Genomic DNA, 92,283 nt, shown 5'->3' with positions numbered 1-92,283 from the left:
AGGCAGCATCGTGATCTGCGCCGGTGGCGGCGGCATCCCGACGATGTACGACGCCCACGGCAAGCTGCAGGGCGTCGAAGCGGTGATCGACAAGGACCTGTGTTCGGCGCTGCTGGCCCAACAGCTGGAGAGCGACCTGCTGGTGATCGCCACCGACGTCAACGCCGCGTTCATCGACTACGGCAAGCCAACCCAGAAAGCCATCGCCCAGGCCCACCCGGACGAAATGGACAGGCTCGGCTTCGCCGCCGGCTCCATGGGACCCAAGGTCCAGGCAGCCTGCGAATTTGCCCGCAACACCGGCAAGGTCGCGGTGATCGGCGCACTGGCGGACATCGACGCCATCGTCCAGGGCACTGCAGGCACGCGTATCAGCACGGCCACTCCCGGCATTACCTATCGATAATCAGAACTGCAGGGGCAGGGTCAGGCCTGCCCCTCCTCCCGAACCCTGAAAGGAGAGCACCATGGCCCACTTTGAACCCGGTCGTCTGCATATCGAACGACACGCACTGAACAAGGACGATGTCAGCTACGACCTGTGCCTGGATTACGAGGTCACCACCGATCCCAAGGAAGGCAAAGGGATGCAATTCACGATGCACGGCAGCATTCAGGGCAAGGATATGAAGGAAACGTTTTTCCTGAGCAAGGAGCAGGCATACAACTTCGCCAGCAACGTGACCAAGATTGCGGAGAAACATGGAATTCCCAAGGCTTACAGCAGCATCGGTTCGCAACACAAACATTACGATCTGATGTTCGAGGATGTGCGGGTGCAGTTGAACATGAAGTCCGGAGACCCCGTCAACCCTGAACATTTTGAATGACTCACCGAGCGTAAATGGCACGCACCTGCACGCTCACACGATTGTGCCGGTTGGCAGGAGCGCTGTTGTTACGTGACCTTGATTCACATCCCAGGTACTCAAGGAAAGCAGCCATGACACCGATTCGCACCCTGGCTTTAATTGCTGCACTGCTGTCAACGACCAGTCTGGCGGTCCGTGCCGCTGATATACCGCTGGGCAGCAATGCCATGGAAGGCCATATCGTTTCGCGCGTACTCGCCGTTGATCCGGCGCTCTATCAAGTCACCATCGAAGGCCGCAACAAAGAACCGGTGCCCATCCAGCTCACCGACCAAGCCAAGAACCTGCACAATCTGAGAGTCGGTGACAACGTCGAGATTCACGTGATTCGCTCAGTCGCTTATGTATTGGATACGAACGTTGGCGGGGAGCCAGGAGTATCCAATGAAGCCATGGCCATCCGCACCACCAAGGACAATCCCAATCCCGGCGGTGAAGCTTTCCGTCAAGTCAGAGTCACGTCCAAGATCACTCGCATTGATTTGAAAGAACATGAAGTGACTTTGCTACCTCCGGAGGGACAAGTCATCGTATTGAAAGTGGAGGATCCAAAGCTTCAGGAACGGATGAAGAAACTTCAGGAGGGTCAGACGATCGATGCCATTTATACCGAGGTATTGAAAGTCAAAACCTCACGCTAGGCTATGTACGAAAAGTCTCGAGATGAAGATCAGGCAAGGCGAAAACAGCCGAGCAAGCGCGGTGTACCGGAGTACATGAGCATTGCGAGGCAGTTTTCAACGCGGCATGAACGAGTATCAAGTCTTTTCGTACAGAGCCTAGGGAACCCCCGACTTAACCACTGGCTGGCCTGGGCGGACATGGCGTCGCGCTTGCAAGCCGGCCAACAGACCAACAGACCAACAGACCAACAGACACCATCGCAATGCTCGCGAGATTCAGGCATCAGAGATGTGGATGGCGATGAGTGCCTGTCAGCTTTTGCAGGCCACCTGGGCAGGCGCGGCAGACGTCAACTTGGAGGGGATTACAATTGACGTGCCAGGCACAGGGGTGAGCTCGAAAACTCCCAGCAGGCAAATAAGTGCTTGCCGACCATCCTTGTCTGGCCTCATGTCCACTCCTGCAAAAACTTCGTAGTCTTTCCCGGGTTCCAGTTTGTACACGAGTGCCTGGTCAGCGCAGGCCCAATAAGTGCTGCCAGAACCAGCAACGGTCGCGCCCTGGGTTGCAATCTGAAATGGCAAGTCTGTCCTGACGCGATATTCGGTGACAACCTCCTTGTATGCGCCTTGGGCTCTGCGAATCGAGGGGATGTATTGGACAAGAGGGGGCATGACCCTTTTCGGCATGCCAATGCTCACCGACTTCAGGGGGTACTGCGGATAGTTGATGCTCGCCGTACCATCCTCCCCGAAACGTCCGGCTTCAGCCATCTTATGCCGGGTGGCAGGCGCACAACTGCCCATGATGCTATCGCCATATACACTGGAGTTCGTGATGACGCGAACATGCGCCACCCCCTCTGATTGGACAGGCTCTTCGTACGGAACCGAAGGTATCCCAGAGCAACCGGCAAGCGCTGCAGAAAAAATAGTTACGAAAGTGATAACCCGCATGACCATGTCCTTATGTACTCGATAGCTCAAAAAAAAACCGACACTATGATCGGTTTTCTGTGCACGCCCACACACGCAGGAGTGACAGGGCGGCGAATACTGGGACATGACGAAATGATATTCAAGCCCTTCTGAAGGCTTCTTTATGCCGCATCGTTTTCCATTACCCAGCCAACTGCGAGCAGATTACAAAGGGGGACCGGATCTGTTGATAGAGCGGATCATGGCACACAGAACAGCCCGATCGGCATAGGGTGCCGTCGACATGATTGCGGATAAAAATTGCGAGGGATGAAACAAACAAGGGTTTGCATCAGCATTCGCTCGCAAACCCTTGATTTTAGATGGTGCCCGAAGCCGGAATCGAACCGGCACGCCCTTACGAGCGGGGGATTTTAAGTCCCATGCGTCTACCAGTTTCGCCATTCGGGCGGTAGCGCGGTCAAGCTTCCTGAAGCGGTCAAGATCATGGATCTGACAGGTCGAAGCCGGTACAGCAGAGGGGACGAAATATATACATCCCTCCCCTATGAAGCAAGGTAGCCCATGTTCTTTCGAAACAAAAAACTGCATTGCCACATAAAGAAAAAAGCTCTGTAAATCATAGATCTACAGAGCTTTTTAATAGTGGAGGCCGAAGTCGGAATCGAACCGGCGTAGGTGGATTTGCAATCCACTGCATAACCATTTTGCTATTCGGCCTCAGGACGCTTGATGCCAGTGAAACCATCAACCGCTTTTAAACCTGATGAGGAGCGGATCAATCTAATTGAGCGCTATCTCCTTGAAAACATTGAGTTTTTTTAGCCCTCAATGCGTTCGATGGGCGCAATTATGTACTCATTTGCCGAAGCTGACAACCCCTTGATTTCAAAAAAAAATCAGCCGGCACGCGGGTCCCTGCTCCGTTTCATCGGTTCGACAATCTTACTCGGGCCGCCTGTCCCGCCGCCTCATCGGAAACCCCTGACGTCGATGGAACGACCGACCGCCCCGCCGGTTCATTCCTTATGTTGCCCTCGGACTTTGTAAGGAAAACCATCATGACTGAACGTCCACCACTGGTTGCGAGCCGGGCTGCGGTGCCGAGTCCGTCGCACCCCAATCTCGGTACACCGGAGCGTGCATTATCACTCCTGGCCGGCACGCTGCTGATTGCCAACGGGCTGCGTGAAGGCGGGCTCAAAGGTTGGCCACAGGTACTGCTGGGGGCCTGCGCGACCTGGCGTGCCTATTCGGGTACCTGCCGGGTCAAGCAGGCGCTTACCCATACCCCGTTCGAACAGGCCTTCGAGCAGGATCGGGGCTGGGACGGGAGCAAAGTGATCTCCCGCAGCATCACGGTCGGCAAGCCGCGGGAAGAGGTCTTTGAGTTCTGTCGCAACCCCGCCAACCTGGGCGCCTTGGTGCCCTGGATCGATGAGATCGAACAGACCGGCGAACACACCTACCGCTGGGTGGCGCGCGGGCCGATGGACAAGACCCTGCACTGCGACCTCGAGCAGCACGAACCCAAGGAAGGCCGCAAGCTGCACTGGATCGCCGGGCCGGACACGCGCTTCAAGCACGACATCCAGATGCACTTCAGCGATGCGCCGACGGGCCGGGGCACGCAGATCAAGGTGATCGTCGCCTGCAAGACTTCCCTCGGCAGTGCGGGTTATGCATTGGCCAGTGCCATTTCGAAATTCTCCGACAAGGCCCTGCTCCATCTGCTTCGCAGCATCAAGCAGCAACTGGAAACGGGCGAAGTGACCACCAACCGGATGCGGGCCGAGGGCACGAAGGACTTCCTGTTCATTCACCCGGCCACGACCGCGACTTCAACACCGGGCCATGCCCCGTCCAACGGAGGAACAGTCTGATGCGCGCACTCACCTGGCAAGGACCCAACAAGCTACAAGTCGACACCGTCGATGATCCGTCCATCCTCAACCCTCGCGATGCTATCGTGCGGGTGAAACTGTCCTCGGTCTGCGGTTCGGACCTGCACCTATTGGGCGGCTACGTACCCACCATGCAAGCTGGCGACATCATCGGTCACGAATTCATGGGCGAGGTGGTGGAAACCGGTTCGGCCGTCACGCAGTTCAAGAAAGGTGACCGTGTTGTCACCGTGTCGATCCTCGGCTGCGGCCAGTGCGAGCATTGCCAGCGCGCGGACTTTTCCTGCTGCGACAACTCCAATCCCAACCCCACCGCGACGGACATTGCCTACGGCCAACCGGCCTGCGGCATCATCGGCTACAGCCACGCCTTCGGCGGCTTCGCGGGCAGTCACGCCACTTATATCCGCGTGCCATTCGCCGACGTGAACCTGTTCACCATTCCCGAAGGCGTGACAGACGAACAAGCGGTTTTTGTCTCCGATGCAGTGCCCACCGGTTTCTTCGCCGCTGATAACGCCAACATCCAGCGCGGCGACACGGTTGCGGTCTGGGGTTGTGGCGGGGTCGGGTTGATGGCGATTGCCAGCGCGTACCTGTTGGGCGCCGAACGGGTGATCGCCATCGACCGCTTTACCGACCGCTTGCGTCTGGCCGAGGAAAAGGCCGGTGCCATCGCGCTCAATTACGAAACCACCGACGTGCATGCCGCCCTGCTGGAGCTGACCGGGGGCCGCGGCCCGGATCGCTGCATCGACTGCGTGGGCATGGAGGCCCACGGCACCGAGGTCGATTACTACTACGACAAGACCAAACAGATGATGCGCCTGCACAGCGAGCGCGGAACGGTGTTGCGCCAGTCCATCCGCGCTTGTCGCAAGGGGGGCACCGTCTCGGTGGTCGGGGTGTATGGCGGTCTCCTGGACAAGTTCCCCATGGGAGCGATCGTCAACAAGTCCCTGACCCTGCGCTCGGGCCAGCAACCGGGGCAACGTTATGTGCCGAGGCTGTTCGAATATATTCAGAAAGGCGAACTGGACCCTTCCTATCTGCTGACCCACCCCATGGGGCTGGAGCAGTCGGTGCAGGGTTATGAGATGTTCAAGGACAAGCGCGAGCAGTGCCTGCGGGCGGTATTCCGACCGGAATAACCAGCGCGGTCAAGGGGGCCTGCCTGCCAGGCTCCCGACGCCCGTCTGCGTGAGTCCAGCGTATTTTTTTCTTGCCAGGATCGACGCACTGTCGGATAAGACACAGCCTCAGCCGTCTCAGAGTCCGTCCATGCCCCGCGTCGGTGTCCTCCAGGGTTCGAACATCCGCCTGCTGGTTTACCTGCTGTTCGCCATCCAGTTGGTGTCCATGGGTGCCATGGAGATGAGTGGCCCCTTCTGGCCGGTTCATCTGCACCAGTTGACCGACAACGACGCGCTCTTCAGCTTCGCCAGTACCGCGGTGTACGTCGGCCCGATGCTGGGCATCATGCTGACCAGCGCCTTTTGGGGGCGGATCGGTGATCGCCATGGGCACAAGCTTATGATGATCCGCGCCTTGGCCGGTTTGTCCCTGACGCAGCTGGGGCTGGCACTGAGCAGCGATATCTGGGTCATCCTGGTGCTGCGCTTCCTGCAGGGCGCATTCGCCGGCTACATCGCCCCGGCCCAGGCCTGCGGGGTCAGTATCGAAGCCTCCTCAGAGGTGATTACCGAGCAGATGCTGCGCAGCGTCTACCGGGTCGAGGCAAGGATCGAACAGTGTTCCAGGGGGGAGCGGCACGTGATTGTCGACAGCGTGGCCTGAACCGCCAGGCCTGGGCGCTCAGGCAGTCGCGGCCCAAGGCCATTGCAGGTAACATACCGGCCTTTCCCGCCGCCTCTGCGACCTGCCGAATAAGCCCACTCCATGCCTTTTGAACTCAGCGTTGACCTCACCACCCTCGCTATCCTTGCCCTTGTCGCGTTCATCGCAGGCTTCATTGATGCCATCGCCGGTGGCGGTGGCCTGTTGACCACCCCCGCCCTGCTGACCGCCGGCCTGCCCCCTCACCTGGTGCTGGGGACCAACAAACTCAGTTCGACGTTCGGCTCCGCCACGGCCAGCTTCACCTTCTACAAGCGCAAGCTGTTCCACCCCAGGCAATGGACCCATGCCCTGGTCGGTACGTTGGTCGGCGCCCTGACCGGCGCCATCGTCGCCCACTACCTGCCCGCCGAGTGGCTGAACAAGATGCTGCCGGTGATCGTGTTCGCCTGTGGCCTGTATCTGTTGTTCGGGGGCACGCCCAAGGCGCCGCTGGACAGCGACGCGCCGATCAGGAAGACCTGGCAATCGCCCCAGGGTTTCACCCTGGGCTTCTACGACGGCGTGGCGGGCCCTGGCACGGGGGCGTTCTGGACCGTCAGCAGCCTGCTGCTCTACCCCATCGACCTGGTCAAGGCCAGCGGCGTGGCACGCAGCATGAACTTCGTCAGCAACATCGCGGCGCTGGCGGTGTTCATCTTCTCCGGGCAAGTGGACTGGGTCATCGGCCTGAGCATGGGCCTGTCGGTGATGATCGGCGCATTCTTCGGTGCCCGCACCGCCATCAGCGGCGGCGCGAAGTTCATCCGGCCGGTGTTCATCACCGTGGTCCTGGGCCTTACCGTGCGCCTAGCCTGGCAGCACTGGTTCAGCGTGGCCTAGACGGCGCGCCACATAGAGGTCGATCAGGTAGCGGGCGATCGAACGCGAAGCCGGCAACGGCGGCAGGTCGTGGACGCTGAACCACTGGGCGTCCTCGATTTCTTCTTCCTGGCGCACGATGTCGCCGCTGGCATATTCGGCATGGAAACCCAGCATCATCGAATGAGGGAACGGCCAGCACTGGCTGCCCACATACTGGATGTTCTTCACTTCGATACCGACTTCCTCGCGCACTTCGCGGACCAGGCAATCCTCGGCCGATTCGCCCGGCTCGGCAAACCCCGCCAGGGTGCTGTAGATACCGGTGACGAAACGTGGCGAACGGGCCAGCAAGACCTCGTCGCCACGGGTAATCAGCACGATCATGCTGGGTGAAAGCCGCGGATAGTGGCGCAGGTCGCATACATCGCAATACATCGCCCGCTCCAGCGCAATCTGCCCCATGCGCTTGCCGCAACTGCCACAGAAACGATGCTCCCTGGCCCAGGTGCCGATCTGCGCCGCATACCCGAGCACCTTGTACAGCGTGTGATCGTCCTCGAGCATGAAGGCCCGCAGGCCTTTCCAGTTGCAGCCAGGGACGTCCAGGGAACTGTGGAGCTCCAGCAGATAGACCGGCTCGCCGTCCAGGTGGCCGATGCCGTGCTCGGCAAGGATCGACAGGTCCTGGCGCTTGAGCCACTGGCGGGGAAACAGCGGGCCGTTATCGTCGAACAGGAAGCCTTCCGGGCTGCGGGCCACGGCCCAGCCGCCCGCCAGATCGGTATCGAGTACTGCGGTGGTCCAGCGTGGAATCATGATGATCAATCCAGAAATTCGGGTTTCTGTTTGCTCATATGGGCGGCCATGGCCACGCGCAGGTCGGTCGATTGCAACATGGCGGCGTTCCAGGTGGCGACGTACTCCAACCCGTCGTCGATGCGGTGGTCGCGCATGTAGCCAATCATTTCCTTGGTGCCGGTCACGGCAATCGGCGACTTGGCGGCGATGTCCCGGGCAATGCCCATGACGCCGTCGAGCAGGCTGGCGGTATCGGTATAGACACGATTGACCAGGCCGATACTGCGCGCTTCATCGGCACCGAACGTGCGCCCCGTATAAGCGAGTTCACGCAGCATGCCGTCCCCGATGATCCGGGGCAAGCGTTGCAATGTGCCAACATCGGCTGCCATGCCGATATCGATCTCCTTGATGGAGAACTGGGCATCCTCGGCGGCATAGCGCATGTCGCAGGCGGAGATCAGGTCGATGGCCCCACCCAGGCAGTAACCCTGGACAGCAGCGAGCACCGGCTTGCGGCAGTTGTCCACCGCATTGAACGAGGCTTGCAGTTGCAGGATCTTGCGCCGCAGCAGGCGCGCGTTGCGGCCCACGTCCTTGCCCAGTTCATTGGCCACGCCGGCCAGCATCATCAGGTCGATGCCCGAAGAAAAATGCTTGCCGGCCCCGCTCAATACCACCACCCGCACCTCGTCGGTGTCGTCGATCCACTGGAAGATCTCGATGATCTCGCTCCAGAACGCCGCGTTCATCGCATTGATCTTGTCCGGGCGATTGATCTGCACATGGGCGATGTTGTCTGCAAGTTCGACGGTGAACGCTTGGTATTGCGACATGGCAGTGATCCTTTACCGGCTGGGAAGAGGCCTGAACTATAACAAGCCCTCACGACAGGTCGTAGACAGTGCATCGGCCAAAAGCCGGACCTGGCTGGCACCCGGTACAGGCGCTACCCTGTCCCCAGTCGAAACACCCCCTGTGGCGAGGGGATTGATCCCCGCTGGGGCGCGAAGCCTCCCTTTTGCATCCTGCCTGGCGTATCGCAGTGCCGATAGTCAGGGCTGCTACGCAGCCCAACGGGGATAGATCCCCTCGTCACAGGGACCGGCTTCGTTCTGGCTTATTCATCCGGCCCTGGCTGCCCGTCCCAGCCACCGCCCAGCGCCGCGATCAGTTGCACGCTGGCGATCAGCCGGCTCTGTTGCAGGCTCAACACGCTGCGTTCATTGCTCAGGGCGGTGGCCTGGACCGTGACCACGTCGAGATAGGCGATCAACCCGGCCTTGTACTGGTTCTGGGTCAGGCGCAAGGATTCGCGCGCGGCGTCCAGGGCTTCCTGGCGCACACGGGCCTCGTCTTCAAGCACCTTGAGCTGGATCATGTAGTTTTCCACCTCACGAAACCCGTCCAGCACGGTCTGGCGGTAGGTGGCCACGGTCTGGTCATAGGCGGCGACGGTGCGGTCGACTTCCGCCGAGCGCTGGCCGCCATCGAACAGCGTCATCGCCAGTTGCGGCCCCACCGACCAGAAGCGATTCGGTACGCTGATCCAGTTGTCGTAGGTACTGCTGCTATAGCCGCCGCTCAGGCTCAGGGTCAGGTCCGGGTAGTAGGCCGCCTTGGCTACGCCGATGTCGGCGTTGGCGGCCATCACCGAGCGCTCCGCCGAAGCGATGTCCGGCCGTCGCTCGAGCAGTTGCGACGGCAGCGCCACGGGGATCTGCGGCAATGTGGGGATGTCCCGGGTTTCGGCCAGGTTGAACTCGGCGGGCGGCAGGCCGATCAGCACGGCAATGGCATTTTCGAACTGGGCGCGCTGCCAGATCAGGTCGATCAGGTCTGCCTGGGTGGTCTTGAGCTGGTTCTGGGCCTGGGCCACCGCGTCCCTGCCTGACACGCCGGCACGGTACTGGTTCTCGGTCATTTTCAGCGAACGCTGGTAGTTTTCCAGCGTGGCCTGCAACAGGCGTTTCTGCTCATCGATCACCCGCAGTTGCAGGTAGTTCTGCACCAGCTCCGACTGCTGGCTCAGGCGCATGGCGGCCAGGTCGGCATAACTGGCCTGGGCACTGGCTTCGTTGGCCTCCAGGGTGCGTCGCAGCTTGCCCCAGACATCTGCCTCCCAGCTGACGCCGGCCTGGGCGCTGTAGGTATCGCGGATACCGCTGGCCGAACTGCTCAGGCTCGAATTGCTGCTGCCGGTCCCCTGGCTGGAGCGGTTCTTGCCAACGGTCAGGTCCACTGTCGGGAAGAAGGCGCCACGGGCACTGCGCGCCAGGGCCTGGGCCTGGCGGTACTGGGCTTCGGCCTGGGCGACGGTCTGGTTGGAGGTGTTGAGCTTTTCCACCAGGCCATTGAGTTGCGTGTCACCGTACAGCTCCCACCAGGCGCCACGGGCCAACGCATCGCTGGGGTTGGCCTGGCGCCAGCCCTGGGCTTGCTTGTACTGCGCCGGCTGCGCCGTCGATGGGCGCTGGTAGTCCGGGCCGATGGCGCAGGCGCTGAGCATCGCCACGCACAGCGCCAGGCTCAGGACCCGCGAACCCCGGGCGGTCGCCAAGGGCGCGACAAGATTGAAAAACGAGCGATCGGTCATAGCGCAGTTTCCAGAGCAGCATCGGTACGCACGCCGCGCCAGCGATTGAAACGATGGCGCAACTTGTCGAGATAAAGGTAAACCACCGGTGTGGTGTAGAGGGTCAGGACCTGGCTGAAGACCAGCCCGCCGATGATCGTCAGGCCCAGGGGCTGGCGCATTTCCGAGCCTTCCGCGCCGCCCAGCAGCAACGGCAAGGCGCCGAGGATCGCCGCAAGCGTGGTCATCAGGATCGGCCGCAAACGCAGCAGGCAGGCACTGCGGATCGACTCCTCGGGTGTCTGACCGCCCCGTTCGAGCTGCAACGCCAGGTCGATCATCAGGATCGCGTTCTTCTTCACCACGCCGATCAGCAGGAACAGCCCCAGCAGCGATATCAGGCTGAATTCCTGGCCCAGCACGTAGATCGACAGCAATGCGCCGACCCCGGCCGATGGCAGGGTGGACAGGATCGTCAACGGATGGATATAGCTTTCGTACAACACTCCCAGCACCAGGTACACCGCCAGCAGCGCCCCGAGGATCATGAGAGGCTGGCCCTTCTGGGTGGCCGCGAAGGCATCGGCGGTACCGGCCATCTTGGCGATCACATCCTCCGGCATGCCGAGCCTGGCGATGGCCCGTTCGATGGCCGCCGTGCCCTGCTCCACCGTCACGCCTTCGGCCATGTCGAAGGAAATGCCCTCGGACGCGAACTGGCCTTCGTGGCTGACCCGGTCGTCCTCCAGGCTGTTTTCATAATGGGCAATGGTCGACAGGGGGACCCGCGCGCCGTCGTCGGTGATCACCTGGACCTGTTCGAGGGTGTTCGGATCCTGGGCGTACTTGGGATTGACCTCCATCACCACCTGGTACTGGTTCAGGCTGTCGTAGATGGTGGAAATCTGCCGCTGGCTGTAGGCGTTGTTCAATACCGTGGTGACCATGGCCATGTCGATACCCAGGCGCTTGGCCTGGTCACGGTCCACCACCAGCGTCACCTGCTGGGCCCCGCCGCCGTCCCGGGCGTCGATGGCGGTCAGCTCGGGCAAGGCCCGGAATGCCGCCACGACCTTGGGATACCACTCCCGCAGGGAGGCCAGGTCGGCGCTTTGCAGGATATAGGAGTATTGCGACGTGGTCTGCTCGCGGCCGCCTCCGAACTGCAGGTCCTGGTCGGCCATCAGCATCAGCTGGGCACCGGGGACCTTGGGCATTTCCTTGCGCAGGCGCTCGATGACTTTCTGCGCGGAGATCTCGCGCTCCTTGATCGGCTTGAGGCGCACCAGCATGAAGGCGTTATTGGTGCCGTTGTTGCCGCCGATGAAACCGGCCACGCTCTGCACCGCGTCGTCCTTGAGCACGGCGCGGCGGAAAATTTCCATCTTCGGCTGCATCACGCTGAACGACAGCCCGTCGTCGCCGCGCACGAAACCGATCAACTGGCCGGTGTCCTGCTGCGGCATGAAGGTCTTGGGCACCACCACGTACAGGGCGATGTTCACACCAATGGTCACCAACAGGCTCAGCAGCGTCAGGCGGCGGTGGCGCAGCACCCAGTCGAGGCTGGAGGCGTAGCCACGAACCATCCGCTCGTTGAGACGCCGGCTCGCGCGTTGCAGGCGATTTTCCTGCCCTGGTACGTGGGGCTTGAGCCAACGGGAACAGAGCATCGGCGTGAGGGTCAGGGACACCAGCAACGAGACCAGGATGGACGCCGCCAGAGTGATGGAAAACTCCCGGAACAGGCTCTCGACGATGCCGCCCATGAACAGGATCGACAGGAACACCGCCACCAGGGAGGCGTTCATCGACAACAGGGTGAAGCCCACTTCCCGGGCGCCCAGGTAGGCCGCCTTCATCGGCGGCACGCCTTCGTCGATGTGCCGGGAAATGTTCTCCAGCACGACGATGGCGTCGTCCACCACCAGTCCGGTGGCGAGGATCAGCGCCATCAGCGACAGGTTGTTCAGCGAAAAGCCGTAGAGGTACATCACCGCGAACGTCCCCACCAGTGACACCGGCACCGCCAGGGTCGGGATCAGCGAAGCGCGCAGGTTGCCGAGGAACAGGAACACCACCAGCACCACCAGGGCCACGGCGATCAGCAGGGTCATTTCCGCTTCATGCAGGGTAGCCTTGATCACCGGCGAGCGATCCATGGCCAGGTCCAGCTTGACGCTGGCCGGCAGCACGGCCTGCAAGGCCGGCAGCTGCGCCTTGATCTCGTTGACCGTCTCGATGATGTTGGCCCCCGCCTGGCGATTGATCACCAGCAGCACGGCGGCATCGTCATTGAAGAAACCGCTGTTGTAGCGGTCCTCGACACCGTCGGTGACTTTCGCCACATCCTTGAGCCGAAGCACCGAGCCGTCCTGGTAGCGGATGATCAGGGTTTCGTAGTCCTTGGCCTTTTCCAGCTGGTCATTGGCCTGGACCTGCCACATGCGCTGGTCATCCTCAACCGAACCCTTGGGCCGGCGCACGTTGCTGTCGGCGATGGCGCTGCGCACGTCGTCCAACGCAACGCCGTACTGGTTGAGCAACTGCGGCTCCAGTTCGATCCGCACCGCCGGCAGGGAACTGCCGCCGATCTGCACCTCGCCGACCCCCGACACCTGGGACAGGCTCTGGGACAGGATGGTGGAAGCCAGGTCGTAGAGCTGGCCTTTCTCCAGGACATCGGAGGTCAGCGACAGCACCATGATCGGCGCCTGGGACGGGTTGACCTTCTTGTAGGTGGGCATGCTGCGCATGCCGCTGGGCAACAGGTTGCGCGAAGCATTGATCGCCGCTTGCACCTCCCGGGCCGCGCCGTTGATATCGCGGTCCAGGTCGAACTGCAGGATCACGCGGGTGGAGCCCTGGCTCGAGCGGCTGCTCATGGTATTGACCCCGGCGATGGCGCCGAAGGACCGTTCGAGAGGCGTTGCCACCGTCGACGCCATGACCTCCGGGCTGGCCCCCGGCAAGTTGGCCTGGACCACGATCACCGGAAAGTCCATCTGCGGCAAGGGCGAAACCGGCAACAGGCCAAAGCACACGCCACCGAGCAGGGTGATCGCCAGGCTCAGGAGCATGGTCGCGACGGGGCGGCGGATGAAGGGGCCGGAGAGGTTCATCGACCGCCGCTCCGGGCTGCAGATGAAGGAATGCAGGAAATGACCGGGCTTTCATGGCGAGGGGACTCATCCCCGCTTGAGTGCCAAGCGCTCACAAAAGGGGCCGCTACGCAGTCCAGCGGGGATGAATCGCCTTGCCGCAGAAAACGCGCTTGCCCCAGGTTCTCCGGCGCAGGCTCCAACCGCAAGCTCCCGAGCGTCATACCCGCACCTCTTTCCCTTCCGGCCTGGCAAACCGGCGGCCCAGGCGATCGAAATACAGGTAGATCACTGGCGTGGTGAACAACGTCAAGACCTGGCTCACCAGCAGCCCACCGACCATCACCAGGCCCAGGGGCTGGCGCAATTCCGCGCCGGAGCCGGTGGCGAGCATCAGCGGCACTGCGCCGAACAGGGCCGCCAGGGTGGTCATCAGGATCGGCCGGAAGCGCAGCAACGCGGCCTGGTAGATGGCCGTCTGCGGGTCCATGCCCTGGTTGCGCTCCGCGTCGAGGGCGAAGTCGATCATCATGATCGCGTTCTTCTTGACGATACCGATCAGCAGGATGATGCCGATGATCGCGATCATGCCCAGGTCGTTGCCGCTTAGGATCAACGCCAGCAAGGCGCCAATGGCCGCCGAGGGCAAGGTGGAGAGGATCGTGATCGGGTGGATGTAGCTCTCGTACAGCACGCCCAGCACGATGTACATGGTCACCACCGCCGCCAGGATCAGCAGCAAGGTGCTCGACAGCGATGCCTGGAATGCCTGGGCGGCACCCTGGAACTGGGTCTGCACGCCCACCGGCATGCCGATCTCCCGCTGGACCTTTTCGATCACCTCCACCGCATGGCCCAGGGCCACGTCCGGAGCCAGGTTGAACGACATCATCACCGCCGGGAACTGGCCGATATGGGCAATCGCCAGCTGCGCCTGACGCTCTTCGACCCGGGCCAGGCTCGACAACCGCACCTGCCCGCCTTCGGTGGTCTTGACGTAGATCTGGTCCAGGGCCTTGGGCCCGATCCGCTCCCCGGCCTGGGCCTGCAGCACCACGCGATACTGGCTGGCCTGGGTGTAGATGGTGGAAATCTGCCGCTGGCCGAAAGCGTCGTACAGCGCATCAGTGATGTTCGCCACCGACACGCCCAGGCGCGAGGCGGCGTCACGGTCGATCACCAGATAGACCTGCAGGCCCTTGTCCTGCAGGTCGCTGGCGACGTCGGTCAGTTCCGGCTGGCGGGCCAGCGCCTCGGTGAGGCGGGCGCTCCAGAGGGTGAGCAACTCGGCATCCGGCGACGACAGGCTGAACTGGTACTGGGTCCGACTGACCCGGTCCTCGATGGTCAGGTCCTGTACCGGCTGCATGAACAGGCGGATCCCCACCAGGCGGTCCAGTTGCGGCTGCAAGCGGGCAATGACCTGCGTAGCGCTGTCATCACGCTCCTTGTGGGGCTTGAGGTTGATCAGCAGACGCCCGCTGTTGAGCGTGGCGTTGTCACCGTCCACGCCGATATAGGAAGACAGGCTCTGCACCGCCGGGTCGGCCAGGATCACCTTGGCCAGTTGCTGCTGGCGCTCGCTCATGGCGGCGAAGGAAATCGACTGGGGCGCTTCGGAAATGCCCTGGATCACACCCGTGTCCTGCACCGGGAAAAAGCCCTTGGGCACCGCCAGGTACAACACCACCGTGAGCACGAGGCTGCCCACCGCCACCAGCAGGGTCAGCGGCTGGTGCTTGAGCACCCATTGCAGCTTGCGGCCATAGGCGGCGATCAGCCAGTCGATCCAGGCGCCACTGGCGCGGTAGAACCGGCCCTGTTCCTCTTCCTTCGGCTCACGCTTGAGCAAGCGCGCGCACATCATCGGCGTCAGCGTCAGGGACACCACCAGGGAAATCAGGATCGCCACCGCCAGGGTGATGGCGAATTCGCGAAACAACCGTCCGACCACGTCCGCCATGAACAGCAGGGGGATCAGCACGGCGATCAGCGACAGCGTCAGGGACACCAGGGTGAAGCCAATCTGCCTCGCCCCCTTGAGCGCCGCCTGCAATGGGCTGTCGCCCTCCTCGATGTAACGGGCGACGTTCTCCAGCATGACGATGGCGTCGTCCACCACGAAACCGGTGGCGATGGTCAGGGCCATCAGGGTCAGGTTGTTGATGGAAAAGCCGGCCAGGTACATCACCCCGAAGGTCCCGATCAGCGACAGCGGCACGGCCACCGAGGGAATGATAGTGGCGCTGAAACGACGCAGGAACAGGAACGTCACCATGACCACCAGGGCGATGGCGATCAGCAGTTCATGTTGCACATCCTTGACCGAGGCACGGATGGTCTGGGTACGATCGGTCAGCACCGTGACGTCCAGGCCGGCCGGCAGGTTGTCGGTGATACTTGGCAACAGGGCCTTGATCCGGTCCACCACCTCGATCACGTTGGCCCCCGGCTGGCGCTGGATGTTCAGCAGCACGGCCTGGTTCTCGTTGGCCCAGGCGGCAAGGCGTTCGTTCTCGGCGCCGTCGACGATCTGTGCCACGTCCTTGAGCCGCAATGGCGCACCATTGGCATAGGCCAGGATCAGTTCGGCATAGTCCTTGGGCGAGGTCAGCTGGTCGTTGGCGTCAAGCATCGAGACCCGGGTCGGGCCGTCGAAGTTGCCCTTGGGCTGGTTGACGTTGGAGGCCCCGATCAGTGTGCGCACATCCGCCAGGTTCAGGCCGTTGGCCGCCAGGGCCTGGGGGTTGACCTTGATCCGCACGGCCTGGCGCTGGCCGCCGGCGATGGTCACCATACCGACCCCGCTGATCTGGGCGATCTTCTGCGCCATGCGCGTATCCACCAGGTCATTGAGCTTGGGCAGCAGCATGGTCCTGGAGGTGATCGCCAGGGTCAGCACCGGGGTATCGGCGGGGTTGACCTTGTTGTACACCGGGGGCGCCGGCAGATCGTCGGGCAGCAGGTTGGTCGCCGCGTTGATCGCCGCCTGCACCTGCTGTTCGGCGACATCCATGTTGGTCTCGAGATTGAACCGCAGGGTAATCACCGAAGCCCCACCGGAGCTGGTGGAGGCCATCTGGGTCAGGCCCGGCATCTGGCCGAACTGCCGCTCCAGGGGAGCGGTCACCGCACTGGTCATCACATCGGGGCTCGCGCCCGGGTACAAGGTCATCACCCGGATGGTGGGATAGTCGACCTGGGGCAATGCCGACACCGGCAGCAGCCGATAGGCGATCAGGCCGGCCAGGACAATGGCCAGCATGCTCAGGGTGGTCGCCACCGGGCGAAGGATGAACAGCCGCGAGAGATTCATGCGCCGCCCTTTTTCGCCTTGTCGACCACGGCCGGTTCACTCGGACCCGCCGCGGTCTTGCCCTGCAGGTGCTCGGTCGGCGTGGTGGGCACGTCCTGGCTGTCATTGACCACCTCCACTTCGCTGCCCTCCTTCAAGCGGTCGGTGCCTTCGAGCACGACACGCTCGCCGGCCGCCAGGCCTTCGGTGACCACGGTGTTGCTGCCGTCGCTGGGGCCGATCTTCAACGTTTTGATGGTGACCTTCCTGTCGCCATCCAGGGCATAGACGAAGGTGCCATTGGTGCCGAACTGGATCGCGGCGGTGGGTGCCAGGACGACGCCCTTGAGGGTGTCGGCCAGCAGGCGGACGTTGACGAACTGGTTGGGGAACAGCGACTGGTCGCGGTTATCGTAGCGGGCCTTGAATTTCAGGGTTCCGGTGGTGGTGTCGATCTGGTTGTCCAGGCTTTGCAGCACACCGCTGGCCTGGAGTTTCACATCGCCGCGGTCCCAGGCCTCGACAGGCAGTTTCGCGCCGCTGCGGTAACGGGCGAGCACGGTGTCCAGATTGCTTTCCGGCAGGGTGAAGACAACGCTGATGGGTTGGGTCTGGGTAATGACCGCCAGGGCCGTGGTGTCGTTGGCCGCCACCAGGTTGCCGATATCCAGCTGCCGCAGGCCGACCCGTCCGGAAATCGGTGCACGGATCCTGGTGAATTCGAGGTTGAGCTTGGCATCATTGACCGCCGCCTGATTGGTCTTGACGGTGCCCTGGTACTGGCCCACCAGCGCGGCGGCGGTATCCAGGGTCTGCTTGGCGATGCTGTCCTCGGCATACAGCCCGCGATAGCGCTCAAGATCGACCTGGGCGTTCTTCAGTTGTGCCTGGTTCTGCAACAGCGTGCCTTCAGCCTGGAGCAAGGCGTTCTGGTAGGGACGCGGATCGATTTCGGCCAGCAGGTCCCCGGCCTTGACCATCTGCCCTTCTTCGAAGGCGATCTTGACCAGCTCACCGCTCACCCGGCTGCGCACGTTGATGGTATTGAGGGCCGTGACAGTGCCCAGCGCCTTGTAGTACAGCGCAAAGTCCCCGGTGACTGCCGGCGCCACCCGGACCGGCACCGGCCCCGTGGCCCCACCGAAGCCAGGTCGCATGCTGCCCGAACGCCCTGTGTGCCCCTGTGCGGCTTTCTGCCCTGCCCCTTGCTTGGGATCCGTGCCGGCGGGCCAGAATTTCCAGGCCACCACCGCGACGACCAAGACGATGAACAGGCTCAACAGCCAGCGGCGGGAGTTACGAGAAACGGAGGATTGCATGGAGTGATCAACCATTGGGCGCGTGGGCATCTTTTACGAGAGGCTGAACGATAAGCACTGGCGGGAATTTAGCAAAGCGCCTTTACCGGCAATTTACCTTGGGCTTACGTAGCGTGATGACAGGCTAAGCGCTTGAAGTACAAATGAAAACGGCCTGGACTTGGCCAGGCCGTCAACAAATGTAATAAATCCCTTATTTCAGGACAGCCAGCGCAGCGTCGTAGTTTGGCTCTTCAGCGATTTCCTTGACCAGTTCGCTGTGCAGCACGTTGTCCTCTTCGTCCAGCACCACCACGGCGCGAGCGGTCAGGCCTTTCAGCGGACCATCGGCAATGGCCACGCCGTAGTTCTGGATGAACTCGGCGCCGCGCAGGGTGGACAGGTTCTGCACATTCTCCAGGCCTTCGGCACCGCAGAAGCGCGCCTGTGCGAACGGCAGGTCGGCGGAAATACAAAGCACGACGGTGTTATCCAGTGCGTTGGCCTGGGCATTGAACTTGCGCACGGAGGTGGCGCAGGTCGGGGTGTCGACGCTTGGGAAAATGTTCAGTACTTTGCGCTTGCCCGCGAAGTCCTTCAGGGACACGTCGGACAGATTGCCGGCCACCAGGGAAAAGGCTGGCGCCTTGCTACCGGCTTGTGGCAATTGGCCGTTGACCTGGACCGGGTTGCCTTTGAGGGTGACTTGAGCCATGGGCGAATTCCTTCTGACAGGTTTGAAAAATGGTGAGGCAGGAGTTAACCACGAAATGCTCGCCCGACCTATGGCTGGACATGAAAAGTCATGGTGTTCATGACCGCGCAATCCTGTGGGGGCGAGCCTGCCCGCCCCCACGAAAGGACGCTACCGGGCCTTGAGCTTGAGGAACGACTGATGCAGGTCCGAAGCCCAGCCATCCATGACACCTTTGACATCATCGGGTTTCATCACCTGGGACTCGTTGGACAACGGCTTGCCTGTCCCCTTGCGCACCACCTGGGCCACCACGGCATTGCTGGCGCCATCGAGGAAGACCGCTTCGGTGCCCAGGGTGGTTTCCTGGTCGCGGATGCCACTGGCGGTGCTGACAGCCGCCGCCACCAGCGCAATCGGCACCACCTCATACGGTTTCAGCCCTTCGGTCTTGCTGCTGACGGCGGTGATCGCCGCGCGCATCACCAGCACACCCGGCCCCGGCGCCTTGGCCAGCGGCAACGTTTTTCCCGCTTCACGCTGGAGGGCCTGATCGTAATAACCGGTGATGCCGGACAAGGTGGCCTGGGGAATCTTCACCGTCGGTTGCGGCTTGGGGTACAGCTGGGTCGGCTCGATGTAGATGCTGGTGTACTTGTCCAGGTCGACCTTCGGATCGACCCAGCGCATCACCTCGGCACCGGACGGTGACTTGTCTTCCTTGAGCCGGCTGTAGTCGCCCAGGAACCCGGAATACTCGTCCGGCTGAGTGATCTTGCTCGAACACCCAGCCAGGGCGAGCGAGGCGATGCAGATGGTGCCAATCACTGATGCGAGCTTCATGCTGTCACTCCTGTCAGCCACACGAGACGGGGCCGGGAACTACAGGTATAGCCAATGGGCACATTTTTGCCGCAAATATCCAGAAGCCCTGTGGCAAGTCAGGCGCGATCTCGAGGAATCAGGCTCTGTAATTGCTGCGCAAGAAAATCAGCATCGAACACGAAGGTATCCGGGTCTTTCAACCCATTGGTCTTGCGCCACTGCCATTCCCCGGAGGCCAGCGAATGCACCAGCGAAATGCTTCCGTACCGCGCCGCCGTCAGTCCCATGACCGCCAGCGAGATTTGTCCACCGCTACCCATTGCATCCGGGACGAACTCCACCGCCTTGCCCGTGATGGACACCGTGAGCTTTTCGGTCCTGAAGGTGGATGTTTCCACCGGGACGCCCGGCCCGTGGGCCACGTGGGCTTCCCGGCTCAGCGCCAGGAGACCAGGCGCCATCACCGGTGCCAGCCATTGCTCGATTTGCCCATACAACGCTTCGATCTGCTCGGCCCACACCGCCGCCTGAGCCTGGTGCTGCTGTTTCTTGTGCGCCTCACTGTCTGCGTAGCGACGAAGCGTATCGCCCAGTTGCTGTACACCGTCCATGCGCTGTTCCTCGATCAAGGGCTTGCTGCGAACCGGGATGATGACAGGTTCGGGAGGCTGGCGTATGCAAAACCCACCGGCATGGCAGGAGAGCTACGTCTCGCCTGCTGGAAATGGCCCGAGGCACGGCGCCGGGCCCACGGCCGATCCCGGAACCATGACACCTGGCACAAAGATGAGCGCAACAGTTGATGTTGCGCTGGCATCCGTCCATCAACGAATAGAGACTCCAGGCAGGCCTGCCCTGTCGGTACAGGCCACAGCCTGAGGATTGACGAATGCGCACCATCGGCCTGATTGGCGGCATGAGCTGGGAGTCCAGCGCCGAATACTATCGCCTCATCAACCAGCAGGTACGAGACCGGCTCGGGCCGCTGCGCTCGGCCCAACTGTTGATGCACAGCGTCGACTTCGGCCCGGTGGAACAGGCCCAGCATGCGGGGCGCTGGGAGGATGCCGCCGCGATTCTCGTGGATGCGGCGCGACGTCTCGAGGCCGGGGGCGCCGAATGCGTGGTGCTGTGTACCAACACCATGCACAAGGTGGCGGCGCAGATCCAGTCGGCGGTTTCGATTCCGTTCCTGCACATTGCCGACCCCACCGGCCAGGCCGCCCTCGAAGCGGGGGCCGTCACGGTCGGCCTGCTGGGCACGGCATTCACCATGGAACAGGAGTTCCTCAAGGAGCGCCTGAGCGCCCAAGGCTTGAACGTAGTGATACCCGCCCCCGAGGAACGCCAGGCAGTGCATCGCATCATCTATGACGAACTGTGCGTCGGCGTGATCGATCCGGCATCGCGCCAGGTCTACCAGCGGGTCATCGAGTCCCTGGCCGAGCGCGGCGCCCAGGCGATCATCCTGGGCTGCACGGAAATCGGCCTGCTGATCAAACCCGAACACAGCCCCCTGCCGCTGCTCGACACCACCCACCTGCACGCCCGTGCGGCGGTGGCGTTCGCATTGGAGGACTGATCGCCAGCGGATTGCCCGTCATCTCCTGGGCGCGGGCGGGCCCGCGAAGAGGCGGCACCGCTGGCATCGTCAGCAACACCATCACCGCCAGGAGTGGCGATCACGCCTGGAACCAATCCCTGCGCTCGTACAGCGCGTGTTGAATCATCTCCACCAGCATGCGCACTTCCGGGGTCTGCCGGCCCTGGGTGCCGACGGCCATCCACAGGTGGCGCTGCATCGGCACGTCGAACAACCCCGGCAAGGCCACCAGGCCACGGTCGAAGTGGCTCATATACTGCGGCAACAGGCCGATGCAGGCACTGCAGCGAATCATTTCCAGCATCAGCTCATAGGACTGCACCTGCACCACGCCGGCCCGACGCTGTTCCAGGAGAGTGTTCCACGGGGCGAAGCTGTCCGGCTGCCGGTCCGCCTGCCACTGCACCAGCATGTAGTCGTTCAGGTCGCCCAGGCAGCCCGGCCGGGTTGCCGGCCGCGAATATCGCTTGGCGATGTGAGGCAGGTAGTCCAGCCGCGCCAGATGCTCGGGCGGCAGCGTGGGAAAGCTCGGCCCGGGCACTGAACCGAGTGGGTCGCTCAGCCACAACACCAGGTCGGCACTGACGGCTTGCAGCGCCAGTTCACTGTCCAGGGTGATGATTTGCAACCGCGCACTGGCATTGCGGCGCAACAACGCAATCAGGTCACGCCCCAGGATGTCATGCAGGATCGACTCGGCCACCGCCAGGCGCACCAATGGCTGGTCCAGCAAGGGTGGCGAGCTTTCATCGGCCAGTGCCTTCAGCCGGGACTGCAACTGGCGCCCCTCCCGGCTGAGGGTCAGGGCGCTGCCCTGGAAGTTGAACAGGGAGCGCTGCAGGCGTGCCTCGAGCTGCATCAGTTGCTTGCGCAGCCAGGTCGCCTTGACATTGAGGCTGCGAGCCGCCTGCATGAAACAGCCACAACGGGCGCTCACCAGGAAGCACTGGGCCACCTGGGGGTCGATGTCGCCGGCCAGGGCCAGCCAGGGTTCGGGCGCGCGCAGCGGTGCGCGATAAGCGGTGATGGCCTGCGGTCCTGCGGGCTCGATGAAGGTCATGGGTGACTCCCTGTCGGTTCTACGAATACGTTGAGCTGCGCTGGCGTTCCCGATACAGCGCAGCGCCCTGTGGCGAGGGGATCGATCCCTCGCCACAAAAGTGTTCACATCACAAAGATGCTCACACCCATGGTGGGCCGAGGTTAACGCACCTCCTCCAGCACCTTGCTCAATTGCGCGCCGTCGATGCTCAGGGTCGCGGTATCGAGCATGCCATCCAGGTAGGCCTTGGCGATCTGTTCCTGGCGTTGCGCGCGCAGCGCCTGGGTCAGTTGCCCGCGAACTTCGTCCAGGGTGGCTTCCCTGGCCGGCTGCTGTTCGGTCAGTTTGATGACGTGATACCCCGCCGCGCTCTGCACCGGATCCGAAACCGCCCCCACCTTCAACCGCGCCACCGCCTCGCGCACTTGCGGCAGCAGTTGTCGCAAGGGCTGCATACCGCTGTCCCCGCCTCGCTCGGCAGTGGCACGATCCTGGGAAAAACGGTTCGCCAGCGCGGCAAACTCCGCCGGCGACGCCTGGGCCTTTCTGCTCAGTTCGATGGCTTGCCGACGCACCGCTTCGAAGGTCTGCGGCTCGGTCGCCGCCAGGAAGATCTGGCTCACCCGATACAGCGCCGGCATCGTCCAGTTGGCTTTGCCCGCATCGTAGGCCTGTTTCAACTCTTCTTCACTGGGATAGCCGGCCGGCACCTGGCTGACCGATTGCAGGTAATCGCGAAACACGATCTGCTCGGTGGCCGCCCGGGTCTGGCGCTCCACGTCCGGACGCTGTCGCCAACCCTGGGCATCGGCCTGCTCCAGCACGGCCTTTTCCGCCAGCCGCGCCCGAATCCAACTCTCCAGCGCGGCCCGGTTACCGCGCATCTGCTCGCGGACCTGCGGTGTCAGGGCGGCCAGCAGCGCCTTGAGCTCGTCGGGGCTGACCTGCTGATTGCCCAAGCGCGCCAGGCTCGGCCCGTCGGCGGGCATGACGCTGGCGTCCTGCACCGCCGCCACCGGATCGTTGCCCGGTCGCAGGCCTTGCACGACGGCCACCGCAACCAGGGCCACCGCTGCAAAAAGAACCGCGAAGATCGTTTTTCTCACGATGCGCTGGCCTCCTCCACCGATGCCTCGGCCGAAGCCTGCAGGCGCGCCGCGTTCTGGCTGTACTCGCGCAGGTAGACGATGAACTCCTGCAACAGACGGTCCCACAGTTCCAGGTGGCTGCGCAGGTGATCGCCGCTGACGCCGGCGGCGACCACCACGTCCATCTCCATCACCAGGAACTCGCCCTGCACCGACAGCCGGGCAAAGCGCCGCGAGGCATTCCACAGCTCGGCCAGCCCGGCCGGCAGCTCGCCCTGGACCCGCAAGGCGCAGCTGAACGTGAAGTCCAGGTACTGCCCCGCGGTGGGCGTCGGATTGCCGAAGCGTACCGCGAAGCCGATACCCTGGCTGGCGCTGAGCAGCTGCACGATGCCGTTCTGCTCCGTTTCGTTGACCCGGTAACCGGCGCTTTGCAACAGCTCGGTCAGCGATGTCGGGGAAACGTGTTCAATCAATGAAGTCATGCTCGGTCCATCCTTGCTTTCAATGAGTAATCGAGGCCTGGGGGGCGTCGAAACGGTTCTTGTAGAGATCGTCGCCAAACCCTTGGGCCAGCTCTTCGAAACGTACCCGGGCCTTGGCCGCGAACGGCTGGCGAATCTTCATGACATCGGTGACGTCGATGGTTTCATAGGCATGCAGCAACGACTGGGCGACTTCGTACATCTGCTGATTCTTGACCGAACATTGCTGCACTTGTGTGTCACGTTCGGCCAGACGGGCCTCCAGGCGGGCGCGCTCGGCCTCCTTGCCACGGGCCAGGGTCAGCAGCTCGTCGTAGGCTTTCTTGAATTTGCCGATCTGCTCATTGCGGGCGGCCACCTGGGCCTGGGCCTGGCTCTGCAGGCTTTCCTGGCGCCCGGCCAGTTGTTCGTTCAAGGCCTGGGCCTTGTTCAGTTGCGCGGTCAATTGCTTGACCTGCGCCTGGGCCTCCCTGGCCTGGCCTTCGGCCGCCTGTCGGGCCGCACTGGCCTGGGCCTGCTCGCTTTGCAGGGCTTGCAACTGGGCCGTGGTGCTGCGCAGTTGCGCCCGCAGCCGTTCCTCCAGGCCCTCGCCGTGGGCACCGCTGTTCAATAGCAGGCCCAGCACCAGCAACGCGGCTGGGCATGAACCCATGGCTCGCCTTTTCATGAAGCCTCCCTGCGCTTAGAAGCGCGTGTTGATTTCAAGCTGCAGAACGTCGATATCGTAGGGCGCGCCATACACCGCCTCGGCACTCAACCAACGGCCGGTGGCGAAGACGTTGCTGGCCAGGCCGTAGTTGCCACCGAGGAAGTAGCCTTTGGCGTTGGTGCCGCCCAAATGGAACGACGAGTCGTTGAAACCGTCCGGCAAGGCATCCGGCTGGATGTACTTGTAACCGGCGAACAGGTTCCAGTCGCCCTCGCGCTTTAGCTCCAGGGCCCTGCCCAGGGTGAACTGGAGCATCCAGGCGTTGGCGCCGCTTTCCAGTTCGCCACTCTCGTCCAGGTTGTTGGCGAACTGGCCTTCGGAACGCTTGCGCATCTCGCCTTCGTCGTAGCCCAGGTTGTGTACGTAGTTGGCCTGGCTGCGCAGTTTCAAGTCCTCGGGCAGGTCGGCATCCCAGACCAGGTTCAGGTCCAGCAGGTTGAACTCCGACGCCAGGCCGACGTATTGCGGCTGGGGCGTGGTGGACGGGTTGAGCGGGTTGGGCGTGATGTCGCGCAGCAGGAACACCGTATTGCCCTTCTGCATGAAAGCCACGCGAGAACCGTCGCTGTCGCACCCGGGGTCACCGGCCCACGGCTGGCACGGCGAGGAGCGCTTGCCCTCGATGTCGTCGAAGCGGTAATAGGCCAGCGCACCCTTGACCCGGTTGCTGTCGTTGATCGCCCAGTTCGCCCCCAGTTGCGCACCGTAGAGCCACTTGTTGTCGCTCTCCTCCTTGTCCGTGCCATTGCTGGTGCTGGTGTCATTGGTGTATTCCACCGGGAACGCGCCGACGGTGCCGAACAGGCCCCAGTCCCGATTGAGCTTGCGATTGAAGATCGCCGCCACCCCATCGAAATTCAGATCGCCGGAATACAGCATGTCGGTGGAGAAGAACGGATTCGCAATCCGCCCCCCGGTCAGGGTCAGTTCATCCGATGCCTTCCAGGTCAGGTAGCCCTGATCGAGCCAGATGTCTTTCTTGCCGAAGCCACCGCCCAGGGTCTGGGTGGTGGACACCGGGTTATTGTCCGAACCGGTACCGATGCGGATGCCGGCGGTCCATTGCGGCGCAATCACCGCCTTCATCCCCAGGCGCGCCCGCAGGCGGAACAGGTTTTCCCGATCCTCGCGGGTGTTGAGCAAGGGCGGCAGGCTGGAGCTGCTGTTGGGATTGACGTCGTACGGTCCCTTGTCATTGAGCCGGGCGAAGTCGACGATCTCGTTGCTGTTGTTGCCCGAGTAGTAGCGCGACTCGTCACGCAGGCGAATGTCGCCATCGAAGCTGATGCGTGACACCCAGTCCGGGAACGTGTTGGGCTGGGCCCAGTTCTCCTGCTTGGCGGTGGCCATGACTTCAGCCTTCACCTGATCGCGGATCTGCTCGCGAACGATGTTCGGCACGTATTGCACCCGTACGTCCCCGGGCGCCCCCACCGGTGCCGCAGCCACCGCCGTGGCGGCCTGGCGGGCCTGCACGGCTTCGCGCTCGGCCTGGGCGATCAGCCCATCGGCCTGGTCCTGCTTGAGTACCCCCTGCTGCACCAGCAGGCGGATCAGATTGATCGTGGCGTTTTCCGAGGGCGCCGCAGCGGCGACCGCCTGCCCGGCCAGACCCAGGACTACCAGGCCGACCCTCCACGACAATCGATTCACATTGGAAATCATCTGCACACAACTCCTGTTGGCAAACTTTCAAGCATTCGGTTAACCCGGACGCCGCCCTTGCAAGGACAGGCGCACGGGCAATGTCAGGGAAGCCGGTGGCCGCTCGCTCAGATGAGGTGAGGCGCGCAGGGCCGAAATCACTTGTTCATCCACTTGCCGATTGCCGCTGGACTTGACCAGCTCGACCCGTGTGATCTCGCCGACGGCACTCAGCCAGACGTCAGCCTGTAGGGAAAACGCCAGGCTGCGCAGCTGCGGGTTCTCCCGCAGCAGGCGCTGGAAGGTGAAGGCCAGGAACTGGCTGTAGGTACCGTTGCCCAGGCGCCCGCCTCCAGCACCGGCCATGCCACCTCCCTTGCCGGCGCCGATATTGAAAGCGTCGTTGCCGGACTGGGCCTCGCCGTCCATCTGCATCGGGTTCGCCAGGTCGTCCACCGGCGAAGGCGGGGCCTGCTCTTCAGGCTTGACCTCCTCCGGCTCCGGGGTGGGCTCGGGCTCCACCACCTTTTCCTCCACCTGTGGCTCCGGTTCCTTGGGCTTCTCCGGCGGTGGGGGTGGAGGTGGGGGCGGCAGCGCAATGATGGTCGGGACCTTCGGCGCCTCGCGCCGCACGCCGCTCATGTCGTTGGCCCACTGCCACAGCAGCCAGGCCGCCAGGGCGCCCAGCGCCAGGCCCGCCGCCCACTTGAGCAGGCGCCAGGGCGAGGTCTTCACCGGGGGCGGATCGATGGGGAGTCTGGCGGTCATGGTCAGCCCTGGCTCGGTTTGCCGGTCACCAGACCGACCTGGGACAGTTCCAGGCGCCGCAACAGATCCAGCACCTCGATGACCTTCTGGTACTGCACTGTGGCGTCACCACGCACGATGATCGGAAAATCGGGGCTCTGGGCCTTCTCGATGCGCAGGCGTTCCTCCAGTTCCGCCAGGGTCACCGGGTAGGCATCGAGGAACACCTGGCCGCCATCGTTCACCGAGATCGCCTTGGTCTTGGCTTCCGACAGAGACACCGAGGCACTGGCCTTGGGCAGGTTGATCTGGATGCCCGACACCTGGGCCGTGGCCGTGAGGATGAACATCACCAGCACCACCATGAGCACGTCCACCAGGGGCGTGATGTTGATGCTGTCCACCGCGGCGTCATCGTCGTCATCGTGCGAAGCATTTACGCTAGCCATCGCGATTCCCTCAGGCCGGTACGGACGTTTGGTTTGGGTGGTGGTGATCCCGGCGATGGGCCGCTTCGCCGGACTGCCCTTCCCCGTGCATCTCCGCCAGGCGCGTGATGAATTCATCGACGAACACCCGCATGTCGGCACTGACTTCTTTATTGCGGGTGATCAGGCGGTTGTAGCCAAACAGCGCGGGGATCGCGACGAACAGGCCCATGGCGGTGGCAAGCAGTGCCGCGGCCATGCCCGGGGCGATGGCATTGATATTCACATCACCGGCCATGGCCGTGCCGAGGAACACCACCATGATCCCCAGCACGGTGCCGAGCAGGCCGATGTAGGGGCCGCCGGCGATGGCGTTGGACAGGGTCGAGAGTTTCGAACCCAGCGCCTGGTTCTCGCGGGTACGCACGCCGTCCATGGAACAGCGGATCGCTTCGATGGTGGCCGCCGACACCGACGAGGTATCGGCGCCCTGTTCGCGGCGGGTGCGGATTTCCTTCACCGCCACCAGGTACAGGCGCCACAGGGAGGAATGTTGCAGGCGCTGGGCGAGCTCCTGGTCATCGGCGAACATCTCCAGGCGCGTGCCAACCCGGGCGAACTGCTCGCGAAAGGCCGTGTTGGCCGCGCTGAGGCGACTGACCATGCGGTTCTTGCGGATCATGATGATCCACGACTGGAACATCATCAGCACCAGCACCCCGATGATCACCCAGGCGTCCAGGGGCACGGCGTTGAGCAAAAAGCCCAGGCTGCCGAAACCGAAGCCGGATTGCTCCTCATCCACGCCATAGGCCACCAGCTTAGACTCGGCGCCCTGGGCATTGGCATCGGCCAGCAGCAAGGGTGCCGCACGGGCGACCTTGGACAGGCGGACCTCATCCATGGCGCCGCTCAAAGGCGCCAGGGCACCGGCGGCAACATCGGCCCCCAGGGCGATGGGCGAATTGAACACCGGCATCGGCGCCGCCAGGCTCGCGGTCTCACGGCCGTTGACGTACAGCACGATCCGATCCCCGGACGCGGTCACTGCCAGGTGCTGCCACTGCCCTGGGTTCAGTGGCTGGGTGGAGACAGCGCGCAGGCCATCGACCGCCACGAACGGTACCCCTTGGTTCACCCCGATCAGGAGGTTGGCAGCCGCTTCGCGCCGGGCCAGGACCACCTGTTCGCCGCTGGCCTGGTCCTGGCGCAACCAGGTGCTGAAGGTGAACGCCGCGCCAGCGTTGTGTTGCAGTGACGGGCTGGCCGGCAACAGCAGCGGCTGGCCGTTGAATTGCAGCGCCCGGCCGACCACGCCATCGATGCTGGTACCCACCGCGCCCTGGGCATTGTTGCCATAGGCCGTGGTGTCCCGGGGCGGCACGCCGGTGGCGCCGTCGAAGTGATACAGCGCGGTGTAGTCCGGGTCGAAGGTCAACTGGCCGCTGCCGGTGGCCGCTGCCTTCTGGTTGCCGTAGTACATCCACAGGTCCTGGCGCTGGCCGCCCTCCACGCTCGGCACATCGACCCAGATCAGCGCCATGCCCATCAACGGGTCGAAGCTCTCGATCTGGTGGTTGAGCACGGTCTTGTCGTCGGCACTGACGAAGCGCAGGTCCGAACCGTCTTCCTTGACGCCGTCGAAGGTGAAATTGCCGGTGTGCAGCCGCACCAGCAGCGCGGTGCGCCCCAGGGCCTGGGCGATGGCCGCGCCCTGGGGCGTGGTGTCCACCGAAATCTGTTTGCGGTAGTGCCAATCGTCCTGCCACCAGGCGTTGGCCGTCGCCGGAAGCACCAGCCCCAGGCAGATCAGCAGGGATAACAGTATGCGTTGCATGGACATGACTCCTGGGTTCAAAACGTCGCTTGCAGGTTGAAGTGCAGGCGTGATTCCTGTTTCGTGGTGTTCGGTCCGTCGAGCAGCGCAAAGCCCCAGTCGAGGCTGCCGGACAGCCATTTGCTCAAGCTCGCCCGGGTGCCCAGGCCGACGCTGGCCAGGCTGTAGTCGGCCTCCTGGTCGGGCAGTTCGTCGCGCAGGTACAACTGCGCCCCCTCGGCGAAGGCGTAGAAGCGCCATTCCTGGACATAGCTGCCGAGGAACTTCGCCATGGACGGGGTACGCAACTCCTGGGACAGCAGGTAGCCGTCATCCCCGGTGCGCTCGGCTGCCAGGTAACCGCGTACCGACGTGGCGCCTCCGGCGGAGAACTGCTCGTTGGAAACCAGCGGCCCGGAGGCCAGCTGGAAAGCGGCCTTGGAGGCGCTCTGCCAATCGCCGGCGAAGGTGAAGGTGTAGTTGCCGTCGCCCTTGAGCACCGCGAAGCTGGGACTGGCTCGATAGCGCTTGTAATCGAAGTCTTCGTCGGAACTGCCGTAGCCCAGCAGGCTGCGTGTGCCCGCCACCAGGCTCAGGCCAAGACCCAACTGGCTGCTTTCGGTGTAGCGAAGCCCGTTGTAGGCGAAGGTGAATGGCGCGTATTTGAGCGGTGCCTTGTCGCTGGCGCCCCCCAGGCTCAACTCCTCGTCGAAATCCTTGAAATCCACTGCGATGGAAAAGGTATTGGCCCAGGCCGCGCTGGACGGCAGGCTGTAGATCGCCGAGACCCCGTAGGAATGCCCCTTGCCCAGCACGTTGCTGCCGCCGACGGTGGCCACGTTGCTGTCGGATTGGTAGCCGGAGAACTGCACGCTCCAGCGCTCGTCCAACGGCGCGGTGTAGGACCCCGACCAGACCTTGGCGTTGTCGGTGTCCTGGGGCGCGGTGAAGAAAGTCAGCGAAACGCTGTGGCCCAGCTGCCAGAGGTTGTTGTAGCCCAGGCTGGCGACTGTCCGCAGTTTTTCGGTGTCGGCGCTGTAGTCGTTGTTCAGGCCAAGGCTGGCCTGCCAGGGATCCTGGTCCTCCACCTGCAGATCCACATCCATGGTGCCGGGCCGCTGGCCTTCGCGGACCAGGGGCATCACCTGGCGCCCCGGGGTCTTGTTCAACTGCGCCAGCTGTGCCTGGACCCTGGCGAAATCCGGCACTTCACCTTCCTTGAGAGCCGGGACGTCTTCGCGGATTTCCACCGGGGAGTAGTGCCTGGCCCCCACCACCCGCACCCGGCCGACCTTGGTCTCGCTGACTTGCAGGTAGACGATGCCGTCTTCCACTTTCTGCTCCGGCAGTTCGACGAACACCGACTGATAGCCGCGGGCCTGATACACCTTCTGCAGGGCCTCCCGGGCGCCTTCGATATCGCTCAAGGTCTTTTGCGGACCGAGAAACGGGTACACCGCTTCCTCGATGGACCGGGCATCGAGCACTGTGTTGCCGCGCACGAAATACTCGTTCACGTCCACCAGGCGGGCCGGCGTCGCCTCAGCCTGGGATCCTTCCTGCGCAGCGAAGGCCGATGGCCCGCCGACGGCCAGCAACAGCCAGCCCCACAGCGCCGGCCGTGACTTGAAGAAATGCTCCACACCACCCCCTGAATTCAAAGTACCGCTCAATTGCTGGCTGTCGATGTCGTGGCGTGCCGGGCCAGCCAGGTGTGCAGCAACGCGAAGTTCAAGGAGAACTCCGGCATTTGCAGCAAGGCGCCACAGAACACTTCACCGATGATTTTCTGGATGAGCCGCACCGCTCGCGCATCGTCCAGCAGCGTGGCGAGGTCCTTGCTCAAGACGTTGAAGTTCCAGACCTTCTGGTTCAGGTCCAGGCCGACGAACCAGCGGAACAGCAGGTTGTAATTGAGTTGCTCGTAGAGTTGCCGCTCGCTGGGCACCGAATAGAGCAGTTGCAGCAAGAGAATGTGCATGGCGGTCTGGGGTGCGATCCGCATCCCGGCATCGGCGTTGAGGCCTTGCAGTACGTCACGATGCTCGTCCAGCAGATCGTCGATCTGTGGTCGCAGCAGGACCAGCGAATGGCCCTGCGGGATGTAGCTGGACACTTCCTTGAGTGCGCCCTGCCAGTCATCCTGGGAAACGATCCAGACCCACGGCGCGCCATAGCGATACACCGAGACCGGTTGCTTGCGCGCCGCCTCGACGATTTTCGACAGCCGCTGGTCGAGCTCCTGCATGCCCACTTTCGAATAACGTTCCATAGTTCCCATCGCCTCGCTCCCGGCTTCGCGCCCCGGCTCCGAAAGGCCTCGAAGGCCCTCTCGAACACGTCACACAGGCATGACGGGAATGGCGATGTGCTACCGAACTTTTGTCATGAAAGCTTCATGTCGTTTTTTCGATCCCGGAAAATCCCGGGCGGGACGGATCGGGGCAAGCAAGCGGGCCTGTCGGCGATGACGGCAACACACCCGATATGGGTACCGGGAGGATGTCTCCCTCTTCGGAGGTAGGCCTGCCGAGGCATAGGCCGAAGAGGCTACCGGCCCTACCATGGCGGTACGCGGAGGTACGCCATGTTGACCCACCCTTCCATCGTCCTACTGTTGCGCCGTCATCACCTGTTCAGCCAGCTGCCGGAGCGTGTCTTCGAGGAGGTGTGCGGCCTGGCGGTGCTCAAGCGCCTGGCCTGCAACAGCACGCTCATGCACCAGGGCGACCCGGCCAAGCGGTTTTTCCTGCTGGTCAGCGGCCAGGTCAAGCTGTTCCGGGTCACCGGCGAAGGCCAGGAAAACCTGGTGGAGATCATCCAGCCAGGCCAGACCTTCGCCGAAGCCCTGCTGTTCAGCCAGGCCCGCTGCTACCCGGTGAGCGCGTCGGCGCTCAAGGACAGTGTGCTGGTGAGTATCGAGGGCACCCATTACCGCAAGGCCCTGGAAGACCAGCCCAAGGTCTGCCTGGCGATCCTGGCGAGCATGAGCGTGCACCTGCATCAGCGCCTCAGGGACATCGACAACCTGACCCTGGCCAGCGCCAGCCGGCGGGTCATCAATTTCCTCTTGCAGGAACGCGACCCACGCGATGGTCGTCTGGTGCTCCAGGTATCCAAGCGTCTGGTGGCCTCCAAGCTGGGGATCCAGCCGGAGACCTTTTCGCGCATTCTTCATCGCCTGGTGGACGCCGGGCTGATCGCCATGGAGCGACGCAACATTCGAATCCTGGCCGAGGAAGCGCTGGCGGATTACCAGCAATAGCTGCGAATCCTCTACGCAAGGCATCCCATCCCCCTGTGGCGAGAGGATTTATCCCCACTGGGGGCGCAGCGCCCCCCTCAACCGCCTGATACACCGCAGGCTCAGGCTTTGGGGCTGCTTCGCAGCCCAGCGGGGATAAATCCTCTCGCCGCAGGGGGTGTATGGGCCTTTTACTCGCCGCTCGGCCCATCGATATCATCAACACCAATCATCGGTATCAACCGTTCGAACAACGCATCGCCCTCTTCTTGCGAGCACTCGACCCCGAAACGCTTGCGCCAGCCCAACTGACTCAGGATCACGTGCACATCCGCTTCCAGGTCGTGCTGCTGCAAGCACGCCTGGACGCATTGCAACGGGCAGCCATCCAAGGCAATGATCCGCCGCCCCGAGCGAGCCTTGTTGACTAGCGGCACCACATGCCCGCCGACCCCGACGATGCAGGACATCTCGGCCAGACCAGCGCGGTCCAGGCGCAGGGCCACGTTGTTGGCCAGTTGCGCAACGTTGGAGCAACCGGAGCAGGAATACACCAGGGGCAACGCGCTCGAAGGCTTCATTACACGGTCGCCAAGCCCTTGCCCGCCCGCTCCAGATTGCGCCACAACCACGGCGGCAATACCTCCGGATCGAGGCTGTCGATCAGGTTCTTCACTGCCAGCCCCAGTTCGGTGTCACCCTCGATCACCAGTCGCCGGCGGAAGAACAGGGTGTCGGGGTCTTCCTGGCGGCTGGCCAGCAACAGGAACTCGCGCCAGTTGCCGCTGATGGTGACCTGGGCTTGCGCCCGCTCGGCGATGCACAACCCATCGCGACCCAAGGTCAGGTACCAGCACAACTTCAGGTCGGGAATCCGCAGGCACAACCAGCGCCCCCGCAGCACATCGAACCCGCCGTCGCGCAGCGGCTCGGCCAGGCAGCGATTGAGGGCCTGCTGCAATGCCAGGCGCTGCACCACGAAGGGAACCCTGCCCATCAGCGGCAGCAGTCGGTCGGCACCCTTGAGCAACCACTTCTTCGGATTCAGCACAGTCCCGCCTCCTCTACTTTCAACATGCCGGCCTGGCCGTGCCAGTAACCGTTGCAGCCTTCCACGAACAGCGGCGGCGCCTCGCCCTGGCGAACCCTGTCGAAGGCCCGGACCACGTCGGCCATGCCCTGGGCCCGTGGACTCAGGCGCAGCACATCCGCGCCACAGGCCATCAGTGCGTTGTAATCGGCCAACAGGTTGGTGGGCTCCCCAGACATCGTCTGGATGCCATTGAGGGTGAACAGCGACTGCCCCTCCTGGCTGCTCAGGGCCAAGCCGTCGGGATAGTTGATGCAGCAGAACTGGCAGTCGTCCTTGGGCCGGTTTTCCGCTCTCGCGGTGAAGCAGCGGGCCGAATAGGCCAAGGGCAGATGCCCATAGGAAAAGATCTCGACCTCAGGCAGCTCACGGTCCAGTTCCCGCACTTGCTCCAGCACATCGGCGATCAGCGCGGCAGAGCACTCCACCGGGGGTACCCAACGGAGCATGCCGCTGTCGAGCAGTTGCGCCAGGGCGTGACCGTTGTACAGGTTCAGCGCCGGGCCGCCCACGAACGGCAGCTTGCGCTCGGCCAGAAACTGCACCGCCCCCATGTCGTTGGCTTCCACCAGCAGTTGGCCGTTGTCGCACAGCCGACGCAAGGTGGAAAGCTCCGACGCCGCCTCGATCAGTGTCAGGCTCGACAACACGATCTGCGCCTGGCTGCATCCCTGCAGCTCACGGCCCAGGCCCAGCCATTGATCCAGGGAGAAGGCCCGGCGTTTCGAACAGACGGTTTCCCCCAGGTAGATCACATCCAGCGGCAACGCCGACATCTCGGCATAGAAGTTTCCAAGTTGCGTTTTGTCCCAGTAGAACAGGACCGGTCCCAGGCTGAGTTTCATCGGGCCTCCCTCATTGCCATGATCGGTGGTAGGCGCCCAGGGTGGTCTGGCTGCCTTCCGACAAGCCTGCCAGCACCTGGCGCCATTCTTCACGAACCCTGAACCGTTGCGGCGCGCTTTGGTGTGCATCCAGCGCGGCGCGCCAGACCCGGGTCACCTGTTCGACGTAGGCCGGGCTGCGCTGGCGACCTTCGATCTTCACGGCTTCGACGCCGACCGCCGCCAGTTCCGGCAGCAAGTCCAGGGTATCCAGGCTGGTGGGCTCTTCCAGGGCGTGGAAGCGCTTGCCCCCCACCAGGAAACGGCCCTTGCACAGGGTCGGATAGCCGGCCGGTTCCTCAGGGGTGTAGCGGTCGATCAGGACTTCACTCAGGCGGGCGCTCAAGCCTTGGGCATCTTCGCTCCAGCGCACCGCCTTGGCGGGCGAGCAGACGCCGCACAGGTTCGGCGATTCGCCGGTGATGTAGGAGGACAGATGGCAGCGACCCTCGGCCATGATGCACAGGCTGCCGAAACCGAAGACCTCGATGGGCACCGGGCTGCTCGCCGCCACCTGCCGCACCTGGGCCAGGGATAGCACCCGCGGCAGCACGGCACGGCGAATGTCATAGCGCTGGGCGTAGAAAGCCAGGGCCGCGGCGTGAGTCGCCGAACCCTGTACGGACAGGTGCAGCGCCAACTGTGGATGGCGCGCGCTGGCGTAGCCCAGCACGCCGGGGTCGGCCGCGATCAGGGCGTCCACACCGAAATCGGCGGCCCGATCCACCGCCCGCTGCCAGCGCTCCCACCCCTTGGGCTGAGGGTAGGTATTGACCGCCACGTACAGCTTGCGCTGGTGCTGGCGGATATGCGCGACAGCGGCATCGAATTGCTTGTCGTCCATGTTCAGCCCGGCGAAATGCCGGGCGTTGGTGTCATCGCGAAAGCCGACATAGACGGCATCGGCGCCTTGGCGCACCGCCGCTTTGAGGGCAGGCAGGTTACCTGCCGGGCAAACCAGTTGCATGGGGCATCCTCATGGAAGAACTGACAGCGTCGCCCAGTCTAGCCAGCCCCCGGACGAGCACCTTGACGGCAATCAATTGCCGTCAATGCATCAGCGCGGCGAACGGCAGGTACATCACCCGGTCGTGCTGATGCACCAGGGCATCGCGTTCCACCACCGCCAGTCCGTCGGCCCAGCAGGCGGCGGCGAGCATGGCCGAGCCCTGCTGCGGATGCAGCACCACGCTCAGGTGGCCGTTGGCGTCAGGGACCAGCCTGGCGCGCAGGTATTGCCGGCGCCTGTTGCGATGCTGCCAGTCAAAACCGGCTGGCAACTGCAACGGGACGGGCAGCACCTCGGCCAGGCCCTGGGCCCGGAACAGGAATGGACGCACCACGATCAACGCCGTCACCAGTGCCGCCGACGGATTGCCCGGCAACCCGATCCAGGGCTTGCCCATCACGTCGCCGAACGCCAGGGGCTTGCCCGGCTGGATCGCCAGGCGCCAGAGGTCGATGTTGCCCAGGGCTTCGATAGCTTGCTTGAGGTGGTCCTCCTCGCCCACCGACACCCCTCCCGAAGTCAGCAGCAGGTCACATTCGCCAGCGGCCAGGCCCAGGGCCTGCCGGCTGGCCTGCAACCGATCAGGCATCACGCCAAAATCATGCACCTCGACACCCCAGCCTCTCAGCAGCGCCGCGAGGCTGTGGCGGTTGCTGTTGTAGATCTGGCCGGGCGCCAATGCCTCCCCCGGCTCTCGCAACTCGTCGCCGCTGCTGAGCAGGCCCACCCGCAAGGGGCGATAGGCCTGCACATGAGCGATCCCGGCGCCGGCCAGCAGCCCCAGTTCCTGGGCACGCAGGCGCGTGCCGGCGGTGAACAGGCGTTCGCCCTGGCGCAGCTCTTCGCCCTCCTTGCGAACGTGATCGCCGCGCCTGACCGAGGGCAACCAGACGCGCGCCTCCTCGACCCGACAGCTTTCCTGGGGCACCACCGTGTCAGCGCCGGGCGGCAGCGGCGCACCGGTGAAAATCCGCACCGCCTGCCCTTCCCTCAATGGCATTCCCGGCTCATCGCCGGCGGCGATTCGCCCGGCCAGCGCCAGATAGCCACCGCCATCGGGCAAGTCAGCGGCCCTCAGGGCGTAGCCGTCCATGGCGCTGTTGTCCCAGGCCGGCAGGTTCATGGGGCAGATGACGTCGCGGGCCAGCACCCGGCCCAACGCCTGGCCCAGGGCAACCTGTTGCATGGCCGGTGGCGGCGGGGCCTGGTCGAGCAGATGACGGATCGCCTCGTCCACTGGCACCAGCACGCCGCTGTCACAGGCGTGGGCGCATCCCCCGCCGCTCACGAGCGTGTCTCGCAAGCCGTCGGGGCACTCCCTTCCTGGGGCTTGAGGTGAGGCGTGAAATTGCAGGGGCCGGTGCGGCTGTCCAACTGCCCCACCAGGATCTGTTCCCAGCCGGTCCGACAGGCGCCCGGCGAGCCAGGCAGGCAGCACACCAGCACACCGTTGCTCATGCCGGCCAACGCCCGGGACTGCAGGCTGGACATGCCGATCTGCGCCAGCGACACCTGGCGAAACAGCTCACCGAAGCCGTCCACCAACCTGTCCAGCAAGGGCAGTACCGCTTGGGGCGTGTTGTCCCTTGGCGTGAAACCGGTGCCGCCTGTCATCAGCACCACTTGCACATCAGGCGCGGCGATCCATTGCGAGACACGGGCACGGATCTGGTAGATGTCGTCCTTCACCAGCCCTCGGTCGACCAGCACGTGCCCTGCCGCGTGCAGCAGATCGACGAGGGTCTGGCCGGACGTATCGGTGTCGAGGCTGCGGGTATCGCTGATGGTCAGCACCGCGATGTTCAAGGGTTGAAAGTGGCGTTGCGTCAGATGGGCCATTGGGATCAGCCGTCCTTTGAGAAAAGATGGCCCAGCCTGAACTGCAATCCTCGCCGGGCCTATTCCTCGTTGGAGGTACCTCCCCCGGCACTCAGGGTGCGAGGCGGCTGCGTTGCCAGATGCCCGCTCGCAGACGGTAATCGAGACGATCATGCAAACGGTCTGCGCGGCCCTGCCAGAACTCCAGTCGCTCGGGGCACAGGCAGTAGCCACCCCAGTGCTCGGGACGCGGCACCGGTTGGTCCGAAAAACGCTCTCGGACTTGTGCCAGCGAGGCCTCCAGCGCAAAGCGCCCCTCCAATGGAGCGCTTTGCGGCGACGCCCAGGCGCCGATGCGACTGGCCATGGGGCGGGAGTGGAAATATTCGTCCGACAGCACCGGGTCGAGCCTTTGGACCTGCCCTTCGACGCGTACCTGCCGCTCCAGGCCCGGCCAGAAGAAGGTCATGGCGGCCCAGGGGTTGACCGCCAGGTCCCGCCCCTTGGCGCTGTCATAGTTGCCGAAGAACACAAAGCCATCCTTGTCGAAGCCCTTGAGTAACAGCACCCGGGCATGGGGCCGCCCCTGCGGGTCGACCGTTGCCAGGATCATGCTGTTGGCTTCCACCGGCGGGCTTTCGGTGTCGCGGGCCTGTTGTATCCAGCGTTCGAACAGGGCCAGCGGCTCGTCCGGTGCCTGGGCTTCGTCGAGGCCATCGCGGGTGTATTGGCGGCGCATATCGGCCAGGGATAGGGGCATGGCAATGAGTTCCACTCTGGATTTGGCCCAGTGTGGATTTTGTGGCCTGGGGAAGCCTTGATCGTTGTCAATGCCGGCGCGCGGTCTACCTGCTCGCGTTGAATGCAACGATCCCGGTGAACGCTATTTGAGTCCCAACCGCCGCGCCAGTTTGTGCAGGTTGCTGGGATCGACCTCCAGCAACCGCGCCGCGCCGGCCCAGTTCTGCCCGCAGCGCTCCAGGGCCTTGAGAATCGCCTGCCGCTGGCAAGCGTCGACGGTTTCATTCAAGGGCAGCAACGGTGCGTCGTCCGTCTGCGCGGGCGAATCCGGCCGGGCTTGCGCGGGGCCGACGCTGGCGCTGACATCCAGGTCCAGCACCTGGGGTTCCAGGGTCATGATCAGGCTGCGGTTGGCGCCCCGGCTCAGTTCCTTCAATGCCGCGCGGCTGATCACGTGTTCCAGCTCACGCACGTTGCCAGGCCAGGTATACGCCAGCAGCGCCTGCTCGGCGGCCGGTGACAGGCGCAGGCCGCGCAGGCCCAGCCGTGTGCGGTTCAGTTCGAGGAAGTGCCCGGCCAGCATCAACACGTCGTGGCCGCGCTCGCGCAGGGGCGGGATCGGTACCGGGTAGACCGAAAGCCGGTGGTACAGATCGGCGCGAAACAGCCCGTCGCGGATGCTGTCGGGCAGATGCCGGTTGGTGGCGGCGATGATGCGCACATCGACGTGCAGCGGCTTGTCGGCGCCCAGGCGCTGGATCTCGCCGTTCTGCAAGGTGCGCAGCAATTTGGCCTGTACGCTCAACGGCAGCTCACCCACCTCATCGAGGAACAGCGTGCCGCCATTGGCCGCGTCGAAGCGGCCGGCACGATCGGTCGTGGCGCCGGAGAACGCGCCCTTGACGTGGCCGAACAGCTCGCTCTCCGCCAGGGACTCCGGCAGCGCCGCGCAGTTGACCTGCACCAGCGGCTTGCGGCCGCGCCGGGACAGTCGGTGCAGACGTCGGGCGAACAGCTCCTTGCCCACCCCAGTCTCTCCCAGCAACAGCACCGGCAGTTCGGAATCGGCCAGCACGTCCAGCTCGTTGAGCAACTGCTGCAGCCCTTCGCTGCGGCCGATGATTTCGCCCTCTTCGGCCGGCAGGCGCAGGTCCGAGGGGTCGCTGCGCGAAGCCCGCAGGCTGCGGTTCTCCTGTTCGAGCCGGGTGACCCGTACCGCCGCTTCGATTTGCAGGGTGCACCGCTTGAGCTCCTCCCGGGCCCGGCTGTCGAAGGTGCCGGCGTGCAGTGCATCCAGGGTGATCGCACCCCAGAGGCGCCCTTCCACGTACAGGCTCACACCCATGCAATCGTGCACCGGCAACGGCTCGCCCACATGATGATCGAGCAGGCCGTCATAAGGATCCGGCAAGCGACTGTCGGGTTCGAACCAGGTGGGCTCGCGCGACGCCATGATGGCCGCCAACCGAGGATGCTGGGCAATCACGAATCGGCGGCCCAGCGCCTCATGGACCAGGCCCACGGTCGCTACGGGCCGGAGGCTGTCGTCGTCCAGGCGCAACAGCGCCACGGCACCGCTGTTGAAATATTCGCGCAGGGTCTGCACCAGACGCTGCAACCGCACGGCATTGGGCAGCTCGACGATCAGGTCGGCGGCCAGGCTTTCACGCAGCATGGTAATGAGTACCCTCCAGGGTTCGTTTGACCCCTTGCAAACAGGGTGATAATCACCCCCTGTAAAAATTTTCCTTTGCCTTTCAGTAACTTGAATCTGGCACACGGACTGCAACGTCCGGTCATCTGTCCCTCCCGGGATTCAACCCAAGGAAACATGATGAACCTCGACCTGCTGGAACGAAGCCTCGGCCAACTGGCCTGTGACATTCCCGGTGCCACCCGCACCTTTCACCATTACAACCTCGACTTCTGCTGCGGCGGACAGAAGACCTTGCGCGAAGCGGCCCTGGTCAAGGGCCTGAACCCGCTCCTGATCGCCGACGCCCTCAGCACGCTGCAGGCCGCCGGGGAGCCGGGCCATGATTGGCGCGACGAACCCCAGGAGCGCCTGATCGCCCACATCCTGGAACGCTATCATGCCCGCCACCGCGAACAGTTGCCGGAACTGATCCGCCTGGCTCGCCGTGTGGAACAGGTGCATGGCGCCCGCGCCACGTGCCCCAACGGCCTGGCCGACCACCTGCAGGACCTGTATCAGGAACTCGAAGGCCACATGCTCAAGGAGGAACAGGTGCTGTTCCCGATGCTGCAAGGCGGACTCGGTGATCGGGCCTCGGCGCCGATCCAGGTGCTGCGCTACGAACACGACCAGCACGGCGAAGCCCTGGAAATCATGCTGGACCTCACCGACCAGATCACCCCGCCAGCCGATGCCTGCAATACCTGGCGCGCCCTGTACCGCGGGCTCGTGGAGCTGCGGGACGACCTGATGCAGCACATTCACCTGGAGAACAACGTGCTGTTCGTCAATGCGATGCAGCCGACTCGCTGACCCTCAAACAGCGCATTGCCCCCTGTGCAAGCGAGCTCCAGCAGGGGGTTGATGTCGTTCAACCTGTTCGGCCCCTCCTGGATCCAGTGTTGGCCTTCACCTCCCTGCTCAAAACTGCCAATAGAACATCGCCTTGGCCAACACCACGATCAACACCATGTGTGCCAGGATACTGCGCCGCAGCCAGCAGCCTCGCGACGGGCTCAGCCGACCACGGGTCAACCAGTAGGCCAGCAACAGATAGTGTCCGATGATGCTCGAAGCCAACAGGATCTTCAGGCTCAGCAGCAGGCCGAAGCTGTTGCTCAAGGGCTGGCTCAATGCGCCACGATGCTGCCAGGCCAGGCCGATACCGGCGCCATACAGCAACAGCACCACACCATGCAGCACATGGCGCGAGCGTCGGGCGATGGCCTGCTCGGCAGCCTCCCGTGCACCTTCGGCCAGAGGCCGGCGGGCCGCGTGCCAGATGCACACCTCGAAAAACAAGGTGCCGATGAAGGCGATGGCCGCCAACAGATGCGTGACCAGCAAGACCCCATACATCATCGTTCGCCTCCGTCCGCAGGACTCATCCCGGATGCCCGTCCACCCGGGCCTGCAACAGCATCGGACCGTAGCGCCAGGCATAGAGCCCGAACGCCAGCGTCCAGCAGAGTCCCGCCAGCCAAAGGGCGGCCAACGGAAACACCATCACCAGCAACACGCGGCTCAGGCCGGCGAGGTTGAGCAGGATGAACGCCAGGGTCATGCCCGACGGCGGCTCGAGCGGTCGCCCGGTATGGCCCAGGCTGACCCGTGCGATCATCGCCAGGATCAACCCGGCCATGGCGCCGATGCTCAGGCTGTGCACCGCCAGGCTCGGATTCAGCGGCACGCCGAAATGCCAGAGCGCCATGCCCAGGCAAGCCAGCACCAGCCAGGCATAGGCCAGGTGCAGCGACCACAGCAGCGGGACCCGCCACAGGTCCCGATCATGCCAACGCACCAGACGAATTCCGTGCCCGACCGCCAGCCCGGCGAACAGCAGGCCACACACGGGGTTGACGGTCAGCGCCGTGCCGAACGCGTACAGCAGCGCCACCCATGCCGACCCCGCCAGCAGCAGCCAGTCGAGCCACGGCCAGGGGGCAACGCCCTCTACCCGGCCGAGGCCTCGCTGGGTGAAGAACGGAATGACTCGCCCGCCGATCAACCCCATCATCGCCGCCACCAGCCACAGGCCAGTGAGCACGCTCTGGCGCTGCAGAGCGTCGTCATGCCGGGCCAGGCCATAGATGGATAACCCATCGGCCGCGGCCAGCAACAGCAACACCAGCACGACCGGGTAATTGCGCTTCTGCCGCACGCGCCACAGCATGCTGCCCATCAAGGCCGCCACCGCCACGGCGAATCCCAGCTCCAACACCAGCAGCAACGGCCAGGGTGCCGCGCCCAGCCAGGCCAGACGCGCCCCCAGCCAAACCATCGCCAGGGCCGCCAGGCGCCTGCCGCTGAGCCCCGGCGTCCCCGTCCAGGTCTGTACCGCCGTCAGCAGGAACCCGGCGATGATCGCCAGGCCGAAGCCGAACAGCAGCTCATGACGGTGCCAGGCCAACCAGCCGCCCGCCGGCTGCCAGGCCGACAGGTGCCCTGTGAACACCGACAGCCACAACGGTATCGCCACAAGGGCGAGCACGCAGCCGGCCAGGAAAAACGGCCGGAACGCCAGGCGCCACAACGGCAGGATGGCCATGGCCTTGCGACGGTCGAGCACTTGCATACACCACTCCTTTGCCTCATCTGGCTCGCCAGGGAGGTACGACAAATCAGGGTTCGAATGATCGGCTATCGCCGCAGACCGGCCTTGTCTCAGATCAAGCCAGCCCGTCGGCGACGCTGCGCCTTCGACCCTCACTTGCAAGGGGCTTGCCGGACACGACCACGCTCCCCAGGCCCTGCCCAGGCAGACCCGGCGCAACCCTGCGGGAGCGGGGCTGGCCGGGGCTGCGAGGCGTGTCGGACACGGAACCGACAGCCACGCGGCGATGGAAAGCCTGTCCATCGTCCGAAAAAACTGTAGCAGGAAAGGTAGTTATTACCCGTTCAGGGTTGTTTTTACCCTGATCTATCAGGGTAATTTTTACCCTCATCGACGACAAAGCCCCAGGGAACCACGCTCGGCCCCCTGGCCCGCCTCTTGCTCAGGGACGGCATAGTCTTCTGCCCTGGGGTGCCCCATGAAACATGTCGCTTTGCCGCTTGCCTGGTTCGTCGTGCTGTCCTGCATCGTGGCCCTGGCCAGCGGTCTGTCCCTGAGCCTGCTCTGACCCGAACCTTCATTTTCCATCACAAGGATCCACGCCATGGTGCTCCACCGTGTCCATCACCAGATCTTGCGCAGCCATCATCTGTTCGAGCCCCTGAACGAAGAACAGCTCGACGAATTGATGAGTACCAGTCAACTGCTGAACATCGACAAGGGTGATCCGCTGTTCCGCCAGGGCGAACCGGCGCAGGCGTTCTACTTCGTGATTGCCGGGGCGGTGAAGATCTACCGGCTCACCCCCGACGGCCAGGAGAAAGTCTTCGAGGTCATCGGCGAACGCCAGACCTTCGCCGAGGCCATGATGCTGATGGACACCCCCAACTATGTCGCCTCCGCCGATGCGGTCGGCCCGACCCAGCTGTATCGCCTGTCCAATGCCACCTATATGCGCCTGCTGCAAAGCAACAGCCGGCTGACCTTCGCCCTGCTCGGCAAGCTGTGCGTGCGCCTGCATCAACGGGTCAACGAAATCGAGACCCTGTCGCTGAAGAACGCCACCCACCGCGTGGTTCGCTACCTGCTGACGCAGCTGGTACGCCTGCAAACCGTGGACAGCCAGTTCGAGTTGCCGATGGCCAAGCAGTTGATCGCCGGCCACCTGTCCATCCAGCCGGAAACGTTTTCGCGAATCATCCGGCGCTTGATCGATGAAAAGATCATCACCCAGGACGGTCGCCAGATCGCAATCCTCGATCGCCTGCGCCTGGAGCAATTCGAATGAGCCCACGCCCCATCTGCCTGTATTGCCAACAGGCCAACCCTGCCAGTGAAACCCAATGCCGCCAGTGCGGCATGCCCCTGCCGGCCGAGGCGGCACTGGCTGGGGCACGGCGGGTGCGCCGTTTCACCTGGTTCTGCGTAGGGCTGGCGGTATTGTGCGTGGCGATGTTCTTCTGGTTGCCTCGCGACATCGCCTGACACCTCAATCCTGGGTCAATTGCCGGTACAGCTGCGGAAGGCGTAGCGGCAGTTGCTCGGGCTGGCGAATCAAGGTGTAGCCGTTGGCCCCGAACATGTACGGCAGATAATCCCCCGCCTCGCGATCGATGGTGATGCAGAACGGCGTCACCCCCTGGCGGCGGGCTTCCAGCACGGCCTGGCGAGTATCCTCCACACCGTAGCGGCCCTCATACAGGTCCAGGTCATTGGGCTTGCCGTCACTGAGCAGCAGCAACAGCCTGCGACGCCGCTTGCAGCCTGCCAGGCGTTGCGTGGCCTGCCGGATAGCGGCGCCCATGCGCGTGTAATAACCGGGCTTGAGGCCCTGGATACGGCCGCGGGCCTGGTCATCGTAGTGCTGGTGGAATGTCTTGAGCTCATACATCCGCACCTGCTGGCGACGCAGGGATGAAAAGCCGTACAAGGCAAAGTCGTCCCCCAGCACCGACAGCGTTTCGGCGAACAGCAGCAGGCTGTCGCGGATCACATCGATCACCCGGTGCTCATCGTTGAGATGGGCATCGGTGGACATCGACAGGTCGGCCAGCAGCAGGCAGGCCAGGTCGCGGCGGGTCTGGCGTTGCTCCATGAACAGGCCACGCTCGCTGCACGGTCCTTGCCGGCGCTCGACGTGAAAATCCAGCCAGGCCTGCAGATCCAGTTCCGAACCCTGGGTTTGCTGGCGCAACCACTGCCGGTCGTTGCGCAGATGCTCGAACTGGCGGCGCAACCGCTGGGCCGGGGAACGCAGACGTGCTGGCAACGGTTGGGGTTCGCAGTCGCGAGGAGCAAACGTCTGCAAGCTGACGAAATCATCCTGTAGGCGCTGTTTGCGGTAGTCCCATTCCGGCAACAGGATGCCTTCGCCCAGCGGCATGTCATCCGCGTCGGCTGGCGGCAGGTCCAGATGCAGTTTCAAGCCACCGCCCTTGCGCAACCGCGTGCGCGACAGGGTCAGTTGATCGAGGTCTTCGGCCACCCGGGCGGCGTGCGGATCCTCGCTGTCGTCCGACCAGCGATCCAGGTCCACGTGCTCGGTCCAACTGAACAGGTTTTCCAGGCGCACGATGAGCAGGCCGCCGTCACGACTGGTTTCGTCGATGCGTTCGGCGCGCTTGCGTCCACCCTGCTGTTCACCCGGCGGTGTCGCCAGGTACTGATCGGACTCTTCGAGATCGGCGCCTTGGGGATTGGCCAGATGCCGGGGCGGATATAACCAGAGCGGAAGCGGCCAGGCTGCCCGTTCGCTGCGCGGGAAATGCTCGACACTGCCGGGCTCGCGCAGGGCCTGGCACAACGCGCGCTCCAGGGCCGCTTCAGCCGGGTCGAGTGTGGCCGGATCGGGGCGCAGCGCCAAGTGCGTTTCCACCAACCGCCGGTAGCGAGGACGCAGCACCGGGTAGCGCTGCAATACCGCCTGGGTCCAGCGCTGGTTGTCCCGCCCCCAGTGCCTCATCGGCCCCGACTGCGCGGCCAGCAACGCGAGCCATCGATACAGCTCTTCGTTCAGGCCGACATCGGGAAACGCCGCCAGGCTCGCCGGCAGACGCAGGTTATTGCCGTCGCAGCAAGCCAGGGGTACTCGCTTGCAGGTGCCGGCGATCTGCTGCAACAGGTTGCGACGTAGCAGCAGATCACGGTCGCTGACCGCCTCCACACCCAACTGGCGAGAACCGCCCGTGGCGTGAAACAGCACTTGAAGGGCGCGTAGTCGCGCATTCAATTCCACCCGTGCTTCGGGAAAATCCACACTGGCGCGACGGGTGATGAAACGGTGCCAGACACTGCCGACCCATTCTTCCAGCTCCAGGGTGAATGCCATGGTTATTCTCCTCTTAAGCCGAACCCATTGTGGCGAGGGGATTCATCCCGCTGGGGCGTGAATCGGCCCCTGCATCCGGTCTGATACACCGCAGTAGCAGACCTTTTGGAGCTGCTTCGCAGCCCAGCGGGGATGAATCCCCTTGCCACAAATGGGTCCGGACTAACCACTGTGGTGACTCACGAAGGCACCACCGCCGCCGGTGCACGCAGCGCCGCACGCCCCCGTTGACGGAAGCTGAACAGGTAGCAGAGCAACCCGAGCAGGAACCCGACGCCACTGACCAGGCGCGCCCAGAACAGCGGCTTGAGCTGATCCATGGTGGCCATGAACGGCAAGGCACTGCCATCCACCGCCCAGCGTTGCAGCCATACCTGGACGACACCGGCCGCGGTGAGGAACAAGGTGATCATTACCATCGACAGGGTCATCAGCCAGAAGCCCCAGACTTCCAGTCGCTGGGAACGCTCGTCCGCCGCTTCGCCCAGTCCGCGCAGGCGCGGCATGGCATAGCTGATCAGTGTCATGACGATCATCGCGTAGGCGCCGTAGAACGCCAGGTGACCATGGGCCGCGGTCAGTTGCGAGCCGTGGGTGTAGTAGTTCACCGGTGCCAGGGTGTGCAGGAAACCCCAGACGCCCGCCCCGAAGAAGGCAGTGACCGTGGTGCCCTTGGCCCACAGCGTCGCCGCACGGTTCGGGTGTTGCCGCCGACGGTTCTTCACCATGCTGAAGGCGAAGACCACCATTGCCAGGAACGGCAGCGGCTCCATGGCCGAGAAGATCGAGCCGACCCACAGCCAGACCTCGGGCGCGCCGATCCAGAAGAAGTGGTGGCCGGTGCCGATGATCCCGGTGATCAGCGCCATGGCGATGATCACATAGAGCCATTTCTCCACCACCTCCCGGTCCACGCCGGTGACCTTGATCAGCACGAAGGCCAGCATCGAGCCCATGATCAGCTCCCACACGCCTTCCACCCAAAGATGCACCACCCACCACCAGTAATACTTGTCGCGGGCCAGGTTTTCCGGGTTGTAGAAGGAGAACAGGAAGAACACCGCCAGGCCGATCAGGCCTGTCATCATCACCATGCTGACCGTGGTCTTGCGGCCCTTGAGCAGTGTCATGCCGATGTTGTAGAGAAAGCCCAGGCACACCACCACGATACCCATCTTGGTGATGGTCGGCTGCTCCAGGAACTCCCGCCCCATGGTGGGCAGCAGGTCGTTGCCGGTGACTTTCGCCAGTGTCGCGTAGGGTACCGAGAGGTAACCCAGGATGGTCATCACGCCCGCGGCGGCGAACACCCAGAACAACAGCAGCGCCAGTTTCGGGCTGTGCAACTCGCGATCGGCCTCCTCCGGCACCAGGTAGTAAGCCGCGCCCATGAAGCCGAACAGCAGCCACACGATCAGCAGGTTGGTGTGGACCATGCGGGCCACGTTGAAGGGGATCAGCGGGAACAGGAAGTCGCCGACCACGTATTGCAGGCCCATGATCAAACCGAACAGCACCTGTCCCAGGAACAGCATCAGGGCAAACACGAAGTAGGGTTTGGCGACGGCTTGCGAGGCGAATTTCAGATGCGGATTAGCCATGCTCATCTCTCAGCCCTCCTTGTTTGGCGGCCAGCCATTGGTGTTGATTTTCGAGCTCCACTTGAGGAATTCGCCGAGGTCGTCGACTTCCTGCTCGCTCAGGTTGAACTGCGGCATGGCCCGGCGCCCAGGGGCTCCCAAGGGCTGCATTTTCATCCAGGCCTGGAGGAACGGCTTGAAGGCTTCCTCGCCACCGCGCCGGTTGATCACATTGCCCAGCTCCGGCGCGAAATAAGCGCCCTCGCCCAGCAGCGTGTGGCAACCGATGCAGTTGTTGCGCTCCCAGACGCCCTTGCCGCGAATCACCGACTCGCTCAGTTGGGCCTGGTTGCTACGGTCTGGAAAGGTCTGTTCGGTGTGGTAGGTCAGGGCCAGGAATATCAGGAAGAAGAAGATGCTCCCCCCGAAATAAATATTCCTGGCCATGCCTTTGGTGAAGGTATCTGACATGGTCACTTCCTCATTGCTTGGCGTGTTCATTCTAGGAAGCGAGGGCTCTGAAACCGCTTGATGGCAATCAAGAATCTCCGATGGTTTTGGTGGGTTGTTCCGCCACCGCCCAAAAGGCAGGTGAGCTTTTATGGCAGGGGTTGTTTTGTGGCGAGGGATTCTGTGTTCACAGGTTCAGGCGGGTGTGATGACGATCCCTATTACACTCGCCAACAGCACCGCCCAGCTCAGCACCAACCAACGCCACAACCGCGGCGCATGGCGCAGTTCCATGAAGCCGTCGGCGATCAACCAGGCCTTGCCCACCGCGACCGCCAGGATGGCGATGGATACCAGCCCGGTGGCGGCGACCTGGCCCAGGGCGACAGTACCGATGCTCAGCACGACCAGCATCGACCAGCAGGCGATCAGGACACGGGAAGCCGGCACGAGCACCTCCGCTCAATCGAGCACGTAGACAACCGGAAACAGCACCACCCAAACCAGGTCCACCATGTGCCAATACAGCACACCGGACTCCAACCCGCTGCAACGCTGCGAATCATGGCGACGCCGCCGGCAGCGCTCGGCCAGCCAGCCGAGGATCACCATGCCCAGCAGCACATGCAGGAAATGGAACGCCGTGAGGATCCAGTACAACGTGAAAAACGTGTTGCGCTCCAGGCCCAGGCCGCTAGCCGAAAGATGGGCATATTCGGTGAGTTTGATCCCCACGTAGCCCGACGCGAACAGCAACGCCAGCCACAGCGACACCGCGCCCCGCCGTGGCCGATCCTGCCGGACCTGTTCCTGGGCCAGTGCGGCGAACAGTCCGGCGGTGAGCAGGCTGAGGGTCATGGCCAGGCCGGTGGAGCGATCCAGCAGTTGCCGGCCTTCGCTGAACATTTGCGGATGCAACGCCTGGGCGACGGTGAAGGCCAGGATCAGCAGTGCGAACACCGACAATTCGGCGAGGATGAAAAACCACATCGCCAGGTCACCCGGCAAACGCCGGGCCACCGCCACGGGCTCAACCGAAGTGGACATCGACCACTTCCATCAACGCCGCGACGGTCTGCGGATCGTCGCTCAACGGCTCGGCCAGGCACGCCAGGCAGGCCTGGCGCGGCTCCATCCCGGCGCCGATCATCCGCGCCGCGAATATCAACAGGCGGGTCGATGCCACTTCTTCCAGGTCATGCTGGTCGAGCCGGCGCAACGCCTGTCCCAACCGCACCACCTGGGCCGCCAGGGCCGGGTCCACCGCGGCCTCGCGAGCCACGATGCGCTCCTCGTCCGGCACCGCAGGATAACCGAAGCGCATCGCCACGAAACGCTGGCGCGTGCTGGGTTTCATGCCCTTGAGCAGGTTCTGGTAACCCGGGTTGTAAGACACCACCAGCATGAACGACGGCGGCGCCTGGAGCACCTCGCCGGTGCGCTCCAGATACAGCTGGCGGCGATCGTCGGCCAGCGGATGCAAAACGACCGCCGTGTCCTGGCGCGCCTCCACCACTTCGTCCAGGTAGCAGATGCCGCCCTCGCGCACCGCGCGGGTCAATGGTCCGTCCTGCCACCAGGTGCCCTGGGCGCCGATCAGGTGGCGGCCCACCAGGTCGGCGGCACTCAGGTCGTCGTGGCACGCCACCGTGTACAGCGGCAGTTTGAGGCGGTGGGCCATGTGCTGGACAAAACGGGTCTTGCCGCAACCCGTGGGCCCCTTGATCAGCACCGGCATGCCATGGCGCCAGGCCTGCTCGAACAGCGCAGGTTCGTTGTCCTGGGGTTGATAGAAAGGCTCGTCCGGTTGGTGGAGCGTGTGGCTCGGGTTCATGGCAAGGCCTGCTGGAACAATACGATTACCGGCCACGCTACGGGCCCCTGCGACAACCTGGCAAGGAGCTCGGCGGGCAAACTTGATCGACGTCAAGCGAGTAATCACAGGCCAGGGAATAGCCTTGCATCGCACCCGGAACCTGCGCGCCGAACATCCATTACAGCGCAGCGCGGGTCATGCCTGAGGAGAAATGGAATGCTGATCAGCCACAAAAAATCGTGGGTCCTGAGGGTCACGGCGCTGTGTACCGCGCTGGTGGCGTCCCACGCCTTCGCCGACCAATCCGCCGCCCCCGACCAGCCTCGCCTGGTCAAGACCGAAGGCGCACCGGACCTGAGCCAGGCCGACTTCGACGCGGCCAAGGAAATCTATTTCCAGCGCTGCGCCGGCTGCCACGGTGTCCTGCGCAAAGGCGCCACCGGCAAGCCGCTGACACCGGACATCACCCAGTCGCGCGGCCAGGCCTATCTGGAAGCGCTGATCACCTACGGCTCGGCCGCCGGCATGCCGAACTGGGGCACCTCCAACGCCCTGACCAAGGACCAGATCACGGTCATGGCCAAGTTTATCCAGCACACCCCGCCGACACCCCCTGAATGGGGCATGGCCGAGACGCTCAAGACCTGGAAAGTGCTGGTCAAGCCTGAGGATCGGCCCACCCGGCAACTCAACTCCCTGAACCTGCAGAACCTGTTCTCGGTGACCCTGCGCGACGATGGCAAGATCGCCCTGATCGACGGGGACAGCAAGCAGATCGTCAAGCTGATCGACACCGGCTATGCGGTGCACATTTCTCGCATCTCCGCTTCGGGACGCTACCTGCTGGTGATCGGCCGGGACGCCAAGATCGACATGATCGACCTGTGGCCGAAGGAGCCGACCAAGGTCGCCGAAATCAAGGTGGGCATCGAGGCCCGCTCGGTGGAAACCTCCAAGTTCAAGGGCTATGAAGACAAGTACGCCATAGCCGGTTCGTACTGGCCGCCGCAGTTCACCATCATGGACGGCGAGACCCTGGAGCCCAGGCAGATCGTCTCGACCCGGGGCATGACGGTCGATACCCAGCAATACCATCCCGAGCCCCGGGTCGCGGCCATCATCGCGTCTCACGAATGGCCGGAGTTCATCGTCAATGTCAAGGAAACCGGCAAGGTGATGCTGGTCAACTACCAGGACATCAAGAACCTCACCATCACCAGCATCGACGCCGCGCCATTCCTCCATGACGGCGGTTGGGACAGCAGCCACCGCTACTTCATGACGGCCGCCAACAACTCCAACAAGGTCGCGGTGATCGATTCCAAGGAGCGCAAGCTCACCGCCCTGGTGGACGTGGGCAAGACCCCGCACCCGGGTCGTGGCGCCAACTTCGACCACCCGCTCTACGGCCCCGTCTGGGCCACCAGCCACCTGGGCGACGCCGGGGTCTCGCTGATCGGCACCGACCCGCTCAAGCATCCGCAATATGCCTGGAAGCAGGTCGGCTCGCTCCAGGGCCAGGGCGGCGGTTCGTTGTTCATCAAGACCCATCCCCAGTCCCGTCACCTGTACGTCGACACCACCCTGAGCCCCGACGCCAAGCTCAGCCAGTCGGTGGCGGTGTTCGACATCGACAAGCTCGACGCCGGCTACAAGGTGCTGCCGATCGCCGAATACGCCGGAATCAGGAAAGGCGCGCTGCGAGTGGTGCAACCGGAATACAACAAGGCCGGCGATGAGGTCTGGTTCTCGGTCTGGAGTGGTCAGGAAGACGAGTCGGCGCTGGTGGTGATCGACGACAAGACCCTCAAGGTCAAGAACGTGATCAAGGACAAGCGCCTGATCACCCCGACCGGAAAATTCAACGTCTACAACACCCAACACGACATCTATTGAGCCCCATCAATAAGAGGAAAAACCATGAAGCCTATTCTGATTGCGTTGGCCTTGACTGCCGCCTACGGCCTGCCGGCGTCGGCGCAAGACGGCCCGACGCTGTTCAAGAGCAAGCCCTGCGCCGCCTGCCACTCCATCGACACCAAGGTGGTGGGCCCGGCGCTCAAGGAGGTGGCGGCGAAGAATGCCGGCGTCGCCGGGGCACAGGAGGTACTGGCCAAGCACATCAAGGAAGGGACCCAGGGAAACTGGGGCCCGATGCCAATGCCGGCCAACCCCGTGACCGAAGAGGAAGCCAAGATCCTCGCGGCGTGGGTCTTGACTCTTAAATAACGCTCAAGGAGTCCATCCCTGTGGCGAGGGATTTATCCCCTCGTCACAGGAGCGCGCACGATTTCAATTCAGGAGGCGTCATGGAACGACACAGCACTGCAATCTCGATGACCACCCTCCTCTTCGCTTTCTCTTCCTGCGTGCTGGCCGCTCCCGACCACCAGCGCCAGGCTCAATTGCAACACCTGCTGGACCAGGACTGTGGCGCCTGCCACGGCCTGTACCTGACCGGCGGCCTCGGCCCTCCCCTGACCCATGAAGCCCTGGCCGGTAAATCCCGCGACAGCCTCATCGCCACCGTCACCTTCGGCCGCCCCGGCAGCGCCATGCCCGGTTGGGCGGCACTGCTCGCTCCCGACGATATCCGCTGGCTGGTGGACCGGCTCCTTCAAGGAAAACCCGCCTCATGATCCGTTCTCTCCTGTCCTTCACGGCCATCGCCATGCTGCTGTCGGCTTGCGCCCAGACGCCGCTGCGCGGCACAGGTGACCTGGGGGTGGTGGTGGAGCGCGCCACCGGCAGCCTGCAGATCATCGAGAGCGACACCCATACCGCCCTCGCTCGTGTCGAAGGGCTGGGCGATCTGTCACATGCCTCGGTGGTGTTTTCCCGGGACCAGCGTTATGCCTACGTGTTCGGCCGCGATGGCGGCTTGAGCAAGGTCGACCTGCTCAGCGCACGTATCGATCGCCGCATCATCCAGGGCGGTAACAGCATCGGCGGGGCGATCAGCCAGGACGGCAAGCTGATCGCCGTCTCCAACTACGAGCCCGGGGGCGTCAAGGTGTTCGATGCCCGGACCCTGGAGCAGGTCGCCGACATTCCCGCCACACCGCTGCCTGACAGGCAGAAGCGCTCCCGGGTGGTGGGCCTGGTGGATGCACCGGGGCAACGCTTCGTCTTCAGCCTGTTCGACACCGGGGAAATCTGGAGCGCCGATTTCAGCCAGGGCCCAACGCCACGAATCGAACGTTTCACAGGCATCGGCCAGCAACCCTATGACGCGCTGATCACCCCGGACGGTCGCTATTACATGGCCGGACTGTTCGGCGAGGACGGCATGGCCCAACTCGACCTGTGGCACCCCGAACGCGGCGTGAAACGTGTACTCGGACACTACGGGCGCGGCCAGGCCAGGCTCCCGGTGTACAAGATGCCTCATCTGGAAGGTTGGGCCATGGCCGACCGACACGCCTTCGTGCCCGCCGTCGGTCATCACCAGGTGCTGGTGATGGACGCTCGGCGCTGGCAGCCGGTCGATGCCATCGCCGTGGCCGGCCAGCCGGTGTTTGTCACGGCACGCCCGGATGGCCGGCAGCTGTGGGTCAACTTCGCCTACCCGGATAACGACCGCGTCCAGGTCATCGACACCCAGACCCACGCCATCGTCGCCGACCTGAAGCCGGGACCTGCGGTGCTGCACATGGAATTCACCGCGAGGGGCGACCAGATGTGGTTGTCTGTCCGGGACGGCGGCGAGGTGCAGGTGTGGGATCCGTACCGGCTCGAGCGACTGGCCACCCTGCCCGCCCAGAGCCCCAGCGGGATTTTCTTCAGCAGCCGCGCCCACAAGCCGGGGTACTGAGCATGAACACCGCCTCGCTCTCCCGTCGCCTGATCGACCGTTTTCAGCATGGCATGCCGTTGTGCCCGCAGCCTTACCAGGCCATGGCCGAGGCCTTGGGTTGTACGCAAGCCCAGGTGCTCGACTGCCTGCAACACCTGCAACTGGCCGGCACCCTGTCGAGGATCGGCCCGGTGTTCGAGCACACCCGGGCCGGCGCCAGCACCCTGGCAGCCCTGGCGGTGCCCGTGGACCGCCTGCATCAGGTGGCGGCCCGCGTCAGCCATTACCCGGAGGTCAATCACAACTACGCCAGGGAACACCGCTACAACCTGTGGTTCGTGCTCACCGGCCCCGACCGCGCCCACCTGGACAACATTCTCCTGGAGCTGGAAAGAGACACCGGCCTCACGCCGTTGGACCTGCCCATGCTGACCGCCTACCGCATCGACCTGGGCTTCGCCCTGGAGGCTGCTGATGAATAACGCGTTGAGCGAACGACAATCCCTGGCCCTGCGCCGTCTCCTGGAAACGGGACTGCCCCTGACCCCGCGCCCTTTCCAGGCGCTGGCCGGGCAGATCGAAGCCCGCGAAGAACAGGTCCTCGAACAGATGCGGCAATGGCATCAAGAGGGGTTGTTCCGGCGGGTCGGCCTGGTGGTCAACCATCGTGCCCTGGGCTTCGCCGCCAACGCCATGCTGGTACTGGACGTACCGGATGCCCTGGTGGACGAAGTGGGTCGCCGCCTTGGCCAGGCCCCGGGAATCAGCCTCTGCTACCAGCGTCCGCGACGCCTGCCCCAGTGGCAATACAACCTGTTCTGCATGATCCATGGACGCCAGCGTGACCGCGTACAGGCACAGGTCAAGGCCCTGCTCGAACAGCACCTGCTGGACGACCTGCCCCATGAATTGCTGTTCAGCTCCCATCTGTTCAAGCAGTGCGGCGGGCGATACGCCCCTCCTGCCGGAGCGCGTCTCGATGGATGACCTGGATCGACGCCTGATCAACCGCCTGCAACTGGGCCTGCCGCTGGTACGTCAGCCCTGGCAGGCATTGGCCCATGAACTGGGTAGCAGCAGTACCGAACTGCTCGACCGATTGCATGAGCTGCTCAATGACGGCGTGCTCACCCGTTTCGGCCCGATGTTCGACATCGATCGACTGGGCGGGGCGTTCACCCTGGCCGCCCTGGCGGTGCCCGAGCCGCGCTTCGACACCATCGCCGAGCTGCTCAACGGCATGCCCGAGGTGGCCCACAACTACCGTCGCGAGCACGCCTGGAACATGTGGTTCGTACTCGCCTGCTCCAGCGAACAGGCGATCACCGACACCCTGCTGCGCATCGAGCGCCTGACAGGCCTGGTACCGCTGAACCTGCCCAAGGAGGAGACATACCATGTCGGCCTGTATTTCCCCGTGTGATTCGTTGCTGTCCACGCCGCCTGCGGCGCCAGCGACTTCGGTACGGCGGTTGGTGGAACTGACCCAGGCCGGCCTGCCGCTGGTGGACGACCCCTGGGGGTGGCTGGCCGAACAGCTGGGGCTGAGCGTGGAAGCGACCCTCGACCTGCTCAAGTGCCTGCAGGCCGAAGGCGCCATCCGTCGCATCGCCGCCGTTCCCAATCACTACCGCCTGGGCTACCGCCACAACGGCATGACGGTCTGGGACGTGGCCGATGCCGACGTCCCGCGCCTCGGTGCCCTGTTGGGCGCGCAGCCCTTCGTCAGCCACTGCTACCGCCGTCCGCGCCAGCCCGGCTGGCGCTACAACCTGTTCGCCATGGTGCATGGCCGCAGCCGCGAAGAGATCGACCGCTACCGCGAACATTTGCGGTATCTGCTGGGCGAGGCCTGCGCCGCCGACGACATGCTGGTGAGCAGCCGCATCCTGAAGAAAACCGGCCTGCGCCTGCCCTCCCCCTAGGCGTTGTATGAAAGAGTGCCTGCGCGACGAAGGAGCGCTTTATGTTGAGGATCAGCCATTATCTGCGGGCCCTGGCCGGGCAATGCCCTGCCCCGCGCACCTCGCCACCGGGCAGCGTCCGGCCACCGGTGGTGATCTGGAACCTGCTGCGGCGTTGCAACCTGACCTGCAAGCATTGCTACGCCACCTCCGCCGACAGCGTGTTTCGCGACGAGCTGGATACCGCCGCGGCCCTCAAGGTCATCGATGACCTGCATGACGCCGGGGTCCGCGTGCTGATTCTTTCCGGTGGCGAACCCCTGCTGCGCGAAGACCTGTTCCAGCTCAGCCGGCATGCCCGGGATCGGGGATTGTTTCTCGCGCTGTCCACCAACGGCACCCTGATCACTGCGGACAACATCGAGCGAATTGGCGCGGCGCAGTTCGATTACGTCGGCATCAGCATCGATGGCCTGGAAGCGACCCACGATGAATTCCGCCAGCTCAAGGGCAGCTTCGCCCGCTCCATGGCGGCCATCCGGCTCTGCCGCGAGCAAGGTATCCGAGTGGGACTGCGGACCACCCTCACCCGGCAGAACCACCCACAGCTTCCCCAACTGCTGGGCTTGATGAGGGAATACGACGTACAGAAGTTCTACCTGTCACACCTCAACTACAGCGGCCGGGGCAAGCGCAGCCGCACGCTCGATGCCCACCAACAGATGAGCCGCGAGGCCATGGGATTGATCTTCGAACAGGCCTGGGACGACATCGAACAGGGCCGCGACAGCGATTTCGTCAGCGGCAACAACGACGCCGATGCGATCCTGCTGCTGCAATGGGTCGCCCGACGCCTGCCCCGGCATGCCGACGCACTGGAGCAGATGCTGCGAGCCTGGGGCGGCAATGCCTCGGGCTGCGGCATCGCCAATATCGACAATACCGGCGAGGTTCATCCCGATACCTACTGGTGGCAGCACTCGGTGGGCAACGTGCGCCGTACGCCGTTTCGCACCCTCTGGTACGAGCGCCCCGACCCCCTTCTGCTGAAACTGCGCGAGCACCCACGGACCGTGGGCGGCCGCTGCGGCCACTGCCGCTGGCTGGCCATCTGCAACGGCAATACGCGCACCCGGGCCTGGGCCGAGGGTGACCTGTGGGGCCAGGACCCCGGGTGTCATCTGCTGGACGAAGAAATCGGCCTGCAGGCGATTGCCAATGTCTCCCTGTCCCCCGCGCGCTGAGCCAATGGCGAATCTGCTACCGAACCAAGGAAATCCCATGCCTGCCCCCATCGTTTTGCCCGCTGCCCTGCAATCGCCCTTCAGACCGGGGGAAGTCGCCCTGGTCGGCGCCGGCCCCGGTGACCCCGGCCTGCTGACGCTGCGTGCCTGGAGCCTGTTGCAGCAGGCCGACGCAGTGGTCTACGACCGCTTGATCAGCCCGCAGCTGCTGGGCCTGGTTCCGCTGACATGCGCCCGGCACTACGTTGGCAAAGCCGCCGGTTGCCACAGCCTGCCCCAGGCACAGATCAACACGCTGCTGGCCGACCTGGCCGGACAGGGACAGCGGGTGGTCCGGCTCAAGGGCGGCGATCCATTCATCTTCGGGCGCGGCGCCGAAGAACTGGAATACCTGCTGGCCCGCGGCATCGATTGCCAGGTGGTACCGGGGATCACCGCCGCTGCCGGTTGCAGCGCCTACGCCGGCATTCCCCTGACCCACCGCGACCTGGTGAATTCCTGCCGCTTCATCACTGGCCACCTGCAACGCGAAGGTGATCTTGAGCTGCCCTGGCAGAGCCTGGCGGACGACAGCCAGACCCTGGTGTTCTACATGGGCTTGTCGAACCTGGGCACCATCGCCACGCGGCTGATGGCGGCAGGCCTGGCGGCCGACACCCCGGCGGCCTTGATCAGCAACGGCACACGCCCCGACCAGCGAGTGCATCGCGGCACCCTCGCGCATTTGCCGGACATGGCCGCGCAGTGTTGCGAGGGCCTGCCGACCCTGACGGTGATCGGTCGGGTGGTCGGCTTGTTCGCCCACCAGCCGCTGCAGCATCCGGCGTGCCTGCATCCTGTGCAATCCCTGTTCCCGGTCTCGAAGGTGGCGCCATGATCCGCTGGTGGCTGGCCCCCCTGCTGTGGGTGGGCACGGCCCATGGCAGCGATGCCAACGTCCCGGACCTGGAACTGGCCGAGCGCACCTACCAGCAGTACTGCCAGCAGTGCCATGGGGTCAATCGCATCGGCGGTGCCGGGCCTGCGCTGTTACCCCAGAGCCTGGGCCGGATCAAACCCGCCGAGATTCGCCAGGTCATCGAAAAGGGCCGGCCGGCCAGCCAGATGGCAGGGTTCGGTACAGTACTGGACGCCGCCCGGATCGATGGCCTGACCCATTACCTGCAGCGGCCGCCCGCCGTCGAGCCAAGCTGGAGCGAGGACGACATCCGCCACAGCCACCGCCTGCTGGCGGATGTCGCCAGCCTGCCCGACAAGCCCCAGCACCAGGCCGACCCGCTGAACCTGTTCGTGGTGGTGGAAGCCGGTGACCACCATGTCGATATCGTCGATGGGGACCGCTTCGAAGTGCTGGCCCGCTTCGCCTCGCATTTCGCGGTGCATGGCGGGCCGAAGTTCTCGCCCGATGGGCGCTTCGTCTACCTGGCGTCCCGGGACGGCTGGGTCAGCCTGTACGACCTGCACAATCTCAAGCTGATCGCCGAGGTGCGGGTCGGTCTCAATACCCGCAACCTGGCGGTCAGCAAGGACGGGCGCTGGGTGCTGGTGGGCAACTACCTGCCCGGCAGCCTTGCCGTGCTGGATGCCCGGGACCTGTCATTGGTCAAGACCATCGAGACCGTCGACAGCCGTGGCCAGGCTTCCCGGGTCAGCGCGGTCTATACCGCTCCGCCGCGAGACAGCTTCATCGTTGCCCTGAAGGATGCGAAGGAAGTCTGGGAATTGCCCACCGGCCCGAATCCGGACTTCGTGCCGCGGCGCATCGAGGTCCAGGACCACCTCGACGACTTCTCTTTCTCCCCCGACTATCGCCAGTTGCTCGCCACTTCACGCAAGGCCCAGGGGGGACAGGTGGTCGACCTCGACAATGGCCGGGTCGTGACCGACATTGCCTTGCCGGGCATGCCGCACCTGGGTTCGGGAACCTATTGGCAACGCGATGGGCACTGGGTGTTTGCCACGCCCAACATCAGCAAGGGGCTGGTCTCGGTCATCGATTTGAGCACCTGGAAAGTCATCAAGCAGATCCCCACCCTGGGGCCGGGATTCTTCCTGCGCAGCCACGCCAATTCCCGCTACGCCTGGACCGACGTGTTCTTCGCCCCGGGCAACGATGCCATCCACCTGATCGACAAGCAGACCCTGGAAATCGCCCATACCCTGCGCCCCATGCCCGGCAAGACCGCCGCCCATGTCGAATTCACCCGCGACGGCCGCTACCTGCTGCTGAGCATCTGGGACACCGATGGCGCGCTGATCGTCTATGACAGCCAGACACTGCAGGAAATCAAGCGCCTGCCCATGAACAAGCCTTCGGGCAAGTACAACGTCGGCAACAAGATCGAATTCGCCGAGGGCACGTCCCACTGAAACACACCACCCCGCAGCGCGAGCCTTCCCCGGGGTGGTCATTTGCATCATTGCCGATACGGATCCCTCGTGCGCTTACCTGCCCACGATGGCGACAGCTCAGCCGACACGAAGGGCTCGGTCAATGGCTCATGGAAGACATGGCCGAGGCCTGCCCGAGCAGCTCCTGGTCGATGTCTTCCAGGCGCAGGACACGGCCGCCAGTCTCACTGGCGAGTTTCCGGGCTGCCTGGGCATCTGAGAAGGAGGCCAGCACCACGCCCATGGCGCCCTTGAGGCCGGTGCCGACGACGAACCAGGCGGTACGCGCATCGATCAGGTGGGCATCGTCCGGGGCATCCCAATGGCCGCGGCCCATGTCGTGGACGTACAGCTTGACGTCGGCCCGATGGTTCTCCGGCTGCAGCCACCAGCCGAGCATCTCCGCCGGCGAGCAAAATTTCTTCACGCCGCCCGCCCCCACCGCGGCCCCCTTGGGCCCGGGGAAGTCCGTGATGACCATGCCGCACACATGGCACTCGTCACCGGGGTGAAACGCCAGGGTCGCCTCGCTGGACGATGGCGCCGCAGCCTTTTCACACCCCGCCAGCGCCAGGCACACCACTATCCCGGCCAGGAGGCGGCTCGCCTTGTAGGACACCTTGTTCATCGTTGCATGCTCCATTCATCAATCACAATTCAAGGGCACCGGCGCTCGAACAGCCGATAGGCCAACCCTAACGGCACCGCCATCCACACCCCGAGGCAAAGCCAGAGCACCGGCCCCGACACCGGCAAGTCGCTGCCCAGGGTCATGACCGACGCACCGCTGGAGACGGCGTCGAACCCCGACAGGTTGATCAGCCGGTACACATCGGTAGGGTTGAACAGCAACAGCCAGGGCAGCAGGTCCGGACTGAAGCGGCCCTCACTCAGTACCAGCAGCGCCAGCAGTACCAGGTCGAACACCAGCACGAAGAAAAACCACACCCCCAGCGCGAGGCCGGCGGCGGTGGACTTTTGTGTCGAAAGACTGCTCAGCACATAGGCCAATCCCAAGAAGACCCAGCCCAGCAGCGAACTCGACAACATGAAACGGCCAAAGGCCCAGAGCAGCAGGCCCAGCTCGACGTCGTCGACCAGCAAGGCGATGGCGAGCGTTGCGCAACCGAAGCCGATCAGCGTCGCCAGGCTCAGGATCAGGCCATGGCCGACAAACTTGCCCAGCAGCAACTGTCCACGGCTCAGCGGGTAGGTCAGCAACAGCAGCAAGGTCCCGCTCTCGTCCTCGCCGACGATGGCGTCATAGGCCAGCAGCAAGGCGATCAAGGGCATCAGGAAGGTCGCCAGGCTGGCCAGGCTGGCCACGGTGGCCGGTACCGAGGTGAAGCCCAACTGGCCGGACGCCGCGGCGCCCAACCAGGCGATGCCGATCGCCAGCACGGCGAACAACAGACTGATCGCCAGCAGCCAGCGGTTACGCAGGCCATCGCTGAACTCCTTGCGGGCCATGTTCCAGATCGGGTTCATGGACGCACCTCCCCGGCTGCCGCGCCGTTCATGTAATGGCGGTACAAGTCCTCGAGGGACGGCGGCTTGATCTCGACATCCGTCGGGTTGTGTTGCGCCAGCAACTGACGCAGCAACGCCAGCTTGCTGCCGTCGGGCGCGGCCACCTGCAAGCCTTCGGCTCCCCAGCCCTGGGTGACATGCCCCTCGCTGCGCCAATGCTGTTGCAACTGGCTGGCACGGGCCAGGCCCGAAGCCCGGATCAGGGTCGGCAGCCGCGCCTCCTCCCGCAGCCGCGCCAGGCTGCCCAGGGCCAGCAGGCGCCCTCGGGTCAGGATCGCCGCGCGATTGATATGCGCCTCGACGCCGGGCAGGACGTGGGAACAGAGGATGATGCTGGTGCCCTGCCAGCGCAGGCGATCGAGCAACTGGTAGAGGTCCTGGGTCGCGATGGGGTCCAGGCCCACGGTCGGCTCGTCCAGCAGCAACAGCCGCGGTCGGCCGAGCAAGGCCTGGGCCAGGCCGAGGCGTTGCCGCATGCCTTTGGAGTAGGTCCGCACCTTGCGCCGCGAGGCCTGGCTCAGCCCCACCTCCTCCAGCAGGCGCTCGACCTGCCCTGGCGCGGCGCCCTTGAGCCGGGCGAAATGGCGCAAGGTTTCCAGGCCGCTCAACTGCGGGTAGAACATCACGTTCTCCGGCAGATAACCGAGCATCTGTCGCACGCTGGGATCGCTCGGTGCCCGGCCGAATACCCGCACCTGTCCTTCACTGGCCCGCAGCAGGCCCAGGACCAGTTTCATGGTGGTGGTCTTGCCCGCGCCGTTATGGCCGAACAGACCAAGCACCTCGCCCTGGGCCAGGTCCAGGTCCAATCCATGCAATACGGTGGCGTCGCCATAACGCTGGCTGACGCCCTCGATCTCGACGACGTTCAAGGCGCGTCCTCCGAAGCAGTGTTGCGTTGCGGGGCGAAGACCGGTGCCGCCATCAACGGATGGCTGTCCGTCACCCCAGGGGATTTCATTACCGGGAAGGCTCGCTGCACCCAGCGCAACAGCTCGACGCCCGGACTGTTCATCAACAGCCGTACCTGGGGGTAGCGCCACAACAGGCGATCGACGTTGTCGTTGGGCTCATAGGCCACGTCGCCCAGGCCGTCGCCATTGCGATCCCAGCCAAGGTAGTCGCTCCAGTAATTGCCGCGTCCGTCCGCCGACCACTCCTGCAAGCGCGTGGCGACGTACTTGACCTGACGGCGATTGCCGGCAAAGACATTGCCGGCGATGCGGTTGTCTTCCGAGCCGGCGGTAAGGTGTATGCCCAGGGCGCTGCGCTCGAAGTGATTGCCTTCGATACGGTTGAACAATGAGTTGTAGATGAACAGCCCCTTGCCCTCGGCGCCGGTGATCATGGTGTCGCCGGTGGAGCCGTCGCGTACGTCGGTGACGAAGTTGTCCCGCAGGGTCGAATAGGTGATGTAGTTCATCAGGATCCCGTAGTTCTGGTCCTGCTCGGAACGGTTGCCGATGACCGTCAGCTTGCGACTTTGCATCAGGGCATACCCGGTGCGGGTACGCCGGGTGGTATTGCCCAGCAGGCGGTTATCGTTGGCGAACATGTAATGCACACCGTAGCGCAGGTCCTCCAGGGTATTGCCCTGGAGCAGGTTGTCGCTGGAGGTATCGATGTAGATGCCGTCGCGGGCCTGCCGCACCTGGTTGCCAATGACCCGGGCGCCCTGCACGGCATACAGATGGATGCCATTGCCTCGGTCCTGGGAACGCAGGCTCGGATCGCCCTGGATGACGTTGTCGATCAGGCTGACGTCCCGCGCGCCATCGACCCAGATGCCGAAACCCTGGCCCTGCATGCGGCTCAAGCGCACCACGGCCCCCCTGGCGACCGGCTGGACGAACACGGCGGCGTTCATGGCGGTCAGGTCATGGCCCCAATCCAGGAACGTACAGCCCTGGACCTGGACGTCCGGGGCCCGGATGATCAGCCCGTTGCCCTCCCCCTGCCCCTGGAATACCGCCCCCGGCGCACAAGTGAGGGTCATCGGCTGATCAATGCTGAACGAGCCGGTGTATTGCCCGGCAGGCAGGCGCCATTGGCGCTCGCCCTCGGCCTGCAAGGGCAGATTCGTGATGGGTTGCGGCGCGGCGAGCGCGCCGCCAGACAGCAGGCAGAGCACCAGCGCAATGACCGGTTGGCGAGCATGGCCCGCGGGTGGCCGCGTGTTCCAGGTCATTGCACCTGTCTCCTTTCGATGGGCCGACTCAGGCCTTTTCCACCAGCATGCGTCCGACCATCTCCATGTGCAGGGCGTGGCAGAACCAGCTGCAGTAGTACCAGTGCAGGCCAGGCTTGTCGGCGATGAAGGTGATGGACGAAGTCTGTTGCGGGCTGATCTCCATGCTCGCGCCGTGGTTGGTCATGACAAAGCCGTGGGAGACGTCCTCGATCTGGTCGATGTTGGTGATCGTCACGGTCACCTCGTTGCCTTGCTTGACGGTGAACTCCGTCACGCCATAGGCCGGTGCCATGGAGGTCATGTAGACCCGCACCTTGTTGCCGTCACGGATGACCTTGTTATCGGTCTCCAGGTTGATCCCGTCTTTCTTGGCCAGCGCCACGGTGTCGGCGAAGAACGGGTCATTGCGGTTCCAGATCTTCTGGGTCTTGATCTGGTCGCGCCGGGCGAGGATGCAGTCATGGGGCTCGGCGAAGGTGGGGCCATCGTGCACCAGCTTCATTTCCTCCCCGGAAATGTCGATCAACTGGTCATTCTCGGGGTGCAGCGGACCGGTGGGCAGGAAACGGTCCTTGGAGAACTTGCACAGCACCACCAGCCATTTGCCGTCGGCATCGCTGGATTCGGTCAAGGACGCATGGTTATGGCCAGGCTGGTACTGCACATCCAGCTTCTGCTTGATGTAGTTGACCTGCTCGCCCTTGTAGGCGCGGATGGCCTCATCCATGTTCCATTTCACCACCTGGCTGTCGATGAACAAGGTGGTATAGGCGTTGCCGCGTCCGTCGAAGGTGGTGTGCAGTGGCCCCAGGCCCAGTTCCGGCTCGGCGACGATCACGTCGCGAGGATCCTTGAGGCGGTCGGCGAACAGATCGTCCAGGCGGTCGATGGCAATCATCGAGACCGTGGGCGATAGCTTGCCGTTGGCGATGAAGTATTTGCCGTCGGGGGAAGTATTGCAGCCGTGGGGATTCTTCGGCACCGGGATGTAGCGGGTGAATTCGCAATCCTTGCCATTGACCCGGCGCCCATCGACCACCGGCACCTTGGAACCGTCCAGGGTCATGAACCTGCCGGCCTTGATCGCCGCCTCGATACGCGGGATGTTGTACACCACCACCCAGTCGCGCTCGTTGCGCATCATGCCGCCCAGGTCATAGGCCTTCTCGGAGTTGTAGCAGGTGCTCGCGGCATATTTGCCGGTGTAGTCGGCATCGGTGTTGTCCAGGTTGCCGTCGACGATCACCTGGAACGCCATTTCCATCTTCTCGGCGTCGATGGCGTTGAACATCGTGAAACTGTTCTTGTCCTGCAAGTCGAAGGTATGGCCGTCATTGGGGTGCGGAATCACGAACTCGCCGTTGGCGAACACGTACTTGGTGTACGGCACCTTCTGCAGGCGCAGGCCATGGATGGCTTGCACGTTGGGCACCGTAAGCATCTTGTCGCACTTCATGATGTCCAGGCGGATACGCGCCACCCGGGAGTTGGCCTTGTCGTTGATGAACAGGTATTTGCCGTCGTATTTGCCGTTCGTCATGGAGATGTGCGGGTGGTGGCAATCGCCGTTCTGGAACCTGGCGCTGTCCCCCAGCACGCGCTTGCTTTCGTTGGTCAGCCCCCACCCGGTGGCCGAGTCGACGTTGAAGACCGGGATACGCATCAGTTCGCGCATCGACGGCACCCCCAGCACCCTCACCTCGCCCTGGTGGCCGCCGCTCCAGAACCCGTAGTACTCGTCCAGCTCGCCGGGGGCCACATGGATCCTGGACTTGGCCTCCTTGGCCGCAGCGGCCCAGGATTCACGGGTGAATGTCCCCGCGCCCAGCGCCGTTGCGCCGGCCAGTACCGCTCCGGTGACGGCGCCGGTACCCAGGAAACTGCGGCGGCTGACGCCCCGGGGCTCTTGCGCCACGTCAGGATTGTCGGTTTTCTTATCGCTCATGCTGTGTGCTCCGTGAAGAATGAAACGGTCAGGGAAACAGGCCATCGGGGTGCCTCAGGGCGCCTGCACCACGGGAATCAGCTGCGGATCGGCCGCGCTCGCCTTGCCACGCTTCTTGCGCTTGTTGATCAGCGGCGGGCATTTGTTTTCGTTGTGCCAGGTCATCTGGCAGTCGAGGCAGTAATGGCATTCGTTGGCGTTGATCCGACCGTCGGGATGAATCGCCTGGATCTCGCATTCCTTGGCGCACAGTTGGCAGGGATTGCCGCACTCCTTGCGGCGCTTGAGCCAGTCGAACAGACGCAGGCGGGTCGGCATGGCCAGGGCGGCCCCCAGCGGACAGATGTAGCGGCAATAGACCTTGCGGGTAAAAAGGTTGATCAACAGCCAGCCTGCGGCATAGGCCACGAACCACCATTGGCGGTCGAACCTGAGGGTGACGGCGGTCTTGAAGGGTTCGACCTCCGCCAGGCGTTCGGCGGTCGCCATGGACTCCAGCGAAACGCCGAACAGCACCAGCAGGATGATGTACTTGATGGCCCACAACCGTTCATGCACGGCGAAAGGCAGCTCGTACTGGGGCACCCTGAACCGGCGCGCCAGCTCGTTGATCAGTTCCTGCAGCGCGCCGAACGGACATAGCCAGCCACAGAACACCCCGCGCCCCCACAGCAGGAGGCTGGCTGCGGTGAACACCCACAGGATGAAGATCAGCGGATCGGTAAGGAACAGCTCCCAGCGGAAACCTTCGAACAATGCATGAACGAAGGTCAGCACATTGACCACTGACAATTGCGCCAAGGCATAGCCGCCGAGAAATACCACGGTCAAGACCAGGTAACCCCGACGAACCCAATGCAAAAGCCTGGGCCGGCGGGCCAGCGGGTCCTGGAAGAACAGGATGATCGTGAGCACCAGCAAGGCCACCGCCAGCACGACGATTTCCACGCTCTTGCGGTACCAGAGGGTCAGCCACAGGGGGCGGCTGGCTTCTTCGGCCGCTGCCAGTTGCGCGGCCGTGGGCAAGGGCCTTTCCAGGTACGCCTCGGGCAATCGATAGGCCAGCTCGAAACTGCTGAAGAGTCCACTGACCGGCCCGGTCTGGCGGCGCACCAGCAGCTCCAGGCTCCAGGGCGAACCGGGATCGAAACGGTGGGAGGCACGGATGATAAAGATCGCCATTTCATCGAACTCGGGCATGCCCTCGGCAGCCACATCATCCAGGCGCTGGAAGTCCATGTCGCGAAAACTGATGGTGTCGCCGAACTGGCGCAACAGCACCCGATCGAAGATCCCACCGCGCACATAACCCGAGCCCTTGAAGGAATACCGTCCGCTGCCCATTACGGCAATGGCCTGCTCGCCAGGCTTGAGCTCGCTCATCAGCGCGCGGTACTGCGCCTCGCCCAGCAGGTTGCGGCCGATGGTGGGCGGGTTCAGGTGAGTGACGTACAGATCGATGAAGGTGTCGCCCGCCTGCTCGGCACTGGCGGCTTCGACCTTTTCGGCGGCGGTCCCCTTGAAGGAAGCGTCGACCTGTTCGCGGGTCAGGTGCAGCCGACGCACCGCTCCATTGCCGGCCAGGGTCTTCCAGTCGGCGGGCTCGTAGACGTCCTCGCGCACTCGCGCCGGCGCCACGGCCAGGCCTGCATCGCCCTTGACCAGGCCCAGGGACACCGCGACGTCATGGGCGGCACGCATGATGACTTCGTTGACCACCATCGCCGTCACGGTGGCTCCGGCGATGGCGTCCACCGTCACCGCATCCGGGTCGCTGGAATGCCCTACCACGACCCGCTGATTGACCTTGACACCGCTGTAGCGGGCACTGAATCCGTGGAGTTTCTCCTCGGCGATACCGATCAGCAGGATCGGCTCATGGTGCTCCAGCACATAGGCATCCAGGATCACACCGGCGGGGTCGAGAATCACCTGCACGTTGATCGGCTTGCCCGAGTAGGCGGGAATGTCCACCACATCCAGGCTCTGGAACACATAGCCCGATACCTTGCCGGCCGTCGAGAGCGTGCGCACCTTGAAGGGCCCCTGGGGCTCGGAGACCGAATCGGTCCGGCCCAGGACATGGTGGATACGCTGTCGCTGGATTTCGCCGTAATCCCTGGCCTGGGCGAGGCCCGCGCACAGGGCCAGCAGAATGAAGAATGCGTTGAGCCAGAAGCGGATGAGGTGCGAGAACGCAAAGGAACGGGTCATGAGCGCCAGGGCTTGAGACAGGATCGTGGCGATCATGGTAGGAGCCGCTCTATCCGGCGCCCTTGATTGAAATCAACTTGAAAAAATTTGCCTGGCGGGCATCACGGGGCGAGAGGCTGGTACCTCTCGCCCCGACGCAGACGTTCAGTCCTGCGCAAGACTGTAGGAGTAGATGCCTTGATCGTTATTGTCGTACCAGTTGCCCTTGGCCCAGATCACACGATCCTGCGTCGGTTGGAAACCCAGGATGCCCAGGTAGCCGCCGATGGCGAGACGCTGCCAGGAACGGCCCCAGTCCCGGGAATAGAACACCCCATCGGCGCAAATGCTCGCATCCGACCACCAATAGAGCCAGCGCGGTGGCCGGTGCTCGCTGGTGACATTGACCAGCAGGCTGTTCTGCCCCAGATAGAAATGCCCCTCGCGCAGCCGGCTCTGCGACGCCAGGGGGGCGAACACGCTGGGCAGCTCGCCCAGGGGACGCCAGGCCAGCGTCGCGGTATCCAGCTCGGCGATCACGTGTCGTCCGGATTCCTCCTGGTCCACCAGGCCGGCCACCCGCCCGTCGGCGTTCTGAGCCAAGGCCGCGATGAACAGCTTGTCGTCGCGCTGGGTATCCACGACCTGCCATTGACCGGTGCTGCGCTGCAATCGAGCCCGTGTCGTGACGTTGAAGGCGATGTGGGCGCCCTCGCCCTCGGGATTGCTGCCCCAGAAGCGTTGGGAAACCCAGATGAACGCGCGTTGCGGGTCCAGCTGGATCACATGGGTGCGGATGTCGCCATAGGTGCCGGCATCGGTATGCCACTGCAAGACATCCGGACGCTTGACCCGAACATATTCGCTGGTGACCAGCAGCGATTCGGCCGCCATGACCGGCGTACTGTGGTCGCCGCGATCGGCGGAATAGTAGACACCGGTTGAAATGGCGCCTGGCACATCTTCGCCACTCTCGTTGTCGACGCCGCTGGGGGTGCCCCAGGCCCAGACTTCATCCGTGCCATGGAAGTACGGTTTCAGATTCCAGGCCACTTGATCGGCCTTGGGAAACCAGCCTTGCTCCAGCCAGGTCCAGCGCTTGCCCTGATCGTCGCTGCGAAAGACCACGGTCTGGCCGACGCTGTCGCCGGATCCGGCCTCCGGCCGGTCGAGGCCGGTGAGCAGCAAGACGCTGGCGCCATCGGGACTGGCAACCAGGCAGGCGGCGGCGCTTACGTGGGCGACCAACTGGAATTGTCCCTGGGCGTCCAGGCGCGAAATGAAAGAGGTCTCTTTTTCCCTGCCGGAAAGCAGGTAGGCGAAGGCACCGGAGCCCACCGGCTCAGGCTCGTCATTGGACTTGCCGCGCACCAGCGCATCGAGGTCCACCACATCGGCGGAGGCCTCGACCTGCCCGGCATCCCCGTTCAGGCGGGCGACCAGCCAGGTGCCCTGGGGGGTCGCCACCACGCCTGTGCAGTACTGGGAGGCGGCCCGGTGCCGGGTATCCGCTACGGCGCCCAGCTGTTGCTGGCCGGGGCTGGTGCCGCCCCACTCCAGCTTGGCGCTGGTGATCATCCACATGTACCACAGGCCAGCGCCGACAATCAGCGCGACAAAGAGCGTAGTGAAGAATTTCGATCGAGGCATGAAGGATCCATATCCATGGGGAAACTGAGAAGCTTTTCTCATCTCTTTCATCCGGAGTAAATTCTTATTGCACTAAAACGGCTGGAGCCGGTCGCATCGTTCATCTGTGAGCCGGGTTGCATTCATTCGGCGCAGCAGTTTCGTCGAGCAGCGCCGACGCGTTAAGGTGCGCACATCACGACAAGGACCCCTCATGCCCCCACGCTCCGGCCCAGCGCACGCCTTTTCATCGCCATCCACCGGTTTCGTCCGGGTGCGTGGCGCCCGCGAACACAACCTCCAGAATGTCGACGTCGATATCCCCCGCGATGCCCTGGTGGTCTTTACCGGCGTGTCGGGGTCAGGCAAGTCGTCGTTGGCCTTTTCCACGCTCTACGCCGAAGCCCAGCGTCGCTATTTCGAGTCCGTCGCGCCCTACGCGCGGCGCCTGATCGACCAGGTGGGCGTGCCCGACGTGGACAGCATCGACGGCCTGCCGCCGGCGGTGGCCTTGCAGCAACAACGGGGCAGCCCCAGCGCGCGCTCTTCGGTGGGCAGTGTCACCACCCTGTCGAGCCTGATCCGCATGCTCTACTCCCGGGCCGGCAGCTATCCGGCCGATCAGCCCATGCTCTACGCCGAGGATTTTTCCCCCAACACGCCCCAGGGTGCCTGTGCGCAATGCCATGGCTTGGGGCGGGTCTATGAAGTGACCGAAGACTCCATGGTGCCGGACCCCTCGCTGACCATCCGCGAGCGGGCCGTGGCCGCCTGGCCCATGGCCTGGCAAGGCCAGAACCTGCGGGACATCCTGGTTACCCTGGGCTACGACGTCGACGTTCCCTGGCGTGACCTGCCCCAGGAACAGCGCGACTGGATACTCTTCACGGAAGAAACCCCCACCGTCCCGGTGTACGCCGGATTGACGCCTGCCCAGACCCGTGCCGCCCTCAAGCGCAAGCTCGAACCCAGCTACCAGGGTACGTTCAGCGGCGCCCGACGTTACCTGCTGCATACCTTCATGCACTCCCAGAGCGCTCAGATGCGCAAGCGCGTGGCGCAATACATGCGCGCCAGCCATTGTCCCGTGTGCGAAGGCAAGCGTCTCAAGCGCCAGGCGCTGGGCGTGACATTCGCCGGCCTGGACATCGCCGAGCTGTCGCACCTGCCGTTGCTGGAGCTGGCCGAGGTGTTCAGGCGCGTCACCGCACCCGATTATCTGGAGCAGGCCGAAGAACCGGGCGAAGTCCTCACCCACCGGCAAACCCGGGAGGCGCGCGAGCAACGCGCCGCCCGAGGTGACAATCCGCACTCAGGAGGGCCGGATGCGCGCCACACGCCCAACCTGTCCCTGGAAAAGCGCCTGGCCGCCCAACGCATCGCTGCCGAACTGCTGGAGCGCATCGGCACCCTGATCGACCTTGGCCTGGGTTACCTGGCCCTGGAGCGCAGCACCCCGACGCTCTCTTCCGGCGAGCTGCAGCGCTTGCGCCTGGCGACCCAACTCAACTCTCAGCTGTTCGGGGTCATCTACGTGCTGGACGAACCGTCAGCCGGCCTGCATCCGGCCGACAGCGAAGCCCTGTTCGACGCGCTGCAGCGGCTCAAGGCCGCCGGCAACTCGGTATTCGTGGTCGAACACGACCTGGGGACCATGCGTCGCGCCGACTGGCTCGTCGATGTCGGGCCGGATGCCGGCGAACAAGGCGGCCGGATCCTCTACAGCGGCCCGCCCGCCGGCCTTCGCCAGGAGCCGCAATCACGCACCCGCACTTACCTCTTCGCCGAGCGGTCCCAGGCTGCGCACGCCCCGCGGACACCCAGCGACTGGCTGCGCCTGGAAGGCATCACCCGCAATAACCTCGACAACCTGAGCGCGGCCTTCCCCCTCGGCTGTTTCACCGCCGTGACCGGCATCTCCGGTTCGGGCAAATCCAGCCTCGTCAGCCAGGCGTTGCTGGACCTGGTCGGCGCTCACCTGGGCCAACCCGGCCAGGACGCCGAGCCCGACGAACGAAGCCTGGAAGACGAACCCGAGCAAACCAGTGGCGGGCATGTCAGTGCGGGCCTCGATGCGATCAAGCGCCTGGTCCGGGTGGACCAGAAGCCCATCGGCCGCACGCCGCGCTCCAACCTCGCCACCTACACCGGCCTGTTCGATCACGTGCGCAAATTGTTCGCCGGGACCGAACAGGCCCGTGAACTGGGGTTCGACGCCGGACGGTTCTCCTTCAATGTGGCCAAGGGACGCTGCGAAACCTGCGAAGGGGAAGGCTTCGTCAGTGTCGAACTGCTGTTCATGCCCAGCGTGTACGCCCCCTGCCCGACCTGCCACGGTGCCCGCTACAACCGGCAGACGCTGGCGGTACGCTGGCAAGGCCTGGACATCGCGCAGGTCCTGCAACTGACCGTCAATCAGGCGCTCGAAGTCTTTTCCGGACAGGCGTCGGCACGGCGCTCGCTGCAAGTGCTGCAGGATATCGGACTGGGTTATCTGCGCCTGGGCCAACCCGCCACCGAACTGTCCGGCGGCGAGGCGCAACGCATCAAGCTGGCGACAGAGCTGCAGCGAAAGGCCCGAGGGGCCACCCTGTATGTGCTGGATGAACCCACCAACGGGCTGCACCCACAGGACGTGGACAGGTTGCTGGTGCAGTTGAATCGCCTGGTGGATGACGGCCATAGCGTGGTCGTGGTGGAACATGACATGCGGGTCGTGGCCCAGAGCGACTGGGTCATCGACATCGGTCCGGGCGCCGGAACCCAGGGCGGGCAAGTCGTGGTGTGCGGAGCGCCGGCCGAGGTGGCCCAATGTCCGGAAAGTCGTACGGCGCCATTCCTCAAGAGCGCGTTAGCGGCTGAATATTAAAGCTTTTTTAATCTGGCTGGCCGTCCCGGGAAACCTGTCTATACTGTCTTTCAGTTAATCGTTTCAGTACGAGTAGTTTAACGACGGCCTCACTTGCTGATGGATGTGAGGCTGTACAGGCCAGGAGGCAAATGATGTCGGCCCCATGTTCAAGAAAAACATTCCATAGGGTTACAGAACAGCAGCATCTTCCCCAGCAGCGCCCCGTGAATCACGGCGAAGCCTCGCCCAGTCCACCTCCCTCCACATTACCGTTGCCGATAGCAGGCAGATCCTGTTGTTGATGTCGGCCCCGCGGCATCCTTGCAACTTCCATTTGGCGACTCTAAAGGTATAGCGCCTGGCTGCGTCAAGTCTTACATCAGTTTTCGAGCTCGTTCATTATGCTCAAGCCTATTTCAAGCCATCTTTTCAATCTGATCCAAGAGGTGGAAAACAACATCTCGGGCGCCAGCGAAGAAGAGTACACCGCAGTACTGGGCTGGATTTTTTCCAAACTGGGGATCGATAAATTCGCTTATGTCCATGTGGAACCGACACCGTTCAACAGCTCCAAGATCTCGATCCATAGCAACTACCCAGCCGAATGGGTTGAAACCTATCGCAAGAACGCCCTTTATAAGACCGATCCGGTCATGATCAATACCGCCGTCACGGCGACGCCCTTCTTCTGGAATGAAATTCCCGAGGAGATCGACAACCCGGAAATCTTCGACCAGTCTGCGTCCTACGGCATCAAGCAGGGATTCACCGTACCGATCCATGAGCCCGGACGGGCATTCGGCTCACTTCACTTGTCTTCCGAAGAGAACGATCCGGACTTCCCCATCATCGTCCGATCCAATCTATTCATCATCAAGGCGCTCAGTATAATCGCCAACCAATATCGCCCCATGGAAGCCCCCATGGAAAGCAACTTGAAGCTGTCCCCTCGGGAGATCGAGTTCTTGCGCTGGCTTTCATTAGGCAAGAACTACAAGGAAATAGGTCTGATCATGAGCATCACCGAGCGAACGGTGAAGTTTCATGCCAAGCAGATGACCGAGAAGATGGATTGTGTCAACGTCAAGCAAGCCATGATCAAGGCAGTTCAACTCAACCTCGTTTGAATCCCGCCCCTATCCTGCCCTAACCTGGCGGCGGCCTTTTGCCAAGTCCGACGCCAGCGCCTGGTCATAATCCATTCAGGCGAATCCCACCTGCGATGCGATATTGAAGAGCATGCCACAGGCGAACAAACCGATAACCAATGAGATAGCCCGACTCAAGAACTTGCCGGAAACGATGGCATGCAGTTTCCTTCCACAGAACGCTCCAATGGCTATCCAGGTCAGCCCGACCGGAAAGATAATGGCCGTGAACAATGACATGAAAGACAAGTAGTGGCTCACGGACAGGAATGTTCCCGCCGGCGCAACGAAAGACACAAAGAACAAGCCCTTGGGGTTGGTCAACGTTGCCACGAAGAGATCCGGCACACTGATGCCCGCCGAAGTACCAGGTAAATGATCCTTTACCGAAAACCACAACTTCAGGGAGATATAGAACAGGAAACAGACAGCGAAGATCTTGGTGGCAATGACCACCCAGGAATGATCCGTGATCAGAAGATCGATAAACACTCCCCACATCGTCATCTGAACAATATAAGCCAGCCATTCCGCTACAACGAACCTCATGGAGCGGGCGTTCAAGCCCCTGTTGATGCCAGTTTGCAACAACAGAGAGTTCGTCGGTCCAGGAACCAACAGGACTGTCATCAACGAAAGCGCGATATAAGACATAAGGTCATCCATGCCAGGGAGCCAGAATGGCTCATTTTCTTCGGGTTCGGACAGGCCCGATCATACAAATCAATATTTTGGTTGTATGACATCAGACCAATTTTCCAGCATAGAGCAATTACACTAGATTTGCCCACTGCCGCCCTGAAACTTTCAAACGTATGACTTATCAGCGTGGGCTTTTACCCATTTGTTGTCTCCCAAACTACGCTCCCATAGCCTTATTACCTTTTTATTGCAGGCCAACCCAGGCACTGTTGGAGCGTCAATTTTCCGGCCCACATACTATCAGCGACTTAGCCAATCCGTCGCGTAATCGTCAAGAAATCCTCCTCGCCAATGGCGTTCATGTTGAGTTGGCGGACTAAAGTCAAGACCCTTCGCATGCTACTCCCTCCCTGTACTTTCTTGGACTAACGACGATACTAATTCGCGCAGCGACTCAGTTTGTCCCGGAATACTGCCACATCACCAATCTGGCAACTAATTAGACTATCCACTCTATAAATCCACGCACTGTACTTTAGGACAGTTGAAATGCCCTAGTGCAAAGTTAACAGTAGCTCCACCCACAACCACGAAACCTCATTCATGAACTACGCCCCGGCCACCTTTCGTTTTTTCGGTATATCTACTCGTATCGCAAGCTACTCGAGTATTCCGAGCAAAACCCTGGGACAAATACTGGCCATTCGCAAGTCTGCCTTTATCGACAGAAAGAAGTGGGATATAGAAAGCTATCGAGGCAGCAATTACGAATGGGATGAATACGATGACGCTGATGCAGTTTACATATATTCAATCCAGCACCAGCAGGTCACCGGTTGTGTTCGACTTCGCCCTTCCAGCAAACCGACACTCATGACCGGCCCCTTGAGTTTCATTCTTCCAATCCAAAAGTCCGGACGTCGCTCAACATATTTATGGGAAGCCACCCGCTTTGCACTTTTCGCTGACAGATCCATTACCTGCGAATTGACCCAGGCCAGTGTGGACATTCGCACCGCGGCACTCTTCCTGACCATGCTGAAGTTTGCCCAACATCAAGATATCGAAGCCTATGAAGTTGTCGTCGACACTTCGATGGCGAAAATTCTCAAGCGTTCCGGATGGAATATCGAACGACACAACACGGCACTGGGCTCGAAGGGCGAGACGATCATCTACGGCACGTTGCCATGTTCCATCGAAACTTATGAGGGAGTTCTCAGAAAAAACACCATTGCCGAAGCGAGCGTTTACGACCCTTTCCTTATGACGAACCGTTCGTCAGACACACTCCATAAATCCATTGATATCGGCCAAATGCGCCGTGGCCGAAACATTCCAGCAAAAATACACATGCACACTGAGCTGCATCTATAAAATCAAACTTCTGGTATGAAATTGGAGAAAGGATGAACCTGCAAAGACTATTTCCGCATGTTGGCAAAGTCATTGCCAGTACCGGCAGCCGCCACTTCCCTCGTATGTTGCACGACCTGATACTCACGGAAATCCCGGTCGACGCAACACATATTACCGAGCAAAGGATAGGCACAAGTAATATCGCTGAACACAGCACTTCAAGCATTGGTTTCGTCGGCATGGACAATACCTGTGTCGACACTGTAGTGGACACCCATACAAGCAAGCCTTTTTTCCTCGCCGACGATATCCTCTTCGAAGACGCGCCCGCACAGAAGGTCCCCAATTTTTCCCGATGTCTGCTCAAGCGTGAACTCTCGGGCAAGGCACCCGGCCACAACACAACGACCCAACTGCATCTGACCACACGGAAAAATGGCCACCGTTATGTCCTGTCCGTGTATCGGTCACCTTTTTCCAAGGGCTTTACCGCCCAGGAACATGCCCTTCTGAAAGACTTTTCCTGCCTGTTGATGCCCATGGTAGAAGAGCATGTTGCCGCCCTGGTGCCATCGGAACCTCATCGGCAGGACACCAACCTGTCGCTGGACGGCCCGGAGAACGGTGGGATGGAAGCGTTGCGCCAGCGATTCGCCGATCGACTGCAACTGTCCGGCTTGAGCCTGTCGTCGCGTGAAACCGAAGTGTGCGTGGGTCTGCTGGCGGGACGCACGGCGCCCGAACTTGCCGAGCAACTCAACCTCAAGGTCAATACCGTCGAAAGCTATCTGAAGCGTGCAGCCATCAAGATGGGCATTGGTGGTCGTCGCTCCCTCATTCGCTGGATGCACTCGATGGACGCTACGCCATCGGGCACTGAATGGAACGGCGCTCCGCCCATTCGCCAGGCCGTCTGAACCTCTCCCCCCAATGTCTGCCCGGTCATCATCGGGTACGTTGGGGGATGATTCAGCTTTTCGCTTCCTCTTCGACCCTGCCTGCCGACGCCAGTCCAGGCGTATGCCGCCTGAACCATTGCAGCAGATCGTCGACGTACGTGAAGATCACCGGCACCACCAGCAGACTCAGCAACGTTGAAGTCAACAGCCCCCCCATGACCACCACGGCCATCGGCTGCCTGAAACTCGGGTCTTCGCCCATGCCCATCGCGGTGGGCAACATCCCGGCGCCCATGGCAATGGTGGTCATCAGGATGGGCCGTGCGCGCTTGTGGCAGGCGTCTACCAGGGCGTCATAGCGATCCAGGCCGTGATCACGCCGAGCCATGATGGCGTATTCCACCAGCAGAATGGAGTTCTTGGTCACGATCCCCATCAACATCAATAACCCGATGACCGAGGGCAGGGAAAAGCTGAAATTGCATATCAGCAAGGCCAGCAGCGCGCCGCCCAGGGAGAGCGGCAAAGCCGAGAGGATGGTGGCCGGCTGCAGGAAATCATGGAACAGCAGCACCAGGACCGCGTAGATACAGAACACACCGATGGCCATGGCCAGGCTGAAGCTTGCGAATAGCTCCGTCATCAGTTGCAGTTCACCCTGCTCCACCGGCTTGATCTCTGGAGGCAGATTGCGCATGGCCGGCAACTGGCTTGCCTCGGCCATGACCTCGCCCAGGTTGCGGCCGTTGAGTTCGATCGACAAGGTGATGTTGCGCAGCCGATCCAGCCGGGTGATCTGGGCCGGTCCACTGCCCAGGCTGAGTTCCCCGAGCGAGGACAGCGCCACCTGGCCGTCCCGTCCAGTCACCCGCAACTGATCGATGCTTCGCAAGTCATCGCGCAACAGCGAATCCATGCGCACGCGCACGTCCACCTGACGCTGGGACAGGTTGATCTTGCCCAACTGCGAGGAGTATTCACCGTAGGTCGCCATGCGCAAGGTATCGGCGATGTCCTGGCTGGTGACGCCCAGCTCCGCGGCCCGGGCAAAATTGGGACGCATCTGGATTTCCGGTCGCTGCAGGGCACTGCTGGAGGTGACGTTGCCGATCCCGTGCAGGCCGCGCAGCTGCGGCTCCAGGGCATTGGCAGTGCGTTCCAGCAGATCGCCGTCGTCGCTGGCCAAGACGATGTTGAGTTTCTCGCCGCTGCCATCCCCGCCGACGTTGATACGCACGCCGGCCAGCGTACGCAGGGCCTGGCGCATCTGCGCCTCGACTTCAACCTGCTTGAGCTCGCGCTGGTCCCGTGCCACCAGATCCACCGTCAGGACCGCATCGCCGGCACCAGTGATGCCGGCAGGCCCGGCGCCCGAGTTGCTGGCGGTGCCCACCGAGACGAATACATGTTTGACGTCCGGCATGTCCTGCAGCCTTTCGCTGGCCTGCAAAGCCATCTCGGTGGTCTGCTCCAGCGTTGTTCCCGGTGGCATTTCCAACGTGATACTGCTGCGACCCGCGTCCTGGGACGGCAGGAAACTGGTCGGCAGCAACGGAACCAGGGCCAGGGCGCCGATGAAGAAAAGACTGGCCAGCAACATCGTGGTCTTGCGACGGTCCAGGCTGGCATGGATCCAGCCCAGATAGCGGGTCATCAAGGGGCCATCGTGCTCGGCGTCGGCTTTCGCCTTGAGAAAGTACGCCGCCATCATTGGTGTCAGCACCCGGGCCACCAGCAAGGAAAACAGCAGCGCCACCGAAGCCGTCACCCCGAACTGGCGGAACAGCTTGCCTGCCACGCCGCCCATGAAGGCCGTGGGCAGGAAGACCGCAACCAGAGTGGCCGTCGTGGCGAGCACCGCCAGGCCGATTTCGTCCGCCGCCTCGGTGGCCGCCTGAAGCGGCGTCTTGCCCATGCGCAGGTGTCGCGCAATGTTCTCGATTTCAACGATGGCATCGTCCACCAGCACGCCGATGACCAGCGCCAGCGCCAGCAAGGAGACCGAGTTGAGCGTGAACCCGGCCAGGTACATCACGCCGAAGGTAGGAATGATCGACAACGGCAGCGCCGTAGCGACGATCAGGGTGGCGCGCCAGTCCCGCAGAAACCACCAGACCACCAGCACCGCCAGCAACATGCCCTCGTACAGCAGGTTCATCGAGTCATGGTAATTGGCAAGCACCGCCTTGACCGTGTCACTGGCTTCAACGATCCGCACATTGGTGTGTTTCTCCACGAAACCGGCCATGGACTTGCGTACGTCATTGGCCACGCCGACATCGGAGAAGCCCAGTGACCGGGTCACCTGGAAACCGATGACCGGCTTGCCGTCGCGAAAGGCCCGGCTGCTGCGCTCGGCATGGGTGTCGCGAATATCCGCCAGCTGATTCAACGCCAGCAGGCGGCCATCCCCGCTGGGAATATCGATGGCTCCCAGGGCGGCCGGGTCGTCGATGGCCCCCAGGGTCCGTACGGCTTGCTGGCCACTGCCCAGGTTGCCCTGGCCACCGGAGTTGTCCTTCTGCATCGCCCTCAGTTGCGCAGCGACATCCGCGACGCGAATGCCCAGGCCTGCCATCAACGCCGGGTCGAGATTGACCTGCACTTCCCGGTCCACCCCGCCGATCCGAGACACCAGCGCGACGCCGGGTACCGACAACAGCTGTTTGCTCAGCTCGTTATCGACAAACCATGACAGCGCCTCTTCATCCAGCGCATCGGACTCGATGACGTAGGTGAGCAGCGGCGAGGCGCTGGTGGTCAGCCGGGAAACCGAGGGCGTATCCAGACTGGCCGGCAACTGCGGCATGGCGCTGTCCACCGCGTTGCGCACTTCGTTGAGCGCCTCGTTGCCATCCTTGTCGATGTCGAAACTGATGCTGATGCTGACCGCGCCGTCGGTGATCACTGTCGTCACATGCTTGAGCAGGCGCAGGGACGTGAGCTTGTCCTCGATCTTGCGTGCCACCTCCGTTTCCAGTTGCTCGGGGGCTGCGCCCTCCAGCGATGCGTTGACCATCACCACCGGCAGGTCCATGTCGGGGAAATCCTGGATGGCGAGCTTGCCGAACCCCAGCAGGCCCAGGACCGTCAGCAGGATGAACAGCATGACGGCCGGGACCGGATAGCGGATCGACAGGGCAGAAACGTTCATGGCTGGGCAACCTGGGATTGTACGAGGCTCACGCTCGCGCCATCGTTGAGGAAAGCACCGCCGGCGCGCACGATACGGGCCGGCTCATCCAGGCCGCCGAGGATCTCCACGGCCTGCTGCAGGCGCCTGCCCACCGTTACCGGTCGCTGGACGACACGCATGTCATCGTTGAGGGTGAACACATAGGAGCGGCCGTCACGCAGGATCACCGCGGTATCCGGTACCGTGAGGGCCTCGCGGGCCGCCAGTTCGATCTGGCCGCTGGCGTACATGCCGGCCTGGGCGGGGCTGTCGGTGGGCAGGGATACGTAGACCAGCGCCCGGCTGGTCTTGGTGTTGAGGGTGGGCGACACCAGCCGCACCCGTCCTTCCAGGCTCTGCCCGCCCGGCAAGGTCAGGCGGGCCACCTGCCCGGGCTGTACCTGGGCCAACTGACGGGCGTCCAGCTCGGCCTGCCACTCGATACGGCCGTCGCGCACCAGGCGAAACAGCTCGTCGCCGGCCGCCACCACCTTGCCGAGCAATGCCGTGCGGGCGGAAACGATGCCGTCGTCCACCGCCACGATCCGCGTCTGCCGCAAGCGGATCCGGGTACTTTGCAATTCAGCCCTGGCGCCGGCCAGGTCGGCTTCGGCAAGGGCCACCTTGATCCGATACTCTTCGCGCTGCTGCTCCGACAGGGCCCCGCCCTGGCCGACGACCCTGGCCCGGCGATCGTTGGACCGGGCCTGCTCCAGATTCGCCACGGCCTGGGCGACCAGCGCTGTCTGCTTGCGCTCTTCGGCCAGTACCGCATCGCAGGCCAGCGTTGCCAGCAACTGGCCTTTCTTCACCCGGCTGCCCACGTCGGCTTCGAGGCTGGCGATGCGCAGGTTGCCGGTCTCGGCATTGATGACCGCTTCCTGCCAGGGAGCCAGGGCTCCATTGGCGAACAGCAGCTGCGGCCAGACTTGCCGCCGCGCCTGGACGACTTCCACGCTCAGGCTGCTGACGGTGGGGGCGGCCACGGCCGGCTCGGCACCACGGCGCAGGGTCATGAATATCGCCACGACCGTAAGCACGGCAACGGCCAGCAGAATCTTGCCCGATATCGTCCTCACGCTCCCCCTCCGTTCGTTGCCGGGTGTCGCGCAAGCGGTTGACCGACTTGCCATCCGCCTCCCAGGGCCTTGTACAGGGCGATCCAGTAGCGGACCTGGTCCTGCTGCAAGGTGATCAATTCGATTTCCGCCGTCAGTGCCTGGCGGCGCGCGGTTTCACGGTCCAGCAGGCTCACGCTGCCTGCCTGCCAATTACGGTCGATGGCTTGGAACGACTCGCGGAAACCGGCAGTGGAACGCTCGACATCCGACTCCCGCCGCCGCGCCGCATCCAGGCGCACCAGGGCCTGTTCGACTTCCATGACGCTGGTGCGCAATGTCTGGCGATAGACCGCCAGGGCTGCGTCATAAGAGGCCCGCGCCCCTTCCACCGCCGCGCGGCGCTTGCCGCCGTCGAACAGGGGTACAGACAGCACCGGCCCCAGCGACCAGGATCGGTTGTGCTGGCCCACGGTATCGCCGACCGAAAACGTACCGGACAGGCTCAGGCTCGGCAGCCGGTCGGCCTGGGCCACGCCGATCTCGGCGTTCGCCGCCGCCAGTTCCCGTTCGCTGGAAGCCAGGTCCGGACGCTGGCGCAGCAGATCGGCGGGAATCTGCCGAACGTTGAGTTCGGCCGGCTGGGGCAGTTGCGCCGGGGTCTTGCCGAGCACGTCGTCGAGCCGTTCTTCATCTCCGCCGGTCAAGGCCACCAGGCTCTTGAGCAACACCTGGCACTCGCTCTGCTGCCGGACCAGAGTGGCCGCGCTGCTGGCGGCGCTGGCGTCGGCCAGCGCCGCGTCGGCGGAGGAAGTGAAGCCGGCCTCGAACGACTGGCGAGTGATGCGCGCCGTGTCCTGTTGCGACTGGGCCTGGTCCCGGTAGGCCAGCACCAGCTTCTGGCAGCCGCGGTACTGCACGTAGTAATCGCCTACCTGGGCCGCGAGGGACACCCGTGCGTCGTGCCAGTCATCCACCCGCGCCTCGACACGCGACTGCGCCGCTTCGTTGTTGCGCCGCAGTTTGCCGAACAGATCGAGCTCCCAGGCGGCGTCCAGCTCGGCGGAGGAGCCCGAGCCGCCCAGGCGTGTGGGACCGGTCCGCTGTGCGCCACGACCGCCGGAAAGACGGCCATCGACCCTGGGCAAGGCATCGGCCGCATCGCTGTCCGCCGTGGCCCGGGCCAGGGCGATGTTGGCCCACGCCTGGTCCATGGACGGACTGTCGGCTTCGGCCAGGCGCAACAGCTCGGCCAGGGCCGGATCGTCGAATTGCTGCCACCAGTCAGCCAGGGCCGCCACGGAGGCGCCATGGGGAAGCGGTGCCTGCCATCGGTCGGCGACCGGAACGTCCGGCACTCGGTAATCAGGCCCCAGTACGCAGCCGTTCAGGGCCATCGCGCACAAGGTCACCAGCAGTCTTTTTCCTGGAGGCTTGAAGGCATGCATAGGGCTCTCTACGGGACCTGACAATGGGGGCGAGCAGCCAGGCATCCGGCACCGGCGCGGCTCGGGAGACGGCAGATTGTTGAGGGTGGGTGGTTGAAATTCATGTGCGAGGCATTTAACCCCGGCCTGGATTCTGTGTCTGGCGTGGGAAACGGGGACAGGTGCCGGCAAGAAAATTCGCGGTAAGCGCACAGGCCTGTTGAAATGCCCGGGACCTGCCAGACAAGGGCGGCATCTGCCGTCGGGCCAGCCATATCGGGCTGGCCCGACAGTGGGTCAGGCAAGCACGGATCCCACGGATCAGGCCCCTTGGCTGGCTCGTATTCCCCCTGCCCGGTTCCCGTTCCATGGCCAATGGATGATCGAATATGGAAGCACTCAGTTATCTGGAAAACGTCGAGTCGAACGCAAGGACCTATGCGCAGACTTTCCAACGGCTCTTTGTCAGCGGCAAGGGGATGCGCATCAGGGACGCCAGCGGCCAGGAGTACCTGGACTGCCTGTCGAACGCCGGCACCCTGGCCCTGGGGCATAACCCGCCCGAAGTCCGAGATGCCGTGATGGCGTTTCTCGGCAGCGATCATCTGCAGCAGGCCCTCGACCTGGCGACCCCGGCCAAGCACGCCTTCGTGCAGGAACTGTTTTCGATGCTGCCGGCAAAAATGCGCGAGGCCAGCAAGATCCTGTTCTGCGGCCCCAGCGGCTCGGATGCCGTCGAGGCCGCCATCAAGCTGGCCCGCCATTACACCCGTCGCTCGCCATTGATGGCGTTCCACGGCGGCTATCACGGGATGACCGCCGGGGCGTTATCGGCAATGGGCAAGCTGTCGCCCAAGAGTGGCGACGGTCTCATCGCACAGGGCACCCATTTCCTGCCGTTCCCCTATCGGTTCCGCTGCCCGTTCGGCACCGCCGGCGAGCACACCGATCAGTTGTCCATCGACTATATCCGCACCGTCCTGTCGGATCCCGAAGGCGGCGTCGCCAAGCCGGCGGCGGTCATCGTCGAAGTCGTGCAGGGGGAAGGCGGCTGCATCCCCGCCTCCGCCCAATGGCTGCGGGCATTGCGGGAAATCACCCTGGAGCAGGACATCCTGCTGATCGTCGATGAAGTCCAGACCGGCCTGGGCCGGACCGGCACCACCTTCGCCATCGAGCATGCGGGCATCGTGCCCGACATCCTGGTGCTGTCGAAGGCCATCGGAGGGGGCTACCCCCTGGCGGTCGTCGTGTATGCCGAGCATCTGGATACCTGGGGCCCCGGCATGCACGCCGGTACGTTCCGTGGCAATCAGGTGGCCATGGTCGCCGGTGTCGCCACCATGCAGCAGATCCGGCGGGACAATCTGGTGGCCAATGCCGCGCGGATGGGTGAGTTGTTGCAGAGCGGCCTGCGGGACATCGCCCGGCGGTTCGCCTGCATGGGCGACATCCGCGGTCGTGGTCTGATGATCGGCGTGGAGATCACCCGGCCAGCGGCCAACCAGCGTGCCGGACAGGCTGACGGTGCCCTCGCCCACGCCATCAAGCTCAACTGTTTCGACAATGGGCTGATGATGGAAACCGGAGGACGCCATGGCGCGGTGCTCAGGTTCCTGCCCCCCCTGACCATCACCGAAGCCGAGGTCGGCATGGTGCTGGATCGCTTCGAACAGGCCCTCGCAAAGACCCACGAAACCCGTCCGCACCTGGCACGCGAAGCGGTATGACCCCCACCGGAACCGGGCCTGGCGGCTCGGTTCCGGAGGTCCTCTGGCGTCAGCGGTGCTTCACCTGGACTGATCCGAAGCCTTCGTCGACAAGCCCGCATAGTGGCCCCGGGAAACGCCCAAGGCTGTCATCCCCCTGACGTCCTCAGGAGGATCGTTGCTCGCAAGACCGCACACACCGCACGCGCCACAGAGTCTCAGTCCCGCGCCAGGGCGTTGATGGGATCCAGGCGTGCGGCATTGCGGGCGGGTACGAAGCCGAACACGATGCCGATGAAGGTCGAGCACACCACTGCGGTAATGATCGATCCCATGGAGAACACCATCTGCCACTCCTTGACGAAGATCGAGAAGACGTAGCCGATGCCGAACGACAGGGCGATACCGATCGTGCCTCCCAGGAGGCACACCATCACCGCCTCCACCAGGAACTGCTGGCGGATATCGGACTGCCGTGCCCCCACCGCCATGCGGATACCGATCTCGCGGGTACGCTCGGTCACCGAAACCAGCATGATGTTCATCACCCCGATACCACCCACCACCAGGGAAATGACCGCGATCAGCGAGAGCAGCAGCGCCAGCGACTGGCTGGTCTTCTGCACGGTCTGCAGCACACTGTCGAGGTTGTAGGTGAAGAAGTCCTTGATGCCATGGCGTTGTTCCAGGAGCTTGACGACATTGTCCTCCACCAGCTTGCTCGGTTGTCCGTCCTTGATCCTTACCGTGATGCTGTCCAGGAAACGCTGTCCCAGCAATCGTCCGGCCGCCGTTTCATAGGGCATCCAGACGTTCAGGTTCTTGTTGGTGTTGAACACGCTCTTGCGATCTTCGGTCACGCCGATGACGGTGCATGGCAGATTGTCGATCAGGATCACCTTGCCCAGGGGATCGACGTGGGGGCCGAACAACCTCTGGCGGGTGTTATGGTCGATCACCACTACCTGCGACTGCCGGCGCGCATCGTCTTCACTGAACTTCACCCCCGAGCCGATCTTGATGCCGCGCACCTGGAAGTAACTGGAACTCACGCCGTTGACGGTGGCATTGACGTCGATGTTCTGATATCGCAGCAACAGGTTGCGCCCCAGGTTGGGGGTGGCGCTGTCGATGTAATACTGATCGCTCAAAGCCGTGACGTCGGACAGCACCAGGGTCTCGATGGCGGTCGAGCGGCTGTCTCCCCAGTCCGAACCCGGCATGATTTCGATGGTATTGCTGCCAATGGCCTCGATGTCCTTGAGCACGTACTGCTTGACCCCTTCGCCGATGGCGACGATCGAGACCACCGACGTGATGCCGATGATGATCCCCAGCATGGTCAACAGCGTGCGCATCCGATGGGAGATCAACGCCACCCAGGCCATGTTGAACGCCTCGCTGAACAAGCCGAAGCTGGCCAGCAGGCGATTCGACGGCTTGACCCTGGCCGGGCGCGCTTCCTGGGGGGGCTGGTCTTCCAGCGTGCGTTGCGGATTGGGCCGGTCGCTGACGATTTCGCCATCGCGTATCTCGATGATGCGCTGGGCATGGGCGGCCACCTTGTCGTCGTGGGTGACGATGATGACCGTGTGCCCCGCCGCGTTGAGCTCCAGCAGGATCTTCATCACCTCCTTGCCACTGGCGGTATCCAGTGCCCCGGTGGGCTCGTCGGCCAGGATGATCTCGCCGCCATTCATCAGGGCCCGGGCGATACTCACCCGCTGCTGCTGACCACCCGATAGCTGGCTGGGCCGGTTGGCCAGGTGCCCTTGCAAGCCCAGGCGCCCCAGCAGTTCCCCTGCCCGGCTATGCCGTTGCGACTCCGCGGCGCCGGCATAGATGGCCGGCATTTCGACGTTGTGCAACGCGCTCAGGTGCGGCAGCAAGTGATAGCGCTGGAAAATGAAGCCGAAGTGGTCGCGTCGCAGCACCGCCAGTTCATGGTCGTTCATCGAACCGGTTTCGCGCCCATCCACCTTGTAGCTGCCGGAACTCGGATGATCGAGGCAGCCGAGCACATTCATCAGGGTGGACTTGCCGGAGCCGGACGCCCCCGTGATCGCCACGATTTCCCCGGCGTTGATCGTCAGGTTGATATCCTTGAGCGCGATGAAAGCCTTTTCCCCGGCCTGGAAGCTGCGGGTGATCCCTTTGAGTTCCAACAGTGGTTGCGTCATGGTCAGGCCCCCGCCACGGCCGGGGCAGGCTCGCCGATGACCACCTTGTCGCCTTCGGCCAGCCCGTCCTTGATTTCCGCCCGGACGTTATTGTTGATGCCCGTCTGGACGTTACGCGGCTGGGCCTTGCCCTCGGCATCCAGCACCCGGACCACGTAGCTGCCGTCCTGGTTCTTCGCACCCAGGGCGGCGACCGGTACCGTCAGCACGGCCTTGGCCTTGTCCAGGACGATACGGACCTGGGCCGTCATGGAGATGCGCAGGCGATGGTCGGGGTTCGGCACGTCGAACAGGCTGTTGTAGAACACTGCGGTGTTCTGCTTGGGCGTGCCGGCGGTCTGGGTCTCGAGGAAGTTCTGCGGGGCCGGCTCGGTGCCTCGCAGGGTGGCGTAGTAACGTTTTTCCGCTTCCCCCAGGATGGTGAAATACACCTCCTGGCCCGGCTTGATATGGATGACGTCGGCTTCGGAGACCTGGGCCTTGACGGTCATGGTGTCCAGGTCGGCCAGCTTGAGAAGCACGGGTGCCAGTTGCTCGGCGATCACGGTCTGGCCTTCCTGGGTCACGATGCCCACGACGTAACCGTCGATGGGGGCCACGATGTGGGTGTAGGCCAGGTTGACCCGCGCCGTCTCCACCTGGATCCTGGCGTCTTTTATCTGGGCATCGAGGGACAGCAGATTGGCCGCCTCCACCCGGTAGTTGGACTCGGCGGTCTCGTATTCCTGCTTGGAAATCGCATCGTCCGGCTGCAGCACCTTATAACGCTCGTAGGTGGCCTTGGCATCCTTGAGCTGGGCCGCGGTGGCCTGCCGCCGCGCCATCAGGTTTTCTTCGTTGACCTGGGCCTGGCGCAGCGCGTTCTGGGCGATCAACGGGTCGATTTCCGCCAGCCACTGGCCTTTCTTGACCTTGTCGCCCAACTTGACCTTGAGCGACTTCAACTGGCCCGACACCTGGGCGCCGACGTCTACCTGCTTGACGCCCTGCAGCGTTCCGGTGGCCAGGACCGCGTTCTCGATGTCCGTGCGCTCGACCGTGGCGGTCAGGTACTCCGGCGGCTTGCCCGGCGACTGCGCGCTGTAGAAAACCAGGCCGGTCACCACGACCAGGACAAGCACGATAGCGATTTTGCGAAACTTCGACTTTTCCATAAATAACTCTATGTGCGTTGGGTTCGGGCCCGGCCAGTACGGCACCGGGCTTGAGGTAAGCGCCCCAGGGGCGCACGGCTAGACAAGATCACGGGTGACCTCCTCGTCGGGCTCGGGCAGGCTGTCGTGCCACCAGGCAGCCAGGTTGTGGACATGAGGCGCCTTGAGAATCGTGAAATGGTTGCCCGGCCCGTACCAGATGCTCAGGTCGGGGACATGCTTGCGCCATCCTTCGATCATCTGCTGTTGTTCGCGCTGGTTGCCGGCTGTATCCAGGGTCGGATCGTTCGCCAGTACCAGCCGCACCGGGCCGGTGTATTGGTGTTGCGGTTGATAGACCGTGCGCAGGGCCGTCCCGAAGGCTCGCGCCGGACCGCGCATCGCGTCCACCGCCGAGCGCTGCGGCAACATGCCGGCGCGGACCATGCCGGCATGCAGCAGGCGCATCTGTGCCGCATCGTCCTGGGCACCGAACACCGTGGCATCGATACCGAGGGATTTGCCCGAGGCCAGTTGCATCGCCTCGATCAGTCGGTTCAACACGCCCGTCCCGGTGTAAGGCCGGCCCACCACGCCATTACCCCCCGGTGATTCGCTGTCGATCAGGGTCAGCGAAGCCACCTTGCGGCCACGGGCATGCAAGCGGGCCGCCATCTCGAACACGACCCAGCCACCGAAGGAATGCCCGAGCAGATGCACCGGCCCTTCGGGTTGCACGTTGTCGATCGCTTCGAGGTAGGCCTGCGCCGCGGTTTCCACCAGGCCGAAAGGCTCCGTGGTGCCGTCCAGTCCACGAGGTTGCAAGCCATGGATCGGCCAGTCCGGGCCAAAGGCGTCGGTCAGGCCGATGAAGCCGGTGACGCTGTCCCCGGCGCCAGGCACGCAGAAGATCGGCGCCCGATCGGCGCGCCCGCCCTGGATCGTCAACAGCGGCTGGAACGTGCGCTTGGGCGAAGGCATCGGACGTGAAGCGACACCCTGCAGCGCATCGCTGATGGCCTGGCCCAGTACCTGCACATGTGGCGCTTGCATCATGGTCTGGTGATTGCCGGCAACCCTGATGCAGTGCAGTTGCGTCTTGGGCAGCACCGCGTCCCAACCCAGGTAGCCGGAATGCTCGGGAGCATCGTCCTTGCGCTCCTCGGCCACCAGCAGGTGCACCGGTACCGAAATCGGATACACCATGTAATGGGCCAGCGCATGACCGTGGGCCACCTCGCGATCGAGGTACTGCCAGAGTTGGGCCGCGTCATAGACGGCCAGCTCCGGGGGCAGTACGCCCAGCTCGCGGCAATGCTGCACCAGGGCTTCGAACTCGAACCGGTCCAGGCGCCCTTGCAGGTCGGCCAGTTTGTCCAGGATCGACGCGAGCCCTTGCGCTTCGGGCTCGCAGGCTCTCCAGAACACGTCGCAGCGGTCCAGCAGGTGAAGCTTGTGGGCTTCGTCCAGGGCCCAGCGTTCGCGTCCCTGGTCCACCAGGCGCGGCAGGTAGCTGTCGATCAGGCCGACGAACTCGACCTCCTCGTCCAGGCCGATGAGCTGGATGGCGGTCTCGTAGGCCAGGACCCCGCCGAACGACCAACCGGCCAGGCGATAAGGTCCCTTGGGTTGCAGCGAACGGATGATGCCCACCAACCGCGAAGCCATGCACTCCATCGTCTGCAGCTGCGGCTCGCCCCACTCTACGGCCGGCAGACCATAGACCGGAATGTCCTCGTCGATGTACTTGCCCAGTGCCGGGAAATACAGATCCAGGCCGCTGAACTCGTGCACCAGGAACAACGGATTCTGCTGGCCACTGGTGCGCACCGGCACGACCGACTCCTGCACCTGGACATCGGCGGTGCGGGACCGGAGCAACGTCGCCAACGCTGCCACATTGTCGTGCTGGAACAGCTCCGCCAGGGACACCGTCAATCCGGCCTGGACCAGCAGCCCCACCAGTCGGATCGCCAGCAACGAATGCCCGCCCAGCTCGAAGAAACTGTCCCGCCGCCCTACCTGCTCCAGCCCCAGTACTTCGGCCCACAGGCCGGCCAGCGTGGCTTCCAGCTCGTCCTCTGGCGGCTCGTAACCGCGCTCGCCGTAGGCGTGGGCCTCCGGTACCGGCAACGCACCGACATTGATCTTGCCGTTCAGTGTCAGCGGCAGCGCCATCAACCGCACATAGGCCGCCGGAACCATGAACTCCGGCAGACAGGCGTGCAGGTGTTCGCGCAATGCTTGCGCATCGATGATGTCGCTGTCCGCCTGCCCGGTGTAGTAGGCGATCAGGCGCTTGTCGCCAGGGTTGTCCTCGCGGGCCACCACCAACGCCTCGCGCACCCCGGGATACTCATGCAAGCGGGCCTCGATCTCACCCAGTTCGATACGGAACCCACGGATCTTCACCTGCCCGTCATTGCGGCCCAGGTATTCGATCGTACCGTCGGGCAACCAGCAGCCCAGGTCGCCGCTGCGGTACAGGCGCGCACCGGCCTGGTCGCTGAACGGATCGGCGATGAAGCGCTCGTCGGTCAGGTCCTTGCGATTCAGGTAGCCCAGCGCTACCCCGTCGCCGCCGATATGGATCTCTCCCGCCACGCCGATGGGCACCGGCTGGCCTGCCGCGTCGAGGATATAGACCCGGGTGTTGGCGATGGGCCGCCCGATGGGAATGCTCGTCGCGCCGTGAGGCAAGCGGGTGACCGTGTGGGCCGTGGCGAACGTGGTGGTCTCGGTGGGTCCATAGCAGTTCATCATCTGCAGCGTCGGCGCCCGGTCCAGCAGGCGCCGGAACGACGCCGGATCGGCGCGCTCGCCACCGCACATCAGGATGCGCAGGCCCGCCAGTGCGTCCGGGATCAGCATCAGGTACTGGTTGAACAAGGCGGTGGTCAGGAACAGCACCGACACCTTCGCCTCTGCCAGCGCCCGGGCAAACCCGGGTGGATCGAGCAGCGTATCGTGATCGATGATCACCACGCGGCCACCGTTGAGCAACGCTCCCCAGACTTCCATCGTGCTGGCGTCGAACGCCGGGTTCGAGACGAAGGCCAGCCGATCCTGCGGGCCGAAATCCGCATAACCGTTGTTGATCGACAGCCGACCGATGGCCAGGTGCGGCACGATCACCCCCTTGGGATGGCCGGTGGAGCCCGAGGTGTACATGATATAGGCCGGGGTATCGCTCGCCTGGGCAGGGATTGGGCAGGCGGATGTGCCCTGGGCCAAGTGCAACGTGTCCAGGTGCAACGTATCCAGGTCCACCCGTCGCAGCGCTTGCGGCACTGCCCTGTCGTGGGTGGTCAGTACCAGTGCCGCCTCGCTGTCCTGGAGGATGAAGCGCTGGCGCTCTTCGGGCGCGTGATGGTCCAGCGGTACATAGACGGCGGCGCACTTGAGGATGGCCAGTTCGCTGATGACCAGGTCGAAGGAACGGCCCAGCAGCACCGCTACTCGCGCCTGGGGTTTCACCCCTTGCGCCAGCAGGTACTGCGCCAGGCGACTGGCGCGGGCATCCAGTTCCCGATAGGTCAGTTGCCGGTCGCCATGCTGGAGGGCAACCGCCTCGGGCCGTATAGCCGCCTGGGCTTCGAACAAGGCTTGTACCGTCTGTTGGCGCGGATAGACCGTGTCGGTCGCGTTGAATGCCAGCAGCAGTTGCTGGCGCTCGGCCTGCGGCAATATCCCCAGCTCTCGCAGCGGCGTCTGTGGCGCATGCTCCAGGGCGTCCACCAGGCTTTCCAGTGCTGTATGCATGTAGCCGCACACGCGTTTCGCGCCGATCCGCGCGGTCACCGTGGCGCTCAGCACGAAGCCCTCGCCCAGGTCGTCGACGTTGAGCGACAGCGGGTAGTTGCTCCACTCCTCGCCACCGAGTCCTTCGATGCCGAGCCAGGCCGCCTGGGTCTCCTGGCTGACCTGGGACGCGCTGTGCCGGTAGTTCAACAGTGCACTGAACAATGGCGCAGGCGTGGCGACGCCGCTGCAACGCTGGGCCAAGGCCAGGGAGGCATGTTCATGCCCCAGCAACGCGGTCAGGCGTGCATGAGTGGCCTGTACCCCGGCCCGTGCGCCGAGGGTGCCGACGTCGACCCGTAGCGGCAAGGTGTTGATGAACAGCCCCAACGCCCGGTCGGCCCCTTCGCCACCCTGCATCCGGCCCATCAGCACTGTTCCGAATACCACATCCTCACGAACGCTGACGCCGGCCAGCACCCGCGCCCATGCCAGGTGATGCAGGCTTGCCGCGCTCACCCCGAGCTGGCGTGCCTGGGCCCGCAGCCGTCGGCTCAAGTCCTCGTCCACCGGCCACTGAGCCTGCTCGACGTCACGGTTGTCGCCGCGCACGTCCTGCAGGCCGAACGGAAGGGTCGGCTCCCGGACATCCTTGAGCATGTCACTGAAGAACGCCTCATGCTCGGCCTGGGTGACACCCAGTCGCGCCTGCGCCACATAGTTGCGGTACGGCACCGCCTCGCCCAGTCGGGCTTGCTGCCCCAGCAGGAAGGCTTGCATGTCGTGCTGGATTACCTCCAGCGCGGTATGGTCGAGGGCAATGTGATGGAACAGCAGCAGCGCCACCCAGCGTTCCTGTCCGGCGTCATAGGCACAGGCCAGCCGCATCAGCGGAGCCTGGCGCACGTCGAGCCGGTAATGCCGTGGATCGAAGCGCTCGCGCAATTGCGTGGCGACGTCACGCCCGGGCTCGACCACGCACTCTTCCACCACCAGCCCTGCCTGGCGCAGGACCACCTGCACCGGCTCGCCCAAGCCCTCCCAGAGCACGGCGGTGCGCAGGATGTCGTGGCGATCGATCACGCCTTGCAGGGCACCGGCGAAGGCATCCAGGCGACCGCGGTCGGCAAGGTTGAACAGGGCCTGTTGCAGGTAGAGATCACCCTGTTGCGATGCCAGATGGTGATACAGGATGCCTTCCTGCAGCGGGGCCAGGGCATAGATGTCCTGGACGTTTGCGACGCCTCCCGGCAGCCCGGCGACGATCCGCTCGATCTGCGCCTGGCTCAGGTCGGCCAGTGGCAGCATGTCCGGCGTGATCGCGGTGCAGCCCGGCACGATGCCATTGGCCGGTACCGCCCGTTCCGTCGTTCGTCCCACGGCAGCCGCCAACGCGGCCAGCGTCGGCTGGCCGAACAGCACCCGGACATCGGCCGACAGGCCGGCCTGGCGCATGCGCTCCACCAGCGTGACCGCCAGCAAGGAATGACCGCCCAGCTCGAAGAAATGGTCGTGACGCCCTACCCGCTCGACGTCGAGCAGATCGGCCCAGAGCTCGGCCAGCAGTGTCTCCACCGCGCCCTGGGGCGCTTCGTATTCACGGCTGATCAGCGCAGCCAGGTCCGGTGCCGGCAAGGCCTTGCGATCGAGCTTGCCATTGGGCGTCAACGGCAGAGCCTCGAGCCAGACATAGGCCGCCGGGACCATGTATTCCGGCAGCTGTGCCTGCAATCCGCTGCGCAAGGCTTCGATCCCCACCGTGTCATCGCCGGCGTGGGTGGTGAAATAGGCCACCAGGCGTTTGGTTCCCGGCACATCTTCCCGGGCCAGTACCACGGCCTCCTTGAGGCCTGGATGTTGCGCCAGCCGCGCTTCGATCTCGCCCAGTTCGATGCGGAAACCGCGAATCTTAACCTGATCGTCGTTACGCCCCAGGTAGTCGATGTTGCCGTCCGCCAGGTAGCGGCCCAGGTCGCCGGTGCGGTACATCCGCGCATTCGGCACGGTGCTGAACGGGTCGTCGAGGAAACGCTCGGCGGTGAGTTCCGGCCGATGCAGGTAACCGCGTGCCACCTGCACACCGCCGATGTAGATCTCCCCAGCCACCCCCATGGGCACCGGCTGACGATGGGCGTCCAGCAGGTAGATGCGGGTGTTGGCGATCGGCTTGCCGATGGGGGTGCTGTCGGGGGTGTCGACGCCCGAGCAGTCCCAGGCCGTGACGTCCACGGCGGCTTCGGTGGGGCCGTACAGGTTGTGCAACGCCACCTGCGGCAGTTGCGCCTTGAAACGCCGCACCAGATGCCCCGGCAAGGCTTCGCCGCTGCACATCACCTGCCGCAGCCCGTCGCAGCCGTGGGCGGCGCCATGGGCCAGGAACACGTCCAGCATCGACGGTACGAAGTGCAGCGTGCTGATGCCCTGGGCCTGGATTACTTCGCACAGGTAGGCTGGGTCGCGATGCCCGCCAGGACGGGCCATCACCAGCCGGGCGCCGGTGAACAGCGGCCAGAAGAACTCCCACACCGATACGTCGAAGCTGAACGGGGTCTTCTGCAGCACCGCATCGGCAGCCGTCAACGGATAAGCGTCCTGCATCCACAGCAGGCGGTTGACCACCGCCCCATGTTCGTTCATCACGCCTTTGGGCAGGCCGGTGGAACCGGAGGTGTAGATGACATAGGCCAGATGGTCGCAGCGCAGCTCCTCGACCCTTGGATTAGCCGTCGACTGGGTCGAGAACGCGGCATCGTCCAGCAACAACGTCCGGGCATCGGTGGC

Annotated in this window: 76 protein-coding genes, 2 tRNA genes and 3 pseudogenes; 29 read left to right on the top strand and 52 right to left on the bottom strand. The window is 63.6% G+C overall.

The features are described from left to right. The 3 genes and pseudogenes from BT179_RS24640 to BT179_RS24630 form a co-directional block, all read left to right on the top strand. Positions 1-406 (top strand): annotated as a pseudogene (locus BT179_RS24640) (carbamate kinase); the annotation flags it as partial. 61 nt (positions 407-467) lie between these two features. Further along, positions 468-830 (top strand): DUF5064 family protein, encoded by a 363-nt coding sequence (locus BT179_RS24635; protein WP_072398751.1) that lies wholly within the window; start codon positions 468-470, stop codon positions 828-830. A gap of 113 nt (positions 831-943) precedes the next feature. Further along, complete coding sequence (locus BT179_RS24630) at positions 944-1,513, top strand: hypothetical protein (RefSeq protein ID WP_072432069.1); 570 nt, start codon at positions 944-946, stop codon at positions 1,511-1,513. A gap of 294 nt (positions 1,514-1,807) precedes the next feature. On the opposite strand, the gene BT179_RS24625 is transcribed toward BT179_RS24630, so the two are convergent. From BT179_RS24625 to BT179_RS24615, 3 genes are all read right to left on the bottom strand, one after another. Then, positions 1,808-2,452 carry a hypothetical protein gene (locus BT179_RS24625; RefSeq protein WP_072432070.1) on the bottom strand — a complete coding sequence of 215 codons (645 nt, stop codon included), beginning with the start codon at positions 2,450-2,452 and terminating at the stop codon, positions 1,808-1,810. Positions 2,453-2,797: 345 nt separating this feature from the next. After that, a tRNA-Leu gene (locus BT179_RS24620) sits at positions 2,798-2,884 on the bottom strand. 196 nt (positions 2,885-3,080) lie between these two features. Next, a tRNA-Cys gene (locus BT179_RS24615) sits at positions 3,081-3,154 on the bottom strand. Positions 3,155-3,495: 341 nt separating this feature from the next. On the opposite strand from BT179_RS24615, the gene BT179_RS24610 reads away from it, so the two are divergent. The 5 genes and pseudogenes from BT179_RS24610 (at position 3,496) to BT179_RS24595 (ending at position 7,017) form a co-directional block, all read left to right on the top strand. Further along, complete coding sequence (locus BT179_RS24610) at positions 3,496-4,317, top strand: SRPBCC family protein (protein WP_072398754.1); 822 nt, start codon at positions 3,496-3,498, stop codon at positions 4,315-4,317. Then, positions 4,317-5,489, top strand: coding sequence for a zinc-dependent alcohol dehydrogenase (locus BT179_RS24605; protein WP_072432071.1), 1,173 nt, complete (start codon positions 4,317-4,319; stop codon positions 5,487-5,489). The genes BT179_RS24610 and BT179_RS24605 overlap by 1 nt, the downstream gene beginning before the upstream one ends. A 130-nt stretch (positions 5,490-5,619) precedes the next feature. Beyond that, positions 5,620-6,030, top strand: a pseudogene (locus tag BT179_RS24600) (MFS transporter); the annotation flags it as partial. Next, positions 6,025-6,135 (top strand): annotated as a pseudogene (locus tag BT179_RS26885) (ABC transporter ATP-binding protein); the annotation flags it as partial. The pseudogenes BT179_RS24600 and BT179_RS26885, both read left to right, overlap by 6 nt. A 102-nt stretch (positions 6,136-6,237) precedes the next feature. Continuing rightward, positions 6,238-7,017, top strand: coding sequence for a TSUP family transporter (locus BT179_RS24595; RefSeq protein ID WP_072398756.1), 780 nt, complete (start codon positions 6,238-6,240; stop codon positions 7,015-7,017). On the opposite strand, the gene nudC is transcribed toward BT179_RS24595, so the two are convergent. The 9 genes from nudC to BT179_RS24550 all read right to left on the bottom strand — a co-directional run bounded on the left by nudC (position 6,985) and on the right by BT179_RS24550 (position 20,196). Beyond that, complete coding sequence (nudC, locus tag BT179_RS24590; RefSeq protein ID WP_072398757.1) at positions 6,985-7,815, bottom strand: NAD(+) diphosphatase; 831 nt, start codon at positions 7,813-7,815, stop codon at positions 6,985-6,987. The two genes, BT179_RS24595 and nudC, sit on opposite strands and share 33 nt — an antisense overlap. Positions 7,816-7,820: 5 nt before the next feature. Then, on the bottom strand, positions 7,821-8,633 hold the full coding sequence (locus BT179_RS24585; protein WP_072432072.1) for a crotonase/enoyl-CoA hydratase family protein: 813 nt from the start codon (positions 8,631-8,633) through the stop codon (positions 7,821-7,823). 284 nt (positions 8,634-8,917) lie between these two features. Then, positions 8,918-10,393, bottom strand: a complete 1,476-nt coding sequence (locus BT179_RS24580; protein WP_072432073.1) for an efflux transporter outer membrane subunit — start codon at positions 10,391-10,393, stop codon at positions 8,918-8,920. Beyond that, positions 10,390-13,494 (bottom strand): efflux RND transporter permease subunit, encoded by a 3,105-nt coding sequence (locus BT179_RS24575; protein WP_072432074.1) that lies wholly within the window; start codon positions 13,492-13,494, stop codon positions 10,390-10,392. Before BT179_RS24575 ends, BT179_RS24580 begins: the two co-directional genes overlap by 4 nt. 199 nt (positions 13,495-13,693) lie before the next feature. Further along, on the bottom strand, positions 13,694-16,789 hold the full coding sequence (locus BT179_RS24570) for an MdtB/MuxB family multidrug efflux RND transporter permease subunit (RefSeq protein ID WP_072398761.1): 3,096 nt from the start codon (positions 16,787-16,789) through the stop codon (positions 13,694-13,696). Beyond that, positions 16,786-18,102: an MdtA/MuxA family multidrug efflux RND transporter periplasmic adaptor subunit gene (locus tag BT179_RS24565; protein WP_072398762.1), complete on the bottom strand. Its 1,317-nt coding sequence runs from the start codon at positions 18,100-18,102 to the stop codon at positions 16,786-16,788. The genes BT179_RS24570 and BT179_RS24565 overlap by 4 nt, the downstream gene beginning before the upstream one ends. A gap of 178 nt (positions 18,103-18,280) precedes the next feature. Further along, the gene (gene tpx / locus BT179_RS24560; RefSeq protein WP_072398763.1) at positions 18,281-18,781 is read right to left on the bottom strand and encodes a thiol peroxidase; all 501 of its coding nucleotides are present in this window, start codon (positions 18,779-18,781) and stop codon (positions 18,281-18,283) included. Between the two features lie 150 nt (positions 18,782-18,931). Next, positions 18,932-19,603, bottom strand: coding sequence for a DUF3313 domain-containing protein (locus tag BT179_RS24555; protein WP_072398764.1), 672 nt, complete (start codon positions 19,601-19,603; stop codon positions 18,932-18,934). A 98-nt stretch (positions 19,604-19,701) separates the two neighbouring features. Then, entirely contained in the window at positions 19,702-20,196 is a 495-nt protein-coding gene (locus tag BT179_RS24550; protein ID WP_072432075.1) for a hypothetical protein, read from the bottom strand. 278 nt (positions 20,197-20,474) lie between these two features. On the opposite strand from BT179_RS24550, the gene BT179_RS24545 reads away from it, so the two are divergent. Then, a complete protein-coding gene (locus tag BT179_RS24545) occupies positions 20,475-21,167 on the top strand; it encodes an aspartate/glutamate racemase family protein (RefSeq protein ID WP_072398766.1) in 693 nt (230 codons plus the stop codon). 100 nt (positions 21,168-21,267) lie between these two features. Here the strand turns inward: BT179_RS24545 and BT179_RS24540 are convergent, their stop codons facing one another. The 10 genes from BT179_RS24540 to BT179_RS27345 form a co-directional block, all read right to left on the bottom strand. Further along, positions 21,268-22,248 (bottom strand): LysR family transcriptional regulator, encoded by a 981-nt coding sequence (locus BT179_RS24540; RefSeq protein ID WP_072432076.1) that lies wholly within the window; start codon positions 22,246-22,248, stop codon positions 21,268-21,270. Positions 22,249-22,391: 143 nt separating this feature from the next. Continuing rightward, positions 22,392-23,336: a peptidylprolyl isomerase gene (locus BT179_RS24535; RefSeq protein ID WP_072432077.1), complete on the bottom strand. Its 945-nt coding sequence runs from the start codon at positions 23,334-23,336 to the stop codon at positions 22,392-22,394. After that, positions 23,333-23,803: a YbjN domain-containing protein gene (locus BT179_RS24530; protein WP_072398769.1), complete on the bottom strand. Its 471-nt coding sequence runs from the start codon at positions 23,801-23,803 to the stop codon at positions 23,333-23,335. Before BT179_RS24530 ends, BT179_RS24535 begins: the two co-directional genes overlap by 4 nt. Positions 23,804-23,822: 19 nt before the next feature. Continuing rightward, entirely contained in the window at positions 23,823-24,470 is a 648-nt protein-coding gene (locus BT179_RS24525) for a DNA repair protein (protein ID WP_072432078.1), read from the bottom strand. Between the two features lie 15 nt (positions 24,471-24,485). After that, positions 24,486-26,177 carry a putative porin gene (locus BT179_RS24520; protein WP_072432079.1) on the bottom strand — a complete coding sequence of 564 codons (1,692 nt, stop codon included), beginning with the start codon at positions 26,175-26,177 and terminating at the stop codon, positions 24,486-24,488. Between the two features lie 39 nt (positions 26,178-26,216). Next, on the bottom strand, positions 26,217-26,924 hold the full coding sequence (locus BT179_RS24515) for a TonB C-terminal domain-containing protein (RefSeq protein WP_072398772.1): 708 nt from the start codon (positions 26,922-26,924) through the stop codon (positions 26,217-26,219). A 2-nt stretch (positions 26,925-26,926) separates the two neighbouring features. Further along, a complete protein-coding gene (locus BT179_RS24510) occupies positions 26,927-27,352 on the bottom strand; it encodes an ExbD/TolR family protein (RefSeq protein WP_072398773.1) in 426 nt (141 codons plus the stop codon). Between the two features lie 10 nt (positions 27,353-27,362). Then, positions 27,363-29,168 carry a DUF2341 domain-containing protein gene (locus tag BT179_RS24505; protein ID WP_072432080.1) on the bottom strand — a complete coding sequence of 602 codons (1,806 nt, stop codon included), beginning with the start codon at positions 29,166-29,168 and terminating at the stop codon, positions 27,363-27,365. Between the two features lie 17 nt (positions 29,169-29,185). After that, positions 29,186-30,790, bottom strand: a complete 1,605-nt coding sequence (locus tag BT179_RS24500) for a ShlB/FhaC/HecB family hemolysin secretion/activation protein (protein ID WP_072432081.1) — start codon at positions 30,788-30,790, stop codon at positions 29,186-29,188. Positions 30,791-30,816: 26 nt separating this feature from the next. Next, positions 30,817-31,419, bottom strand: coding sequence for a transposase (locus BT179_RS27345; RefSeq protein ID WP_072398776.1), 603 nt, complete (start codon positions 31,417-31,419; stop codon positions 30,817-30,819). 315 nt (positions 31,420-31,734) lie between these two features. On the opposite strand from BT179_RS27345, the gene BT179_RS24490 reads away from it, so the two are divergent. Further along, on the top strand, positions 31,735-32,412 hold the full coding sequence (locus BT179_RS24490; RefSeq protein ID WP_072432082.1) for a Crp/Fnr family transcriptional regulator: 678 nt from the start codon (positions 31,735-31,737) through the stop codon (positions 32,410-32,412). 170 nt (positions 32,413-32,582) lie between these two features. Here the strand turns inward: BT179_RS24490 and BT179_RS24485 are convergent, their stop codons facing one another. From BT179_RS24485 to norR, 8 genes are all read right to left on the bottom strand, one after another. Continuing rightward, positions 32,583-32,972: a putative zinc-binding protein gene (locus BT179_RS24485; RefSeq protein ID WP_072432083.1), complete on the bottom strand. Its 390-nt coding sequence runs from the start codon at positions 32,970-32,972 to the stop codon at positions 32,583-32,585. Next, on the bottom strand, positions 32,972-33,442 hold the full coding sequence (locus BT179_RS24480; protein ID WP_072398779.1) for a ubiquinone anaerobic biosynthesis accessory factor UbiT: 471 nt from the start codon (positions 33,440-33,442) through the stop codon (positions 32,972-32,974). Before BT179_RS24480 ends, BT179_RS24485 begins: the two co-directional genes overlap by 1 nt. Beyond that, on the bottom strand, positions 33,436-34,326 hold the full coding sequence (locus BT179_RS24475; RefSeq protein ID WP_072398780.1) for a U32 family peptidase: 891 nt from the start codon (positions 34,324-34,326) through the stop codon (positions 33,436-33,438). The genes BT179_RS24480 and BT179_RS24475 overlap by 7 nt, the downstream gene beginning before the upstream one ends. A gap of 10 nt (positions 34,327-34,336) precedes the next feature. Beyond that, positions 34,337-35,332 carry a ubiquinone anaerobic biosynthesis protein UbiU gene (locus BT179_RS24470; protein ID WP_072398781.1) on the bottom strand — a complete coding sequence of 332 codons (996 nt, stop codon included), beginning with the start codon at positions 35,330-35,332 and terminating at the stop codon, positions 34,337-34,339. Between the two features lie 82 nt (positions 35,333-35,414). After that, entirely contained in the window at positions 35,415-36,677 is a 1,263-nt protein-coding gene (gene glp / locus BT179_RS24465; protein ID WP_231991067.1) for a molybdopterin molybdotransferase MoeA, read from the bottom strand. Next, positions 36,659-37,213, bottom strand: coding sequence for a molybdenum cofactor biosynthesis protein B (gene moaB, locus BT179_RS24460; RefSeq protein ID WP_072398783.1), 555 nt, complete (start codon positions 37,211-37,213; stop codon positions 36,659-36,661). Before moaB ends, glp begins: the two co-directional genes overlap by 19 nt. 91 nt (positions 37,214-37,304) lie before the next feature. Next, positions 37,305-37,952: a pyridoxamine 5'-phosphate oxidase gene (gene pdxH, locus BT179_RS24455; protein ID WP_072432084.1), complete on the bottom strand. Its 648-nt coding sequence runs from the start codon at positions 37,950-37,952 to the stop codon at positions 37,305-37,307. Positions 37,953-38,075: 123 nt separating this feature from the next. Next, a complete protein-coding gene (gene norR / locus BT179_RS24450; RefSeq protein ID WP_072398785.1) occupies positions 38,076-39,608 on the bottom strand; it encodes a nitric oxide reductase transcriptional regulator NorR in 1,533 nt (510 codons plus the stop codon). A gap of 159 nt (positions 39,609-39,767) precedes the next feature. On the opposite strand from norR, the gene ytfE reads away from it, so the two are divergent. Next, positions 39,768-40,442, top strand: coding sequence for an iron-sulfur cluster repair protein YtfE (gene ytfE, locus BT179_RS24445; protein WP_072432085.1), 675 nt, complete (start codon positions 39,768-39,770; stop codon positions 40,440-40,442). A gap of 108 nt (positions 40,443-40,550) precedes the next feature. Here the strand turns inward: ytfE and BT179_RS24440 are convergent, their stop codons facing one another. Both BT179_RS24440 and BT179_RS24435 read right to left on the bottom strand, forming a co-directional pair. Then, entirely contained in the window at positions 40,551-40,991 is a 441-nt protein-coding gene (locus BT179_RS24440; RefSeq protein WP_072432086.1) for a hypothetical protein, read from the bottom strand. 22 nt (positions 40,992-41,013) lie between these two features. Continuing rightward, a complete protein-coding gene (locus tag BT179_RS24435; protein WP_072432087.1) occupies positions 41,014-42,204 on the bottom strand; it encodes an NnrS family protein in 1,191 nt (396 codons plus the stop codon). Between the two features lie 583 nt (positions 42,205-42,787). On the opposite strand from BT179_RS24435, the gene BT179_RS24430 reads away from it, so the two are divergent. Together BT179_RS24430 and BT179_RS24425 are read left to right on the top strand one after the other, a co-directional pair. Beyond that, a complete protein-coding gene (locus tag BT179_RS24430; RefSeq protein WP_072398789.1) occupies positions 42,788-43,471 on the top strand; it encodes a Crp/Fnr family transcriptional regulator in 684 nt (227 codons plus the stop codon). Continuing rightward, positions 43,468-43,668 carry a protein DnrP gene (locus tag BT179_RS24425; protein WP_072398790.1) on the top strand — a complete coding sequence of 67 codons (201 nt, stop codon included), beginning with the start codon at positions 43,468-43,470 and terminating at the stop codon, positions 43,666-43,668. Before BT179_RS24430 ends, BT179_RS24425 begins: the two co-directional genes overlap by 4 nt. A gap of 4 nt (positions 43,669-43,672) precedes the next feature. On the opposite strand, the gene BT179_RS24420 is transcribed toward BT179_RS24425, so the two are convergent. From BT179_RS24420 to BT179_RS24395, 6 genes are all read right to left on the bottom strand, one after another. Then, complete coding sequence (locus tag BT179_RS24420; RefSeq protein ID WP_072398791.1) at positions 43,673-45,511, bottom strand: nitric oxide reductase activation protein NorD; 1,839 nt, start codon at positions 45,509-45,511, stop codon at positions 43,673-43,675. A 179-nt stretch (positions 45,512-45,690) separates the two neighbouring features. After that, positions 45,691-47,118 carry a cbb3-type cytochrome c oxidase subunit I gene (locus BT179_RS24415; RefSeq protein WP_072398792.1) on the bottom strand — a complete coding sequence of 476 codons (1,428 nt, stop codon included), beginning with the start codon at positions 47,116-47,118 and terminating at the stop codon, positions 45,691-45,693. A gap of 3 nt (positions 47,119-47,121) precedes the next feature. Continuing rightward, positions 47,122-47,562: a c-type cytochrome gene (locus tag BT179_RS24410; protein ID WP_072398793.1), complete on the bottom strand. Its 441-nt coding sequence runs from the start codon at positions 47,560-47,562 to the stop codon at positions 47,122-47,124. Positions 47,563-47,736: 174 nt separating this feature from the next. Further along, positions 47,737-47,991 (bottom strand): cytochrome C oxidase subunit IV family protein, encoded by a 255-nt coding sequence (locus BT179_RS24405; protein WP_072398822.1) that lies wholly within the window; start codon positions 47,989-47,991, stop codon positions 47,737-47,739. Between the two features lie 12 nt (positions 47,992-48,003). Then, complete coding sequence (locus BT179_RS24400) at positions 48,004-48,588, bottom strand: cytochrome c oxidase subunit 3 family protein (protein ID WP_072398794.1); 585 nt, start codon at positions 48,586-48,588, stop codon at positions 48,004-48,006. Next, positions 48,572-49,375 (bottom strand): CbbQ/NirQ/NorQ/GpvN family protein, encoded by an 804-nt coding sequence (locus tag BT179_RS24395; RefSeq protein ID WP_072398795.1) that lies wholly within the window; start codon positions 49,373-49,375, stop codon positions 48,572-48,574. The genes BT179_RS24400 and BT179_RS24395 overlap by 17 nt, the downstream gene beginning before the upstream one ends. Before the next feature lie 198 nt (positions 49,376-49,573). On the opposite strand from BT179_RS24395, the gene BT179_RS24390 reads away from it, so the two are divergent. From BT179_RS24390 to BT179_RS24340, 11 genes are all read left to right on the top strand, one after another. After that, positions 49,574-51,253: a cytochrome D1 domain-containing protein gene (locus BT179_RS24390; RefSeq protein WP_072432088.1), complete on the top strand. Its 1,680-nt coding sequence runs from the start codon at positions 49,574-49,576 to the stop codon at positions 51,251-51,253. 24 nt (positions 51,254-51,277) lie between these two features. Further along, entirely contained in the window at positions 51,278-51,586 is a 309-nt protein-coding gene (locus tag BT179_RS24385; RefSeq protein ID WP_072432089.1) for a c-type cytochrome, read from the top strand. A 107-nt stretch (positions 51,587-51,693) separates the two neighbouring features. Then, the gene (locus tag BT179_RS24380; protein WP_231991136.1) at positions 51,694-51,996 is read left to right on the top strand and encodes a c-type cytochrome; all 303 of its coding nucleotides are present in this window, start codon (positions 51,694-51,696) and stop codon (positions 51,994-51,996) included. Further along, on the top strand, positions 51,993-53,171 hold the full coding sequence (locus tag BT179_RS24375) for a cytochrome D1 domain-containing protein (protein WP_072398799.1): 1,179 nt from the start codon (positions 51,993-51,995) through the stop codon (positions 53,169-53,171). The genes BT179_RS24380 and BT179_RS24375 overlap by 4 nt, the downstream gene beginning before the upstream one ends. Positions 53,172-53,173: 2 nt before the next feature. After that, positions 53,174-53,635, top strand: coding sequence for an Lrp/AsnC family transcriptional regulator (locus tag BT179_RS24370; RefSeq protein ID WP_072398800.1), 462 nt, complete (start codon positions 53,174-53,176; stop codon positions 53,633-53,635). Beyond that, the gene (locus BT179_RS24365; RefSeq protein ID WP_072398801.1) at positions 53,628-54,140 is read left to right on the top strand and encodes a siroheme decarboxylase subunit beta; all 513 of its coding nucleotides are present in this window, start codon (positions 53,628-53,630) and stop codon (positions 54,138-54,140) included. Before BT179_RS24370 ends, BT179_RS24365 begins: the two co-directional genes overlap by 8 nt. Next, positions 54,133-54,576 (top strand): Lrp/AsnC family transcriptional regulator, encoded by a 444-nt coding sequence (locus tag BT179_RS24360; RefSeq protein WP_072398802.1) that lies wholly within the window; start codon positions 54,133-54,135, stop codon positions 54,574-54,576. Before BT179_RS24365 ends, BT179_RS24360 begins: the two co-directional genes overlap by 8 nt. After that, the gene (locus tag BT179_RS24355; protein WP_072432090.1) at positions 54,551-55,078 is read left to right on the top strand and encodes a siroheme decarboxylase subunit beta; all 528 of its coding nucleotides are present in this window, start codon (positions 54,551-54,553) and stop codon (positions 55,076-55,078) included. Before BT179_RS24360 ends, BT179_RS24355 begins: the two co-directional genes overlap by 26 nt. A 41-nt stretch (positions 55,079-55,119) precedes the next feature. Beyond that, positions 55,120-56,301, top strand: a complete 1,182-nt coding sequence (gene nirJ / locus BT179_RS24350) for a heme d1 biosynthesis radical SAM protein NirJ (protein WP_072398804.1) — start codon at positions 55,120-55,122, stop codon at positions 56,299-56,301. Positions 56,302-56,338: 37 nt separating this feature from the next. Further along, positions 56,339-57,178 (top strand): uroporphyrinogen-III C-methyltransferase, encoded by an 840-nt coding sequence (gene cobA / locus BT179_RS24345; protein ID WP_072398805.1) that lies wholly within the window; start codon positions 56,339-56,341, stop codon positions 57,176-57,178. After that, positions 57,175-58,671: a nitrite reductase gene (locus BT179_RS24340; protein WP_072398806.1), complete on the top strand. Its 1,497-nt coding sequence runs from the start codon at positions 57,175-57,177 to the stop codon at positions 58,669-58,671. The genes cobA and BT179_RS24340 overlap by 4 nt, the downstream gene beginning before the upstream one ends. A gap of 121 nt (positions 58,672-58,792) precedes the next feature. On the opposite strand, the gene BT179_RS24335 is transcribed toward BT179_RS24340, so the two are convergent. The 7 genes from BT179_RS24335 to BT179_RS24305 all read right to left on the bottom strand — a co-directional run bounded on the left by BT179_RS24335 (position 58,793) and on the right by BT179_RS24305 (position 68,201). Continuing rightward, positions 58,793-59,320 (bottom strand): nitrous oxide reductase accessory protein NosL, encoded by a 528-nt coding sequence (locus BT179_RS24335; RefSeq protein ID WP_072432091.1) that lies wholly within the window; start codon positions 59,318-59,320, stop codon positions 58,793-58,795. A 29-nt stretch (positions 59,321-59,349) separates the two neighbouring features. Beyond that, on the bottom strand, positions 59,350-60,180 hold the full coding sequence (locus BT179_RS24330) for an ABC transporter permease (protein ID WP_072432092.1): 831 nt from the start codon (positions 60,178-60,180) through the stop codon (positions 59,350-59,352). Further along, positions 60,177-61,094, bottom strand: coding sequence for an ABC transporter ATP-binding protein (locus tag BT179_RS24325; protein WP_072432093.1), 918 nt, complete (start codon positions 61,092-61,094; stop codon positions 60,177-60,179). Before BT179_RS24325 ends, BT179_RS24330 begins: the two co-directional genes overlap by 4 nt. Next, positions 61,091-62,410 (bottom strand): nitrous oxide reductase family maturation protein NosD, encoded by a 1,320-nt coding sequence (locus BT179_RS24320; RefSeq protein WP_072398810.1) that lies wholly within the window; start codon positions 62,408-62,410, stop codon positions 61,091-61,093. The genes BT179_RS24325 and BT179_RS24320 overlap by 4 nt, the downstream gene beginning before the upstream one ends. A 28-nt stretch (positions 62,411-62,438) precedes the next feature. Further along, positions 62,439-64,358, bottom strand: a complete 1,920-nt coding sequence (gene nosZ, locus BT179_RS24315; protein WP_072432094.1) for a TAT-dependent nitrous-oxide reductase — start codon at positions 64,356-64,358, stop codon at positions 62,439-62,441. 54 nt (positions 64,359-64,412) lie between these two features. Then, positions 64,413-66,572, bottom strand: a complete 2,160-nt coding sequence (nosR, locus tag BT179_RS24310) for a transcriptional regulator NosR (protein WP_072432101.1) — start codon at positions 66,570-66,572, stop codon at positions 64,413-64,415. A gap of 144 nt (positions 66,573-66,716) precedes the next feature. Then, positions 66,717-68,201, bottom strand: coding sequence for a hypothetical protein (locus BT179_RS24305; protein WP_072432095.1), 1,485 nt, complete (start codon positions 68,199-68,201; stop codon positions 66,717-66,719). Between the two features lie 193 nt (positions 68,202-68,394). On the opposite strand from BT179_RS24305, the gene BT179_RS24300 reads away from it, so the two are divergent. Both BT179_RS24300 and BT179_RS24295 read left to right on the top strand, forming a co-directional pair. After that, complete coding sequence (locus BT179_RS24300; protein ID WP_072432096.1) at positions 68,395-71,049, top strand: excinuclease ABC subunit UvrA; 2,655 nt, start codon at positions 68,395-68,397, stop codon at positions 71,047-71,049. Between the two features lie 383 nt (positions 71,050-71,432). Beyond that, entirely contained in the window at positions 71,433-72,158 is a 726-nt protein-coding gene (locus BT179_RS24295; RefSeq protein WP_072432097.1) for a helix-turn-helix transcriptional regulator, read from the top strand. A gap of 75 nt (positions 72,159-72,233) precedes the next feature. On the opposite strand, the gene BT179_RS24290 is transcribed toward BT179_RS24295, so the two are convergent. Further along, positions 72,234-72,833 carry a LysE family translocator gene (locus BT179_RS24290; protein ID WP_072398824.1) on the bottom strand — a complete coding sequence of 200 codons (600 nt, stop codon included), beginning with the start codon at positions 72,831-72,833 and terminating at the stop codon, positions 72,234-72,236. A gap of 591 nt (positions 72,834-73,424) precedes the next feature. Here BT179_RS24290 and BT179_RS24285 point away from each other — a divergent pair. After that, positions 73,425-74,198: an acyl-homoserine-lactone synthase gene (locus BT179_RS24285; RefSeq protein ID WP_072432098.1), complete on the top strand. Its 774-nt coding sequence runs from the start codon at positions 73,425-73,427 to the stop codon at positions 74,196-74,198. Between the two features lie 32 nt (positions 74,199-74,230). Next, on the top strand, positions 74,231-75,097 hold the full coding sequence (locus BT179_RS24280; protein WP_072398816.1) for a helix-turn-helix transcriptional regulator: 867 nt from the start codon (positions 74,231-74,233) through the stop codon (positions 75,095-75,097). A gap of 52 nt (positions 75,098-75,149) precedes the next feature. Here BT179_RS24280 and BT179_RS24275 read toward each other — a convergent pair whose 3' ends face one another. From BT179_RS24275 to BT179_RS24265, 3 genes are read right to left on the bottom strand one after another with little or no spacing between them, the layout of a single operon-like run. Further along, positions 75,150-78,233 (bottom strand): efflux RND transporter permease subunit, encoded by a 3,084-nt coding sequence (locus BT179_RS24275; RefSeq protein ID WP_072432099.1) that lies wholly within the window; start codon positions 78,231-78,233, stop codon positions 75,150-75,152. Beyond that, complete coding sequence (locus BT179_RS24270; RefSeq protein ID WP_371128618.1) at positions 78,230-79,333, bottom strand: efflux RND transporter periplasmic adaptor subunit; 1,104 nt, start codon at positions 79,331-79,333, stop codon at positions 78,230-78,232. The genes BT179_RS24275 and BT179_RS24270 overlap by 4 nt, the downstream gene beginning before the upstream one ends. Continuing rightward, positions 79,330-80,760, bottom strand: coding sequence for an efflux transporter outer membrane subunit (locus BT179_RS24265; protein ID WP_072398818.1), 1,431 nt, complete (start codon positions 80,758-80,760; stop codon positions 79,330-79,332). The genes BT179_RS24270 and BT179_RS24265 overlap by 4 nt, the downstream gene beginning before the upstream one ends. 368 nt (positions 80,761-81,128) lie before the next feature. On the opposite strand from BT179_RS24265, the gene BT179_RS24260 reads away from it, so the two are divergent. After that, a complete protein-coding gene (locus BT179_RS24260) occupies positions 81,129-82,469 on the top strand; it encodes a diaminobutyrate--2-oxoglutarate transaminase family protein (RefSeq protein ID WP_072432100.1) in 1,341 nt (446 codons plus the stop codon). Between the two features lie 197 nt (positions 82,470-82,666). Here the strand turns inward: BT179_RS24260 and BT179_RS24255 are convergent, their stop codons facing one another. The 3 genes from BT179_RS24255 to BT179_RS24245 all read right to left on the bottom strand — a co-directional run. Then, complete coding sequence (locus tag BT179_RS24255) at positions 82,667-84,628, bottom strand: MacB family efflux pump subunit (RefSeq protein ID WP_072398820.1); 1,962 nt, start codon at positions 84,626-84,628, stop codon at positions 82,667-82,669. A 2-nt stretch (positions 84,629-84,630) separates the two neighbouring features. Continuing rightward, positions 84,631-85,782, bottom strand: coding sequence for a macrolide transporter subunit MacA (gene macA / locus BT179_RS24250; protein ID WP_072398821.1), 1,152 nt, complete (start codon positions 85,780-85,782; stop codon positions 84,631-84,633). Between the two features lie 78 nt (positions 85,783-85,860). Next, positions 85,861-92,283, bottom strand: a 6,423-nt coding sequence (locus BT179_RS24245; RefSeq protein WP_143148729.1) for a non-ribosomal peptide synthetase, incomplete at its 5' end; no start/stop codon positions are given.

It is taken from the genome of Pseudomonas sp. NFACC43 (assembly GCF_900119645.1).
Taxonomy (GTDB): Bacteria; Pseudomonadota; Gammaproteobacteria; order Pseudomonadales; family Pseudomonadaceae; genus Aquipseudomonas.
Note: the sequence above shows the minus strand (reverse complement) of the source record. Positions and strands in the feature narration are given on the sequence as shown.

Bases quoted from the DNA above. Each gene is read 5' to 3' on its own strand.
- moaB (WP_072398783.1), bottom strand. From the start codon at position 37,213: ATGGCCCATCTGACGCAACGCCACTTTCAACCCTTGAACATCGCGGTG.
- BT179_RS24540 (WP_072432076.1), bottom strand. From the start codon at position 22,248: ATGACCTTCATCGAGCCCGCAGGACCGCAGGCCATCACCGCTTATCGC.
- BT179_RS24625 (WP_072432070.1), bottom strand. From the start codon at position 2,452: ATGCGGGTTATCACTTTCGTAACTATTTTTTCTGCAGCGCTTGCCGGT.
- ytfE (WP_072432085.1), top strand. From the start codon at position 39,768: ATGAACCTCGACCTGCTGGAACGAAGCCTCGGCCAACTGGCCTGTGAC.
- nosR (WP_072432101.1), bottom strand. From the start codon at position 66,572: ATGACCCGTTCCTTTGCGTTCTCGCACCTCATCCGCTTCTGGCTCAAC.
- BT179_RS24510 (WP_072398773.1), bottom strand. From the start codon at position 27,352: ATGGCTAGCGTAAATGCTTCGCACGATGACGACGATGACGCCGCGGTG.
- BT179_RS24440 (WP_072432086.1), bottom strand. From the start codon at position 40,991: ATGATGTATGGGGTCTTGCTGGTCACGCATCTGTTGGCGGCCATCGCC.
- BT179_RS24570 (WP_072398761.1), bottom strand. From the start codon at position 16,789: ATGAATCTCTCGCGGCTGTTCATCCTTCGCCCGGTGGCGACCACCCTG.
- BT179_RS24260 (WP_072432100.1), top strand. From the start codon at position 81,129: ATGGAAGCACTCAGTTATCTGGAAAACGTCGAGTCGAACGCAAGGACC.
- BT179_RS24515 (WP_072398772.1), bottom strand. From the start codon at position 26,924: ATGACCGCCAGACTCCCCATCGATCCGCCCCCGGTGAAGACCTCGCCC.
- BT179_RS24370 (WP_072398800.1), top strand. From the start codon at position 53,174: ATGAACACCGCCTCGCTCTCCCGTCGCCTGATCGACCGTTTTCAGCAT.
- BT179_RS24530 (WP_072398769.1), bottom strand. From the start codon at position 23,803: ATGACTTCATTGATTGAACACGTTTCCCCGACATCGCTGACCGAGCTG.
- BT179_RS24360 (WP_072398802.1), top strand. From the start codon at position 54,133: ATGGATGACCTGGATCGACGCCTGATCAACCGCCTGCAACTGGGCCTG.
- BT179_RS24595 (WP_072398756.1), top strand. From the start codon at position 6,238: ATGCCTTTTGAACTCAGCGTTGACCTCACCACCCTCGCTATCCTTGCC.
- BT179_RS24320 (WP_072398810.1), bottom strand. From the start codon at position 62,410: ATGACCTGGAACACGCGGCCACCCGCGGGCCATGCTCGCCAACCGGTC.
- BT179_RS24610 (WP_072398754.1), top strand. From the start codon at position 3,496: ATGACTGAACGTCCACCACTGGTTGCGAGCCGGGCTGCGGTGCCGAGT.
- BT179_RS24475 (WP_072398780.1), bottom strand. From the start codon at position 34,326: ATGAAACTCAGCCTGGGACCGGTCCTGTTCTACTGGGACAAAACGCAA.
- BT179_RS24585 (WP_072432072.1), bottom strand. From the start codon at position 8,633: ATGTCGCAATACCAAGCGTTCACCGTCGAACTTGCAGACAACATCGCC.
- BT179_RS24330 (WP_072432092.1), bottom strand. From the start codon at position 60,180: ATGAACCCGATCTGGAACATGGCCCGCAAGGAGTTCAGCGATGGCCTG.
- BT179_RS24295 (WP_072432097.1), top strand. From the start codon at position 71,433: ATGCTCAAGCCTATTTCAAGCCATCTTTTCAATCTGATCCAAGAGGTG.
- BT179_RS24410 (WP_072398793.1), bottom strand. From the start codon at position 47,562: ATGTCAGATACCTTCACCAAAGGCATGGCCAGGAATATTTATTTCGGG.
- BT179_RS24425 (WP_072398790.1), top strand. From the start codon at position 43,468: ATGAGCCCACGCCCCATCTGCCTGTATTGCCAACAGGCCAACCCTGCC.
- BT179_RS24365 (WP_072398801.1), top strand. From the start codon at position 53,628: ATGAATAACGCGTTGAGCGAACGACAATCCCTGGCCCTGCGCCGTCTC.
- BT179_RS24305 (WP_072432095.1), bottom strand. From the start codon at position 68,201: ATGCCTCGATCGAAATTCTTCACTACGCTCTTTGTCGCGCTGATTGTC.
- nosZ (WP_072432094.1), bottom strand. From the start codon at position 64,358: ATGAGCGATAAGAAAACCGACAATCCTGACGTGGCGCAAGAGCCCCGG.
- BT179_RS24415 (WP_072398792.1), bottom strand. From the start codon at position 47,118: ATGAGCATGGCTAATCCGCATCTGAAATTCGCCTCGCAAGCCGTCGCC.
- cobA (WP_072398805.1), top strand. From the start codon at position 56,339: ATGCCTGCCCCCATCGTTTTGCCCGCTGCCCTGCAATCGCCCTTCAGA.
- pdxH (WP_072432084.1), bottom strand. From the start codon at position 37,952: ATGCCCCTATCCCTGGCCGATATGCGCCGCCAATACACCCGCGATGGC.
- BT179_RS24300 (WP_072432096.1), top strand. From the start codon at position 68,395: ATGCCCCCACGCTCCGGCCCAGCGCACGCCTTTTCATCGCCATCCACC.
- BT179_RS24275 (WP_072432099.1), bottom strand. From the start codon at position 78,233: ATGAACGTTTCTGCCCTGTCGATCCGCTATCCGGTCCCGGCCGTCATG.
- BT179_RS24280 (WP_072398816.1), top strand. From the start codon at position 74,231: ATGAACCTGCAAAGACTATTTCCGCATGTTGGCAAAGTCATTGCCAGT.
- BT179_RS24605 (WP_072432071.1), top strand. From the start codon at position 4,317: ATGCGCGCACTCACCTGGCAAGGACCCAACAAGCTACAAGTCGACACC.
- BT179_RS24380 (WP_231991136.1), top strand. From the start codon at position 51,694: ATGACCACCCTCCTCTTCGCTTTCTCTTCCTGCGTGCTGGCCGCTCCC.
- BT179_RS24505 (WP_072432080.1), bottom strand. From the start codon at position 29,168: ATGCAACGCATACTGTTATCCCTGCTGATCTGCCTGGGGCTGGTGCTT.
- BT179_RS24400 (WP_072398794.1), bottom strand. From the start codon at position 48,588: ATGTCCACTTCGGTTGAGCCCGTGGCGGTGGCCCGGCGTTTGCCGGGT.
- BT179_RS24385 (WP_072432089.1), top strand. From the start codon at position 51,278: ATGAAGCCTATTCTGATTGCGTTGGCCTTGACTGCCGCCTACGGCCTG.
- BT179_RS24420 (WP_072398791.1), bottom strand. From the start codon at position 45,511: ATGGCATTCACCCTGGAGCTGGAAGAATGGGTCGGCAGTGTCTGGCAC.
- nudC (WP_072398757.1), bottom strand. From the start codon at position 7,815: ATGATTCCACGCTGGACCACCGCAGTACTCGATACCGATCTGGCGGGC.
- nirJ (WP_072398804.1), top strand. From the start codon at position 55,120: ATGTTGAGGATCAGCCATTATCTGCGGGCCCTGGCCGGGCAATGCCCT.
- BT179_RS24390 (WP_072432088.1), top strand. From the start codon at position 49,574: ATGCTGATCAGCCACAAAAAATCGTGGGTCCTGAGGGTCACGGCGCTG.
- BT179_RS24290 (WP_072398824.1), bottom strand. From the start codon at position 72,833: ATGTCTTATATCGCGCTTTCGTTGATGACAGTCCTGTTGGTTCCTGGA.
- BT179_RS24255 (WP_072398820.1), bottom strand. From the start codon at position 84,628: ATGACGCAACCACTGTTGGAACTCAAAGGGATCACCCGCAGCTTCCAG.
- BT179_RS24580 (WP_072432073.1), bottom strand. From the start codon at position 10,393: ATGACCGATCGCTCGTTTTTCAATCTTGTCGCGCCCTTGGCGACCGCC.
- BT179_RS24545 (WP_072398766.1), top strand. From the start codon at position 20,475: ATGCGCACCATCGGCCTGATTGGCGGCATGAGCTGGGAGTCCAGCGCC.
- BT179_RS24340 (WP_072398806.1), top strand. From the start codon at position 57,175: ATGATCCGCTGGTGGCTGGCCCCCCTGCTGTGGGTGGGCACGGCCCAT.
- BT179_RS24375 (WP_072398799.1), top strand. From the start codon at position 51,993: ATGATCCGTTCTCTCCTGTCCTTCACGGCCATCGCCATGCTGCTGTCG.
- BT179_RS24565 (WP_072398762.1), bottom strand. From the start codon at position 18,102: ATGGTTGATCACTCCATGCAATCCTCCGTTTCTCGTAACTCCCGCCGC.
- BT179_RS24520 (WP_072432079.1), bottom strand. From the start codon at position 26,177: ATGATTTCCAATGTGAATCGATTGTCGTGGAGGGTCGGCCTGGTAGTC.
- macA (WP_072398821.1), bottom strand. From the start codon at position 85,782: ATGGAAAAGTCGAAGTTTCGCAAAATCGCTATCGTGCTTGTCCTGGTC.
- BT179_RS24355 (WP_072432090.1), top strand. From the start codon at position 54,551: ATGTCGGCCTGTATTTCCCCGTGTGATTCGTTGCTGTCCACGCCGCCT.
- BT179_RS24430 (WP_072398789.1), top strand. From the start codon at position 42,788: ATGGTGCTCCACCGTGTCCATCACCAGATCTTGCGCAGCCATCATCTG.
- BT179_RS24525 (WP_072432078.1), bottom strand. From the start codon at position 24,470: ATGAAAAGGCGAGCCATGGGTTCATGCCCAGCCGCGTTGCTGGTGCTG.
- tpx (WP_072398763.1), bottom strand. From the start codon at position 18,781: ATGGCTCAAGTCACCCTCAAAGGCAACCCGGTCCAGGTCAACGGCCAA.
- BT179_RS24630 (WP_072432069.1), top strand. From the start codon at position 944: ATGACACCGATTCGCACCCTGGCTTTAATTGCTGCACTGCTGTCAACG.
- BT179_RS24490 (WP_072432082.1), top strand. From the start codon at position 31,735: ATGTTGACCCACCCTTCCATCGTCCTACTGTTGCGCCGTCATCACCTG.
- BT179_RS27345 (WP_072398776.1), bottom strand. From the start codon at position 31,419: ATGGAACGTTATTCGAAAGTGGGCATGCAGGAGCTCGACCAGCGGCTG.
- BT179_RS24550 (WP_072432075.1), bottom strand. From the start codon at position 20,196: ATGGACGGTGTACAGCAACTGGGCGATACGCTTCGTCGCTACGCAGAC.
- BT179_RS24485 (WP_072432083.1), bottom strand. From the start codon at position 32,972: ATGAAGCCTTCGAGCGCGTTGCCCCTGGTGTATTCCTGCTCCGGTTGC.
- BT179_RS24335 (WP_072432091.1), bottom strand. From the start codon at position 59,320: ATGAACAAGGTGTCCTACAAGGCGAGCCGCCTCCTGGCCGGGATAGTG.
- BT179_RS24635 (WP_072398751.1), top strand. From the start codon at position 468: ATGGCCCACTTTGAACCCGGTCGTCTGCATATCGAACGACACGCACTG.
- BT179_RS24265 (WP_072398818.1), bottom strand. From the start codon at position 80,760: ATGCATGCCTTCAAGCCTCCAGGAAAAAGACTGCTGGTGACCTTGTGC.
- BT179_RS24470 (WP_072398781.1), bottom strand. From the start codon at position 35,332: ATGCAACTGGTTTGCCCGGCAGGTAACCTGCCTGCCCTCAAAGCGGCG.
- BT179_RS24395 (WP_072398795.1), bottom strand. From the start codon at position 49,375: ATGAACCCGAGCCACACGCTCCACCAACCGGACGAGCCTTTCTATCAA.
- norR (WP_072398785.1), bottom strand. From the start codon at position 39,608: ATGCTGCGTGAAAGCCTGGCCGCCGACCTGATCGTCGAGCTGCCCAAT.
- BT179_RS24555 (WP_072398764.1), bottom strand. From the start codon at position 19,603: ATGAAGCTCGCATCAGTGATTGGCACCATCTGCATCGCCTCGCTCGCC.
- BT179_RS24285 (WP_072432098.1), top strand. From the start codon at position 73,425: ATGAACTACGCCCCGGCCACCTTTCGTTTTTTCGGTATATCTACTCGT.
- BT179_RS24435 (WP_072432087.1), bottom strand. From the start codon at position 42,204: ATGCAAGTGCTCGACCGTCGCAAGGCCATGGCCATCCTGCCGTTGTGG.
- BT179_RS24575 (WP_072432074.1), bottom strand. From the start codon at position 13,494: ATGAACCTCTCCGGCCCCTTCATCCGCCGCCCCGTCGCGACCATGCTC.